Origin of the sequence: Stenotrophomonas sp. SAU14A_NAIMI4_8, assembly GCF_003086695.1 — a bacterium.
In the GTDB taxonomy this organism is placed as follows: Bacteria; Pseudomonadota; Gammaproteobacteria; order Xanthomonadales; family Xanthomonadaceae; genus Stenotrophomonas.
The window spans coordinates 1052010-1163078 of sequence record NZ_CP025999.1 but is presented as its reverse complement, the minus strand read 5'-3'; the positions used below and the strand labels follow the sequence as shown (position 1 = coordinate 1163078).

Genomic DNA, 111069 nt, shown 5'->3' with positions numbered 1-111069 from the left:
GGTGCGCCGCCTGGTCAACACCCTGGCGCCGGCCGAGATCGGCAACCTGCTGGAATCGCTGCCGCCGGGCAAGCGCGAAGTGGTGTGGGGCCTGGTCGACCCGGAAGACGACGGCGAGGTGCTGGTCCACGTCGGTGAGGAAGTGCGCGAGAGCCTGCTCGCGGACATGGACCCGGACGAAATCATCGCCGCGGTCGAAGACCTGGACATCGACGATCTGGCCGACCTGGTCGAGGATCTGCCCGATACGGTCATCGACGAAGTGCTCAAGTCGATGGACCGCGAGAACCGCGAGCGCCTGGAACAGGTGCTGTCCTATCCCGAGGACAGCGCCGGCCGCCTGATGAACCCGGACGTGGTGACCGTGCGCGCCGACGTCAACGTGGACGTGGTGCTGCGCTACCTGCGCCTGCGCGGCGAACTGCCCGACCACACCGACCATCTGTTCGTGGTCAGCCGCCGCCACCAGTACCTGGGCCGCGTCTCGCTGGCCGCGCTGGTCACCCACGAAGACACCACCCCCATCAACCGCCTGATCGATGACGAACAGCCGGCCATCGATGTTGGCGAAAGCGACCAGGAAGTGGCGCGGCAGTTCTCCGACCATGACTGGGTCTCCGCGCCGGTGGTGGATGACAACAACATCCTGCTCGGCCGCATCACTATCGATGACGTGGTGGACATCATCCGTTCGCAGGCCGAGCACCAGGCGCTGGGCGCCGCCGGTCTGGATGAGGAAGAGGATCTGTTCTCGCCCATCAAGCGTGCCGTGCGCGGCCGCGTGGTCTGGCTGGGCATCAACCTGTGCACGGCCTTCCTGGCTGCCAGCGTGATCGGCCAGTTCGAACTGACCCTGCAGAAGGTCGTGGCGCTGGCCGTGCTGATGCCGATCGTGGCCGGCGTGGGCGGCAATGCCGCCGTGCAGGTGCTGACCTTGATGGTGCGCGGCATCGCCCTGGGCCAGGTGGGCCAGAGCAACGCCCGCATCCTGCTGTGGAAGGAAGCGCGCGTCGCGTTGATCAACGGCACCCTGATCGGCCTGCTGGTCGGCGTCATCGCCTTCCTGTGGTTCCACAGTCTGCTGCTGTCGTTGGTGATCACCCTGGCGCTGATCATCAACTTCCTGGCCGCCGCACTGGCCGGGGTGCTGCTGCCGCTGCTGCTCAAGCGCATGAACGTCGACCCGGCCGTGGCCGGCACCGTGGTGGTGACCGCGGTGACCGACGTGATGGGTTTCTTCAGCTTCCTCGGCCTGGCCACCCTCATCCTGCTGCACTGACCCGCACGCGGGGTCAGATCCCTGCGCAGCAGGGCTCTGACCCCTTGCCGCGTCCTCCTACCTCTCTTTTCCCCAAAGCCCATGGCCACCACGATCGACAACTACTTCCAGCCCGGCTGGCGCGAACAGATGCACACCTGCGCAGCATGCGAGTGGAAAGGCAGCTCGCGCGCGATGGTGATGGAGCTGGACGAAGACGCCACCGAGTACGACTGCCCGGTGTGCGAAAACCCGTTGCTGGTGGTCATGCACCCCGACCTGGCGCAGGTCCAGGCCGCGGCTGCGGCCGGCAATGCCGAAGCACAGGAACAACTGGCCATCATCGCCAGCGCGCCGCGCCCGCAGTGATGCGCTGCACGATGCCCGGCGCTGGGCGGCCGACTACCATGAAAACGCTTCCAAACCTTGGGGAAACGTCATGGCTCGTCCGTTCCTGCGCTGGCTGCCGCTGCTGGCCGTACTGATGCTGGGCGCCTGTGCCAGCACACCGGACAGCGCGCGCGGGCATTTTGAATCGCGCGCGGTGAAGGTGGACGGGCAGACCGCCTACTACCAGGTCTTCATTCCCACCGACCGCGCGCGTGCCGCCGGCCCGCTGCCGGTGGTGCTGTTCCTGCACGGCTCGGGCGAACGCGGCGGCGACGGGGTGAAGCCGACCCACGCCGGGCTGGGCCCGCATCTGCGCCGCCATGCGGCGGATTTCCCGGCGCTGGCCGTGTTCCCGCAGGTGCCCGGCGACCAGGAATGGAGCGGCCACAACAACCGCGTCGCCATCGCCGCACTGGATGCAACCGTGGCCGAGTTCGGCGCCGATCCCGCGCGCCAGTACCTCACCGGCATGTCGATGGGCGGCTACGGCAGCTGGAACATCGCCCTGGACGACCCGCAGCGCTTCGCCGCCATCGTGCCGGTGTGTGGCGCCGTGCTGGCCCCGCGCGCGGTGCGCCCGACCCTGTTCGTCGAACAGGTCGCACACGAAGCCGATCCCTACGCGGCCATCGCCCAGCGCCTGCAGCGCACGCCGATCTGGATCTTCCACGGCGCGCTGGACGACGTCGTGCCCCCGGCCGACGACCGCAGACTGCACGCCGCCTTCCAGGCCGCCGGCGCGCGCGACGTGCGCTACACCGAATACCCCGACGGCAACCACAACGCCTGGGACGCCACCTACGCCGACCCCGCCATGTGGGCCTGGCTGTTCGCGCAGAAGCGCTGACGCTCCGGCAGGTGCCAACCTTGGTTGGCACACGCACCGCCCTGGTAGGTGCCAACCTTGGTTGGCACACGCACCGCTCTGGTAGGTGCCAACCTTGATTGGCACACGCTTACCCGAAGCCAAGTCATTCCCCGATATTCACCGCAGGCAGGCCCGCCCATGCTTGCTTCCATGAACAGCCCTCGACTTCTGCTCGGCCGTCATTCCAGCATCGGCCTCAGCTACATCCTCACCACCGTTGTGCATGGCCGCGCTCCATTGCTTGCCAGCGATGCTGCTGCGGAGCTGGCGGTCCGCGAATTCCAGCGCCTCGATCAGGAAGGCTTCACCCGTTCCATTGCCTACGTGGTCATGCCCGACCACATTCATTGGCTGGTCGAACTGCGCGCAGGAACACTTGAAACGGTGATGAAGCGATTCAAGTCGCGCACGGCACAACAGGTGAATCGATCCTTAGGACGAATCGGGCGCTTTTGGCAGGGCGGCTATCACGATCACGCGATTCGATCTGATGAATCGCTGTACCGGCATGCGATGTATCTGATGGGTAACCCGATCAGGGCTGGGTTGGCGGCACAGGTCGGGCAATATCGACACGCGTGGTGCGAATGGGAGCTGGAATCGCCAAGTGGTTGTCTGGGAACCACTGGCACTGACAAATAGTGCCAACCAAGGTTGGCACCTACCAAAACGCTGCGTGTGCCAACCAAGGTTGGCACCTACCAGTGCGGGGCGTGTGCCAACCAAGGTTGGCACCTACCAAAGCGGGGTGTGTGCCCACCAATACCGCTATCAACCCAGCAGGGTTTCCAGCACGGCCATGCGTACGGCCACGCCGTTGGCGACCTGGCGCAGCACCCACGACTGCGGGCCGTCGGCCACTTCGTCGGTCACTTCCACGCCGCGGTTGATCGGGCCCGGGTGCAGCACGGCGGCGTCCTTGCCGGCGCGGGCCAGGCGTGCGGCGGTCAGGCCGTACTGGGCGTGATACTGCTCCAGCGACGGCACCAGGCCTTCTTCCATGCGCTCGCGCTGCAGGCGCAGCATCATCAGCGCATCGGCGCCTTCCAGCATGGCGTCGAAGTCGTCGCCGACCACGCAGCCCTTCAGGGTTTCATCGTCCGGCAGCAGCGACTGGGGGCCGCACACGCGGATCTCGCCCACGCCCAGCGTGCGCAGCGCATGCAGGTCGGTACGGGCCACGCGCGAGTGCTTCACGTCGCCGACGATCACCACCTTCAGCTTCGAGAAGTCCGGGCCCTTGGCCTGGCGCAGGGTCAGCATGTCCAGCAGACCCTGGGTCGGGTGCGAGCTGCGGCCATCGCCGGCGTTCACCAGTGCGGTGCCCTCGCCGGCCGCGGCGGCCAGTGCGGCCACCGCGCCATCGTCGGGGTGGCGCACCACGAAGCCGCGCACGCCCATCGCTTCCAGGTTCTTCAATGTGTCGCAGGCGGTCTCGCCCTTGCGCGTGGAAGAGGTGGAGGCATCGAAATTCAGCACGTCGGCGCCCAGGCGCTGGGCCGCCAGCTGGAACGAACTGCGGGTGCGGGTGGACGGTTCGAAGAACAGCGTGCAGACCGCCGAACCGGCCAGCACCTGCCGCTTGTTGCCAACCCGGCCAACGGCCGCATCGCGGATCTGGCCCGCGCGGTCGAGCAGCTGCACCAAGGTTTCGCGGGGAAGGCCTTCAAGGGTCAACAGGTGGCGCAGGCGGCCGGAGGCATCGAGTTGCTGGGCGGTCATGGCAGGCGTCGTGCAGTCAGGGAATGGGGATGGCGTCGTCGGGGGACGACAGCCAGCGGTCGATGATCACCGCCGCAGCCACGGCATCCAGCGCGGCCGCATCACGGCGGCGCTTGCGCCCTTCGGCGCGCTCGACGGCGAAACGGCGGGCGGCTTCGACCGAGCTGGATCGCTCGTCGATCATCACCACCGGCAGCTTGAAACGTTCCCGCAGCTGGCGGGCGAAGCCCTGCGCGCGCTTGCGGTTGGGTTGGTCCTGGCCATCCAGGGTGAGCGGATCGCCCACCACCAGGCCGTCGGGCTTCCATTCCTTGATCAGGCGCTCCACGGCGGCCCAGTCCGGGCCGTTGCCGTGCACATCGACCACGGCCACCGCACGAGCATGCGCGGCGAACGCGCTGCCGATGGCCACGCCAATCCGTCGCGAGCCGACATCGAAGCCGAGCACGGTGCCATCTCGGCGGATCACGGCCGGCTCAGACATGGCCGCTGTAGTCGGTCAGGCGGAACAGGTCCACGCCGATACGCGCCGCCGCGCCCTGCCAGCGCTGTTCCAGCGGCAGCTGGAACACCACGTCGGCATCGGCCGGCACGGTCAGCCAGCTGTTCTCGGCCAGTTCGCTTTCCAGCTGCCCTGCCCCCCAGCCGGCGCAGCCCAGGGTGACCAGTGCATTGGCCGGGCCTTCGCCGCGGGCCATGGCTTCCAGGATGTCGCGCGAGGTGGTCAGGAACAGACCGTTGCCCACTGCCAGGCTGGAATCCCAGGCGCGGGCATCGTCGTGAATGACGAAACCGCGTTCAGGGTGTACCGGCCCACCGTTGAGCACCATGCGCGCCTGCAGCTCGCCATCGCCGGTGGCGATGTCCATCTGCGCCAGCACCTCGCCCAGCGTGTACTCCGACGGCTGGTTGACCAGCACGCCCATGGCGCCGTTCTCGTCGTGCTGGCAGATCAGGGCGACGGTACGGGCGAAGGTGGCGTCGGTCAGCGCCGGCAGCGCGACGAGCAGGTGGTCGGCAAGGGAAGTAGGCGTTACAGGCATGGCGGCCATTCTACCCGCTGGGGCCGCACGCGGGCGCGAAGGCATGGTCTAGGATGGCCGCATCCAGGGAGGAAACCCCATGCAACAGGACGCACCACTGGCGTGGCCGACGCGCAGCATGATCGTATTGATCGCACTGCTTCAGGGTCTGGCGCTGTACGCCGCGCAGGAACTGAACGACACCACGCCCTTCCAGGATATTGCCTGCCGCTACGGCTGGAATGCCTGGGTGCTGACGGTGCCCACGGCGCTCGGCCTGACCCTGGTCGACCTGAAGGACCGCCGGCTGTGGCTGCATGCCGCCTTGGCATCGCTGCTGGTGGTGGCGCTGGCCGGCTGGGTGGGCTGGAACCTGCGCGGCATGGAAGGCATCTGGATTTCCGCGCTGCGTGATCCGCTGGCATTGGGCCTGGCGGTGGCGACCTTCGTGGCCCTGCCCTGGTGGCAGTTCCGGCTGCAGCACGGGTCCTGGCGCGCCGACCACGCCGCCCTGTTCGAGCGTGCCTGGCAGAACGGGCTGGTGCTGCTGCAGGCGGCGGTGTTCACCGGCCTGGGCTGGATGCTGCTGTGGTTGTGGGCCGCCCTGTTCACGCTGGTAGGGGTGACCTTCTTCGAGCAACTGTTCGCCGAGCGCGCTTTCGTGGCACTGGCCACCGGCACCCTGGCCGGGTTCGGTGTCCTGATCGGACGCACCCAGCACCGCGCCATCCAGATCACCCGCCAGGTGCTGTTCGCGATCTGCCGCGCGTTGCTGCCATTGCTGGCCTTCATCGCCGTGCTGTTCGTGGTATCGCTGCCCTTCACCGGGCTGATGAGCAGCGCAGGGCACCGTTCGCCAGCCAAGGAGCTGCTGACCCTGGCGCTGCTGCTGATCTGCCTGGTCAATGCCGTGTACCAGCGCAGCGACAGTGAACTGCCCTACCCGCGCCTGCTGCGGCGTGCGGTGGAAGCCAGCCTGCTGACGTTGCCGATCTACGCCGGACTGGCGTTGTACGCACTGGCGCTGCGCATCGGCCAGTACGGCTGGACCATTGATCGTTTCTGGGCCACGGCCGCCGCGCTGATCACCGCCGGCTACGCGCTGGGCTACGCGCTGGCCGTGGTCCGGCCCGGGCAGCGCTGGCTGCAGGGCGTGGAACCGGTGAACCGGGTGATGAGCTGGGTGGTGATCGCTGTGGCGGTACTGGGCAATTCCCCGGTACTGGACCCGGCGCGCATCGCCGCGGCCAGTCTGGCCGAGCGGCTGCGCAGCAACCCCGCGCAACTAGTGGTGCGCGACGTCAACTACCTGCGCGAACACAGTGGACGTAGGGGCGTGGAAGCGCTGCGGAGGCTGCAGCAGGACCCCGCCATCCAGGCCGACCGCCGCGCCTCGAGCATCATTGCCCAGCAACTGAGCGGCAAGAAGGTGCACGGCTATCGCCTGGAGAGCCTGGCGGACGCAGGCGTCCACGATCTGGCCACGCTGAAGGCGCGCATCCACCTGGCCAAGGGCAGCACATCGCCGCCAGACAGCTGGTGGCAGGCGGTGCTGGATGACCTGGACAGCACCGAGTGCCTGTCCAGCAACGAGGGCTGCATTGCCCTGCAGCGCGATCTGGACGGCGACGGCCAGCCGGACGTGCTGCTGTGCCAGATCCGAAGGGCATGGGGTCCGCAGTGCGACCTGCACACCCTGGACGAGGGACAATGGACGGACGTGGGGCAGATCCGCTTCGGCGCAGAGGCCGCCAACCAGGCGCTGCGTGAAGGCCGTCTGCAGCTGCGGGACAGCCGCTGGCCGGAGTTCCTGCTGGATGACCAGACGACCACCCTGCAGTACAACAACGACTTCGGTAAAAGGCGCAGCAAATGAGCGGATACTGCCTCATCGCCCCGGGCCATCCGGTGCACGATTACTACCACGCCCATGAATACGGCTTCCCGCAGCGCGACGAACGCGAACTGTTCGAACGCCTGGTGCTGGAGATCAACCAGGCCGGGCTGAGCTGGGAAACCATCCTGAAGAAGCGCGAGGGCTTCCGTGCGGCCTACGATGGCTTCGACGTGGACCGCGTGGCGGCCTATGCCGAGCAGGACATCGAACGCCTGCTGTCGGACACCGGCATCATCCGCAACCGGCTGAAAGTGCTGGCCGCGATCCACAACGCGCAGGTGATCCAGCAGCTGCGCGCGCAGCATGGCAGCTTCGCCGCGTGGCTGGATGCGCACCACCCGCGCAGCAAGGCCGACTGGGTGAAGCTGTTCAAGAAGACGTTCCGCTTCACCGGCGGCGAGATCACCGGCGAATTCCTGATGAGCCTGGGCTACCTGCCCGGTGCGCATGCCGAGGATTGCCCGGTGCATGCGCGGCTGGTGAAGCTGGCCCCGCCGTGGCTGCAGGCGGCCGGCCGCTGATGCAGATCCGCCGGGCATGGCCCGGCGCTACCACGAGGCGGTCCCGGTAACGCCACGCCATGCCCGGCGAACGCGCGGCGGTTCCGGTAGCGCCGGGCCATGCCCGGCGAACGTGGTATGTGCGGTCACACGCCCATGTAACGGCCGGGGCGGTGGTTGAACATCAGCACCAGGCTGAGCACCACCGCACCAATGGCCGAGTACATCACCTTCGACGGCGACAGCACGAAGAACGCGGCCACCATCAGGCAGGCATCGAAGGACATCTGCACCTTGCCGGCACTCCAGCCGCGGGTGCGCTGCAGGTATACCGCCAGGATGCCGATGCCGCCCAGGCTGGCCCGGTGGCGGATGAAGAACAGGATGCCCAGGCCGGACAGCGCGCCGCCCACCAGCGCCGAATACAGCGGTGCCATGTGCGAGAAATCGGCCCAGCGCGGCAGGATGTCGGTCAGCACGCCACAGGCAGTGACTGCGGCGAAGGTTTTCAGGGTGAATTCCCAGCCCATGCGGCGCACGGCCACCCAGTAGAACGGCAGGTTCACCAGCACGAACACCAGGCCGAAGTTCCAGCCCATGGCGTAGTGCAGCAGGAAGGCTGCCCCGGCCATGCCGCCGATCATCAGCCCGCCCTTGGCGAAGATGGCCAGGCCCAGCGAGGCCACCAGCATGGCCAGCACCATGCCCTGCACGTCTTCGGCGACGGAATGGCGAAGTGCTTTGTCGTCGGCCGGGGTGCCGGCGCTGTCGGGCGGCGGGGTCAGCGGACCGGCGGTGACCAGGTGGCCGTCAGCGTCGTCGCACGGCGCGGGGCCATGGGAATGCAGGGACATGGGTGTGGGGTGCAGCAGTGGGGACGCGTATTAGACACGATCCCGATGACAGTTGCAGATGAAATCGATTCAGTTGGGTGGCCGGCGAACGGCGCAGCCCCTCGTGGCTGGCCGCATTGGCAGCAACAGCCGCGTTTGGCCGGGCGGGGTGGGGCCGCGGGGGACGCCGTAAACCCCCCTCCGGGGTCCAGCCCAGCCGCTGGCGGCTGTGCGTTCGGGCGCTTGCGAAGCAGTGCTTCGCAAGCAAAGCGCCCTCACCCATGGGGGCTTGGCCGCGGCATCCATGCCGCGGACACCCCCGCGAACCCATCCCGCCCGGCCTCTGACAATTTCCGGGTGCGTCCAGCCACGTGAAAGAAAAAAGAAAGAGCAAAGGCGGGTCGCTTCGCTCGGGAGCGGGGGTCAGCGCGCGGCTTTGAGATGGTGGGCGACCAGGGCGTTGGCGTGGCCGTGGCCCATGCCGTGCTCGGCCTTCAGGTAGCTGACCAGTTCCATGTGCTTCAGGCCCGGCTGCTTGGCCAGCAGGCCCAGCCAGTGCGCCACGGGTTGGCCGTAGGTTTTCTCGATGGAAGGGAAATACGAGGCCGGGCCTTTCCGCGGGGTGTCAGTACTCATGTGCAGCTCCTGTTGAACGTCATTCATTAGACGAACCACACCGCCACAAATCGACAACCCCACTACCAAGGGATCGGAGCCCGTTGCGCAGCAACGGGATCCGACCCCGATGCCGTTCCGACAGACCGCGGGAAACTGTCGAAGGCGGGGTGGCTCAGGTTGCGGGGGCGTGAGCGCCATGGATGGCGCGACCGAGGCTACATGGACGTACTTGCGCCGTCCCCCGCAACCTGAGCCACCCCGCCCGCCCACGGATAGCCCGCTTTTGACGTTGACGTTGACGTTGACGTTGCTTCGGCAGGTGCCGGGCGCAGCCCGGCCGTATCATCCCCTCATGCCCCGTGAAAACCTCAATGACCTGCAGGCCTTCGTCCACGTCGCCCGCGAGGGCAGCTTCACCCGCGCCGCCGCACAGCTGGGCGTGTCCCAGTCCGCACTGAGCCATGCCATGCGCGGGCTGGAAGAACGCCTGGGCGTGCGCCTGCTCACCCGCACCACCCGCAGCGTGTCCACCACCGAAGCCGGTGCGCGCCTGCTGCAGTCACTGGCCCCACGGCTGGCGGAAATCGAAGATGAACTGGCCGCCCTGGCCCAGTACCGCGAACGCCCGGCCGGCACCATCCGCATCAACGCCACCGGCCACGCCGCCGAATACCTGGCCTGGCCCCGGCTGGCGCCGCTGCTGCAGCAGCACCCGGACCTGAACGTCGAACTGACCACCGATTACGGCCTGGCCGACATCGTCGCCGAGCGCTACGACATCGGCATCCGGCTGGGTGAACGCCTGGCCCGCGACATGGTCGCCGTGCCGATCAGCCCACCGCTGCGCATGCGCGTGGTCGGCGCACCGGCGTACTTCCGCCAGCACGTGGCGCCGGTGCACCCCCACGATCTGGCCGCGCACAACTGCATCACCCTGCGCCTGCCCACCCATGGCGGTCTGATGCCCTGGGATTTCGGCCGCGACGGCGGCGAGCTCAGCGTGCGGGTGTCCGGGCAATGGACCTTCAACACCATGGGCATGACCCGCACCGCCGCGCTGGCCGGCAGCGGCCTGGCCTGGCTGCCCGAAGACCAGGTGCAGGCCATGCTGGACGACGGACGCCTGCAGTCGACGCTGGATGACTGGTGCCCCACGTTCGACGGCTATTACGCCTACTACCCGTCACGCCGCCATGTCAGCGTGGCCATGCGCACCGTGCTGGACGCGCTGCGCGGGCCGATGGGGTGAACGGCCAAGGAGTGCGGACCAACGGTCCGCACCCACCACCAACTGTCCGCACCGACGACCACCGGTCCGCATCCACCGCAGATCAGGTCAGCCCTTGGCCTGTGCCGCGCGCTGCGCGTTGTAGCGCTCGCCGACGATCGCCACTTCGTCCAGTACCTGGGCGATGTGCTGCAGTTCCTGCGGCGACAACTGCAGGTCCGCAGCGGCCAGGTTCTCTTCCAGGCGGTGCACCTTGGTGGTGCCGGGAATCGGCACGATCCACGGTGCCTGCGCCAGCAACCAGGCCAGCGCCACCTGCGCCGGAGTTGCCCCACGGGCCGCGGCCAGGGTGCTGATGCGGTCCACCAGGGCCTGGTTCGCACGGCGCGCTTCCACCTCGAAACGCGGCACCGTGTTGCGGAAGTCGTTCTCGGCGAAGGTGGTGTCGGCGGTGATCGCACCGGTCAGGAAACCACGGCCGAGCGGGCTGAACGGCACGAAGCCGATGCCCAGTTCCTGCAGCGTGGGCAGCAGCTCATGCTCGGGTTCACGCCACCACAGCGAGTACTCGCTCTGCACCGCCGCCACCGGCTGCACCGCGTGCGCACGGCGCACGGTGGCCGCGCTGGCTTCGGACAGGCCGAAGTGCAGCACCTTGCCTTCGGCAATCAGCTCGCCCACGGTACCGGCCACGTCCTCGATCGGCACGTTCGGGTCCACGCGGTGCTGGTAGAACAGGTCGATGCGATCGGTGCGCAGGCGCTTCAGGCTGGCTTCGGCCACCGCACGGATGTTCTCCGGGCGGCTGTCCAGGCCGGTATCGGTGCGCGCCTGTTTGAAGCCGAACTTGGTGGCGATCACCAGCTGGTCGCGGTACGGCGCCAGCGCCTGCCCGACCAGCTCTTCGTTGGTGTACGGACCATACACTTCGGCGGTATCGAAGAAGGTCACGCCGCGTTCGACCGCCGCGTGCAGCAGGGCAATGCCCTGCTCCTGCGCAACAGGTGTGCCGTAGCTGTGGCTCAGGCCCATGCAGCCCAGGCCCAGCGTGGAAACCTTCAATCCACTGCGGCCGAGTTCACGTGTCTGCATCGTCGTGTCTCTGAAAGGGGGAACGACGACGATACGCCTGCCAGGCCGTCGGATTGAACGGCCTGGATGGCAGTCAGTCATGACTGGAATTCATCAATCGGTATCAGAACCGACGACCGGCCAGCATCACCCCGAACACCAGTGCCAGCAGCAGCACGCTGCCGCCAACGATCAGCAGCAGGATATGCCAGCCGCCGAAGCGGTCCATCTGCTGCATGTCCACCCGCTCATCCTGGTGGTAGCGGCGCAGCAGGCTGTTGATCGGCAGCAATGGCATGAACGCCAGCACCGAGAGCAGCCCTACCCCGCCGCGTACCTGGCCAACCAGGCACAGCAGGATGTAGAACACCGTCAGCATGCCCGGGGTGAACGCCAGGATGCGCCGCCGGTTCTCGGCCACGGCCTGCAGTTCGCGGAAGCAGAAGTACGCCCAGATCGGTGAGAACAGCGCGCGTGCCCAGGGCCATTGTTCGCCCCCGCTCTCGCGCTTGATCGCCCGCCAGTTCCGCCAGAACCAGTACATCGGGTACACGCCCAGGGTGGACAGGGACAGTGCGACGATCTTCATGGTGGGCGGCGAATAGTAGACCGCCGCGGTGGACGCGGTCTGACTGGCCAGCGGCGTCGGCGCGGGCGCCGGCGTGGCCGGCAGCACCGGCGGGCGCGCAGGCGCAGCCGCCGGCGCACGGTACGGGTCGTGCAATTCCATGTGCAAACCTGTTGTTGTCGCGCCGGCGCGGTGCCGGCTCCCCCTGTCCCGCGAACGCGGTGACGGCGCGACTATCGCAGAACCCCCCGGTAGAGTCGAGCTTGCTCGACTGCCCGCCCCGGTAGAGTCTAGCTTGCTCGACTGCGCCGAACATCAGTCGAGCAAGCTCGACTCTACGCGCTTGGCGCTCAACGAACCTCGGAAATCTCCACCCCGTCCAGACCCTGCGACAGCGTGCGTGCGTCGCCGCCCTGGCTCAGCTTGATGCGCAGGCGTACTTCGTTCTGCGAGTCGGCGTAGCGCAGTGCGTCCTCGTAGCTGATCTCGCCGGCCTGGTACAGCTCGAACAGACTCTGGTCGAAGGTCTTCATGCCCAGCTGGACCGATTCCTTCATCAGCTCCTTCAGCTTGTGGATCTCGCCATCGCGGATGTAGTCCTGCACCAGCGGCGTGCCCAGCAGGATTTCCATGGCGACCTTGCGCGAGCGACCGTCCGGCGATGGCACCAGCTGCTGCGCAACCACGCCCTTCAGGTTCAGCGACAGGTCCATCAGCAACTGGTTGCGGCGGTCTTCCGGGAAGAAGTTGATGATGCGGTCCATCGCCTGGTTGGCGTTGTTGGCGTGCAGGGTGCACAGCACCAGGTGGCCGGTTTCGGCGAAGGCAATGGCGTGGTCCATGCCTTCGCGGGTGCGCACTTCGCCGATCATGATCACGTCCGGCGCCTGGCGCAGGGTGTTCTTCAGCGCCGCTTCCCAGCTGTCGGTATCGATGCCCACTTCGCGCTGGGTGATGATGCAGCCTTCGTGCTTGTGCACGAATTCGATCGGGTCTTCGATGGTGATGATGTGGCCGGTGGAGTTCTGGTTGCGGTAGCCGATCATCGCTGCCAGCGAGGTGGATTTACCGGTACCGGTGGCGCCCACGAACAGGATGATGCCGCGCTTGGTCATCGCCAGCGTCTTGATGATCGGCGGCAGGCTCAGTTCTTCCACGGTGGGAATGCGCGTCTCGATGCGACGCAGCACCATGCCCACCTGGTTGCGCTGGTAGAAGCAGCTCACACGGAAGCGCCCCACTCCGGCCAGGCCGATGGCGAAGTTGCATTCGTGAGTCTTTTCGAACTCCTCGCGCTGCGCCGGCGTCATCACGTTCAGCACCAGGTCGCGGCTCTGCTGCGGGGTCAGCGGTGTCTGGGTGATGGGCGAGATCTTGCCGTTCACCTTGATTGCCGGCGGCATGCCGGCGGTGATGAACAGGTCGGAGGCGCGCTGGTGCGCCATCAGCTTGAGGAACGAAGTGAAATCGATGGTGCTGGCGGTGCTGTTCATGGCGGGCTCCCAATGGGCATGTGCCAGAGATCGGTCGATGGCGGAACGTCAATGCGGCGGCCCCGCCTGTGCGGGCCGCCGCGCCGAAGCCGTCCTTACTCGAACAGACGCTTGTCCTTGGCGTACTCGCGCGCCTGGTTGCGGGTGATCAGGCTGCGCTTGACCAGGTCCTGCAGATGCTGGTCCAGGGTCATCATGCCGTACTGCTGGCCGGTCTGGATGGCCGAGTACATCTGCGCGACCTTGTCCTCGCGGATCAGGTTGCGGATGGCCGGGGTGCCGACCATGATTTCCCACGCCGCGGTACGGCCACCGCCCACTTTCTTCAGCAGCGCCTGCGAAATGACCGCGCGCAGCGACTCGGACAGCATCGAGCGCACCATCGGCTTTTCGCCGGCCGGGAACACGTCGATGATACGGTCGATGGTCTTGGCCGCCGAACTGGTATGCAGCGTGCCGAACACCAGGTGGCCGGTTTCCGCAGCGGTCAGCGCCAGGCGGATGGTTTCCAGGTCGCGAAGTTCGCCCACCAGGATGATGTCCGGATCTTCACGCAGCGCCGAGCGCAGTGCTTCGTTGAAGCCATGCGTATCGCGGTGCACTTCGCGCTGGTTGATCAGGCACTTCTGCGAGGTGTGCACGAATTCGATCGGATCCTCGACGGTGAGGATATGGCCGTATTCGTTCTTGTTGATGTGGTCGATCATCGCCGCCAGCGTGGTCGACTTGCCCGAACCAGTCGGCCCGGTCACCAGGATCAGGCCCTGCGGCTGCTGGATCACTTCGCGGAACAGCGGCGGGCAGGCCAGGTCTTCCAGGGTCAGCACTTCCGAGGGAATGGTACGGAACACCGCACCGGCACCACGGTTCTGGTTGAAGGCATTGACACGGAAGCGCGCCAGCGACGGAATCTCGAAGGAGAAGTCCACCTCGAGGAATTCCTCGTAATCGCGGCGCTGCTTGTCGGACATGATGTCGTACACCAGCGCATGGACCTGCTTGTGGTCCAGGGCTGGAATGTTGATCCGGCGAACATCGCCGTCCACGCGGATCATCGGCGGCAGGCCTGCGGACAGGTGCAGGTCGGACGCTTTGTTCTTTACGGAAAACGCCAACAGTTCGGCGATATCCATGAGCGGCTACTCCCCAATAACGGCTACGACTGGAAGGATCTTTCCCCGGGCGGCAGTATAGCCTCCTGTCACACCGGAACGCGTTACGTGCCCACTCCCCTGCCCGAAATCCTGAGCAACCTGCACAACGCCGCCGAGGCCGCCGGGCGGCCACCGCCGCGCCTGCTGGCCGTTTCCAAGACCCAGCCGGCGCAGGCCGTGGCCGCGCTGGCCGCACAGGGCCAGCAGGCCTTCGGCGAGAACTACGTGCAGGAAGCCCTGGCCAAGATGCAGGCGCTGCAGGACCTGCGGCTGGAATGGCACCTGATCGGCCACCTGCAGTCGAACAAGGCCGAGGCCGTGGCGGCGCATTTCGACTGGGTGCAGAGCGTGGACCGGGCCAAGCTGGTGACCGCGCTGGCCCGCCATCGGCCGGCCGGGCGCGAGCCGCTGAACGTGCTCATCCAGGTCAACATCGACGATGAAGGCAGCAAGCATGGCTGCAGCCCGCAGCAGGTGGATGCGCTGGCCCAGGCCATCGCCGCCGAACCGTCGCTGCGCCTGCGTGGCCTGATGGCGATCCCTGCGCCGTGGCCCGACGCCGCGCGCCGCCGTGAAGCTTTCGTGCGCATGCGCACACTTTTCGAGACACTGGCCGCCGGCCACCCGCACGTGGACACCCTGTCGATGGGCATGAGCGGCGACTACGCCGAAGCCATCGCCGAAGGCGCCACCCTGGTGCGCATCGGCACCGCCCTGTTCGGCGCGCGTCCGCGCCCGGCCTGATTCGCAAGGAGAACTGTTCCATGGCAGCGGCATCCATCACCTTCATCGGCGGCGGCAACATGGCGCGCAGCCTGATCGCCGGGCTGATCCGCCAGGGCACGGCACCTGCGCTCATTCACGTGGCCGAACCGGTGGCTGAACTGCGTCAGGCGCTGGCCGATGATTTCGGCGTGCAGACCCACGACAACGCCGCCGATGCGGCCGCACAGGGCAGCGTGTGGCTGCTGGCGGTGAAGCCGCAGGTACTGCGCGGGGTCTGCCAGAGCCTGCAGGCGCTGGCACAGCAGCAACAACCACTGGTCGTATCGATCGCCGCCGGCATCACCAGCACGCAGCTGCAGCGCTGGCTGGGCGGCGCCCTGCCGGTGGTGCGCGCAATGCCCAACACCCCTGCCCTGCTCGGCGCCGGCGTGACGGGGCTGTTTGCCACCGCCGCGGTCAGCGCGCAGCAGCAGGCCCAGGCCGACCAGGTCCTGGCCAGCGCCGGGCGCACGGTGTGGATCGACGATGAAGCGCTGATGGATTCGGTCACCGCCGTCTCCGGCAGCGGCCCGGCCTATGTGTTCCTGCTTGCAGAAGCGATGGAAGCGGCCGGTATTGCCCAGGGCCTGCCAGCCGAAGCCGCGCGCACGCTGGTGGTGCAGACCCTGCTGGGCGCCTCGCGCATGCTGGACGAAGCCGGCGAGAGCCCGGCCGAACTGCGGCGCCGGGTCACCTCGCCCAACGGCACCACCCAGGCCGCGATCGAAAGCTTCCAGGCCGATGGGTTTGAACGGCTGGTCGGCAAGGCACTGCGCGCCGCACAGCAACGTGGGCAGGAATTGTCTGCCGCCAACGATTGAGCCCAAGGTGCGTGGATGTGGGGTCAGATCCCTTTGCGCCAGCAAAGGGCTCTGACCCCTGACCCTGAACTACCCCAGCTGTTCCATCACGTACTCCACGAAGCACTGCAATCGCGGCCTGGGCCTGCGGTCGGGCAGATAGATCAGGTGCATCGGCCGTGGCTCGGGAAGATAGTCGCGCAGCACCGGCTTCAGCCGCCCCGCGGCGATCTCCGCAGCCAGCAGCGCCGTCGGCTGCAGGACCAGGCCCGCGCCGGCCACTGCGGCCTCGCGCAAGGCCAGGCCATCATTGCTGCTCAAGCGCGCTTCCCAGTCCACCTGTTCGCCGTTGGCCAGCTGCCAGCCATGGCCGCCGCGCCAGGCCAGGTGGCTCAGGCAGTCATGCCCGGCCAGATCGGCCGGCGTGCGCGGTGTGCCGCGACGGCGCAGATAGGCCGGTGCCGCGCACAGGCTCATCGCATACGGTGGCAGCGGGCGCGCCACCAGTTCCTGTGAGGGCAGCGGGCCGACCCGGATCGCCGCATCGAAGCCGTCTTCGATCAGGTCCACGCGGCGGTTGCTCAGGTCCAGCTCGATGTTCAGTTCCGGCTGTGCGCGCAGCAACCCGGCCAGCAGCGGCGCCAGCACGCAGCTGCCCCAGGTGGTGGGCGCGCTGATGCGCAGCAGGCCACGTGGCTGCCGCTGCAGGCCCGCCACGTCGGCCTCGGCCTGCAGCACCTGCTCCTGCACCTGCCGGCAAGCGGCCAGATAGGTAACGCCGGCGTCGGTCAGCCGCTGGCGGCGGGTGTTCCGCTGCAGCAGCGCGCTGCCCAGGTGTGCCTCCAGCTGCTGGATGTACTTGCCCACCATCACCGCCGAGACCTGCAGGTGTTCGGCGGCGGCGGAAAAGCTGCCATGGTCGGCCACGGCCACGAACGCCTGCATGCAGCGCAACAGATCCATTGCAAACTCCTGATTAGCAATCAGCGAACCTTTTCCACCTTACCAAACCCTTGGTACCCGGCGCAGACTGGCCGCCTCACCTCTTCGCCTTGGAGTCGCCATGAAGATCCTGCTCGTCGGTGCCAGCGGTGCGCTGGGCCAGGCCGTCGCCCGCCACCTGGGCCAGCAGCACCAGATCATCACCGCCGGCCGCAACAGCGGCAGCCTGCGCGTGGACCTGACCGATGACCGCAGCGTGGCCGAGCTGTTCGCGCAGAGCGGCCCGCTGGATGCGGTGATCTCCACCGCCGGCAAGCTGCACTTCGGCCCACTGCAGAGCATGACCGCCGCCCAGTTCAACAGCGGCCTGCAGGACAAGCTGCTGGGCCAGGTGCGGTTGGCCTTGGCCGCCCAGCATCACCTGCCTGCAGGCGGCTCGATCACCCTGACCAGCGGCATTGTCAGCGCGCAGCCGATCCGCGACGGCGCCAACGCGACCGCGGTGAACCAGGCGCTGGAAGGCTTCGTGCGTGCGGCCGCACTGGAACTGCTGCCACGCGGGCTGCGCATCAACGTGGTCAGCCCGAACGTGCTGGTGGAATCGATGGAGGCCTACGGGCCGTATTTCCCGGGCTTTGAAGCGGTGACCGCGCAGCGCGCCGCGCTGGCCTTCCAGCGCGCGGTGGAAGGCATCCAGAGCGGCGAGACGCTCACCGTCTGGTAGGCGCTGCCAGCAACGGATCAGCCCCAGCGCATGGGGCCATCGCCGCGCTGGCCCAGCACATCGTCCGGGTTGGCCAGCCGGCAGCGCTTCAACGACAGGCAACCGCAGCCGATGCAGCCGGTCAGTTCATCGCGCAGCAGCTGCAACATGTGGATGCGTTCTTCCAGCTCCTGCTGCCAGCGCGCCGACAGTCGCGCCCAATCGGCCTTGGTCGGCGCGCGCCCCTGCGGCAGGGTCTCGAACGCGCGCGCCACCGCTTCCAACGGCATGCCCACCCGCTGCGCCACGCGAATGACCGCCAGCCGGCGCAGCACATCACGCGCGTAGCGGCGCTGGTTGCCCGCGGTGCGCAGGCTGCTGATCAGCCCCTTGCGCTCGTAGAAGTGCAGCGCCGACACCGCCACGCCGCTGCGTCGCGCCACCTCGCCCACCGCCAGTTCCGATTCCGCCATCGCTTGACCTCAACCTTGGTTCAGGTGCGATGCTGGCGCTTCCGCAGCGTGAACACAAGCGCCGCACTGCTATCGTTTGCCGATGAACACCAACTCCCCTGCGGCCACGGCGCAAGCGCCCGTGGCCGATTCCATTCTGTCCCCTGCCCACCGCGCCACCACCGTGGGCATGGTGGTACTGGTTGCATTGCTGGCCTTCGAGGCGCTGGCCGTGGCAGCGGCCATGCCCACCGTGGCCGAGGCGCTGGACGGCCTGCGCCTGTATGCACTGGCCTTTGGCGGAACGCTGGCCACCAGCGTGGTCGGCATGACCGTGGCCGGACGCTGGGCCGACCGCGACGGCCCCGCCCGCCCACTGTGGTGGGGCCTGGCCAGCTTCCTGCTGGGCCTGCTGCTGGCCGGGCTGGCCACGCGCATGGGCATGCTGGTGGCTGGCCGCCTGCTGCAGGGGCTGGGCAGCGGCGCCATCTCGGTGGCGCTGTATGTGATGGTCGGCCGCCACTATTCCGAAACGCTGCGGCCGAAAGTGTTCGCCGCGTTTTCCGCCGGCTGGGTCGTGCCGTCGCTGGTGGGACCGGCGATCAGTGGCTTGATCGTGCAGCACCTGGGCTGGCGCTGGGTATTCCTGCTGGTGCCATTGCTGGCGGTGCCGGCGGCGCTGATGCTGCGGCCGGCCCTGGCCGGTCCGGCGCGCGTTTCAGCCCCTGCGGCCGCGGAGCAGCCGGACGACCGCGTGCGCTGGGCGGGCGGCGCGGCGTTGGCTGCCCTGTTGTTGTACGTGGGCGGCCAGCAGCACGGCGGCGTGGCCGCGGCCTGCATGATCGTGGCGGTGATCGCATTGCTGTGGTGTGCGCGCAGGCTGTTGCCCAACGGCACCCTGGCACTGCGCCGCGGCCTGCCCAGCGTGATCGCGCTGCGCGGCGTCGCCGCATCGGCCTTCTTCGCCTGCGAGGCGTACCTGCCGCTGCTGCTGCAACGCGAGCGCGGGCTCTCGCCCAGTTGGGCCGGTGCGGTGCTCAGCCTGGGTGCGCTGGGCTGGTTCGCCGGTTCGTGGCTGCAGGGCCACCAGCAGCGCGGCTGGTCGCGCCAGCGCCTGCTGCGGGTGGGCACGGTACTGATGAGCGTGGGCATCGCCGCCACCCTGGCGGTGCTGTTCAACGCGGTGCCGCTGCTGCTGGCGCTGGCAGGCTGGGCCCTGACCGGTTTCGGCATGGGCCTGATCTACGCCAGCCTGTCGGTGCTCACCCTGTCGCTGTCAGCGCCGCAGGAACAGGGCCGCAACAGTTCCGCGCTGCAGTTGAGCGAAGCACTGTGCGTGGCCACGGCGCTGGCCGTGTCCGGTGCCCTGTTCGCCCTGTTCGTGGAAAGCGCGCCGCACACCGGCTATGTGCTGTGCCTGGCGATCACCGTCGGCCTGGCCGTGTTCGCTACCGTGGTTGCGCGGCGGGTGTAGGCGCGCCTGGGGTCAGAGCCCTTTCCCATGGAAAGGGATCCGACCCCGGGGTCGGATCCGTTCTCGCAGAGAACGGCTCTGACCCCGACAATCAAGGTCGAACAACAGCCCCCACGTCATCGATGTCCTGGTGCAGGATGCGCCGCACTTCCAGCACCGCCTGCGGTGTTTCCTGCACGCTGTGGCCGGAAATGATCACCTTTTCCGACAGCGCGCCCGGCAGGTGCGCGCTCCAGTAGGGCACCAGCCCATCGTCGGACTGCTGCAACGGCAGTTCCGGTTTGCGCTGGGCAATGATCGAGTGGTACTTCAGGCCCGCCTCGATCGGCAGGTGCGCGGCGGCCTTCACGAACGGGTCGCTGGCCTTCAGGTTGTCGATGCTGTTGGGAATCTTCGGCTTGGCGGTGCCATCGACCTGCTGCTCGGCCTGCGCCAAGGCCAGGAACACGTCTTCGAACTTGCCCAGGATGGTCAGCGGCAACCGCACCAGCCGGCCAATCAGCCGGCCCAGCTTGTTGCCGGCAATATCGGTGCCCTGGTGGGGAGCGGCAATGAAGATCGCGCGCTCGACATTGGGCTGCGCCTTGAAGTGCAGCAGCGGGCCCAGCTTGGCCTGCACGCGCTTGAGGCGTTCGCCCTTCAGTTCATAGCTGGCCAGCAGATCGTCCCACAGCACTTCACCGGAATCGCTGACCAGCAGCCGCGCCAGCACGCCGCCCATGCTGTGGCCGATGTAGACCATGTCCTTCGACGCCGGCGCGCTGCCCTGCGGGTCGAAATGCTTCAACGTATCGTTGAATGCGGTGGCGATCTCGTAGCGGTTCAGTGCAATCGGCGCATTGGTCGGGTAGTAGACCTGCCACACCTGGAACTGGCTGCGCAGCTCGGGGTCGCCCATGATCTCGTTGGCCAGGTTCACCCAGGCTTCCGGGCTGCTGGCCAGGCCGTGCAGCATGAAGATGATGCGGCGGTTCGGGTCCCACGGCTGCATCAGGTAGATGTGCGGTTCGCCGATGCCTTCGCTCAGGCCGAACAGGGTACGCAGCGACTGCGTGGCAAAGCCGCTCTGCGCCAGCCACAGGCCATAGGCAGCGGTGAAGTTACCGGCCAGCGGCACGCTTTCGCCGTGCAGGGTGATGCGTTCGGTGGCTTCCGGCGAATAGGCATCCAGCTCCACCCGCCGCGTGCGCATCACATCGTCCAGCGTTTCGCCCTGGAAGCGCAGCAGCGCGGTCACGTTGATCGCCGACATCTCGCTGAACACCGGCACGTCGGCATCGCGCCCGCGGCGGGGCGTCGATGCTCCAGCGCCGCTGTCGCTGCCCTGCACCTTCGGGCCGTCGCCGGCGATCACCGGCGCCACCAGCTTCGGCGGGTCCATCACCATCACCAGTTCGGCACCGAAGCCATCACGGCGGTAGGTGCTGCGCAGGCCGACGAAGCTGACCGAGCCGGCCGGCACCAGCTGCGCGGGAATGCTCTTCAGCTGCAACTGGCCATAGTTCGAGGCCAGCGTCCAACTGCCGGCCGACAACGGCTGGGTGTAGTCCTCGCCGGCCAGCGCCGCCGCGCGCGCACGGGTGAACAGCACCACGGCCGCTTTCTCGGCGGCGTAGTTGTAGTAATCGCGCACCTGGGTCTGGCGATCCTCGAACGCGCGATCCGACGGCGAGCGACCGCTGTGGAACAGATAGGCATAGCCGTAGCGCGCCGCTTCCAGCCAGGCATCCAGCGCGGCATCGCTCATCGGCGGTTCGCCCTGCACGTGCTTCTTCGGGGTCAGCGCCAGCGCGGCCTTCACCCACAGTTCGGACAACGTGGACAACCGCTGCTCGACGTTCAGGTCGTCGGTCATCAGCAAGGTGCTGCGGCAGACCAGGAAATCCTTTTCGCACTGCGCTTCGTCCAGACCGGCCGCACTCAGCGTTTCTCGCGAAGCCGGGCTGAGCTTGCCGGTGTTCAGCACATCCGAACGCTTGTTCACCAGCGAGTCGCTGGACGCGACCTGCTTCACCGTCACCATCGCGCAGCCACTGCTGCCCAGCAGCAGGACCGTGGCCAGCACGGCCGGCAGCAGGCGGCCCACGCCCATCATCGCGCGCAGGCTCATGGCTATTCGTCCTGGCCGGTACCCGGCACGCCCTGGCGGATCACCCGGGAAAAGTCCTGCCCCGGCGCCATCTGCAGCGCACGCTGGGTGATGCGCCCCTTCGCGTGCAGTTCGCTGAAGGGCACGCCCGGGGTCAACGCGCCCACCTGCTGCGCGTACTCAGCCAGGTAGCCCGACAACAACAGGCGGTAGTCCAGCGGCAGACCCGGCGCGATATGTCGGGCCAGGTCGAACACGATGGTGGTGCAGTTGCTGGTCAGCGTGTTGTAGAAGGCCGGCTTCTCATCCAGTTTGCGCGCCTCGTCCAGATAGGCGGCGAACAGGGTTTTCAGCTGTACGCGGTCCATGCCGTGCAGCCGGTACAGGTACACATCCTCGCCGCGCGCATTGGTGCGGGTGCGCAGGATGTCGGTTTCCTCCGACGCCACCAGGGTCATTTCAAAGCGGCGGAAGAAACCGCCGATGGCCGAAAACGCCTCGCCGCGTTCCTTGCGGATTTCCAGCGAGAACACCAGGTAGCGCCCATCGTCGAAGCCGAACGACACCAGCGTGTGAGCGATGGCCGGGCCCATCCAGTACGACAGCACCAGATCGGCCGAGCGCAGCTGGTCCAGATCATAGCTGCGCTGCACCCAGCGCGCGTCGTAGTCGGTTTCGCTGCGCCAGGTGAAGTCGCGCACGTTGTCCAGCACCACATGGCGGCCGTCGAAGGAGGCCACGTGCAGGCGCTGGGCCACATCATCGGCCCAGTCGCGGTCCTGGCGCGGGGTCAGCAGCAGCCAGCCCAGCCCGGCCAGACCCAGGCAGGCGGTCACCGCGGCTGTCCAGCGGCGCGGGCTGCGGCCCCGTGCCACCCGCCAGGCAGTGAAGCCGGCCAGCGCCAGCCACAGCACGGCCACGGCCGCCGACAGCCAGCCCGGCCCGGGCAACTGGTAGGCCAGCAGGCCGGCCACCCACAGCGCCAGCAGCGCCATGGCACATCCTGTCATCCAACGTCCTGCGGCTCTCACGGGCATCCTGTCGCTTGCGGGGGCGGCCTAGTTAGCCACAAGCGACCTGACCCTGGCATCTACAACGCGTTCAGCAAGCGCATACTGGCGGCCTGACCACAGTGCAGGGAGCATGCATGGGCATCACATCGGTCGCCGGGGTTCCGGTGCAGGCGCAGCACCGCGCCACCTGCCATTGCGGCACGGTCGAGCTCCAGCTGGAGCTGCCCGAGGGCATCGTCGATCCACGCCGCTGCGACTGCTCCATGTGCCGGCGCCGCGGCGCCATCGTGGCCAGCGTGACCCGGCAGGGCCTGCAGGTGCTGCGCGGGCACGCCCACCTGCGCCTGTACCAGTTCAACACCCACGTGGCCGAGCACTACTTCTGTGGCGTGTGTGGCATCTACACCCACCACCGGCGCCGTTCCAACCCGGACCAGTTCGGCTACAACGTGGCCTGTCTGGAAGGCATTGATCCCTTCGCGTTGGGGTTGATTCCGACAAACGATGGCGTGAACCATCCGGCCGACCGGACCTCCGGCACCGAGGCTCAGTGACGGCTTCGGCGCGCTGGCGGGCCAATCTTCTGCCACGGCGCCATGCCACTGCGCCCTGCCCGTGCGGGACGCTTGAGCCAGGGCCGACGGGGCGGCAAGGGCGGATCTACCGCCATCGGCGTCGGCAGCGGTCGGCGGCTGGGCCAGAGATGATCGAGCAGCCACATGGCAGGTCTCCGTGGGGGACGGGGACGATCAACCCTAGACCCATTGCGGCATAGGCCGCGTGAGTCCCCGGCGACACCACGATGACAGCGGCGGGGGCTCACGCGTGGCCGGACATGCGGCCGCGCACGCCGTCACTGCGCCCCAGCAGTATCTGCAACAGCAGTGCGCACGCCAGCGTCAGCCCCGACAGCGTCCGCAGCAGCATCGCCAGTGCCTGGCCGCTGGCCTGCTGCAGCTCGGTCACGGTGGCGTGTGGAAACCACGCCTGCGCGGCTTCCAGGTCACCACTGGCCAGATACATCGCTGCCGACGCCGTGGCTTCCGGCCAGGCGCTGGGCAGGTGCCGGCCGATCAGTCCGGCCAGCAGCGCGGTGACCGCAGCCAACGCAATGCCCTCGCCGGCCACCCGCACGGTGCCGAACATGCCGGCCGCCATGCCGGCGCGCTGCACCGGTACCACGCTGACCGACAGACCGTCCATCAATCCCCAGGGCAGCGCCGCACCCGCACCGATCAACAGCAAGGGCGCAATCCACTGCATCGGCACCGGTGTTGCAGCGTGCCGCGACAGCCACCACAGGCCCTGCGCGCACAGCAGCAGCCCCAGCGTGCACAGCAGCGTGCTGCCGACATGCTGTGCCCAGCGGGCGGCCAGCATCGGCAGCACCAGCAGGGGTGCCGACAATGCCAGCATCTGCAGGCCGACGATGCCCGTGCCCTGCCCGTGCACGCCCAGCAGCTGCAGTGGCAACAACACCAGCAGCACCACGTAGCCGAAACAGGTAGCGACCGGCAGCAGCTGCACGCCTACGAAGGCGCGCTGCGAAAACAGCGACAGGTCCAGCAGCGGCGAACGCTGGCGCCGCTGCTGGCGCACGAACAGCACCGCCAGCAGCGCGCACGCCGCCAACGCCCCCCACACGCACGGCGCGCCGCTGCCGTATTCGCCGAGCCACAGCAGCGCCAGGGTCAGGCTGGCCAACATCAGGCTGAAGAGCAGCATGCCGACCCCATCCAGCCGCACGCGGTCGCCGTGGCTTTCGCGCAGCACGCGCGTACCCAACAGGCAGGCCAGCAGGGCCAGCACACCGCTGGTGGCGAACACGCTGCGCCAGCCCAGCAGGTGCAGCAGCGCACCGGCCAGCAGCGGCCCCAGCGCCAGGCCGGCACCGAAGGTGGTGCCCAGCAGGGCGAAGGCGCGTGCACGGCCGGGACCGCGCCACGCATCGGCCAGCGCGGCCGTGCCCGCCGCCAGCGCGGCCGCCGCCACGCCCTGCAGACCACGCGCGATGTCCAGCCACAGCAGATCGGGCGCCATGCACACCGCGGCGGTGGTCAGGGCAAAGCCCGCGGTTCCGGCCAGGAAAAGACGACGCCGCCCGAAGCGATCCGCCAGCGCACCGGCGGCCAGCAGCAGCCCGCCAAAGGTCAGCATGAAGGCATTGGTCACCCAGGCCAGTGCCAGCGGCGAATCGTCAGGACCGGACTGCAGCGATGGCACCACCACCGCACCGGCGGAAAACGCCAGCGGCAACGCGAGCGCGGCCAGGCACACGGCCAGCAGCGCGCCACGACCTTCAGCAGCGGGAACATCCTGGGTGGAACATGAAGCCATGCGGTCCTCCTTCTTCGAAGGGCCGTGATGATGGGCATCCGCCGCCACGGGAAAAACACGCTGCAAGGACGTTGATTGCAGCCGATCATTCCGCAATCATCCTGAAATGGACTCAATTTCCGCCCTGCTCGCCTTTGTCCGCACCGCCGAAGCCGGCAGCATCGTTGGCGCCGCGCGCGCCCTGGGCCTGACCGCTTCGGCGGTGGGCAAGCGCATTGCCCGGCTGGAACAGGAACTGGGCACCCGCCTGTTCCATCGCACCACCCGGCGCCTGCACCTGACCGACGAAGGCGAGCTGCTGCTGCAGCGCTGCCGACGCGCGCTGGATGAACTGGCCGACGCGCAGGCCGATCTCGCCCAGCGCCAGCACGCACCGCGCGGCCTGCTGCGCATCGGCCTGCCGACCATCGGCTATCGCTTCCTGCTGCCGGTGCTGCCCGGCTTCCAGCAGCGCTACCCGCAGGTGCAGCTGGAACTGGATTTCAGCGACCGCCTGGTGGACGTGGTCGACGAAGGTCTGGATGCGGTGATCCGCAGCGGTGCGCTGGCCGATTCCAGCCTGATGGCACGCACGCTGGGCAGCTTCCACTTCATCGTCTGCGCATCGCCGCAGTTGCTGCAGGCACGCGCAGCTGCCCAGCAGCCGACCGACCTGCAGCACCTGCCTGCGGTGCGCTTCCGCGTGCCCAGCAGCGGCAAGCTGCAACCGTGGACGCTGCCCGGCCATGCCGGCGACGCTGCCGCCGCGATGGTCACCGGCATGACCTGCAACAACATGGAAGCGGTATTGGCGGCCACCATCGGCGGCATGGGCGCGGCCTGGATGCCGGACTTCCTGGCGGCCGACGCGCTGGCCGATGGCCGCCTGCTGGACGTGCTGCCGGCACTGCCGCACCAGCAGGGCCAGTTCTCACTGCTGTGGCCGGGCAACCGCCAACCCAGCTCGCGCCTGCGGGTGTTCATCGACTATCTGGTCGAGCATTTGTTCCGCGCTGGATAGACTGTGCGGCCGTAGCGAGCACGCGTAGGCGCATGGCGATCAAACACCCGGACGTACTGAAACTTCTTGCCGCGGCCAATCTGGTCGAAGCGATCGACAGCGACGTAAAGCGCTGCGCGCACTGGGCACGGCTGGGGCCGCAGGCGGCTGAGCGCGCGCAGGCGCAGATAGGCGCCGAGGTGATCGACACCGTGCTGCTGCGTTGGAACTGCATCCTGCACGCGGCTCCTTCCGAGGTAGCGCCGCTGTACGTGCGCAAGACCGCGCTTGCACTGGCCGTGTGCCTGCACCGGCAGGGGTTTGCCGATGTGCGGCTGACCGGCGATGCGATCACGGCCATCGCGGCCCTGAATGCGGCGGTGGCCTTGAACGACACCTTCCACCGTCGCAGCGCCGAGATTGAAGCGTTGCTGCGCAGCGCGCCGTTGATGCCGGCACGGCGCCCGTCGGTGCCGAAGGCGAATACCGCCTGGCGCGCTGGCGATGTCGTGGGCATGCAGGTGGCCGGACACCACCACGCCTTCTACGTGCTGAAGATCAACGGCGATGCGCCCATCGTGGAGTTCTACGACATTGCACAGGACACGCCGCTGGCATGGGAACAGCTGCAGGGCGTCGTCGCCCGCGGTGAACGCCTGAACGACGGCCGCGACTACGTGGACCGCCACGCCCTGTACGGTCTGCAGCAGCAACCCGACCCGGCCCACCAGTTCCGCCTGCTGGCCAGCGGCGTTGAACACGGGCCGGACAACGCCCATCTGGCACGACACGATGGCCTGTATGCCGTCAGTGACATCTTCCGCATGGCGCGCCAGCTGCTGCCCTAGTGCCGTAGATGCACCGCCCGCCGCCACTCCCCAGGCGCGCTGCGCACTGCCCCCGAGCAGGCGCAACCGACACGTCCGCGACGAGGTGCGGACGGGCGGCGGGCGATGCGGGTTGGCGTACCGGACAACTCTGGACTGACCGGCGGACCGTCATGATCCCCACACATCGCCCACCACAGACAGTGGTTCGCAACAGCCAGGCACGCCGTCCGTGACGTGCGCCGGTGCTGCGCCAGAGTTGATTGTGGGACGCCAATCCCAACCGATCCCACGGAACCGGCACGCACAGACTTGCCTGCACGGCGCGGGTTGTATGTAGGAAATTGCCGCTGCAACAGCGGGGGTTTTTCCAGCGGCTGCTGAGGCGATGCCGTGCCCCTGCAGAATCAGCGCTTCGCGCGTGCCGGCCGCAGCGGCTGAAGGCCATCACACGCGCGGATTCGGGCTGCGCGCGACACCGTCCCCACGCGCATCGAGTCGATCACGCCAGATGTTCCGCAACCGCCATGTCCAGGAACTGCTGCAACACCGGCGCGGGCAGTTCCGGGCGCGTGCACAGCTGCAGTTCGAAACGCGCCGCGCTTCCTTCGATCACGCGATAGACGATTTCATCAGGACGGAAGCCGGCCATGCTGGCCGGCACGATGGCCACGCCCGCCTCCACCGCCACCAGCGACAACACCGCGTGCATGCCATGCGCCTCCTGTACCACCCGCGGAGTGAAGCCCGCGGCCGTGCACAGGCCCAGCACCTGCGCGTGGAAGCCGACGCCTTCGGCCGAGGGCCAGGACACGAACGCTTCGTCGGCCAACGCGGCCACGCTCAGTGCAGGCTGCGCGACCAGGCGATGCCCGCGCGGCAAGGCAATGGCCAGGCAGTCGACGTCGAACGGCTGCAGGCGCAGCTCAGCCGAGATGATCGGCGGAATCAGCACGCCGACATCCACGTTGCATTCGCGCAACCCATGCTGCTGCTGCCGCGAGGTCGCTTCCTGCAGGTGCAAGCGCACCTGCGGGAAGGCCTGGCGGAAGCGCCGGATCAAGCTGGGCAGGCGCCCATACAGGGCGCTGCCCACGTAGCCCACGCGCAGGCTGCCGATCTGCCCGGCCGCCGCTTCGCGCGTGCGTTGCACCGCCTGGTCGGCCTGCAGCAGGGTCGCCCGCGCTTCAACCAGCAGCGTCCTGCCGGCCGTGGTCAGCCCCAGCGTGCGATTGCCGCGCACGATCAGCTCGGCGCCGAGCTCTTCTTCCAGGCGTCGCACGGCGGCCGTCAGCGGTGGCTGCGACATGTGCAGGCGGGCAGCGGCGCGGTGGAAATGCAGTTCCTCGGCCACCGCCACGAACTGGCGGAGCAGACGCAGGTCGATCATGGCAGGGCCGGTTCAAGAGACCCGCCTAGGGTACGCGCTCAGCCGCGCGCGTCGACACTGGGCCTTGCGATCGCCGGCCACTGCAGGGCCACCGACTCGATGCTGTCGGCCTGCACCGCGCGCAGATCGCGCGGATACGCGACATGCTCGGCTTCCTGCAGCCGCAGCGCATGGAACTGGCCATTGCTGGCGCGCAGGATCCAGCCGCCCTGCCGGCAGCGCGTGGATGCCAGGAACGCGACACCGGTGGCGACGGCGGCAGGATGCAGTTCGTCGGGTTCGCCTTCGATGCCCCACATACGCGTCTTGGCCACCGGCGAAACCGCATTGACCACGATGCCATGCTCGGCCCCCTCCAGCGCGAGCACGTTCACCAGCCCCTGGGCTGCCAGCTTGGCCATGGCATAGGCCGACAGCCCGCGCTGCGCGTACTGCGGGTACAGCGCGCGGTCGGAAGTGGTGATCACGATGCGGCCACCACCGGCCTCGCGCATGGCAGGCCACGCGGCCTGCGCCAGCCACAGCGGTGTCTTGGCGGCCACGCACAGCATCTGCTCCAGCGCGGCATCGTCGATGCTTTCCACGCCCTGGTAGGCCACCCAGCCGGCGTTGTGGATCAGGAAGTCCAGGCGGCCATGCCGCTGCAGGATGTCGCGCACCAGCGCATGGCAGCTCTCGCGCTGGTCGATCGCACCACTGGCCGCTTCCACGGCCAGGCCTTGCGCCTGCAGCGCCTGCACGCACTGGCCGATGCGCTGCGGGTCGCTGCCGGTGCCATCCAGGCCCGCACCGATGTCGTGCATCACGACGTGGGCGCCGCGCTCGGCCAGCAGGCGGCTGTAGGCCAGGCCCAGGCCACCGGCCGCGCCGGTCACCAGTCCAACCTGGCCTGCAAAGGAAACAAGGGAAATCGGCTTCATCCGCCCAGCATCGCGCCGGCGGCTGTAGCGCCGCCAATACTGTTGACCGGCGTGCACGATATGCCTGGCGTATCGCTGCCGCCATGCCGCAGGCGACAGAAGCGGGCTGCACCCGGTTACCGCGCGCAGCCCGCTGCCTACCACTGCCCTACATCAGTACGAGGAGTACTCCCAGCGCTGATTCTGCCCGCCATGGCAGGTCCACATGTGCACCTTCGAACCGGGAACGTTGCCGAACTCCGGATCATCCAGGCACATGTTGGTCTGCGGATTGCGGATCTCACCCGACAGGCGCCAGGTCTGGTGCTGGCCACCATTGCAGGTCCACATGCGGATGGCATTGCCGTTGTGGGTACCGCCGTTCGCGGCCTCCAGGCACTTTCCACCCAGCCCGCGGATCGAACCGTTGGCGCCCAGTTCGAACTTCTGCTGGGGCACGCCCGAGCAATCCCACAGTTGTACCAGCGTGCCGTCAGCGGTGTTGGCGCCCTCGACATCCAGGCACTTGCCGCCTACACCGGTGATCTGCCCGTTGGCGGGATCGAATTCCCACAACTGGTTATCGGTGCCCGCGTTGTCGTACAGCTGGATCTTGGTGCCATTGGCACTGGACGCACCCGTGGCATCCAGCACCTTGTTGCTGATGCCATAGATCGAGGTACGGGTGAACTTCCAGGACTGGTTCCAGTCGCCGTGGGCATCGTAAAGCTGCAGGCGGGTGCCCTCACCGGTGCCGTAGCCGACCATGTCCCAGACCCGGCCGCTCTGCACGCCGGTGATGGTGGACTTGCCGGGCTTGATCGTCCACAGCTGCTGCACGACGCCCACGCCGCAATCCCACATCTGGATGGCCGTTCCCGGCGCCACGCCCGCCGCTTCCGCGTCCAGGCAGCGGTTGTTCATGCCGCGGATTTCGCCAAACGTGGGAATGTTGCGGATCTCGACCGGTGCGGACGTGGAGGCCGTCGAGAAATTGCCGTCGCCGGTGAACGAGGCAGTGACCGATGCAGTGGTGAAGCCCGCAGGTACCTGATAGCTGATCGACACGTTGGCCTGCTGGCCATAAACGTAGCGATACGTGCAGAACAGCTGATCACGCGTGGCCGCCCAGCAGGCAGGATCCACATCGACCACCTGCCCCACCACGGGGGTATTGGCCGTACTGATCTGTGCGCGCCCCACGGCCTGCCCATTGACCTTGAAGTCGACGTGGCCGCCCAGCGCATCGTTGCCCGGTATGAAGTACAACCCCAGCGCCTGCGCCTGCACCTTTGCGGTCAGCGTGATGGTCTGCCCCGCGGTGGGAACCGTGTTGGAGGCAGACACCGTGGTCGTGCTGGGGAAGTTGTAAAGACGCCGACCTTTCGCTTCGGCTTCAGCGGAAACAGCAACCAGGCCCAATGCAATCAGACCTATCGAAACGTAATTCATCCATGCTCCATTTACGTTGATTGATTACAGCAATTGAAGCCGTTCCCGCGCTGCGGGTCAGGCTTGCCTTCGGACCATCCTGCCGAAGTGGACACCGCGATCGTCGAAGCCCCCTTCGCGTCCGAATTTCGATCATGGCACAGGACGGCACTGCAGCGGCTTGCGCAGGTGCCGCCCGGAAAGCGTCTGCGCGCAAAGCGTCTGCGCACTCGGCACGAATGCCCGTTATTGCACATTCATGCACGATCATTCACGATTCACCCCATGACAGCCGAGCCCACTCTCCCCGCCCAGCGCACCCAGCTGATCCTGGACGAACTGCGCCAGCAGGGCCGCGTGGTGGCCGCCGACCTGGCGCGCCGCTATGCCGTGTCCGAAGATTCGATCCGCCGCGACCTGCGCGAACTGGCGGCCCAGGGGCTGTGCCAGCGTGTGTACGGCGGCGCCGTGCTGCCGGCACCGAAGCCGGCGCCGCTGCGCGAACGGCTGACCCAGGACCGCGGCGACAAGGCCGAACTGGCCGCACGCGTGGTGACCCTGCTGCAGCCCGGCCAGGTACTGCTGATCGATGCCGGTTCGACCAACCAGGCCATCGCCCAGCAGCTGCCCGGCGCATTGGCGCTGACGGTCATCACCAATGCGCCGCAGATCGCCACGGCGGCGGCGTGGCAGGCCGGCACCACCGTGCACCTGGTCGGCGGCCGCCTGGCCGAGGGCGGCGGTGCGGTGGGCGCCGAAGCGCTGGCCCAGGTGCAGCGGCTGCGCGCCGATGTGTACCTGCCTGGCGCCTGCGCGGTCGATGCCGATACCGGCGTGTGGGCGATGGATGGCGAGGAAGCCACGTTGAAGCGCGCGATGCTGGCCTGCGCCAGCCGGGTGATCGTGGCCGCGACCACCGAAAAGCTGGGCGCGCGTGGCGTGTGGCAGGTGGCTGCGCTGGATGAGATCGACGATCTGGTGTTGACCACCTCCGCCCCGGCCGCGCTGGCCGAACGCTTCCGTGCCGCCGGCATCGCCGTGCATCCCACGCATTCCTGACCCCCTTGTCCGGTTCTTCCATGACGCCTGTTTCCTCGCCCCGCGCGCAGCAGCACGCCACCCGTGCTGCGTTCTTCATTCCCGGTTTCGCCACCGCCATCTGGGCCACCCTGGTGCCCTTTGCCAAGGCCCGCAGCGGGGTGGACGACGCCACCCTGGGCCTGATCCTGCTCGGCCTGGGCGCCGGTTCGCTGCTGGCCATGCCGCTGGCCGGCGTGCTGGCGGCCCGGCTGGGCTGCCGCACGGTGATGATCGCCACCAGCGCGCTGATCTGCCTGTCCCTGCCGTGGCTGGCGGTGGCGTCCTCGCCCTGGGCGCTGGGCGCGATCCTGTTCGTGTTCGGTGCCGGCGTGGGTGCCATGGACTGCACCATGAACGTGCAGGCGGTGGTGGTGGAACGCGAATCGCGGCGCGCGATGATGTCCGGCTTCCACGCCTTCTACAGCATCGGCGGCTTCGTCGGTGCGGCCAGCACGCTGCTGCTGGGGGCCTGGCTGCCGCTGCTGCCGGCAGTGCTGGTGGGCTGCGCGGTGATGGTGCTGATCGCCCTGCCCGCCCTGCGCCACTGGCGCAACGAACGGGTCGCGCATGAGGGCCCCTTCCTGGCCTGGCCGCGCGGCATCGTGCTGTTCATCAGCGTGCTGGCGTTCGTGGCATTCCTGGCCGAAGGCACCATGCTGGACTGGAGCGCGCTGCTGCTGACCGATGTGCGCGGCGTGGCACCGACGCTGGCTGGCCTGGGCTATGCCGCCTTCGCCCTGAGCATGACTGTGGCGCGCCTGTTCGGTGACCGCGTGGTGGACCACCTGGGGCGGCACCGCGCCATCGTGCTGGGCGGCCTGCTGGGCGCGGCGGGCGTGCTGGTGCTGACCCTGGTCACGCCGTGGCAGGCCTCGCTGGTCGGTTACGTGATGCTGGGCCTGGGCTGCGCCAACGTGGTGCCGGCGCTGTTCTCGCTGGCCGGCAACCAGACCCGCATGCCCGAGGGCGTGGCGATCACCGCGGTCACCACGCTGGGCTACGCCGGCGTGCTGGCCGGGCCGGTGCTGATCGGCTTCGCCGCCCACCATGTGGGGCTGGTGGGCGCCTTCATCGGCGTGGCGGTGGCTTTCCTGGGCGTGGCGGTGGCGCCGCGCTGGCTGAAGGCCTGACCCTCATTCGGCGCGGGTGGCCAGCAGGCCATTGGCGCCGGCCCACTGGTTGATGTCGTCGCGGCGGATCGCCGCGGCCATCAGACCAGGGAACGCATCGGGCGTGCAGGCGAACGACGGCACGCCCAGCGCGGCCAGCTTGGCCGCCAGTTGCTGGTCGTAGGACGGGCGGCCTTCATCGCTCAGTGCCAGCAGCACGATGAACTGCACGCCCGATTCGACCAGCTCACGCGCGCGCGCCAGCAGTTTCTCCTCCACCCCGCCTTCGTACAGATCGGAAATAAGCACCAGGATGGCGCTGTGCGGTTCGCGGATCAGGCCCTGGCAGTAGCTCACCGCACGGTGGATGTCGGTCCCGCCGCCCAGCTGCACGCCGAACAGGATGTCCACCGGATCATCCAGCTGCTCGCTCATGTCCACCACTTCGGTGTCGAACACCACCAGCCGGGTGGAGACCGACGGCAGCGATGCCATGACCGCACCGAAGATGCTGGAATACACCACCGAGGCGGCCATCGAGCCGCTCTGGTCGATGCACAGCAGCACTTCGCGCTGCGGCTTGCGCGCCTTGCGGCCATAGCCCACCAGTTCCTGCGGCACCACCGTGCGCAGTTCCGGCTGCCAGTGCCGCAGGTTGCTGCGGATGGTGCGGTGCCAGTCGATCTCGGCCAGGCGTGGGCGCCGGTTGCGGCGTGCACGGTCCAGCGCCCCACTGACCGCCGTGCGCATCGGCTCTTCCAGCCGCGCCAGCAGATCGTCCACCACCGCGCGCACCACCATGCGTGCGGTTTCCTTGGTCTGCGCCGGAATGACCCGGCTCAGGCCAATCAGGTTGGCCACCATGTGCACGTCCGGCTGCACCTGTTCCAGCATCTCCTTTTCCAGCAGCATCTGGGTCAGGTTCAGCCGCTGCAGCGCGTCGCGCTGCATGACCTGCACTACCGACGACGGGAAGTAGCGGCGGATATCGCCCAGCCAGCGCGCGACGTTGGGCGCCGAACCACCGCGGCCACCGCGCCGGGACAGGCCGCCCTGGCCATCGGGCTCGTACAGCGCGGCCAGTGCCTGGTCGATGCCCTGCAATGCCTTGGGCAGCTCGCCGCAGCTCGCGTCGGCCTGCTCGCCCAGGATCAACCGCCAGCGCTGTTCGCGCGAGGTGGTGGCCGGCAGCGTTTCGTCTCGTTCAAGGCTCATGCGGGCACTCCCAGCAGTTCACGCAGCATCGGCAGCGCGCGTTCGGCGCGTGCGCGGTTCCAGTCCGGTGCCGCAGCGGTGGTCGCCACCGGCGCGCCCGGCGCCTGCTTCACGCGCGACCCCAGGTCGCGACGATCGGCTGCTTCGAACGCCGAGAACGTGCGCCGCACCAGCGGCAGCACGCGCACCAGCGCGTCCTCGTCCAGCGCCACCACCCAGGCATCGATCATCTGCCACACCGCATCGTCGTGCAGCAGCACGGTGGCGTTGCGGTTGAGGAAACCATCGAGCCATTGCGCAGCCTCCAGCGGCGTGGCGCCTGCCGAAAGCTGCAGCTGCAGCTGCGCGTGCACGGCGCCCGCATCCAGCGTGCCGCTGTCGAACAACAGGCGCAGGCTGACGCCGCGCAGCAGCGCGCTGCTGGCCGGTGACAGGGCCACCCGCTGCAGCGCCTGCCGCCAGTGCCCGCTGCGCTCGGCATCGTTGCGCAGCGCCACGGCACGATCGGCCGCCAGCAGCACCTCGCGGGCGTGCTCGGCATGCGCTTCGTCCAGCGCGCTTACCGCTACCAGCAGACCGACGCCTGCGCGTTCCAGCATGCTGTCGAACAGGTGTGCCACCTGCACGCCTTCGGTCTGCCGCACGTTGCCGTAGCGATGGATGTTGGCCAGCGGCGGCAAGGCGGCCAGCAGCGCCAGCGGATCGGCCGCCGTGGCCGCGCGCGCCTCCAGTTCCGCAGCGATGGCCTGCACCGCGTGCGGCAGATCGGCCAGCAGCACGCGGTCCACCAGCGCGGATACCTCGGCCAGGCCATCGGCGCGGCGCGCCTGGCCGATGGCGTGGTTACCGGCCGCATCCACCAGCGTCTGTCCGTGGCGGCTGGCCTCCACCACCGCCACCGCGAAATGCGGCTGCCACGCCAGCTGCCAGATTTCATGGAAGGTGCCGCGCGCCGAATGGCCGGTACGCGCCAGCCGCCCCCACGCGATGCCCAGCAGGCCCAGCCGGTGCAGCAGATGGCTGCGGGCCAGATCGTTGTCCTTGCGCAGGTCCAGATCGAGAGTCTTTTCCAGCGCCTCCGGCTTCAGCCGCAGGCGCTTCTGCTGCGCTTCCAGATCGCGCTGCAGCGGCACCACCGGCACGCTGGCGGGCACCTGGCCCAGCGCCTCGCCCACCAGCAGATGCTCGGCGATCAGGCGCATGGGCGCGTCATCGCCGTTGCAGATGACACTGCGGCTGGCATCGGCAATGTCTTCAAGCCCGGGCGCCGGGCGACCGCGCAGCGCGGCCAGGGTATCGGCCAGGCGGGTGGCTTCGATCAGGTGTGCAGAGGAACAATCCAGCCCGTGCTCGCGCAGCAGGCGGCCGACGCGCGCATACCAGCCCACCGCACGCTGGCCGTGCACGCCGGCGTTGCGCCACAGATGGTCGTACCAGCCCGGCGCGTCCACGCCGGCGCCGTAACCGCTGCCGGTGCTCAGGTGGCGGTAGGTCCAGGGCACCCAGGTGCTCTGCGTGCGGCGCCGCGGCAGGCCCTTCAGCAGCCGGTTGTCGGCCGCGGCGGTGTTCGCGCGCAGCGCCTGCGGCTGCAGGGCCGGCACATGCCAGGCACCGCAGACCACGGCAACGCGCTGGAACTCCTTGCTGGCACTGCGCAGCGCGCTGCGCATGTGCGCCTCGCGCACGGCTTCCTGTTCCGCACGCTGGCCGGGATAGGCCGGCGTATGTTCGCGCACGGCGGTCATCGCCTCGGCAATGGCTTCAAACAGGCCCTGCCCGTCACCGCGCTCTTCCACCATGTAGTTCCACCAGGCCTCGCCGTCGGCGTGACCGGCCGCCTGCGCCAGCCAGTCCAGCGGATCGGCCGGGCGCTGCAGCGCTGTGGCGGCGTGGGCCGGGTCCGGTGCGGCCGTGCCGGCGTCGTCCAGGTCGTCGGGCTCTTCCGGCAACGGTTCGGCCGGCGGCTGCGCGCGCCATTCCAGCGACAGCGCCGCCGGCACATCCATGAAGCGCACGGCCACGCCGTTGCGCAGCGCCCACTGCAGGGCCTGCCATTCCGGCGAGTACAGCGCGTAGGGATGGAACACCGCCAGTTGCGGATCGTCCACGCTGTAGGACAGCAGCGCCACTGGCGGCTGCATGTCGGCGTCCAGCACGTGCGGCAGCAGGTCTTCGCAGCCGGCAGGGCCTTCAATCAGCACGCACTCCGGCTGCAATGCCTGCAGCGCGGCCAGCAGGCTGCGTGCGCAGCCCGGGCCGTGGTGGCGGATGCCGAACAGGGAAATCCCTTCACTCATCGGCGTGGGCCTGCTCAGGCGTGTTCGCGGAAGGCGCGGTACAGATCCTTCCAGTCGTCGCGTTCCTTCACCACCGTTTCCAGGTACTCCTTCCACACCAGGGCGTCCTGCACCGGATCCTTCACGATGGCGCCGATCATGCCGGCGGCCATGTCGGCCGGGCGCAGCACGCCATCACCGAAGTGCCCGGCCAGCGCCATGCCGTTGTTGATGACCGAGATTGCTTCGGCGGTGGACAAGGTGGCGGTGGGGCTCTTCAGCTTGGCCTTGCCATCTTCGGTGATGCCGTTGCGCAGCTCGCGGAAGATGCGCACCACGCGCGCCACTTCCTGCAGCGCCGGCGGCTCGGCGGGCAGGTCCAGCGCGCTGCCCATCTCCGCCACGCGCTTGAGCACGATCGCCACTTCGTCCTGCTCGCTGGACGGCACCGGCAGGATGACGGTGTTGAAGCGGCGCTTCAGCGCGCTGGACAGCTCGTTCACGCCCTTGTCGCGGTTGTTGGCGGTAGCGATCACGCTGAAGCCACGCACGGCCTGCACCTCGCTGCCCAGTTCGGGCACCGGCAGGGTCTTTTCCGAAAGCACGGTGATCAGTGCGTCCTGCACATCGGCGGGAATGCGGGTGAGTTCTTCGATGCGCGCGATCTTGCCCAGGCGCATGGCGTTCATCAGCGGGCTGGGCACCAGTGCCTTTTCGCTGGGGCCGTTGGCCAGCAGCTGCGCGTAGTTCCAGCCGTAGCGGATCTGCTCTTCGCTGGTACCGGCCGTGCCCTGCACCAGCAGGGTGGAATCGCCGCTGATGGCCGCGGTCATGTGTTCGGACACCCACGACTTGGCGGTGCCCGGCACGCCGAACAGCAGCAACGCGCGATCGGTGGCGATGGTGGCCACTGCGATTTCCATCAGGCGACGGTCGCCGATGTACTTGGGGCTGACCACGAAACCGTTGTCCAGCGTGCCACCGACCAGATAGGTCACCACCGCCCACGGCGACAGCGTCCAGTTGGCCGGGCGCTGGCGGTTGTCCTGCCGGCGCAGTTCATCCAGCTCGTGGGCGTATTGGTGTTCGGCGTGCTGGCGCAGGACGGTCGTGCTCATGGTGGCTCCAGTGGCAATTCGAAAAGGGGGAAAGGGTCAGATCGGTGCGTACAGCGCGCGGCGGGTGAGCAGCAGAGCGCGGGCCTGCTGCGTGCAGGCCAGCATGGCCTCGGTGGCCGTGGCCGGCGGCTCGGCCACCTGCACCTGCGCCAGTACCGACGGGTGCAGCACGGCCAGCAGTTCCAGCAACTGGTCGCGCAGCAGGTAGTCGTAGCGCAGGCGTTCATCGCCCAGCAGCGCGCCCACCTGCGGGGCCAGCGCCTGCGAATAGGCCGGGCCCAGCACCTGTGCCGCTTCGGTGCTGTCCAAAACGGTGTGCAGCAGGCCCTGCGCCTGCAGTTCGGCCAGCGTGGCCGGCCAATGGCGCTCGCGCTGCTGCACCGGCAACAGCGCCAGCAACGCGGTCTTGTGGTGGTAGCTGGCTTTGTGCGCGATCAACGCTTCCACCCAGGCCGGTTCACCGGCATCCACCTGTTCGATCCAGGCGCGCAGCAGGGCGGCGAACCAATCGGTCTTCTGCGCCCAGGCCAGCACCTCCTCGGGGGTCTTTTCCAGGGTCTGGCACCACCACTGCAGCGGCCACTGGCGGGCCAACTGATACAGCCACCAGGCACGTTCGCCCAGCGATTCGCCGTTGGGCCGCTTGCTGTCGATGCCAGCCTCCGCCCAGCCCGCTTCCGCGGCCGCCGGTGCCTGCAACTGCCAGGTGCTACGCCGCAGCAGTCCACTGCGCTGGGCCTGCAGCAGGCCCTGCATCTGCGCCTGCAGGAAGCGCGCGTGCGCGCTGTCGGGCAGTCGCGCCAGCAGCGGGCCCACCAGCGCGCGTACCTCGCGGCTGCGGTCCTTCAACAGTGCCTGCAACAGCGCTTCATCGTCGGCGTGCAGGCCGTTGCCCAGCGCCGCCACGAACAGCGCGCGATCGCGCGCCGGCAATTCCTTCAGGTTCTGCTGCAGACGCGCACGCGCCGCGCCCGGATCGATCGCACGCTGCTGCTGGAACGCCTGCAGGCGGGCTTCGCTGCTGCCTTCGTTCCAGACCTGTTCCAGGTCCTGCGCCGTGGCAACAGGAGCGACGCCGCCCAGCGCATAGCGCCACTCGTCGTTGCACGCCGCCAACCAGCGCCCGCGCTCGCCCAGCACCGGGCGCAGCACGTCACGCAGCGCCGCGAAGCGCGCGCCCGTGTCGAGCGCAGCCGGTAGCACCGCCACCGGCAGGTGCCTGCCCTGCGCAGCCAGGCGCACACAGGCCTGCTGGCGCAGGCGCTTCAGCCACGGCGCGGCATGGCCGGCGTTGAACAAGGTGGCCAGCAGCGACGCCCAACCATGATCGGCTGGCAAGGCCGCCGGATCGTGCGGGGCCAGTGCGGGCACCGCCACCGCCGCTGCCAACGGCGCGGCCGCGCGGCGGCAGGCGGCCAGCACGCCCATCTGCCGGCTGTACGCCAGCGCCGGGTCGTCGGCCCCTTCGATGATGGCCTGCAGCACATCGTCCATCGCGCCACCGGTGCAGATGGCCTGCGGTCGGTCCACGCCCAGCAATGCCGGTTTCAACCAGACCTCGTTCATGCCGCACTCCTTTCCCAACGCTCGCCCTGCGCATTCCACGCCGACAGCGGCAACAGCGTCTGCCCATCCCATTCGCCCATCACGCACAGCGCCTGGCCACCGCCGAAGGCGAGCAACGACCAGGCCTGCAGGCCGGGCAACTGCAGCGGCAACGCGCCTTCGGCGTGCTGCAACCAGCTGCGCGTGCCGTCGTGGGCCACATGCACATCACTGACGCGCAGCGCGACCTGCGGCAACCAGGGGTTGTCGGCATAGGGCTGCGTTGCCGATTCCAGCGTATCGGGCCGTGCGCTGGCCGGGCCCGGCGTGGCGGCCTGCACATCGCTGGCCAACGCACGCAGCGGCACCGTACCGGGGTGGAAGTGCAGCGTTGCCGCGTGCACGCAGCCGGTCAGCCATTGCGCGTCCCAGCCGCGGCCACCGTGGCTGAATTCCTGCAGCAGTGCGGTGCGCCCGCTGTCCAGGCCCTGCAGCCAGACCCGGCGTTCAATCAGGTTGCCGGCCTGTTCGATCAGTCGTTGCCCCTGCACGTGCCAGCGGTCGGCAACGGCTTCGCCGTCGCGCTGCACGCTCTCGCGTTCCAGCGGCCAGCCCAGCGCGGCGCGCAGGTCGGCCACGCGTGCAGCGGTCAGGCTGTCGCGGCGCGGCACGGCCTGGGTGAGCAGTTGCAGCAGCCCCAGTTGCAGGGCCAGTTCACCCAGCTGTGCCAGCCCGCGCGTACCGCTGCCCAGTGCCGCATCGAGCTGGCTGGCCAGGCCCGGCGCCTGCGCATCGACCATGCGCGCGACCATGCGCTGCGCATCGGCATCGAAATCGGCAGGAAGATTGGCCAGCCCCTGGCGGAACTGGTCGGTGATCCAACGTTCAAGCTCAGCGGCGCCGGCTTCGATGCGCGCCCAGCGCCCCTGTTCGCGCTTGCCGGCGGCAGCGGCGGCGGCCTGCGGATCGGGCGGCGGCGCACTGGCCGCGGCTTCGGCGGCGGCTTCCTTGCGCGCGGAGCGATCGCGGCGACCCTGCAGCCATTCATCCACCCACGCCGGACGCGCCTGCGGTACGCAGCGCGGGTTGCCCGACGCGTACAACAGCAGCAACGCCAGGCCGTGCTTGCACGGAAATTTGCGGCTGGGGCACGAGCAGCGGCTGACCAGCGCGGCCAGGTCCACCTGGGTCTGGTAGGGCTTGGAACCGCTGCCCTGGCATTCACCCCACAGGGCTTCGGCATCGGCGCCCAGCAGGCCCCACTTGCCATCGATGGCCAGCGCAGCGCCGGCCTTGGCCGACGCCGCATCCGGCGCCAGCGCGAGCACCTGCTCGCGCGTGAGTCGTACTTCCATATGCGTACTCACTTCAGTTCGACGTCCATCATAGCCGAGCGCAGATGACATTCACGGGAGGGCCATCATGGCCGCACCGGGTATCACCCGGCGAGACGCCCGGCGCCGCGCGCACGGGGGCCGGGCGCCGCAGACTACGGCGCGACGGACGTTGCGAAGTCCAGATAGTCTTCGTGCAGGCCCTGGATCAAGCGGCCGCTGGGCGTGTCATCTGCGTCAGTTTCCATCAGTACCCACCCGGGCATGCCGTCTTCGCGCATCGACGGGCCTTCGTCCACCGCCATCACGAAGCTGTTGCCCAGCGCTTGGCCGTAGGCGCGCAGCAACGCCTCCAGCGCGGCGGCGGGCACCGCACTGCGCAGGGCCTGCAGGGTGTCGGCCAGATCATCGCGATCGAACAGCGTTTCGGCCAGCGCCGAATCGACATCGTCGGCCAAGCGATGCACGTCGCGCAGCACCAGGAAGCGGGCGAACTGCGGAATGTCTTCGCGCAGTTCGCTGTCGGCCCAGCTGGCCGGATCGCTGCAGCCGGCGCTGCGCAGGGCGGAAATGAGCGCGGTACGTCGTTCGTTCATGGCAGGCACATGCAGGAAGGCCGCCCCAGCATACCCAAGCCCGCGCAAGGGGACGGAGGGAGGCAGGTCGCAACCACCCCCTGCGGCGCGCCCCGCCCCCTTCCGTCCTGAGCGGTGCCGCTCAGCGCTGGCAGAGCAGGTTCACCGACATGCAGTTGTGCACGTAGTCGTTCCAGTAGCCGGGGGGATGGCGCGCCACGTCTTCGGCATCCAGCTGCGGCTCATGCCACTGCGGTCGCGCGAAACCGGCCAGCACGGCGGCCTCTTCGTAGTGCGTGCGCGGCCAACGATAGTTGGTGACCTGCGCCGGCGGCGTGCCGGGAAACTGCAGGCGCAGCCGCGCACCGTCCTGCCAGGGCTGTTCTTCCAGCACCTTCACCCCGTACTGCGCGTAGTCGCCCAGCGCCAGCCGGTAATCGGGATTGAAGGTCTGCACCACCAGCCGACCGCCAGGCTTCAGGTGGCGCTCCACCGCAGCGAACATCGCCTGCAGGGTGGCCGGGCACTCCGCATAGTTGAACAACCAGGCCGCCACCACGATGTCGAACGTACCGATGTCGGCCATGTCCAGCACGTCACGGGTGTGGAACTGCATGTCGTCGTTGCTGTGCCGCGACAGCGCACGGGCGAAGTCGATCATGCCCTGCGACTGGTCCACGCCCACCGCACTGCGCGCGCCATGGCGCAGCAGCACGCGGCCGTAGTAGCCCGAGCCACAGGCCAGGTCCAGCACATCGCGCCCCTGCAGCGGGCCGGCCAGCTGCAGCAGGGTGCGCACTTCGATGGGGCGCGTGGGCGAAGCCCCCGCATAGGCTACGTACTGATCGACCATGCTGTCGTAGTGGGCAGACATCGGCACTCCCTCGCGTGTTGAAAACGTCTGGTGACAACGCTATCCGCATGGGGTGTCGTACCGAAGGGGCAAATGCGACATATCCGTCTTAAAACGGTTGTAAAGATGGATTTGGGGTTTGTGACGCGAACGGCCGGGTGGCGCTGGGCACTGGTGGGTTGCTTACGCGTGTTGGAGATCGTCAGCGCACGCTGTTGGTGATCGCGTGCGCAGGTGGTGTGTGGTGCTGCTCACAGAAGTGAAATCTCCCGTGGAATGGCAACTTTCCTCAGTGACGTTCGTGCTGGAACGCGCCGATGCTCGGCCTGCCGGGGCACGTTGCCTTGGTCGGGATTGGCGTCTCGAATAAACAAATGAACATCCATCGCTGCGGGTCACACCACAGCAGAGAGAATGCACCGCTGGCCTTTCATGGCGGCCGGTGCGTGGGGATCGTCCGATCCGCCAGGCCTTCTTCTCGATGGAAGTTCGTTTGCCTTGGTACGCCAACCCGCACCGTCCGCCACCTTCCTTGCAGAAGGTGGCCTTACGCCAGTGAGGGTTTCGCCATGACCAATCGATCCAGCCTCCATCCCCGCCTGCACGCGCTCATCGGCGATATTGCCAGCGACGTGCCCGACGACATTGCCCGAGAAATCGAGTGCGCGTTGCGCGACGCCTCGCCCGCCACGGATCAATCCCTGTTCCTTGCCCAGCTGCAGGCGATCCGCATCGGTGATGCGGAGGACGGCCAGGCTTGCGCTACGCAGATGCTCAGTGCGCCTTGCGTGGCCTCGATCAGCCGCTCATTGGCCGCGCTGGCCACCGCACTGGAGCTGCTGCATGCCGATGAGCGTGCACGTGTGCAGGGGCAGCCACACGAGCATCTGGGTGATGGTCATCGCGATGGCTTGTTGTTTGCTGCGCGGCAACTGGCGGAGCGTGTTCGTGTGGAGCTGCATGATGCGAGGTGTCATGATCAGCCGCGTAGCTGAGCAGTCTCACATCGCACAAGTAAAGTTTGACCCACCTCAGCCGATCCCGTTGAACACCCTTCAACATGGATCAGTGAAGCATGCTGTTTGAGATACCCAAGTTCAGTATCGCAGCCGGAACGTTAGGGCCTGCGCTGATTCTTCTAGGCCTCATGTATCTCTGCTACCGCGCGGAGTCGCTCCATCACATAAGGCTGCGATTGATCCGGCTATTTGTCTCAAGACGGGACCTGACCCACGATGCAATCAACCAGCACATCCTGGATGAATCCTCACTGTTCGCGTTCCGATTCAGCACTGGCATCAAGGCGCAAACAGCCGCAGAGGCCGAGCGGATCATCGCGTTTGGCCTCGCCCACGATGTCCCGTTGTCACTGATCAGCCGAGCCGGCAAAGCCTTCAACATTGTCGAGCTCAAGATGCGAGAGAAGTCCCTGCCGCGCCCGTGGCACGCCCCCGTGTTTTTTGCGCTCGCCTTTGCCTTGTTCACGCCCGCAGTCTTCTTCGTCGGCATGTCTACCGACAAGGAATTCATGACATCACTCAAGGAGACGGGAACCGAGATCTGGCTGTCTGCCGATCATGTCACCCCACGCGAAGGCATCCGCAAAGGAAATCCCACCATCTACAAGGATGCTCTCTGCAAGGATGCCACGCGGCCAGGCAACGACGGGACGTCCAGTTGGCCCAGCAGCCGAGACCAGGAGATTCTGTGCGAGGTATTCAATGACCCTGAGCTTTCCAGCTTGATCGACGAGGAAGTCAAAGCCCAGCGCCTTGTCTGGATCTACTGTGCTGTACTGCTTGGCGGACTGAGCGCGTCCGTGTTCTTTGCCTTGATCCAGATCCTCTCCGCGCAGAATCTGGCTCGACGCCTGTCAGGGACAGCTGCGATCTCTGAGCAAGCCATCGCGCCCAGGCCCCGGAAGCTCTGCATCCATTTGTCGATCTTTGGACATGGCCGAAGTTCGGACCATTGATCACTCGAAAATGGAAAAGCCGGCTCCGCGCCGGTTTTTTCATATGCACTGAGAAGTGAGGGGCCTCCAACTTCCACATCACCGCCCGAATCGCGGACAGACTCGAACATCGGACGGTCATCTCCAGCGATGACGCAGGTGACGAAAGCTCCGCTACTGATGCTTCAGGTGCACCGCCTGCACTTGCGCAAGCTTGCCTGCGCCATCGAAGGTAAACGTCATGACCACCGAGCGCGCGTCTGGATCCAGCATCGCCTTGCCCTGGTCATCGCGAACAATCAAGGTCGCGGGCGAATCCTCGATGATCCGGGCTCCCGGCTGTTCCCGTAGCGCCGCCAGCACATCAACGCGTGGCGTCCCCGCCGGCAGATAGCGGCTGACGATGGCACTTACATCCAACTGTTCGAATCCAACCGCCTTCCGGGACGCATGGATTTCCTCCAGCATCGCGCTCACGCCCCGGTTCCTGCCCGCTTCCACAGTGCGCGAACCCAGGTCAGATGATGATGTGCAGCCCGCAATAGCCATCACCACCGTTGCGGCCATGATGAAGGATCGCGTACATGCAAAAAATCCGGGACGTTCCATGGCCCCTCCTGATGAAGGCACAGGGTGTGCGTCCATCGAATCTACGCCACTCGTTCTTTGAGCGGCAAGAGCTTGGAACGACAGGGCCTCTGGAGTGAGCGCACACGACCCATCCGTGCTCATCCGAATCACAGCCAACAAAAAAGCCCCCATTGCTGGAGGCTTTTTTCGTTCTGCAACATGGTGGGCGGTACAGGGATCGAACCTGTGACCCTTGCCGTGTGAAGGCAATGCTCTACCGCTGAGCTAACCGCCCGGTGTGTTGCTGAGCCGCTCATTATAGGGGCTTTTTTGAGGCCGTCAACACTTTTTCACATTTGTGTTCACGGGGCTTTTTCAGGCCTGTCGTCGAGCTGTCGTCGAGCATGGCTCGACGCTACAGAGGAGGAGCAGTCGAGCAAGCTCGACTCTACGACGGGGCGGGATCTCGGGTGTTTCGGGGTTCGCCGCCTTACATGGTGTGGGTGGGCTTGTCCGAGCTGGTCAGCCCGGCCAGCAGGGTTTCGATCTTGTGGCGCACGGTTTCGCCTTCCTGGCCGTCGGCCAGCTGCACGCCGATGCCGGCGGTGCGGTTGCCCTGTGCGCCGGCCGGGGTGACCCAGATCACTTTGCCGGCCACCGGCAGGCGTTCGCTGGAATCGGGCAGGGTCAGCAGCAGGAAGACTTCGTCGCCCAGGAAGTAGCGCTTGGGCGTGGGCACGAAGATGCCGCCATTCTTCACGAATGGCATGTACGCGCTGTACAGCGCCGCCTTGTCCTTCACGGCCAGGGACAGGATGCCCTGGCGGGCGTTGCTGGCACTCATCGGTTACCCCTTGCGGCAGGCCGCTCGTTGACTTTGTTCCAGGCCAGCAGCAGCTCGACCACCGCCAGATCCGCACGCACCGTGGTGCGCAGCAGGTCGCGGGTGCGATTGGCCGCATCGAACCAGGCTGCAAGCTTGTGCAATCGCTCCGGCGTGGTCAAGGCATCGGTGCTGGCCTGGGCCAGCGCCAGGTCGGCGGCGAAGCGCAGGCGCAGGGCCGCGTTGTCATCGCCACACCACTTCTGCGCCAGCTCCACCGCACCGGTCCTGCCGGCGGCCAGCTGTTCCAGCTCGCGCCCCACTTCGCGGCGCAGGCTCAGGCCGTCTTCGCGAAGCCAGTTATCGGCCTGGCCGGGATGGCCACGCGCGGCCTCCAGCGCTTCGCGCGCGGCCGCTTCACTGTGGCCCTGCTGCAGCAACCAGGCCAAGGCTTCGTCATGCGGTGGCAGCTTGAATTCCAGACGCTGGCAACGGCTGCGCACGGTCTGCGGCAGGCGTGCCGGGTCGCTGCTGATCAGCCACAGGTAACGACCAGGCTGCGGCTCTTCCAGGGTCTTCAGCAACGCGTTGGCGGCCGAACGGTTGATCGCATCGGCCGGATCGACGATCACCACCTGGGCCACGCCGTACTGCGGGGTCAGCGCCAGCTTGTTGGTGATCTCGCGCACCTGCTCGATCACGATCTCGGTGCGCAGCTTGTCGCCGCTCTTGTTCGGAATGAAGCTGACCAGCTGCAGGTCCGGGTGGGTGCCGGCGGCAATCAACTGGCGCGTGCGTGCGGCGTGGGCCGCATCGCCGCGGGACAGCACATGGTCGGCCAGGGCCAGCGCCACTTCGCGCTTGCCCAGCCCGGCCGGGCCGCAGATCAACAGGCCATGGCCCAGGCGGTCGGCATCGAGCGCGGCCACGGTCTGGTCGAAGGCGCGCTGCTGCCAGGGCGAAAAGGTGCTCATGCGCCCTGCCCCGCCTGCAGCCACTGCTCCACGCGCGCCACCACATCGGCGGCCACGCGTTCCTGCACCTGGCCGGCATCGATCAGGGCGAAGCGCTGCGGGTCCTGCTGGGCGCGGCTGCGGAACACTTCGCGCACGCGCTGGAAGAAATCGTCCTGCTCGCTTTCGATGCGGTCCGGCCACAGATCGCGGCCATTGGCGCGGGCGCGGCCCACGGCCACGTCCACATCCAGCAGCAGGGTCAGGCCCGGCAGCAGGCCCACCGCGCGGCGCTCCAGATCGGCAATCCACTGCGGGTCCAGGCCGCGGCCACCGCCCTGGTAGGCGTAGCTGGAATCGGTGAAGCGATCACTGAGCACATAGGCACCGCGCTGCAGTGCCGGCTGGATCACCTGGCGCACATGCTGCGCACGCGCGGCGAACACCAGCAGCAGTTCGGCCTCGGCACTGAGCGGTTCGGCGGCAATCTCGGCGTCGGGCTTCAGCACCAGGCCGCGGATGCGCTCGGCCAGCGGCGTGCCGCCCGGTTCGCGGGTCAGCACCACCTCGTGGCCATGGCGGCGCAGGCAATCGCGGATGGCGTTGATGGCGGTGGTCTTGCCCGCGCCCTCGCCGCCTTCCAGGCTGACGAAACGCGGGTGGCGAAGCAGCGCGGAACTCATTGCGCCGGGGTCTCCTTGTTGCGTTGCTGGCGCAGCTGCTGCAGGTAGCGGGCTACGGCGGCGTTGTGCTGGTCCAGGCTGGGCGAAAACACGTGTGCGCCGCTGCCATCGCCCACGGCGACGAAGTACAGCGCATTGCCCGGTGCCGGCTGCGCGGCGGCCATCAGCGCATCGCGGCTGGGCATGGCGATCGGGGTGGGCGTCAGCCCGGCACGGGTGTAGGTGTTGTAGGGCGTGTCGGTGGTCAGGTCGCGGCGGCGGATGTTGCCGTCGTAGGCCGCGCCGATGCCGTAGATCACCGTGGGGTCGGTCTGCAGGCGCATGCCGATCTTCAGGCGGCGCATGAACACCCCGGCAATCTGCGGCCGCTCGCTGGCCAGCGCGGTTTCCTTTTCGATGATCGACGCCAGGGTCAGCAGCTCGTAGGGCGTGTTGATCGGCAGATCCGGCGCGCGGCTTTCCCAGGCTTCGTCCAGGGCTTTTTCCATCGCCGCGTGCGCACGCTTGAGCACGTCCAGGTCGCTGTCGCCACGCTGGTAGACATAGGTTTCCGGCAGGAAGCGGCCCTCCGGGTGCTGGCCACCGAAGCCCAGGCGCTGCATCAGTGCAGCGTCATCCAGGGTATCGGTGGTGTGCAGCAGCGGTTCGGCGCGCTTCAGGGCAGCGCGTACCTGGCGGATGTTCCAGCCTTCGACGATCGTGACGCGGTGCTGCAGCACCTTGCCCGCACGCATGCGCAGCAGCAGCTCGCGCGGGGTCAGGCGGTTGTCCAGCGCGTACTCGCCCACCTTCAGCTTGCCGGCGGCATCAAGCTGGCGCGCCAGCAGCTGCCACTGGGTGTCCTGGCCTTCGTCCACGCCGGCGTCGCGCAGCTTGCGCAGTACGCTGTTCAGGCCGTCGCCGCTGGCGATGACCACGCTGTCGGTGGACGGGCTGATCGGCTGGTCGGCGAACTGGCTCTGCTGGTGGAAGAACCACGCGCCCGCACCGACCAGCACGGCGGCCAGCACCAGCAGCAGCGTTACCACGAACAGACACCCGCGCTTGGCTCCCGCCATGGACTACCTCTGAATGCGATTCCGCCGTGCAGGATACCGTGCCCGGTGGCGTGGGGTCATGATGGGGGTGTGTGCCAGTGCCGACCAACGGTCGGCACCCACCAGGATCGGTCATCGTAGGGGGTCAGAGCCCTCGCGCGCCGCGCGAGGGATCTGACCCCCGGCCGGTCAGCCCTGCTGGCCCAACGCGCGCAGCAGGCCGCGGGCCTTGGCGCGGGTCTCGTCCAGTTCCTTGTCCGGGTCCGAATCGACCACGATGCCGGCGCCGGTACGGAAACTGACTTCGCTGCCGTCCACTTCGGCGGTGCGGATCAGGATGTTCAGGTCCAGGTCGCCGTCGCGGTTCAGCCAGCCGAAGGCGCCGGTGTAGGCACCGCGCGGCACCTGTTCCAGCTCGCTGATGATCTGCATGCAGCGCACCTTCGGGCAGCCGGTGATGGTGCCGCCGGGGAAGGTGGCGGCGATCACTTCGCCGGGGGTGACGTCAGGGCGCAGATGGCCGCTGACGTTGCTGACGATGTGGTGCACATGGGCGTAGCTCTCCACCGTCATCAGTTCATCCACCACCACCGTGCCGGGCAGGCAGATGCGGCCCAGGTCGTTGCGCTCCAGGTCGATCAGCATCACGTGCTCGGCGCGCTCCTTGGGGTGGCCGACCAGTTCCTGGATGCGCGCGGCATCGTCGTCACCTTCGAAGCGCGGGCGGGTGCCGGCAATCGGCCGGGTCTGCGCGTGGCCGGCGTGCACCGATACCAGGCGCTCCGGCGATGAGCTGACCACATGGCGGCCGTGCGCACTGAACAGCCCGGCAAACGGTGCCGGGTTGGCACGACGCAGCTGCGCGTACAGCGCCTGCGGGCTGACCGGCGCGGCGAACTGCGCGCTCCAGCGGCGCGACAGGTTCACCTGGAACACATCGCCGGCGCGCAGGTAATCGATCACCCGGCGCACGCCGTCGGTGAAGCGCTGCGGCGCGTCTTCGCCCACCGACTGCGGCGGCTGCCAGCCCTGCCCGGCCTCGGGCAGCGCGGCCGCGGCCTGCGCCACCAGCGCGTCCAGCAGGACCTGCTGGTCAGCCTCGGCAATGACGAAACTGGCGTTCGCTTCGTGGTCGTGCAGCAGCGCAGCCGGGCAGCGCAGCGCCAGCGCGGTGGGGCGGCCATCGTCGCGCGCGCGCGTTGGCAGCACCGGTTCAATCTGGCTGGCCACTTCGTAGTCCAGCATCAATGCCCAGCCGCCGCGGAACGGCAGGCTGTGGCTGCCGTCGTGCGGCAAGCGCTCGGCCTGCCAGGCGCGGTCGAGCACCTGCAGGAAGGTGCCCGGCTGCACCGCATCGTGCTGGTCACGCACCTGGCCATCGGCATCCAGCCGCAGCTGGTCGCCCTGCGCGGCCAGCAGCAGGCTCCAGCGCCCCTGCGCGGTACCCGAGGCGGTGGACTCCATCAGCAGCGGGAAGCGCGCGGGGGCGTGCTGCTGCACGGCCAGCAGGTCGATCGGGTGCGGCAGCGGGTGGATCAGCGGTGCGTGGGTCATGGCGGCCAGTTCAGGGGTTCAGATGCACGGAAGCCGCCTTGCGGCGGCTCCGTGTTGCACGGCGTTGATCCGTTTCGATCAATACCGATGGGTCGCGTCGCGACGACGCCGGTCAGACGCGCTTGAAGATCAGCGTGCCGTTGGTGCCGCCGAAGCCGAAGCCGTTGGACATCACCACGTCCACCTTGGCCTGGCGTGCTTCGTTGGGCACGTAGTCCAGGTCGCAGCCTTCGCCCGGCTGTTCCAGGTTGATGGTCGGCGGAATGATGTTGTCCTGCAGCGCCATCACCGAGAAGATCGCTTCCACGCCGCCGGCGGCACCCAGCAGGTGGCCGGTCATCGACTTGGTGGAGCTGACCATCATCTTGTAGGCGTGGTCACCGAAGGCGGTCTTCATGGCCATGGTTTCGCCCAGGTCGCCCAGCGGCGTGGAGGTGCCGTGTGCGTTGAGGTAACCGACCTGGTCCGGGGTCACGCCGGCGTCCTTCAACGCCATGGTCATGCAGCGCGCCGCGCCTTCGCCGTTCTCGGCCGGGGCGGTCATGTGGTACGCGTCGGAGCTGGCGCCGAAGCCGGCCAGTTCGCAATAGATCTTCGCGCCACGCGCCTTGGCGTGCTCGTACTCTTCCAGGATCAGGATGCCGGCACCGTCGCCCAGCACGAAGCCGTCGCGGTCCTTGTCCCACGGGCGCGAGGCCTGCTGCGGGGCATCGTTGCGGGTGCTCATGGCCTTCATGGCGCAGAAGCCGCCCAGCGCGGTCGGCGAGGAGCCACGCTCGGCGCCACCGACCACCATCACGTCGGCATCGCCGTACTGGATCATGCGCATCGCGGTACCGATCGAATGATTGGAGGTCGCGCAGGCGGACACGGCCGAGAACGACGGGCCCTTCAGCCCGGCGATGATGCTCAGCTGGCCCGGCAGCATGTTGATGATGGTCTTGGGCACGTAGAAGGGCGAGATCTTCTTGCCCTCGTGGAATTCGATGGTCTGCTCTTCGATGCCCAGCAGGCCGCCGATGCCGGCGCCGACGATGGCGCCCACGCGCTCGGCGTTGGCTTCGGTGATTTCCAGGCCCGAATCGTGCAGGGCCATGAACGAAGCGCCCAGGCCGTAATGAATGAACGGGTCCATCTTCTTGGCATCCTTGCCACTGACCCGGTACTTGCCGAACAACGGGTTGTCGGCGGTGATGTCAAAGCCCTTGACCTCACCTGCAATCTTGGTGGTGAACCGTTCCAGGTAGGCATCAGAAACGTTGGTCAGCGGACCGATGCCCGAACGACCGTGGGTGATGCCTTCCCAGCTGCTGGCCAGATCATTGCCCAACGGCGAGACGATACCCAGGCCGGTTACGACGACGCGACGCTTCATTGCTGATTCTCCTGACCCGCACGTTTTCGACGGGTAACACGGTTTGCTTCGATGTGATGCTCAAACACACGGGGCCGCAACTGCGGCCCCATGGGGTGCGGTGCGCGGCGAGCAGGAGCCCGCACGCGCACGGCCGTCTGACATCAGGCCTTGACGTGGGCCTTGATGTAGTCGATGGCAGCCTGCACGGTGCTGATCTTCTCGGCTTCTTCGTCCGGGATTTCGCACTCGAACTCTTCTTCCAGGGCCATCACCAGCTCGACGGTGTCCAGCGAGTCAGCGCCCAGGTCATCGACGAACGATGCGCTGTTGGTGACTTCTTCTTCCTTGACGCCAAGCTGTTCGATGACGATTTTCTTGACGCGTTCTTCGATGGTGCTCATGGGATCTCGCTCCAGATGGAGTTGTGGTTCAAAAATGGTCGCCATCAAAGGCGATGGCCGTGGGATAGTGTAGTGGAAACCGGCGCGACCTTGCATTGCAGCAAAAATCCTCGCAGATCAACCACTTGCGGCGCAATCCCTGCGCCCCTTGCTTACGGCATGTACATGCCGCCGTTCACATGGAGGGTTTCGCCGGTGATGTAGCCGGCCGCCGGGCTGGCCAGGAAGGCCACCGCATGGGCGATGTCTTCCGGCGAACCGAGGCGTTCGAGGGCGATGTCGTTGATCAGGGCGGTGCGTGCTTCTTCCGGCAGCGCCTTGGTCATGTCGGTGTCGATGAAGCCGGGCGCAACCACGTTCACGGTGACGCCGCGCGAGCCGATTTCCTTGGCCAGCGACTTGCTGAAACCGATGATGCCGGCCTTGGCGGCGGCATAGTTGGCCTGGCCGGCATTGCCGGTCACGCCCACCACCGACGCGATGTTGATGATGCGGCCCTTGCGCGCCTTCATCATGCCGCGCATGACGGCCTTGCTGGTGCGGAACACGCTGGTCAGGTTGGTGTCGATGATCGACGCCCAGTCCTCGTCCTTCATGCGCATCAGCAGGTTGTCGCGGGTGATGCCGGCGTTGTTGACCAGGATCGAGATCGCGCCGAATTCCTTGGCGATGCCGTCCAGCACGCTGTCCAGCGCGGCCGCATCGGTCACGTTCAGGGCGCGGCCGTGGCCACCGTGGGCGGCCAGGCGCTCACCGATCGCGGCGGCGCCGGATTCGGTGGTGGCGGTGCCGATGACGGTGGCGCCCTGGGCGGCCAGCAGATCGGCGATGGCGGCACCAATGCCACGGCTGGCGCCGGTGACCAGTGCGATTTCACCCTGCAGGGGCTTGCTCATGATGTTTTCCTCAGGCTGGGGCGGCCGCCGCACCCGCGCCGCTTGCAGCGGCCACCGGCACGGTCGGCAGGAACAGGGGGATCAGGCCGACCACGTCTCGCGGGCGGTTTCGAAATCGCCCGGGGTGGCCAGCGAGCGACCATCGAGGGTCTTGTCGATGCGCTTGACCAGGCCGGTCAGCACCTTGCCCGGGCCGCACTCGGCGATCTGGGTGATGCCACGGGCGGCCAGGGCCTGTACGCAGCCGGTCCACTGCACCGGCTGGTACAGCTGCTGCACCAGCGCGGTACGGATGGCATCGACGCCGTCATGCACCTTGGCATCGACGTTCTGCACCACCGGCAGCTGCGGCGCCTGCCAGGACAGACCGGCCATCACTTCGGCCAGGCGGTTGGCGGCTTCGCGCATCAGCGGGGTGTGCGAGGGCACGCTGACGGCCAGCTTGACCGCCTTGCGCACGCCCTTTTCGGCCAACAGCGCCAGCGCGCGGTCCACCGCATCGGCGTCGCCACCGATCACGATCTGGCCCGGCGAATTGAAGTTGGCCGGCACCACTACCTGGCTGCCCGCGGCTTCGGCGCAGACGTCCAGCACCAGCTGGTCTTCGGCGCCCAGCACGGCGGCCATGGCGCCCACGCCGGCCGGCGCGGCTTCCTGCATCAGCTGGCCACGCAGGCGCACCAGGTGGGCGCCATCGTGCAGGCTCAGCGCGCCGGCAGCGACCAGTGCGGTGTACTCGCCCAGGCTGTGGCCGGCCAGCACCGACGGACGCGGACCACCCACGGCATTCCAGGCGCGCCATGCGCCGATGCTCGCGGCCAGCAGCGCCGGCTGGGTGTATTCGGTACGGTTGAGCATTTCCTCCGGGCCGCCCTGGGACAGCGCCCACAGGTCGACACCGGCACCATCGGATGCTTCGGTGAAGGCTTCACGCACCTGCGGGTGCAGCTCGGCCAGTTCGGCCAGCATGCCCACGGACTGCGAGCCCTGACCGGGGAAGACAAAAGCGAGGGTGGATACGGTCACGCGGTCATCCGCTTGTTGCAATCGAAGCGGGCCATGATAAGGGTGAATTCCCCGTGTCGTCTGTACGTGCGCGTATGCACGGCGTATGGAGTGCGCCCCACCACGGGTCCGCCGGGCATGGCCCGGCGCTACCGGTAGCGCCGGACCATGCCCGGCGGGGAGCGGATCAGCAGAACAGCTGCAGGATGTCCAGCTCGCCGTCGGCGAAGAAGTCCATGCACAGCCCCACCACCATGATCAGGCCCAGCGTGGTGGCACCATGGGTGATGAAGATCGAATGCGCCAACGCGCGCGCCGAGCGCCCCATCTTCATGCAGACCCGGGCCAGGCCCTGCAGGCGCCCGCTGACCGAATGCACGTGGGCGCGCACCGGCCCCTGCACGCTGTTCATGGCCTCGGCCATCATCGCCTGCAGGCGTTCGGGGCGGTCGCCGTAGTACTTGGCCACGCCATAGCCGAACATCAGCCAGTCGCGGGCCTGTGCCTCGGCCAGGTCCATCACTTCCAGCGGGTCTTCCTCGAAATCGATGAAGCCCACCTTCTGCCCGTCCCAGGTGAGGTTGCGCGGCAGCGGCTGGCCGAAATAGGCCCCGCGCGCATGTGCTTCGGCCAGTGCCTGCATGGCGGCGGCCACCAGGCGGTCGCGACCGGCCGCGTCGGCCTCGCGCAGGCAGGTATTGAAGGAGCTGCCGTTGTCGCCGATCACCAGCGCGGCGTGGCCGCTGCCGATCACTTCGGGCACGTTGATGCCCTGCGCATGCAGTTCGCCCAGGCGGCGTGCTTCGGTTTCGCGGGCGGCATCACCACCACGGTGCGGCGGCGGACGCAGCGCGTCCAGCTGGAAACGATGGGCGACGAAGTTCAGCAGGCCCAGGGCCAGTGCGCGGCTTCCCTTGCCGTACTGCTTCAGCCAGGCACGCTGCCCTTCAATGACGATGGGCTCAACCATGACGGTTCTCCTAAACGCGTTACGGCCCCAGAGGGGCCGTAACGACAGATTCACGTTGTCGTAACTGACGCTATCAATAGCGCAGCAGAGCCGAACCCCACGTGAAGCCGCCACCGAAGGCTTCCAGCAGCAGCAGCTGGCCGCGCTCGACCTTGCCCGAACGCACGGCGGCGTCCAGCGCCAGCGGCACCGAGGCCGAGGAGGTGTTGCCGTGGCGATCGACAGTGACCACCACCTGGTCCATCGACATGTCCAGGCGCTTGGCCGTGGCTTCGATGATGCGCAGGTTGGCCTGGTGCGGAATCAGCCAATCCAGGTCGGACTTGTCCAAGCCATTGGCCTCCAGGGTTTCGTCCACGACCGAGTCCAGCGCCTTCACGGCGTACTTGAACACGTCGTTGCCCTTCATGTTGATGGTGCCGCCGCCGTTGGCGCCGCCCTTGAAACCGACCGACACGCCTACCGGGTTCCACAGCAGCTCTTTCTTGCTGCCGTCCGAATGCAGGTGGGTGCTGAGGATGCCGGTCTCTTCGTCGGCCTTGAGCACGACCGCGCCGGCACCATCGCCGAACAGCACGCAGGTGGTGCGGTCTTCCCAGTCAACGATGCGGGTCAGGGTTTCCGTACCGATCACCAGCACGTGGCGGGCATCGCCGGAACGGATGAATTTGTCGGCCACGCTGAGCGCGAACACGAAGCCCGAGCAGGCGGCGTTCACGTCGAAAGCGGGGCAACCCGATGCACCGAGCTTGGCCTGGATCAGGCACGCGGTGGACGGGAAAATAAGGTCTGGGGTGGTGGTACCCACCACGATCATGTCGAGCTGGCTGGCATCGATGCCGGCCGCTTCGAGCGCACGCAGCGCGGCCTGGTAGCCGAGATCGCTGGTGGTTTCGCCTTCGGCAGCAATGTGCCGTTCGCGGATACCGGTGCGCGTCTGGATCCACTCGTCCGAGGTTTCGACCATTTTTTCCAGGTCGGCGTTGGTCAGGACTTTTTCCGGCAAATAGCTACCGGTGCCCGCGATCCTCGAGTAGATCCGCTTGCTCATCATGTTTCCTGTTGCGCGGGCCGCCGATCACCGGCACACCCGGGAAGAAAGGCGAAGGCCGCTGCCCGCAGGCAGCGGCCTTCCCGGCACATCAATCTTCTTCGACGGCCGAGGTCTTGGTCTGGATGACCTTCTTGCCGCGGTAGAAACCGTCAGCAGTGATGTGGTGACGCAGGTGCACTTCGCCGGTGGTCGGGTCGGTCGACAGCTGCTTGGCGCTCAGGGCGTCATGCGCACGGCGCATACCGCGGCGGGACGGGGTGACACGGGATTTCTGGACAGCCATGGGATTGCTCCAAACTCGGTTCGTTTTTGCTTCGTCGTATCGTCGCGCAGGACGCCAGCGCCCAGCACACTTTCGCTTTCGCCGCAGCCGCCGACGACAATCCGGCTGCTAATGCTTCTATTCTTTCTTCAGGGCCGCCAACGCCGCAAACGGGTTGGCTTTCTTCGTTTCTTCTTCGCTTGGTGCCCAGTCCTGGTCGACGGCTTCACCGTCGGGTGACAACGGCACCACCGGCACCGCCAGCACCAACTCGTCTTCGACCAGGTCCAGCGGCCGCAGCTGGCCATCTTCCGGCACCAGCAACGCTTCGTACTCTTCCGGCAGGGACGATTCCTCGTCCTCGTCGCGGATCAGGCCAAGCCTCTGGGTCATCTTCACCGGCAACAGGAATCGCTGCATGCTGCGCTGACAGGTCAGCGGCAACGCGGTATCGATGGTCAGTTCCACATAGGATACCCGCAAGACCTCGTCGCGACCGAATTCAAGCGAGTAACTGCACTCACCGTCGGTATCGGCGACCAAGCCCTGCAGGCGGGTCAATTCAGCCAAAGAAACCTGGCCGTCGAAGCGCCTGCGCGCTACAACCATCCGCCAAGCATCCAGCGTTTCGGGCACGTTCGCGGACATAAGCCGCTGAATACTAAGGATCAGCCCGCCCGCTGTCAAATACCCTGCCGGGCGGGGCTTGCTGCGGGCCTTCACGCCGGGCCAGACTGCCCCGCCCTGCCCCGGAATTATCGCATGTCCGCCCTGCTGCTGGCCTCCACCTCCCGCTACCGCCGCGACCTGCTGCAACGGCTGGGCCTGCCCTTCGACTGCGCACGCCCGGACGTGGACGAGACCCCGCGCGCCGGCGAGGCACCGGCGGCGCTGGCGGTGCGCCTGGCCGCCGCCAAGGCCGCCGAGGTGGCCGCGCGCCACCCCGGCGCCTGGGTGATCGGTTCGGACCAGGTGGCCGACCTGGACGGCCTGCCGCTGGGCAAGCCGGGCACGGTGGACGCCGCCTGCGCGCAGTTGGCCGCCATGTCCGGCAAGACCGTGCGCTTCCATACCGCCATCAGTCTCACTCGTGATGGAGACGAGCTGGCCGCCGTGGATGTGACCGCGGTCCGCTTCCGGGTTCTCAAGCAGGACGAGATCGCCCGCTACGTGGCAGCCGAACAGCCGCTGGACTGCGCCGGCAGCTTCAAGTGCGAAGGATTGGGCATCAGCCTGTTCGAGGCCATCGACAACCGCGACCCCACCGCGCTGGTCGGCCTGCCCCTGATCGCCCTGTGCGGGCTGCTGCGGAAGGCCGGCTTCGCCGTGCCGTGACCCCGCATTGGTAGAGTCGAGCTTGCTCGACTGAATGTACCGCGCAGTCGAGCAAGCTCGACTCTACGTACAAGGGAGTCGAGCAAGCTCGACTCTACGCACCCGACGGTCGAGCACGCTCGACATTGCGCGTTACGGGGCAACCTCGAACGGTTGTTCCTGCCACGGCTCCACGCTGCCGTCGCGGCCATGCAGGCGCAGGCCCAGCCAATGCCGGCCCGGCGCCAGCGCGCGCGTATCCACGCTGATATCGAAGCCTACGTGCGGGTGGCTGGGATCGGTGGTGCCCGGCCAGGCGGCGCGGATGTCGAATTCACGACCATAACGGGCATCGCCCAGCGATTGGCCATCCAGCAGCACTTCCACCCGCGACAGGCCGACACCGTCCTTGAAGGCCCAGCCCTTCACCGCAAGCGTGCCGGAAACGACATCACCATTGGACGGCGCATCCAGCCAGGCCATCGCCGGGGTCACGCACGGCGCGTCCACGCGCTGCGCCGGCAGGCGGAACAACAGGAAGCGCTGGAAGCCGTGATCGCTGCTGACCACCCGTGGCGGCGGCAACGGCCCCACCTGTTCGCACACCGCGTGGTAACGCTGCAGCAGGTCGCGGTAGCGCTGGTCGCTGGGCGACAGCACCAGCAGCATCGGCTGCTGCCGCGTGCCATCGTGCAGCAACTGCCACTGTGCCAGCTGCGCACTGCGCCCATGCTTGTCGTTGAGCGGATGCGGCAGCACCTCGATATCACCATCGCCAAGCTGGAACCCCAGCTCGGCGCCGACCTTGAAGTTGCCGGCCAGCACCCGGGTGCCTTCCGGCATCTGTGCCAGCTCTTCGCGCACGGCCGCTGCCAGCGGCTGCCAGCCCGCGAAATTGCGCGGGTAGTACTTGTTGCCCGCCAGCTGTTCGCGCAGGCCCGGCGAGGACGCCATCAGGTAATAGGAGAACGCCAGCACCAAGCCTGCGCCCGCCAGCCACCAGCCGGTGCGGCGCAGGCCTCGCGGCCAACCGTTGAGCACCACCGGCACCGCCACCAGCAGGGCCAGATAGCCCGGCAGCGGCCAGTGGAAACTGATGCGCTCCACATCGGTGAAGAAGCCGAGCACGAAGATGCCCAGCGTGGATACGCCGCCCACCAGGCCGAAGTAGCGCCACTGCACGCGCGCACCGCCACCGCTGCGGGTACCGGCCAGGGCCACCTTCCACATGGCAATGCACAGGATGGGCGTGACCAGCATCGGCTGGATCACCAGGAACCATAGCCCGCGCCACTCGAATGCCCACGGATGGCGCTCCACCACCTGGAACTTCAGCCCAGCATCGTGGTTGTCGGCATTCCAGGCCAGCAGCGGCAGCCAGGCCAGCACGCCCACCGCCAGCGCCACCCACACACGCGGGTCGGCCAGCATCCGCCGCCCTTGCGGCAGCGCCAGCAGGGCAATGAAGCCCACGCCGATGACACCGATGAAGCGGTAGTGGCTGAGTGCGCCGATCAGCAGGCCCAGGCCCAGCTTCACCGCCGAAGAGGCATCGACATTGCGCAGCAGGCGCGCACCGGCGTCCAGGCACAGCACCGCCGCCAGCGCCATCGGCACATCGGGCACGGCCAGCAGGCCCAGCGTGGCCGACAACGGCATCAACAAGGTCAGGCTGCCGGCCTGCCAACCGGCCACCGCGCCGAACCAGCGGGTGGCCACGCGCGAAACCAGCAACGGCAGCAACGCGCCGATGGCCAGGAACGGCAGGCGCAGCGCCAGCACATGATGGCCACCGATTTCCACGCCCAGCCGCGCCAGCCACGCGGTCAGGCCGGGCAGATCGGAATAGGCGGCCGCAAGGTGCTGGCCCTCCTGCCAATAGAACGCCTCATCGACGAACAGGGGCAGCCGTGCGGCCACGACCAGCTTGGCCGCTGTGACGAGCGTCCATAACCAGACAAATATCGTGCGTGCGCGCTGTTCGCCCTGCATTGCTCTATGGATAGAATCGATGGGTTCCCGAACGTGAGACGATCATGACAGCTTCGTCCCCCATGCCCAGCATGCTAACCGATCAACTGCGACAGTCCCTGCGCAATGCGCAGGACCAGGTCAACGCGCTGGTGCTGGGCAAGGTGCAGGAGGTGCGCCTGGCCTTCGTTGCCCTGCTTTCCGGCGGCCATCTGCTGATCGAGGATCTGCCCGGCCTGGGCAAGACCACGCTGGCGCACGCATTGGCCAGCAGCCTGGGGCTGGGCTTCCAGCGCGTACAGTTCACCTCCGACCTGCTGCCCGCCGATGTGCTGGGCGTGTCGGTTTACGACGCCGGCAGCCGCCAGTTCCAGTTCCATCCCGGCCCGGTGTTCACCCATGTGCTGCTGGCCGATGAGATCAACCGCGCGCCGCCGCGCACGCAGAGCGCCCTGCTGGAAGCCATGGCCGAACAGCAGGTCACGCTGGACGGGCAGACGCATATCCTGCCGGACCCGTTCTTCGTGATCGCTACGCAGAACCCGGTGGATCTGTCGGGCACGTTCCCGCTGCCCGATTCGCAGCTGGACCGCTTCCTGCTGCGCCTGGCCATGGGGTATCCCAGCCCGCAGGCCGAGCGCGAGCTGCTGCGCGGCACCGACCGCCGCGACCTGATTGCGCGCGCGGTGCCGCAGCTGGATGACAACCAGGTGCGGCAATTGCGCGAAGCGGTCGGCCAGATCCATGTGAGCGATGCGCTGGTGGATTACGTGCAGGCGCTGCTGACCCGCAGCCGCCAGCATGCAGGCGTGCGCGTGGGCCTGTCACCGCGCGCCGGCCTGGCCCTGCTGCGCGCGGCCAAGGCGCATGCCTTGCTGCTGGGCCGCGGCCATGTGGTGCCCGAAGACGTGCAGACCCTGTTCGTCGCGGTCGCCGGCCACCGCCTGGTGGGCGAAGCCGAATCCAGCGCCGGTCCGGCCCTGGCACGGGCGATCCTGCAGACGGTGGCGGTCGATTGAACGTCTCCTCGCGCTGGGCACGGCTGCAGTTGCTGGCGCGCCCACGCACGCCGGAGGCATTGCCGCAGCGGCTGGACCGCCGCCGCATCTACGTGCTGCCCACGCGTTTCGGCCTGTTCGTGGCTACCCTGCTGGCGGCCATGCTGCTGGGCGCACTGAACTACAACAACAACCCGGCCCTGCTGCTGGCCCTGCTGCTGGCAGCGGCCGCGGTAGCCAGCGCGATTGCCGCGCACCTGCAGCTGTCCGGCGTGCAGGTCGATGCGATCGCCGCCGAGCCGGTCGCAGCCGGGCAGCCACTGCGGCTGCGCATCGATCTTTCCGTGCGCGACCCGCGTGCGCGCCACGGGCTGCACCTGCAACTGGGCGACAGGCAGGCCTGGACCGACCTGCCAGCGCAGGGCCGCGGCGAAGTGGAACTGGATGTACCCACGCAGCGCCGCGGCTGGCTGGACCTGCCACGCGTGCGCCTGTCCAGCACCCAGCCGCTGGGCCTGGTGCGGGCCTGGTCGTGGGTCTGGCCCGAACAACCGCTGCTGGTCTACCCCCACGCCGAAGCACAGGGCCCGGCCCTGCCCGAGCGCGGCAGCGACCCGCTGCACACCCGTGCCCATGCCAGCGGCGAGGAGCTGCACCAGCTGCGCCCGTACCGCGCCGGCGACCCACCGCGCAGCATCGCCTGGAAACATTCAGCGCGACGCGACAGCCTGCTGGTACGCGAATACGAAAAGCCGGTCGGCATCGAGGTGATGCTGGACTGGCGCGCCCTGGCACCAATGGCCGGCGAAGCGCGCATTGCGCGGCTGGCGCGCTGGGTCGACCTGGCCGAACGCGAAGGCCGCCGCTATACCCTGCTGCTGCCCGGCCAGCCCGCGCTCGGCCCCGGCCAGGGCGCCAGCCACCACCATCTGTGCCTGCGCGCACTGGCCCTGTTGCCGCATGACTGACACCGCGCCCTTGATCGATCGCAACGCGCGCTACTGGACGCTGGCCAGTGCGGCGCTGGCCCTGCTGCCGCTGCTGCTGCAGTTGCCCACGCTGTTGGCCGCGCTGTTTGCCGGCGCCGCCGTGCTGACCGCCCTGCTGTCGCAGCGGCGCGTGCTGCCGATGCCGGTGCGCGTGCTGCTGGTGCTGGCCATGCTGGGCGCCATCGTCTGGCAGATGGGCGCCATGCGCCCCGGCCGCGACACCGGCTGCGCGCTGCTGGCGGCGATGCTGGCGATCAAGTCCAGCGAGCTGCGCAGCCTGCGTGATGCGCGCAGCCTGATCGGCTTCGCCCTGTTCGCACCGTTTGCCGCCTTCCTGCTCGACCAGGGGCCGCTGACCACCGCGCTGGCAGCACTGGCCGGCATCACCGGCCTGCTGGCGCTGCAGCGCCTGGCCCAGGGCGAAGGCCATAGCGCGCCGGTGCCGCTGCGCGGGCAGCTGCACGGCGTTGGCCGACTGCTGCTGATCGGCCTGCCGCTGGCGCTGGCCTGCTTCTGGCTGTTCCCCCGCCTGGCCACGCCGTTGTGGGGCATTCCCGATCGCGCCGTCGGCACGCCGGGGCTGTCCGACACGATGGAGCCGGACCAGTGGCTGGACCTGATGGCCGACGATACGCCCGCCCTGCGCGTGCAGTTCTTCGGTGCAGCGCCAGCGGCGGAACAGCGCTACTGGCGCGGCCCGGTGATGACCCGTTTTGATGGCCACGTGTGGCGGCGCGATCCCGCCGCACAGTTCCGCACCCCGGCGGTCGTGGAACAGACAGGATCTGGCTGGGATTACCAGATCGATTACGAGCCCACCGACCGCCGCCAACTGGTGGCGCTGGACCTGCCGCGCAGCGCACCGGCCGGCGCCCGCCTGGATGCGGACATGAGCCTGTCCAGCGACCGGCGCCTGAGCGCACTGACCCGCTGGCGCCTGCAATCGGCACCAGCACGCCGCTTCGATGCCACGCTGTCGGCCGAACAGCGCCGTGCGGCATTGCAGTTGCCGGCAGGCTTCAACCCGCGCACCGCTACGCTGGCCCGGCAGTGGCGCCAGGAAGCGGGCAATGACGATGCCGCCGTGGTGCGCCGGGCGCTGGCCTGGATCACCACTGACTTCTCCTACACGCTGGAAACCCCGGTGGCCGGGCGCGATCCGGTCGATGCTTTCCTGTTCGATTACAAGGCCGGCTTCTGCCAGCACTTCAGTTCTTCCTTCGTGGTGCTGATGCGCAACGCCGGCATTCCCGCGCGGGTGGTGACCGGCTTCGCTGGCGGTACCCGCAACCGCATCGGTAACTACTGGGTGGTGCGCCGCATGGACGCCCACGCCTGGGCCGAAGTGTGGCTGCCGCAGCAGGGCTGGGTGCGGGTGGACCCGACCGCCGCGGTGGCACCGGAACGGATCCTGGACACGCTGGATGACCGCCTGCAGGCCGGCGCCGATACCGGCCTGCAACAGCGCTGGCTGCAGATCGGCCAGGTGGGCGATTGGCTGCGCCGCGGCTGGAACGATCTGGTGCTGTCCTTCGACGCACGCCGCCAGCAGCAGATGCTGCAGCCGCTGGGGCTGGACGATCTGGGGCCAGGACAGCTGCTGGCTGGGTTCGTGACGGCCGCGTTGCTGGCACTGGCCTGGATGGCCTGGCTGCTGGCACGTGGCGAGCGCGAGCGCGATCCCCTGCTGCGCGCCTGGCACCACCTGGGCCGGCGCTACGCGCGGCGCGGCCTGGGCCGCGAACCGCACGAGCCCCCCATGGTGTGGGCAGGCCGCGTGCATGCCCAGCAACCTGACCCTGCCCTGCTGGCACTCAGCCAGCGTTTCGCTGACGCGCGTTACGCTGGCACTCGCACCGACCTCGCCGCATTATTGCGGGACCTGCGCAGGCATCGCCCGTCTTCCGGAGCTTCCCAATGAAAACCAAGTTCCTTCTTACTGCCGTGGCCACGCTGGCCCTGTCGGCCTGCGCAACGGCACCCAAGCCGCTGCAGGGACAGTTCAGCCTGGTGTCCCCGCGCGATTCGGTCGCCACCCAGCAGGTCGGCACGCCGGTCCGTTGGGGCGGGCGCATCATTGAAACCCTGCCCGGCCAGGGCGAGACCTGCTTCCAGATGATCTCGCGCCCGCTCAATGGCAGTGGCCGCCCGAACACCACCTCGTCCGACGCCAGCGATGGCCGCTTCATTGCTTGCCGCGCCGGCTTCTACGACCCGGCCGTGTTCGAAGCCGGCCGCGATGTGACCTTCATCGGCAAGATCGACGGCTATTCCAATACGCGCATCGGTGATTACGACTACCGCCTGCCGAAGCTGGCCGCCGATGTGATCTACCTGTGGCCGGAACAGCGCCAGGTGGATGTGGTGCCCTACCCGTACGGTCCGTATGGCCCCTGGGGCCCGGGCCCATACTGGGGCTACGGCCGCTGGGGCTGGTGGTAAGTACAGAAAGGCCGCCCCAGGGCGGCCTTTTTTTTACGCGCGCCATCACCCTGGCCACGCGTGGATGCGGTGGCCTCAACGCCCCGGCGTACCGAAATGCCCCAGCGGCGCGCCGGCCAGCAGATGCATGTGGATATGGAACACGGTCTGCCCGGCATGCTCGCGGCAGTTCATCACGATGCGGTAGCCGTCCTCGGCCAAACCCTCGCTGCGCGCGTAGGCCGCGGCTGCCAGCGCCAGCTTGCCGATCAGGTGCGCCTGCGACGGCTGCAGGTCATCCAGCGTGGGAATGATCTCGTTCTTCGGAATGAACAGCACGTGCACCGGCGCCTGCGGTGCGATGTCCTTGAAGCCCAGCACCTCGTCGTCTTCGTAGACGATGGTGGCCGGGATCTCGCGGCGGATGATCTTGCTGAAGAGGGTTTCGCTGCTCATGGTCGGCCTCGGCGGGATATGCCCCGCATTGTAGGCCGGCGACAGCAGGCGTTGCCCGGCCGCGCGTCAGTCGCGGAATTCGCTGCGGGTGCCGAAGGCGTGCGACAGCGTGCCGCGATCGACATATTCCAGTTCGCCCCCCAACGGCAGGCCCTGGGCCAGGCGGCTGGGCCGGACCTGGCGGGCGCGCGCCAACTGCGCCAGGTAGTGCGCGGTCGCTTCGCCTTCCACGGTGGCACTGGTGGCGATGATCAGTTCCTGCACCTCGCCCTGGGCCAGGCGCTGCTCCAGCTGTTCCAGGCCCAGCTCGCGCGGGCCCACGCCATCAAGCGGTGACAAGCGCCCCTGCAGCACGAAGTAGACGCCGCGGAAGCCGGTGGCGTTTTCAATGGCCAGGCGGTCGGCCGGCGATTCCACCACGCACAACTGGCTGCGCTCGCGGCTGCCGTTGGCGCAGGTGGGGCACACCTCGCTCTCGCTGAAATCACGGCACTGCGCGCAATGGCCGATGCGCTCCACCGCCAACGCCAGGGTTTCGGCCAGGCGCTGGCCGCCCTCGCGCTCGCGTTCCAGCAGGTGGTAGGCCATGCGCTGGGCCGTCTTCTGGCCCACGCCCGGCAGCACCCGCAGCGCATCGATCAATTGTTCAAGCAGAGGTGCGGGCACGGCGGCAGGCTTTGTAGAGTCGAGCTTGCTCGACTGAAGGGCGTTGTAGAGTCGAGCTTGCTCGACTGAAGGGCGTTGTAGAGTCGAGCTTGCTCGACTGAAGGGTTCAGTAGAGTCGAGCCATGCTCGACTGATTCACGCATGCCGTCGAGCAAGCTCGACGCTACGGAAGGACCAGTCGAGCACGCTCGACGCTACGGGTATCAGAACGGCAGCTTCATGCCCGGCGGCAGCTGCATGCCGGCCGTGGCCGAGCCCATCTTCGACTTCGATTCGGCGTCGATCTTGTTGGACGCGTCGTTGAAGGCAGCCGCGATCAGGTCTTCCAGCATTTCCGGATCGCTGGTCAGCGACGGGTCGATGCGCACCTTGCGGCATTCCTTCGCACCGGTAAGGGTGACGCTGACCATGCCGCCACCGGCGCTGCCGGTCACTTCGATCCTGGCGATTTCTTCCTGGGCCTTCTGCAGGTTTTCCTGCATCTTCTGGGCCTGCTGCATCAGTTGGGCGATGTTCCCGCGCATGTCGTCTTACTCGTCAAAAGTACGGATGGAATCGGAAACGACCCGGGCGCCATGCTGCTGGATCAGCAGCTGGACTTCCGGATCGTCCATGAAGGTGGCCTCGGCGGCCTGCTGGCGCTCGCCACGCTGGCGGTCGGCACGCTGGTGCAGGGTCTCGGCCGGTACGTGTTCGGTTTCCACGGTCTCGACCACGATCCGCAGCGCCTGCCCCAGGGCCTTTTCCAGCACCTCGCCCAGCGCCGCCAGCGCGCGCTCGGAGCGCAGGTATTCAAATCCGGGCGAAAGCCCCAGTTTCAAGGTGCCCTGCTGGCAACTGATGAAGGCGGCGTTGGCGGCCAACTGGCGCGACGGGCCGTTCAGGCCGCTGCCGGCCACCAGATCCAGCCAGTCCTCGGCACTGGCCAGTTCGCTCACCGCTTCCTGCGGGCCACGGTCGGCGGCCGCCGGTGCGGGCGCAATGGCAATGCCTTCCGGCTGGAACGAGCGCTCTTCGGCAACCTCGGCGGGCTGTGCCGGTGCCGGCGGTTCGTGCCAGGGGGCGACCATGGCCGCCTCCGGGGTGGCATGCACGCCGGCCAGCGACGCATCACGGGCGTGGGCGGCCTCGGCCTCCTCGGTGGCCCACGGCGGCAGATCGTCGCTCGCTTGGGCCGGCGGCGCAGCAACCTCGGCCCTCACCGGTGTGGGGGTTTCAGGTTCTTCTACCGGCACCGGTTCAGGTTCCGGGGTGGGTTCCGGTTCCGGTTCCGGTTCAGGCTCCGGTTCGCGCGGCGGCGGCTCGGGCTGCGGCGACGGGGTATGCGCTGCGGCGCTCACCTGCTCTGACGCCGCCGGGGCCTGGGCCGAGGCAGCGGCAGCCGGAGCGGCCTCCTGGCTGCCACCGGGACCACCGCCGTTGGGCGCGTTGCCGCCCGGGGCAGCACCTGCGGCCGGGTCGACCGCACGCGGGACCGGCGGCACCGCGGCCGCCGGGCGGAAGGCCAGCATGCGCAGCACGGCCATTTCGAAGCCTGCGCGCGGGCTCGGCGCCAGCGGCAGGTCGCGGCGGCCATTGAGCGCCATCTGGTACCACAGCTGCACCACTTCCGGGCGCAGACGGGCAGCAAAGGCAGCCACGTCCAGACCTTCGGCGGCGGCAGCCGCACCCGGTACCAGCTGCTGCACCTGGATACGGTGCAGGCCCTCGGCCAGCGCTTCCAGCACGCCGCTCCAGTCGGGCGAGAACTCGGCCAGCGCCGCCACTACCTGCAGCAGGCGCGCGCCCTCGCCGTCGGCCAGGGCATCCAGCATGGCCGCCACCTGGGTGCGGTCCACGGTGCCCAGCATGGTGCGCACCACGTCGTCGCGCAGGGCACCACCGGCATAGGCAATGGCCTGGTCGAGCAGTGACAGGCCGTCACGCAGGCTGCCATCGGCGGCCTTGGACAGCTGCACGATGGCGCTGGGGTCGGACTCGATCTCCTCGGCGGCCAGGATGCGGGTCATCTGGCCCTGGATCTGGTCCTCGTCCAGCCGCTTCAGGTTGAACTGCAGGCAGCGGCTGAGCACGGTGACCGGCAGCTTCTGCGGGTCGGTGGTGGCCAGCAGGAACTTCACATGCTCCGGCGGCTCTTCCAGCGTTTTCAGCAGCGCGTTGAACGCCGCCTTGGACAGCATGTGCACTTCGTCGATCAGGTAGACCTTGTACTTGCCGCGCGAGGGCATGTACTGGGCGTTCTCGATCACCTCGCGCACGTCATCCACGCCGGTGTTGGACGCGGCGTCGATTTCCAGCAGGTCGATGTAGCGGCCGGCGTCGATGTCCAGGCAGGCTGCGCACTGGCCACAGGGGTCGGCGCTGGTGCCCTGCTCGCAGTTCAGCGACTTGGCGAAGATACGCGCGATGGTGGTCTTGCCCACGCCGCGGGTACCGGTGAACAGGAACGCATGGTGGACCCGGCCACTGTCCAGCGCATTGCTGAGCGCACGGACCACGTGTTCCTGGCCCACCAGCTCGGCAAAACGCTTCGGACGCCACTTGCGGGCAAGCACGAGATAGGACATCAGGCCACCGTCTTCCATCGGATGTTCCATTGTGCCATGCCTGTCCAGCCCCCTCCCCCTGAAACACGGTGCTTGTGTCCGGGCGCGGCGCCCGCTAGAATCTGCGCCCCTGCTGAGGCGTTTGCCGATGGCAGGGAATCCGGAGAGGTGTCCGAGTGGTTGAAGGAGCACGCCTGGAAAGTGTGTAAGCGTCTAAACCGCGCTTCGGGGGTTCGAATCCCCCTCTCTCCGCCAGACAAACGCAGAAGGGCCGCCCACAGGGTGGCCCTTCTGCGTTTGTCTGGCGGACGGGATGGCGGGTGAGAAGCCCCGCGGGGGTTCGACGGTTCTGCAGGAGCAGAACCGGACAGCCGCAGGCTGGTCCCGATGTGCAACGCGCATCGGGATCGGGTGCAGGGATGCACCCGACAATCCCCCTCTCTCCGCCAGATAAATGAAAAAGGCTGCCCTCTGGGCAGCCTTTTTCATTTATCTGGCGCGGGAAGCGAAGTGCGCTGCGCGCGCTTCGCCCCATGCGTTGCTACGCAACGAATGGGCCCCTCCCTTTGCCTGCCTCTCCCCGCCCCTGTCGGGGCAGCCCCTCAACAGAGGGGCTTGCTCGCCCAGACAGATCCGTAGGTCCACGCCATGCGTGGAGCAGACGTCCTTGGCACTACTCTCAAGGGCCGCCGGGTTGGCCAGGCGCAGCCCCTTGCGGCTGTTCGTCATCCTTACGCTGTTCACCTTGGGGCCGCCCACAGGGCCGCCCGATGCAGCGCCATCCTGCCTGGCATTGCCTGTTGCTATGCTCGCAGCACAGGGATTGATGCCCGCTACCGGGCCCGATGAGGACCATCAACATGCGCTATTCCATGACGAAGCTAGTGATCACCACTGCCTTGCTGATCGGCAGCGTTCCCGTACTCGCACAGGACGGCGCTGCGGCACGATACGGAGCGGTGGGAGGCACGCATACGGGCAATGCGCTGGCGTGCGGCGCAACAGCCGAACAGACCGCAACGCTGCGCGCACGGCACAAGGCCCAGGTGAAAACCATCTTTGGCACAGAGACAGACTTCGACCAGGCCTATGACGCTGCCGAAGCACGGGAGCGGGAAAAAATCACCGCTGCCTGGAAGAAAGGCCAGTACAAACCGACCGGCGACGTCTGCAACGAACTGATGAGGCAGGTGCGCTCATGAACCTGACGTTCGGATCGAACCTGTCCGCAGTACGTGTGAGCCTGTTGGCCGCAAGCCTGATACTGACATTGGGCGCCTGCAAGGGCTCCGCCGAAACGCCTGCAGAAGGCGTCGCCTCACCGGCCGCCCAGACCAGCACCAGCGCCAGCGCGGAATCCTCCGCGCAGTCTGCGGCGACTGCGGATGAAAATCAGAAGGCCCGCCCGTTCGCCGTCGCCGACCTGCCGGTATCCCAGGCGCCGCTGGGCAGCTTCCCCTACGTCGGGCTGCCGCAGGGCTACGCCCGTCAGGATGTGGTGGACAGTCCATTTGATCGCGTGCCGTTCTGGACCGGTGATCGCGTGGAGTGGATCGAAGGCAAGGTCCATTCGTCGGTCCTGCAGAGCAACAGCGACCGCCCTTATTCGCAACTTGAGCTCAGTCGCAATGTGCAGAGCCTGGTAGAGGCACTGGGTGGCAAACGCATTTTCTCCGGCACCCTTCCCGCCGATGCATCGGGTGATATCGGCAGCAGCAAGGCCGGGGTCCAGTATGTCGGCGGCATCGGCGATATCTACAATGAGCCGGCAGAAACCTACGTCATCCATCATGATGATCGGGATATCTGGATTCACCTGGGCTCCAGTGGAAATTCCGGCGCACTGCTCGTCGCGGAAACGAAACCGGTACAGATAACGGCCAAGGTCATTGAAGCCGACACCCTGAAACAGGCGCTGGAAAGCAGTGGGAAAGTGTCGATCCAGGTGAACTTCGCCACCGACGCCGCCGAGATCCTGCCGGACTCGGAGCCGCAGATCCAGCAGGTCACCCAGCTGCTGAAAGTCGATCAAGATCTCCAGCTTTCGGTGGAGGGACACACCGACGACAGCGGTAGTGCTGCGCACAACCAGACACTCTCGCAGGCGCGCGCAGAGTCGGTGCGCAATCGCCTTGTCGGCGCCGGAATCGCAGCCGATCGACTGGCGGCCAAGGGCCTGGGCCAGAGCCAACCGCTTGCGGAAAATTCAACCGAGGACGGACGTCGTACGAATCGACGCGTGGAGCTGGTCAAGCGCTGAGATCGCATGACATGGGTGGGGCGGAAGCCCCACCCTTGTCAGCCCACCCCACCAGCCACCGCAAAGCGCCGATCCACCTCGCCGTATGACGCTCCATCCGCATCCACCAGCACCCCACTCTGCAGCAGCGTGCGCGTTGCCGCTGCCGTAGCCGCCCAGGCCTGCAGGAACAGCGCCGGCCCGGCGCTCAAGCGGCGTACGCCGGCCTGGCGCAAGTGGTCGGCCGGCGCCATGCCGGGCAACGCCATCAGGTTCAGTGGCAGCGCCACCTGTGCAGCGACGTCCGCAACCTCGGCCAGCGCCTGCAATCCAGGAACAAATCCCCCATCCGCACCGGCCTGCGCACAGGCCTGCAGGCGCTGCACGCTCAGCGCCACGGCCTGTGCGCCCTCGGCGAAGCCGCGCAGATACACATCGGTCCGCGCGTTGATGAACAACGGACGTCCCGCCAGCGCGCAGCGCACCGCCGCGATCTTCGCCGCCAATAATTCGCCGCTGCCCTCGCCATCCTCGATGTTGATGCCCACCACGCCCAGATCAGCCAAGCGCAGCACGCGCGCGCTCACCTGCTGCGGATCGTCGCTGTAGCCGTTTTCGATATCCACGGTTAGCGGCAGCGTCGTCACCCGCAGGATCTGCCGCACGCGCTCAAGCAGCGCGTCCTCCGGCAGCACGCACGCATCGGCGTGGCCGCAGGACCACGCCATGGCCGCACTGGAAGTGCCCAGTGCCTGCGCACCGCAATCCTCAGCCAGGCGCGCACTGCCTGCGTCCCACACGGTGGGCAGCACCAGCAGGTCAGCGCCGCGGTGCAGGCTTACAAAACGATGATGACGATCGATCATGGGAACTCCGTGTCTGCGAGGCGCGCAGTCTGCGGGCACGCGCGGCCGGCTGCTCGCCATGTTCGGACACCAATACCTGCGGCGATCACTTGAGTCGCCCCGGGCAGACGCGGTTCAATGCCGCTCCCCTGCAAGGACGCCACCATGAGCCAACGCCCCGAACGGATCGCCATCGACCCGGATGACCATTACGCCGACTGCATCGGCCGCACGGAAGATGGACGGCAGTTCATCCTGACCACACCGTTCGAACCGGCCACGCGCCGCCAGCCTGGCTGCGAATACATCGCGCTGTACCTGTTCGACGCCGACGGCGCCCTGCTGGATGCGCAGATCGATTCGCTGGGCCCGCGCGACCAGGTGGATGCACAACAGCACCGCGCGATCCGTCAGGCGCGCCTGCACGCCCTGGGTGCCATCGAGCATCGGCGCGTACAGGTTGCACCGTTCGCGGTGGAGCAGTTCGGCACGACCTTCGGCCTGGTCGCACGCGCACCGGAGGACGAGGACGATCTGTGGGCAGTGGAAATGCAGCCCGGCAACTACATGGCGTTCTTCGAACCCTGGGACAGCGGCGTGTATGACACCTGAGCTGCGCGCCGCCACGCACAACCCACTCTAACGACGCGGCAGCACCCGCCCCAACCCGGCGAACACGAACACCGCACCGATCAGGCCAATCAGTACGGTCACGCCCCACAACGCAGCGGGCGTGTCCACCACCGGATCACGCGCCGGCGCCTCGGGCAGGTACAGCACGCGCACCGGCTGTCCCGGCGCATAGCCGAAGATCAGCCCGTTCTGGGCGTACGACACGCGCTGCCCTGCCGGCGTCTGGAACACCACCTGCGGGTGCGAGCCGCCGGCATTGAGATGGTCCACCCAGCCCTGGACCGGCTGTGCCCGGTCCAGGAACTGCAGGCGATCGGCCAGGGTCCAGCCGGCAATGGCCAGCATTGCCATGCCCATCAGGGTAAACAACAGCCCTTTGGCCACGCGGTCAGCGCGGGGTGTGCTTGCAGAGGTCATTGCGGCGTTGCGTCCTTGCGTCGGCCCGCGGCACAGGCACGGTTGGGCCGCAAAGTGTAGCGACCTGTCAGCTGCTGGACAGCTTCATCAGCACCAGCCCGCTGACGATCAGCACCGCCGCGCCGATGCGCATCGCACTGAGCTGCTCGCCCAGGAACACGATGCCCACCACGAACGCACCCACCGCGCCGATGCCGGTCCAGATGGTGTAAGCGGTGCCCAGCGGCAGGTTGCGCATGGCCAGGGCCAGCAGCCAGAAGCTGGCGATCATGCCGACCACGGTGATGATGGACGGAACGGGCTTGCTGAAGCCCTCGGATTGCTTCATCGCAACGGCCCAGACGATTTCCAGCAGGCCAGCGAACAACAATTGGATCCAGGCCATGACGGCCCTCCTTTTGGCAGGGCCAGGCCGTCCTGGTCATTCATTCCCGATGTGGGGGAGGCCGTTCCTCCTGTCGGGCATTCTAGCAACGCGGCTGCGCCGGGGCCGCTGCAGGTGGTGCCGGGTTACAGCCGATTCAGTGCGCGGCGCTGGCACAAGCGGCCGCGCCTGCGCTAGAATGCGCGCCTGCCATCGGCCCAGTCGATGTGCAGTCCGGCTGTGGTCTTCGGCGCGCTGCGCGCCGCTTCCCCTGTTCCGTGAACCGGCCGCCCTTGGGCGGCCAACGTCTCTATGGTGGCCCCGTCGGCCCCTCGCGACGCTAGGTCGAAAATCCCGCCAGGGCCGGAAGGCAGCAACGGTATCGATCGACGCGGGCGCCGAGGTCAGCCGGCGGGGCCACCGCCTTTTCAGGCCGCGCCTCGTTCCCCGTAGATGCCAAGCTCGGCTTGCGCCCTTCGCCCCTCGCCCTGGTAGCTACCAACCTTGGTTGGCGCCCTTCGCCGGGCATGGCCCGGCGCTACCCCGCCTCCGGCGTGCCCTGATGGAACACCACCCTCCATCCCTGCGCATGCCGGCGCCACAGCGAACTGCGCAGCACCCAGCGCTGCGGCTGGCCATCCACGTGGTAGCGGCTGCGGTAACGCACCTGGGCCAGCTCGGGCGTCAGCAGCGCAACCGCGTACTGCTCCGATTCGATCTGCACCTGCGCCCGTTCCAGCGGAATCTCGGCCAGCGCTGCCGCACGGCCGTAGCTCTGGCCTGAACTGCCGATCTCGCTGAAATCCTCATCCAGCAGTTCCGCCAGCCGCGCGCGGTCACCGCGCACGTGCGGGGTGTGCAGCGCGCGTTCCAGTTGTTCCAGTTCGGCCGCCAGCGCCACGTCGGCAGGTTGGCCGCAGATGTTCACGGCGGGTCCTGCGCCAGCACGTTCGGCGCGGTGGGCGCTGCCAGTGCCACGCACTGCCCGGGCTGGGCCACGCGATGCCCGCGCGCCGCCAGGGCCTGACCATCGGCCGCGCTGGCGTAGTGATAGAGCATCATCCGCGCCTGCAGTTCGGCGCTGTACTCACGTTCCAGATCGTCCACGCCGGTGTGCGACGGGTTGCCGTGCAAGCCGCAGTCGTGGGCGATCAGTTCGTTGTCGTTGGCAAAGCGCGCCAGCATTTCCGGAATCGGCCGGGTATCGCCACTCCACACCAGCGCCCCCTGCAGGCGCAGGCCATAGGCGGTTTCCGGCCAGTGGTGGCGTACGGGGAAGACTTCCAGGCGCACGCCTTCATGCCAGAACGCATCGCCCACCACGATCAGCTGGAAGGCATCCCAGAAATTGGCGCCGCCTTCGGCCAGCACGTTCGGGTAATCACCGATGCGCTTGTGCAGCAGCGGCACCACCGTGGCCGGCACGTACAGGCGCACCTTGCCGCGCCGCTGCGCACTGAAGAAGGTATCCACGAACAGGCGCTCGAAGCCGGCCACGTGGTCCAGGTGCACATGGGTGACGAACAGCGCCTGCGGCAGGTGCCCGTAGTGCGCCTTGAACGCGGTCAGCCCCTCGCCGCCACAATCGATGGTCAGCCACGGGCGGCCATCGCATTCGATCACCGACATGGGCGAACCCAGCTCGACCGCCGACGCATTGCCGACGCCAAGGAAACGCAACGACCAGCCCATCAGGTGCCCCGGTTCCAGGCCATGTCGTAGGCACGGCGCAGCCGCGCGTAATCCTTCTGCACGTCTTCCACGCTGCGCTCGCCGCGCAGCTTCAGCAGCGAACGCAGCAGGCGCTTCAGGTTGCGCTCGCGCCAGGCGGTGGCAGGAATACGGATGACCCCACGGTCGAAATCGATCAGCCAGCCATGGCCGTTGCCATCGAACAGGATGTTGTGTGCGTTGAGGTCGGCATGGTCCAGCCCGGCGCGGTGGAAGCGCGCGATCAGACGGCCGGCCTCTTCCCAGGGGGCACCGCGGCCGGCCACCAGTGCGCGGTCGGCCAGCGAGCGCACGCCCTCGATGCGCTCCATCAGGATGGCCGCGCGGTAGCGCAGGCCCTCGCGCATGTAGAAGGCGGCGATCGGCCGGGGCACCGGCAGCTTCTGCGCTCGCAGCGCGCGCATCAGCCGGAATTCGGCAAAGCTGCGGGTCCGGTCCGAGCCGCGCCAGATGTACTGGTCGTGGCTGAGCTTGGCTGCCAGGCCGCCGCGCAGGTAGTGGCGCAGCACCCCGGGACCGAAGGAGGCATCGACGAACCAGGCGCTGCCGCGGCCGCCTTCGCCCACCGGCCGGGCCTTGTTTCCCCAGTACTGGGGCGAGAACAGACCCGCCTCGGCTTGCCGCAGCCGCTCGCGGTCGAACAGAATGGCCCCGATGCCGCGACCCTCGCGGCATGGCGTCAGCGCTTCATTGGCGTCAAATGCGACCATTCCTTTGAGTCTAACAACACATGGCATCAGCGTCCTCATCCTTGTGCCTCCTTCGCCTGTCTGCCCTGGGCGATGTCACCCATGTCGTGCCGCTGGTGCGTACCCTGCAGGCTGCGCGCCCGGATACGCCGATCCACTGGATCATCGACAAGGTCGGCCACAAGCTGCTGGACGGCCTGCCCGGCGTGGTCTTCCATGCCTATGACAAGAAGACCGGCATGGCCGGGGTGAAGGCACTGCGCCATCAGCTGCCCCCCGGGCGCTTCGAGGCACTGCTGCAGATGCAGGTAGCCTTCCGCGCGAACCTGCTGTCGGCCTTCATTCCGGCCGAGCGCCGCATCGGCTACGACCGCAGCCGCTCCAAGGATCTGCACGGGCTGTTCATCAACGAACGCATTCCCGACCGCCCCGGCATCCATGTGCTGGATGCCATCGGCAGCTTCTGCGAGCCGCTGGGCCTGCGCCAGGACACGGTCAGCTGGGACCTGGCCGTACCGCCGGCCGCCTTTGAGTGGGCCGCGGCGCAATGGGAGGACGATGGCCGCCCGGTGCTGATGATCTCGCCGTGTTCCAGCCACGTGCGCCGCAACTGGTACGCCGACCGCTACGCCGCCGTGGCCACCCATGCCCAGGCCCGTGGCTGGCGCGTGGTGCTGTGCGGCGGCCGCAGTGAACTGGAACGCAGCATGGCCGATGCCATCCAGGCCCAGCTGGAGACCCCGGCGCTGGATCTGGTGGGCAGGGACACGCTGAAGCAGCTGCCGGCGCTGCTGGCCCGCGCCGACCTGGTGATGACCCCCGATTCGGGACCAATGCACATCGCCAACGCCATGGGCAGCAAGGTGCTGGGCCTGCATGCGGCCAGCAACCCGCACCGCAGCGGCCCGTATTCGGACCGCCGCTACTGCGTGGACCGCTACGACGATGCCGCGCGCAAATACCTGGGCAAGCAGGCGGTCGACCTGAAGTGGGGCACCAAGATCGAGTTCGACGATGTGATGGAACTGATCACGGTCGAGGACGGCATTGCCGCCTTCGAGCGCTACGTGGCCGACCATCGGGGTTGATCGACGGGCCGGTGGGCCCATCCACGCATGGCGTGGATCTACGGGATTACGCGCGGGGCGCGTAATCCTGGTACGACTTCTCTTCCACGTACACCGAGCCCAGCGCCAGGTTGATCGCCTTCTTGATGCGCGCGCGCTCGTCATTGCGCAGGTAGACACTGCGCGCCAGGTCGATGAAGCCCTGGTCGAAGGACTGCGCCTTTTCCTTCAGGCGGATATCGTCCTCGATGTCCCACAGCTGCTCGTTCACCGCCTTCAGCTCGGCACGCAACTTGGCGATGTCCTTCACCGCGGCCGGATGGCCCATCCAGGTGGCATCCAGCGCCGACAGCTCGCGGCGCACATTGGCCAGCTTGCCTTCGTCGCTGATCCGCTCGGACTTGATCTGCAGGATCGAGATCTTGTCCAGCAGCTCGCCGAAGGACACAGGCACAAGGATTTCAGCGGTCATGGCATCGCTCCAGCAGGTAATGGCACATGGTAACCCGCAACGATCACGCTGTTCCCGCGTGTCAGCAACCCGATGTCGCATCGGGTGGAATAAGCCCCTCTGTTGAGGGCCTGCCCCGGCAGGGGCGAAGCGCGTGCAGCGCACTTCGCATCCCGCGCCAGATTAAAAAAAACGGGCTGCCCTAAGGCAGCCCGTTTTTTTTAATCTGGCGGAGAGGGGGGGATTCGAACCCCCGAGGCGCTATAAACGCCTGCCTGATTTCGAGTCAGGTACATTCAACCGCTCTGCCACCTCTCCAGATGGTCCCCGGCGAACCGGGGACGCGAATAATACGAGGAAGCGCGGCAGACCACAAGCCATTGCCGCACATCCGATGAAATATTTCTGACTGCATGCCTTGCCGGATGTCCGCTTGGCCGTGATGATGCCGTTCTCCCCGGCATCACCCTTCCCCAGCCCCCACCATGATCGAATTCGGACACCTCACCCACCCCGGCCTGCGCCGGGAGCTCAACGAAGACACCTATTACGGTGATGGCGAGCTGTCGCTGTGGCTGGTGGCCGACGGCATGGGCGGGCATGCCTGCGGCGAGGTGGCCAGCGCGCTGGCGCGCGAGACCATCGTGCGCGAAATCCGCCGCGGTGCGCCGCTGGCCCAGGCCATCCGCACCGCCGACGAGGAGATCATCCGCGCCTCGCGCCGCCGCAACGACACCCTGCCGATGGGTACCACGGTGGTTGCCGCGCGCGTGCAGGGCAACCGCTATGAGGTGGCCTGGGTGGGCGACAGCCGGGCCTACCTGTGGCGCGACGGGCAGCTGGCCCAGCTCAGCCAGGACCACAGCGTGGTGCAGGAACTGGTGGCGCAGGGCAACCTGACCGCCGAACAGGCCCGCGCCCACCCGCACCGCAACGTGGTGACCCAGGCGCTGGGCGTGACCGACCCGACCCACCTGAACGTGGCCACCACCAGTGGTGAACTGCGCCCGGGCATGCAGCTGCTGCTGTGCAGCGACGGCCTGACCGAGGAAGTGGACGACCGCGGAATTGCCCGCACCCTGGCCTACGACGACGCCAGCGCCCAGGAATGCGTGGACACCCTGGTCGCCGCCGCCCTCGACGGCGGCGGTTCGGACAACATCACCGTAATCCTGGTGCGCTGCCACTGATAGCCACGCGTGGCGTGGCTCTACTGTAGATCCAGGCCATGCGTGGATACGATGAGAGTAGATCCACGCCATGCGTGGATACGATGAGAGTAGATCCACGCCATGCGTGGATAAGACGAGAGTAGATCCACGCCATGCGTGGATACGGTGGTAGCGCCGGGCCATGCCCGGCGGCCACCACCACCCCCACCGCCTACGCGCTCGCCGCTTCTTCCACTTTCGGGCCATCCCACAACGCGTGGCCGGCCTTCTTGCGCAGGCGCTCCAGGCGGGCGGCATGGGCTTCCTGCTCGGACGGCGTGGCCACCACGCGCGGGCGCGGCAGCAGCGCACTGGTGTCGAACGCCTGCAGCGCCGCCCCTGCCCCGCCGCCCTCGTCGTCCAGACCGAAGCCGATCTCTTCCTGGCCCGAGGTCAGCGCGATGTACACATCGCCCAGGATCTGCGCATCGAGCAGCGCGCCGTGCAGCGCGCGGTGCGAGTTGTCCACGCCCAGGCGCTTGCACAGGGCATCGAGCGAGTTGCGCTGGCCCGGGAAGCGCTCGCGCGCCAGCGCCAGCGTATCGACCACGGTGCAGTGGTCGGTGATCCTGCCGTACTCCGGCCCCAGCAGCGACAGTTCGTTGTCCAGGAAGCCCAGATCGAACGCCGCATTGTGGATGATCAGTTCGGCGCCCTTGATGAAGGCCAGGAACTCATCGGCCACCTCGGCGAAGGCGGGCTTGTCATCCAGGAACTCCAGGGTCAGCCCGGTCACTTCCTGCGCGCCCTGCTCGAAATCGCAGTCGGGCTTCAGGTACTGGTGGTAGTTGTTGCCGGACGGGCGGCGCTTGAACAGCTCCACGCAGCCGATTTCGACGACGCGGTTGCCCTTCTTCCACTCCAGGCCGGTGGTTTCGGTATCGAGAATGATCTGACGCATGGGCTCAGTTTACCGGGCTGCCGTCGCGGATCTGGGTCGCGGCATTGCGCGCCAGGGTATCCACGCGCTCGTTGTCGGGGTCACCGGAATGGCCCTTCACCCAGCGCCAGTCGATCTGGTGGCGCAGCGTGGCCGCATGCAGGCGCTCCCACAGCTCGCGGTTCTTCACCGGGTCGCCGCCAGCCGTCTTCCAGTTCTTGCGGATCCAGCCCGCCATCCACTGGGTCAGGCCCTGGCGCACGTACTGCGAATCGGTGAACAGCACGATGTTGCACGGCTCGGTCAGCGTTTCCAGTGCACAGATGGCCGCCATCAGCTCCATCCGGTTGTTGGTGGTGTGCGCTTCGCCGCCACTGAGTTCACGTTCGTGCCCCTTGTAGCGCAGCAGCGCGGCCCAGCCGCCGGGACCGGGGTTGCCCAGGCAGGAACCGTCGGTGTGGATTTCAATGGTTTTCAATACAACTCCAGATCAGGTGGCTACGGTGCCGTGCCAGCGCACCGGCAGCGGGGTTGGCCCTGGCAGGGCCAGCGTACGTTTTTGGGCATGGAACAGGCAGGCCGCCCGCAGCGGCGCCCAGCCGGGGCGCGCGCGGCTGCCCGGGCCCTGCCACAGCGGCCCCAGGTAGCGTGTCTGCGCACAGTCCAGCCCGTGCCGGTCCAGCAGCTGGCGCAGGCGTTGCGGGGTGCGCACCACCAGGCCGTGCTGGCGCCAGCGCGCCCGGTAGGGGCTGAACGGGTTGAGGCTGGTCAGCCACAGGTGCCCGCCGGGCATCAGCACCCGCTCACATTCGTCCAGCAGGGCATCGGCGTCAGCGGCGGTCACGTGCTGCAGCACGATCGCGTTCACGCTCTCGTTGGCCAGCGGCAACGGCAGCGCGCAGCGGGTATCACCGGCGTAGCCCTGGCCGGTGCGGTACAGGCGCAGGCCACGCCCGGCGGCCTGCGCGTCCTGCAGCCAGGCCGGGCTGGGCGCGATCCACAACCAGGGTTGCACCGGCAGCGCGGCCAGCTGCGGCAGCAGCAGCTGCCGTTCCAGCACGCGCAGCGGCTGCGCCGGCTCGCTGTCGAACCAGGGCACCAGGCTCGCTTGACGGTGGCTCTGCAGCAGGGGCATGGTCCAATTCTATGCGACTGACTGCCCTGCCCGCATTTGCGGATAACTACATCTGGATGTTGACGGCCGACGACGGCGCCGCGGTCGTGATCGACCCTGGCGATGCCGCGCCGGTACTGGCGCTGGCCGACCAGGGCCTGCGCGTGGACACCATCCTGCTCACCCACCACCACGACGATCACATCGGCGGCGTGCCCGCGCTGCAGGCGCGTTTTCCCGGCGTGCGGGTGGTCGCCCCGGTGGAAGAACGCATTCCCACGGCCACCGAGCGGGTGGGCGAAGGTGAACGCGTTCAGGCACTGGGGCAGATGTTCCACGTACTATCCGTGCCCGGGCACACCCGCAGCCACATCGCGTTTCACACCGCTGAACAGCTTTTCAGCGGCGATTCGTTGTTCAGCCTGGGCTGTGGACGCCTGTTCGAAGGTACGCCGTCCCAGCTGCTGGCATCGATGCGCAGGCTGGGTGCCCTGCCCGCGCAACTGCTGTTGTGTTGCGCCCACGAGTACACCGTGTCAAATGCCGTCTTCGCGCGGCATGTCGACCCCGCCAACGCTGCGTTGCTGCAGCGCCAAGAGGAGGCTTTGGCCATGCGCCGCGATGACCGTTCCACCCTGCCGGTAACCCTGGCCAACGAGCTCGACTGCAATCCGTTCCTGCGTACGCATACCGCGCCGATCCGCGCGGCGGTGTCGGCGCACCTGGGGCGCGAGGTCGTGGACGACGTCGACGTCATGGCCGGTCTCCGGCACTGGAAAGACGGCTTCCGCGCATGATGCGCCGAAGTCTGACGCTGGCCCTGGGGCTTGCCCTGGGGTTGGCCGGGAACGCGGGCGCGCAGTCGCTGGGCGCCGGCATCAGCCAGAACCTGACCGCCGCCGCCGCGGTGCCACTGGACCCGACGGCCCTGCCGGCGGCCAGCGTGCGCAACGGCCAGGACATCTTCACCAGCTTCCGCGACGGCCTGGCCGAGCCCACCTGCGACGCCGAGGCCACCAGCCCGCGTTGGCAGAAGCAGTTCGCCCACGCCCCCTCGCGCCTGGCCAACCAGGACGATGACGCCCTGGTGCTGTTCGGCTATGTCGTAGAAGAGCTGCGCAAGGCCAACCTGCCCACCGAATTCGCGCTGATCCCGTTCGTGGAAAGTGGGTACCGCCCCAATGCCCGCAACGGCAGCGGCCCCACCGGCCTGTGGCAGTTCATCGCCACCACCGCGCGCAACCATCGCGTGCCGATGTCCAACGGCTACGACGGCCGCCTTTCGGCGGTGGAATCGACCCAGGCGGCGGTGCGCTACCTGAAGACCCTGCACGGCATGTTCGGCGGCGACTGGCGCCTGGCCACCATGGCCTACAACGCCGGCGAGTACCGGGTGCTGCAGTCGATGCGCAAGGCCGGCATGAACGCACAGAACGCCAAGCCCGCCGCCCTGCCCGGCCTGTCGCCGGTCACCCATGCGTATGTGGAAAAGCTGCATGCGCTGGCCTGCGTGCTGGAAAACGTGGAAGACCAGCCGGGCGTGATGGCCTCGCTGGACCGCACCGTGCCGGTGCTGAAGGACCACACGCTGCCGGCCGGCACCACGGTGCAGCAGTGGGCCGCGCAGCGGTCGCTGGACCCGGCCCGCATCGCCCGCCTGAACCCCGGCCTGGCCGCAGGCAAGCGCCCGAGCGGCAACGCCCGGGTACTGGCGCCGGTTTCGGCCGCCAATGCCAGTGTGCTGGACGCGGCGGCCGCCGTGGCCGCTACGGCGGCCACAGAAGCCCCCATCGCCACGCCTGCGCCGCAGGTGGCCCGTACCGTGGCCAGCGCCGCCGACCGCCCGCGCAGCCGCCGCCACACCGTACGCAACGGCGAATCGGCCTGGACCATCGCCCGCCGCTACGGCATGCCGGTGAAGGCACTGCTGTCGTTGAACGGCCTGAGCGGCAGCAGCGTGCTGAAGCCCGGCGCCGTACTGCGCGTGGAAGACTGACAACGCCCCGGTAGAGTCGAGCAACGCTCGACTCTACGAAGCCCGCCCCCCGCGGCACACAACAAAAAAGGCCCGGCATTGCCGGGCCTTTTCGTTCTGCGCGCCGCCCCGGGTTACAGGTTGGCTTCGGTGGTCTGCACCACGAACTTCTTGCGCATGGCTTCCACGAAGGCCTTGGCCGCAGCGGCGCCATCGATCTGGGCCAACTGGTCCTTCAGCTGCTTCTGCTGCTCGGCGGTCACTTCCTTCACGTCACCCGGGGTGACCTTGTCCACCACGAACACCAGCGCGTGGCCATTCACGTCAATCTTGCCGTAGCTCGGCTTGCCCTCGGTCGGCACCGGCGCGCTGAAGATGGCGCGGTGGATGTCCGGGGTCGGCACCGGCTGGCTGCGCGGCAGGCCCGGCATCGGGCTGACCTGCAGCTTCTCGCTGGCAGCCAGCGACTGCAGGCTGGCGCCGCCCTTCAGCTTGGCCAGCAGAGCGTCGGCGGCCTTGTCGCTGACCTGGCGCTGGCGGTCGGCGCGGATGGCGGCAATCACCTGCTCACGGGCCTTGTCCAGCGGCAGTGCCTGTTCCGGGGTGTGCGCGGCCACACGGATCACCACGCTGTGGTTGCTGCTGCCGCCCACGGCGATCGGATCGCTGGAGGTGCCGTCCTGCACGCGCACGTCGGAGAACGCATCGCGCAGCACGGCCGGGTCGGCCACCACGCCACTGGCGGTAGCGCGGGTGATCACGCCGGTGGTCTGCAGCGGCAGGCCCACTTCCTTGGCGGCGGCGGCCAGATCGCTCGGGCTCTTGTTGATGGCATCGACCAGGCGGCTGGCCAGTTCGTTGAAGCCGCGCTCGCCATCGGCCTTCAGCTGCTCGGCGGCCAGGGTGTCACGCACTTCCTCGAACGACTTGCCTTCGCCACCACGCACCGCGGCGACCTTGATGACGTGGTAGCCGAAATCGGTCTTCACCGGGCCGACGATCTCACCGGCCTTGGCGGCGAACAGGGCATCTTCGAACGGCTTCACCATCGCGCCGCGTTCCACCCAGCCCAGGTCACCGCCCTGGTCCTTGGAACCGGGGTCCTGCGAATTGGCCTTGGCCAGCGCGGCGAAGTCAGCGCCCCCCTTGGCTTCGGCGGCCAGCTTGGCAGCCTTGGCTTCGGCACCGTCGCCGGTCAGCAGGATGTGCGCGGCCTGGCGCTGTTCCGGCGCCACGAACTTGGCCTTCTCTTCTTCATAGCGCTTGCGCAGGGCAGCTTCGTCGGCGGCGGCCGGGGCCGGCAGGTTGGCGCCATTCACTTCGACGAACTCCAGCGAGACCGATTCGGCCTGGCGGAAATCCTTGCCGTGGCTGTCGTACCACTGCTTGATCTGCGCGTCGGTCACCGGCGCGGTATCGGCCGGCACTTCCGGCAGACCCACCAGCTGCACGTCGCGGGTTTCACCCAGCAGCTTCAGCAGGCGCTCGGTCTCGGCCTGGGTAACGAAGCCCGAATTCTGCAGGCCCGACGGAATGACCGACTGCTGCAGGCTGTCACGCACCAGTTCCTGGAACTGGGTGGGCGTGCGCGGCGGGTTGCCGGTCTGCAGGGCCAGGCGGTAGTTGGCTTCGCTGAACTTGCCATCCTGGCCCAGGAAGGCCGGGATGGTCATGATGTACTCGCGCACTGCGCCGTCGCCAATGACGACACCGGCCTGTTCACCGACCAGGCGAACGACCTGCTCGTCCACCAGCTGATCGAGCACGGCCAGCTTGTTCTCGGTGCTTTCAAACGCACGCGGATCGAAGTCTTCACCCTGCTGCTGGCGGGCGCGCATGCGCTCCTGCTCGAAGCGGGTGCGGAAATCCTGCGAACTGATCTCGTGGTGCTGCCACAGCATGCGCACCGGCCACCACGACGGCGCCGAGCGCCACCAGGTCGGCGGCGCCGAAACCTTGGCCACGTTCTGCGCGCCGACACCACCGAGGTAGCTGTTGTCGATCACGAACAGGAACGGAATCATCAGCAGCCCCAGGATCACAGTGACGATCCAGCCTGAGGTCTTGTCGCGGAGTTTCTGCAGCATGGTGAGGAATCACATGGCCTGATTGGCGAGCCCGGCAGTGTAACCCGCTTCGCCGCAGGCACCAAAAACGGCCGCAAGGCAGGCGGCACAAGCCTCTGCGGCAGGTCGCCATGCCCCCGGCATGGCTGCCGCAGCCGTCATTGCGCATACTGGCCGCCCCGGCAGGCATGCGACCTGCGTTCGGCCCGCGGCAAGGGCGGAGGAAACCACGCCCATGCGCATCCTGGTCACCGGCGCGTCCGGCTTCATCGGCGGCGCCCTGCTGCGCCGCCTGGCCGCGCTGCCGCAGGTGCAGGCACTGGGCGTCGGCCGGCGCCCGCTGGACCGGCCTGACTACGTGCAGGCGGACCTGCGGCAGCCGCTGCACCTGTCGTTCCGGCCCGACGTGGTGGTGCATGCGGCGGCCCTGGCGGCGCCCTGGGCCCGCCCGGCGCAATACCGGCAGCACAACGTGGACGCCACCGCGCAGGTCATCGCCTTCTGCCAGGCCAACGGCCTGCCGCGCCTGCTGCACCTGTCCACTACGGCGGTGTTCTACCGCGCCGCGCACCAGTACGACCTGGACGAGGACAGCCCGATCGGGCCGGCGTTCCTGAACGACTATGCGCGCAGCAAGGCGGCAGCCGAGGCGCTGGTATCGGCCTATCCGGGGCCGCACTGCATCCTGCGCCCGCGCGCGGTGTTCGGCCCGGGCGACACCCTGCTGATGCCGCGCCTGCTGGACGCCGCCCGTCGCGGGGCGCTGCCACGGCTGGTCAGCGCCGGCGGGCCACCGCTGATCGACCTGATCCACATCGACACCCTGGTGGAGTACCTGCTGCGGGCCATCCAGGCGCGTCGGCTGGCCCCGGCCTACAACCTGACCAATGCGCAGCCGGTGGATCTGCAGGCCCTGCTGCAGCGCCTGCTGGCCGCGTTGGAGCTGCCACCGCTGGGCCGCCGCCTGCCCACCGGTGTGGCGCTGGCCGGCGCCGGCGCGCTGGAAGGCGCCTGGCGCCTGCTGCGTCTGCGCGGCGAGCCGCCCATCACCCGCTTCGGCGTGGCCGCATTTGCCTATTCCAAGACCTTCAACCCGCAGCGCATGCTGGCCGATCTGGGCCCGCCCCTGCTGGGCATGGAGACCGCCATCGAACGCCTCATCCACGAGCAGCGTGCGCAATGAACACCGTGACCCTCGCCAGCGCCGCGGTCGCACTGGCCTACCTGCTGCTGCTCGCCCTGAAGGCAACGGGGGCGATGCGCGTGCTGCGGCAACGACCGCCCGGCACCCACAGCCGCTTCGATGGCCACGGCGTGGCGATCCTGCAGCCGATCCTGGGCGGTGACCCACTGCTGGCCCAGGTGCTGGCGGCGAACCTGCAGGCGCTGCCCGGCGCGCATTTCCACTGGCTGCTGGATGAAGCCGATGCGCTGGGGCGGGCGGCGGCGGCGCAGCTGTGTGCGCAGTACCCCGACCACCTCATCACCTGCCTGCTGCACCCCGCGGCGCCGCAGGGCATCAATCCCAAGACCTTCAAACTCGATGGCGTATTGCCGCGCGTGCAGGAGCCGGTCGTGCTGGTGCTGGACGACGATGCGCGGCTGTCCGCAGCGGCGCTGGCACAGATGCTGGATGAGCTGCCGCACGCCGATCTGGTCACCGCCCTGCCCTGCTACCGCGACGACGCCCGTTTCGGCTCGCGATTGATGGCGCAGTTCGTCAACAACAACACCGCGCTGACCTACCTGGGCCTGCTGCCGTGGCTGGCGCCGCTGTCGATCAATGGCATGTGCTACGCACTGCAGACCGCGCGCCTGCGCGAACTGGGCGGCTTCGCGCCGCTGCGGCACATGCTGGCCGACGATCTGGCGCTGGCACGTGCCCTGCGCGACCAGGGCGCCCGCCTGCACCAGTCCACCGCCTGCGTGGAAGTGCAGACGCATGTGCCGACGCTGCAGCGCTACCGGCAGCAGATGCATCGCTGGATGTTGTTTGCGCTGCTGTTGCTGCGGGATGAATCGCGCCCGGTACGCGCCTTGATCGGGCTGCTGCACGGCCTGCCGCCGCTGCTGCTGTGGGCGGTGCTGCTGCTGGCGGCGTGGCCACCGCTGGGGGCACCAGCACTGATCGCGGCCGCCGTGCTGCTGCTGCGTGCGGCGGTACTGATGCGGCTGCAGCGGCGCGCCAGTGGGCGCGTGCGCCATCGCCCCGTGCTGTCGGTGCTGGCCGAACTGCTGCAACCCCTGCACCTGCTGCACGCGACCTGCGTGCGGCGCATCCGCTGGCGTACCCATCTCTATCATGTGCGCGCCAATGACCGCTTCCACGATGCCTGAACCTGCCGCGCCGCCCATCCACCTGCAGATCGCCTTCCTGTGCGGGCAGAGTGATCCGGCGCGCTGCGCGCTCAGTCCGGCGCAACTGCAGTTCGGCCAGGCGCTGCTGGCACCTGGCCGGCGCCTGCATCCCTGCAACTTCCCCTACGACGCGCAGACAGCGCCGTTCCGGCGCGTGCCCTTGTTATCGGCGAGCTGGCACAACAGCCGCCAGTACCTGCGCTCACGCCAGCCAGCCTTCGCCCGCCGCCATGCTGCCGCGGTGACTGATCTGCTGCTCGCGGCGCCACACACGCTGTTGCTGGCCGGCAGCTGCGGGCTGGAACTGCTGGCCAACCTGCAGTTGCCGGCCGCACTGTCACAGCGGTTCAGCGTATTGGCCTATGGCCCTGTGGCGCGACACGCCCCGGCGGCCGCACGCCTGCAGGTGCTGGTGGGGCGACAGGACTGGATCTCCCGAGCCGGCTGGCGCGGCGCGCGACAGTGGGTGCGCAGCGGCCACATGGATTACCTGCAACAGGCGCCGGTGCTGACGCAGGCGCACGCGATGATTGCCCGCATCGAGCAGGCGTTGCCGTGAAGATCGAGCTGCTGGCACCGCCCTACAGCGGCCACCTGCATCCACTGCTGGCCATCGCCCGGCAACTGCAGGCGCAACACCAGGTAACGGTGCTGAGTACGCCCGGCGCGCAACCGGCGATTGCCGCCAGTGGGCTGCACGGCGATGTGCTGCTGTCGGCCGCGCACGAAGCGGCGCTGTGGCAGATCGCCAATCCCGGCGTGGCGGTGAAGGCCAACCCGCTGCGCATGCACGCGCAGCTGCGCCAGGCGCTGCAGTTGATGGCGCAGATGCGGCACGCGCTGCAGCAGCGCTGGGCCGAGCAGCGGCCGGATCTGGTCATCGTTGACTTCACCCTGCCGCCGGCCGGCCTGCTGGCCGCCGAACTCGGCATCCGCTGGTGGACCAGCCTGCCCTCGCCGTGCGTGCTGGACTGCGCCGATGGGCCACCGCCCTACCTGGGCGGCATGTCGCCGCCGCGCACGGCGTGGCAGCGCGTGCAGCAGGCGGCGGGGCGGCAGATGATCCGCCTGTTCAAGCGCGGCGTGCATGCCTGGCAGCGCCCGGCGATGCGCCGCCTGGGCGTGCCTGCCATCTACCGCCGCGATGGCAGTGAACAGGTTTACTCCGATGAATGCATCCTGGCCCTGGGCGTGCCGGAACTGGAATTTCCGCGGCGCTGGCCGGCGGCGCTGCAGTTCATCGGGCCGATGCTGCATACCCCGCACAGCGAGCACGCAGCGCCACCGTTCGTGGACGGCGCGCGACACCTGCTGGTGACCGCAGGCACGCATCAGGACTGGGTCAAACCACGACTGGCCGAGGCTGCCGCCGCATTGGCGCGGCAGTACCCGCACTGGCAGGTGCACGTCAGCCAGGGGCACCAGCACGATCTGTCCACGCGCGCGCAGCCGCTGCCGAACCTGCACCTGCTGCCCTTCGTCGATTACGCGCGCCATCTGCCGCGCTACGACCGGGTGCTGCACCATGGCGGCGCCGGGGTGATGTACCACGCGTTGCGCGCGGGCATTCCGGCGCTGGTGTATCCGCTGGATTACGACCAGTTCGACCACGCCGCACGCCTGCACGCTGCCGGTGCCGGGCTGTGGCTGCGGCGGCTGGAGGATCTGCCGGCGCTGTTCGCGCAGGCGTTGCAGGCCGATGCATTTCCGGGGCTGCCCGCGCTGCAGGCGTCGGTGCAGCGGCATATGGCCGCGCAGGCGGTGCTGGACCGCGTCGCATCGCTTGAACGCTAGCACCTGGCCACGCCCGGCGGACACGTGCATGCACACACCCCGAAAAAGCAAAATGCCCGCGGGTCCAGGACCGACGGGCATCTTCGATGACACTTCAAACTCTGCTGGCGGAGCGGACGGGACTCGAACCCGCGACCTCCGGCGTGACAGGCCAGCATTCTAACCAGCTGAACTACCGCTCCACATAGGCAGAACTTGTTGGGATCCGGGATGGCGGAGCGGACGGGACTCGAACCCGCGACCTCCGGCGTGACAGGCCAGCATTCTAACCAGCTGAACTACCGCTCCACGACAAACTTCGGATACCCCTTGAAACCAGTTCACAACTTGGCGGAGCGGACGGGACTCGAACCCGCGACCTCCGGCGTGACAGGCCAGCATTCTAACCAGCTGAACTACCGCTCCACGTTGTCGTAAACCTTTCTGCTTCCCCCGGCCGGGGCCGGGAAGGAAACAAGGCGCCCGGTTGCCCGGAAGCCTTTGCAACTGGCGGAGCGGACGGGACTCGAACCCGCGACCTCCGGCGTGACAGGCCAGCATTCTAACCAGCTGAACTACCGCTCCAGTTTCTACTGCAGTTCTCCCCGGGCCGAAGCCTGGAAGAAAACAAAGCCCCCAGTTGCCCGGGGGCCTCGCGTTGAAGTGGCGGAGCGGACGGGACTCGAACCCGCGACCTCCGGCGTGACAGGCCAGCATTCTAACCAGCTGAACTACCGCTCCACACTCAAACTTTTACTACGGTGCTGTGGTGGGTGCTGAGGGTTTCGAACCCCCGACCCTCTCCGTGTAAAGGAGACGCTCTACCGCTGAGCTAAGCACCCCAGCGAGCCGCTTAGTTTACAGCATCCTTCAGGGCCTTACCAGCCTTGAACGACGGATTCTTCGAAGCAGCGATCTTGATGGTGTCGCCGGTCTTCGGGTTGCGGCCGGTACGGGCGGCACGGTCGCGCACCTGGAAGGTACCGAAGCCAACCAGGGTGACCGCATCGCCGTCCTTCAGCGCCTTGGTGACGGCGGCAACGACAGCATCGACAGCGCGGCTGGACTCGGCCTTGGTCAGGTCGGCGGCTTCAGCAACGGCATCGATCAATTCGGTCTTGTTCATTCTTTACAGCTCCTTTGGCGGTGGGTTCCGCTTATTCGACAGGGAAGCAACCGCACGCCATCTGCGCACGGCCGCCATGTGGAAACGGTTCGCCGAATTCAGCGATCAGCGATTGCGATCACTCATTCGCGAGTGCTGCTTTTATACCAGCGGCCCTACCCCCACGCAAGCCGGAAAGCCAGCAACGACGCGGGTTTCGAGCATTTCGACAGCGCGCGTCAGTGCTTGACGCGCGCGTTCGAAGCCGGTTTGCCCTTGCCACGCACCGTGACGCGCTGCGCACTCTTGCGTGCCTTCTTCGGGGCCAGCGGACGCTCCAGGGCCAGGTCGAGCACTTCCTCGATGTACTTCACCGGCACGATCTGCAGATCGCGGGTGACGTTGGCCGGAATGTCCGCCAGATCCTTGCGGTTCTCCTCGGGAATGATGACCGTGCGGATACCGCCACGCAGTGCGGCCAGCAGCTTTTCCTTCAGGCCACCGATGGCGGTGACGCGACCACGCAGGGTGATCTCACCGGTCATCGCCACGTCCGCACGCACCGGCACCTTGGTCAGCATCGACACCAGCGAGGTGACCATGGCTGCACCGGCACTGGGGCCGTCCTTCGGGGTGGCACCGTCGGGCACGTGCACGTGCACGTCGTGCTTCTGCAGGAAGTCGCCATCGATGCCGAAGCCGTCGGCGCGCGAACGCACCACCGACAGCGCCGCCGAGGCCGATTCCTTCATCACGTTGCCCAGCTGGCCCGTCAGGATCAGCTGGCCCTTGCCCGGCACCAGGGTCGATTCGATCTGCAGCAGATCACCGCCCACTTCGGTCCAGGCCAGGCCGGTGACCAGGCCGATCTCGTTTTCTTCTTCGGCGCGACCGAAGTCGAAGCGACGCACGCCCAGGTACTTGTCCAGGTTCTTGCTGGTCACGCTGACCAGCGCCTTGGACTTCTTCGCACCCTTCTTCGGCTTGGCCGCCTGCGGGCCGGCAAGCGCGATTTCCTTCACCACCTTGCGGCAGATCTTGGCGATCTCGCGTTCCAGGTTGCGCACGCCCGATTCGCGCGTGTAGTAGCGCACGATGTCCTGGATCGCATCGCTGCCGATCTCCAGCTCTTCCGGCTTCAGGCCGTTGGCCTTGATCTGCTTCGGCGACAGGTAACGGGTAGCGATGTTGAGCTTCTCATCCTCGGTGTAGCCGGGGATGCGGATCACTTCCATGCGGTCCAGCAGCGGGCCGGGAATGTTCAGCGAATTGGACGTGGCCACGAACATCACTTCGGACAGGTCCAGGTCCACTTCCAGGTAGTGGTCGTTGAAGGCGTTGTTCTGCTCCGGATCGAGCACTTCCAGCAGCGCCGACGACGGATCGCCACGGAAGTCCATCGACATCTTGTCGATCTCATCGAGCACGAACAGCGGGTTCTTGCTGCCGACCTTGTTGAGGTTCTGCACGATGCGGCCCGGCATGGAACCGACATAGGTGCGACGGTGGCCGCGGATCTCGGCCTCGTCGCGCACGCCGCCCAGCGACATGCGCACGAACTTGCGGTTGGTGGCCTTGGCGATGGACTGCCCCAACGAGGTCTTGCCCACGCCCGGCGGGCCGACCAGGCACAGGATCGGGCCCTTCATCTGCTTCACCCGCGACTGCACCGCCAGGTATTCCAAAATGCGGTCCTTGACCTTCTCCAGACCGTAGTGGTCGGCGTCCAAGGTGTCCTGCGCGGCCTTCAGGTCCTTGCGCACCTTGGTGCGCTTCTTCCACGGCACGCCCAGCAGCCATTCCAGGTAGTTGCGCACGACGGCCGCTTCGGCCGACATCGGCGACATCTGCTTGAGCTTGTTCAGTTCGTTGCGCGCCTTGGCTTCCACCGCCTTGGGCATGCCGGCTTCGGCGATCTTGCGGGCCAGCTCTTCCAGCTCGCCCGGCGCATCGTCCAGGTCACCCAGTTCTTTCTGGATGGCCTTCATCTGTTCGTTGAGGTAGTACTCGCGCTGGCTCTTTTCCATCTGCGACTTCACGCGGCCGCGGATGCGCTTTTCCATCTGCTGCACGTCGATCTCGCCGTCGACCAGGCCGACCAGCATTTCCAGGCGCTCGCCCACGGCCAGCGTTTCCAGCAGGCGCTGCTTGTCGGCCAGGCGCACGCTGATGTGCGCGGCGATGGTGTCGGCCAGGCGCGCCGGCTCGTCAATGCCGGCCAGGGTCTGCAGCAGTTCCGGCGGCAGCTTGCGGTTGGTCTTCACGTACTGCTCGAACAGCGACATCAGCGAGCGGGCGATCGCCTCGATCTCGCGCGGTTCGCGTGCGTCTTCGGCCTCGATCTCCACGGCCTGGCCGTGCAGCGAACCGTCGCGCTCGTCGACGTGGGTGACCTGTACGCGCGACAGGCCTTCGACCAGCACCTTGATGGTGCCGTCGGGCAGCTTCAGCAGCTGCAGCACCTGCGCCAGGGTACCGACCTGGTACAGGTCGGCCGCGTGCGGGTCGTCGGTTTCGGCGGACTTCTGCGCCAGCAGCAGGATGCGCTTGTCTGCCTCCATTGCCTGTTCGAGCGCGTGCATGGACTTGTCACGGCCGACGAACAGCGGAATGACCATGTGCGGGAACACCACTACGTCGCGCAGCGGCAGGACCGGCAGGTCGAGGGTCTCACTTGGGGAACGGGCCATGGGGGCTCCAGGGAAGGGGAAAACCGTCTCCGGGAGGGCATCTTCCGGAGACAAAAAAAGCCGATGGCCCCGTTATGGGGCCATCGGCTTTCAGATGCAAGGCGTTCGTGAAAACTACTTTCAAATCAGCAGCTTGATAGCGTCACTCGGCGCCTGCGGCCTTCTGTTCAGGGGCCGCCGGGGTCTGGTAGATCAGGTACGGCTCGGACTTGTGTTCGATCACCGATTCGTCCACCACCACCTTGCTGACGTTTTCCTGCGACGGCAGGTCGTACATGGTGTCCAGCAGGACCGATTCGACGATGGTACGCAGGCCACGGGCACCGGTCTTGCGCTTCAGCGCCTTGCGGGCAATGGCCGACAGGGCATCCGGGCGGAACTCCAGCTCCACGTTCTCCATCTCGAACAGCTTCTTGAACTGCTTGGTGATGGCGTTCTTGGGCTCGGTCAGGATCTTGATCAGGGCCGGCTCGTCCAGCTCTTCCAGGGTCGCCACCACCGGCAGGCGGCCGACGAACTCGGGAATGAGACCGAACTTGATCAGGTCTTCCGGCTCGACTTCAGCCAGCACCTTGCCCACTTCCTGCTTGCGCTCGCTGCTCTTCACCTTGGCGCCGAAGCCGATGCCGCCAGCGTCGTTGGAGCGCTGCTGGATCACCTTGTCCAGGCCGGCGAACGCGCCGCCGCAGATGAACAGGATGTTCTTGGTGTCCACCTGCAGGAATTCCTGCTGCGGATGCTTGCGCCCGCCCTGCGGCGGCACGCTGGCCACGGTGCCTTCGATCAGCTTCAGCAGGGCCTGCTGCACGCCTTCGCCGGACACATCGCGGGTGATCGACGGGTTCTCGCTCTTGCGCGAGATCTTGTCGATTTCATCGATGTAGACGATGCCCTGCTGTGCCTTCTCGACGTCGTAGTCGCACTTCTGCAGCAGCTTCTGGATGATGTTTTCCACGTCCTCGCCCACGTAACCGGCTTCGGTCAGCGTGGTGGCGTCGGCCATGGTGAACGGCACGTTGAGCAGGCGGGCCAGGGTTTCGGCCAGCAGCGTCTTGCCCGAACCGGTCGGGCCGACCAGCAGGATGTTCGACTTCGCCAGTTCGACGTCGTCGTTCTTCTGCCGGCTCTCGATGCGCTTGTAGTGGTTGTACACGGCCACGGCCAGGGTGCGCTTGGCGCGGTTCTGGCCGATCACGTACTGATCGAGCACCTCGAGGATCTCGCGCGGCTTGGGCAGCGAACTGCGCGCCGACTGCGCCTTTTCCTCAAGTTCCTCGCGGATGATGTCGTTGCACAGCTCTACGCATTCATCACAGATGAACACGCTCGGACCCGCAATCAGCTTGCGCACTTCATGCTGGCTCTTGCCGCAGAAAGAGCAGTAGAGGATCTTGCCGGTGTCCGTGGAACGACCTTGGCGGTCTTCGCTCATGCTTCGCTTACCCAGTTACCCCACCCGCTGAACGGGGGTTCGATTCGAGAATAGCACAGGGCCGGAGGGACACCAGTCCCGGTCCGACCCTGCAGGAACGAGGCCTCCCTGGCCCCGTGAAGGCCGGTCAGCCGGCCTGGATCGACTCTTCCGGACGACGCTCCAGCACCTGGTCGACCAGGCCGTAGGCCACCGAGTCGACCGCGCTCTTGAAGTTGTCGCGCTCGGTGTCGCGGGCGATCGTTTCCAGCGACTGGCCGGTGTGCTTGGCCAGCACTTCGTTCAGGCGCGAACGCAGGGTCAGGATCTCGCGGGCGTGGATGTCGATATCGGTCGCCTGGCCCTGGAAGCCGCCCAGCGGCTGGTGGATCATCACGCGCGAGTTCGGCAGCGCATAACGCTTGCCGGCAGCGCCCGAGGCCAGCAGCAGCGCGCCCATCGAGGCGGCCTGGCCGACGCAGATGGTGCTGACGTCCGGCTTGATGTACTGCATGGTGTCGTAGATCGCCATACCGGCGGTGACCACGCCACCGGGCGAGTTGATGTAGATGCTGATGTCCTTTTCCGGGTTTTCCGCTTCCAGGAACAGCAGCTGCGCCACTACCACGTTGGCCATGTGATCGTCGATCGGGCCCACCAGGAAGATCAGGCGCTCCTTCAACAGGCGCGAATAGATGTCGTAGGCACGCTCGCCGCGGCTGGTCTGCTCGACCACCATGGGCACCATGTTCAGGGCTTTGGTCCGGTTGTCCATTTCGTGAGGTACCTATCTTGGGGGGAAACACCCCCGCGCCAGGGCTGGCGCGGGGTTTGGGACGATCGGCCCGATCTTACTGGCGGATCGCGTCCTGGAACGACAGCTTTTCTTCGGTGTGCTGGGCGCGCTCGGCGATCCAGTCGATCACCTGCTCTTCCATCACACGGTTCTGCAGACCCGACATGAGCTGGGGGTCGTTGCGGTACATCTCAATGACCTGCTCCGGCTCTTCGTAGGTCGAGGCGATCAGGCGCATCGTTTCGTTCAGGCGCTTGGGGTCCAGGCGCAGGTCGTTGCCGCGGGCCACTTCGCCCACCACCAGGCCGACCAGCACGCGCTTGGCAGCGGCGTCCTTGAAGCCTTCATGGGCATCGGCCGGCACCTGGCCGACGTTCTGGCCGTTGCGGCGGGCCTGTTCGACCTGCTGGGCCAGCATGGCGCGGGCTTCGTTCTCGACCAGGCGCGGCGGCATTTCCACCGACGAATAGGCGGCGATCAGCTGCTCACCCACTTCGCGACGCAGGCGGTTCATCAGCGCGCCCTTCAGCTCACGCTCCAGGTTGGCGCGGATGTCGCTGCGGAACTGCTCGACGTCGCCGCCCTTCACGCCGAAGCTCTTGATGAAGGCTTCGTCCACCGCCGGCACGACCGGCTCGGACACTTCGGCCACCTTCACGGTGACCTGCACGGTCTTGCCGGCCAGCACCGGCACGCGCCAGTCAGCCGGGAAGTCCACGTCCAGGGTCTTTTCTTCACCCTTGGCCAGGCCGACCAGGCCCTTTTCGATGGTGTCGAACATCATCCCCTGGCCGAGCACGATCGAGCCCTTCTCGGTGCCCTCGGCCGGCAGGCGCTCTTCGCCGGCCTGCGACCACGTTTCCACCGCGACCAGGTCACCGTCCTGCGCGCCACGGCTGACCGGGGCCCAGGTACGACGCTGGTTCTGCAGGTTTTCGATCATCTGGTCGATGTCGGCGTCGGTGATCTCGGCCGAGTGGCGGACCACGGTCAGCTTGCTGACGTCCAGGTCGCCGAAGTCCGGCACCACTTCCACGGTGGCCACGAAGGAGAATTCGCCTTCCTCGCCCTTGTCGATACGCGGGCTGCCGACGATGCGCAGGTCGTGCTCACGCACGGCCGCGTCGAAGGTTTCGCGCAGCAGGCCGTCCAGCGCCTCGCCACGGACCTGCGCGCCGAAACGCTGCTCGATCACCTTGGCCGGCACCTTGCCCGGACGGAAGCCCTTGATGCGGGTGGTACGGGCGATTTCGCCCAGGCGGCCGTTGATGTGGCTCTGCAGACGGTCTTCCGGCAGCGAGAAGCTCAGGCGGCGTTCCAGGTTGCCGGTGGATTCGATAGAAGCTTGCATGTTGACTCCTGCCACCGGTGGCGCCCTGGCCCCCGGCTCGATGATGGATGAATCGGTTGTAAGGACACGGCGTCTGGGACGCGCCTGCATTGCCGCAGCCCTTTAGTTTCGCCCAATTCGGCGTGCACTGCCAGCGCGCGGCGGTCAAGCGGCCGCGCAGGGCCCGATCAGGGCGGGGACAGGCCGGCACTGGTGCGAAAGGGGGGACTCGAACCCCCACGCCTTGCGGCACTGGAACCTAAATCCAGTCCGGTCTCCGCTAACTATTTGACGACGTAGAGTTTAGCGCCGTTTTGTGTGCCAGACGAAAGGGCTTGTGCCTCCGCCTTCGGATTTCCATCAGGGGACGGAGGCACATCCGCTGACTGCAGCTTCTTCATGGCGCCCTTCAAGTTGCTCGCGGAGAGGTGCGCGTAGCGCTTGGTCACCTCGACCGAGCTATGGCCCAGGAAGGCGGCCACCGTGTAAATCTCCTCGCCGGACTGAATCAGGCGGCTCGCCGTGGTGTGGCGCAGGGTGTGAAGCGTCACGCCGTTGATGCCCAGCTTCAGCATCACGACCTGCAGGGCCCTGCCCGCGTTCTGGCTTGTCCAGCGGCCGTGGATAGGGGACGCCAGCATTTCCCGGGCCGAATACGACGCCCTCGGTGTCAGCGGGACCATACGTCCCCTGCCCGACTTCGTGTCCCCGTGCGGCAGATGCACCAGCCAGTCGCCCTCACGGTCCTGCACGAGCCGGTCCTTGGTCATCACCTCCAGCGCCTCGGTGGCGCGCATCCCGGTGTCCAACAGGAGGATCACGAGGTGCCACAGGTAGCTGCGCTCCTTCATGCCCGGGGCAGTGTTGTCCGCGAACCAACCCAGCAGGCGCTGCTCTTCCTCTTGTGTGAGGTAGCGCTCCTTGACGTTGTTCTCGGCCCACGAGGGCAACTTCGGGACGCGGTAGGAACTGTCCTCCCGGTACGCGTAGCCCAGGGCGGTACTGATGGCCGACACGTAGCGGTTCTTCGTGGCCGCCTTCATGGGCTTGGGGTGCGCGGTGCCGACCTGGAGGCTGTCGAGGTAGTCCCTCAGGCGGTCGTGGGTGATCAGGTCGCGGGGCCAGTGGCCGATTTCGCGCATGATCTTGCCCACCAGCTTGCGCTTCTCCGGCTCGGACTTCTGTCCGCGCCAGACGTGTTCTAGGGCGATCTTCAGGGCGTCCCCGAGGGTGCCGGCCGGGGCCGCAGAAGGGGCCATCAGGTGCTCGTTGACGATGCGCAGGGCTTCGGCCCTCGCCTCAGTCTCGATGCATTTCCCTGTACTGATCCTCATCCGCTCGCCGTTATTTCCGGCAAAATGAACGTAGAACGGTCCGCCCGGGGACCGCCTCTTTAGGGTGATGTCTGTAGCGCTCATGCAAGGTTCCTTAGAAGTTTGTCCACGGCGGTCCGGCCGGCTTTCGTCAGGCGGACCAACCGGCGGCGTCCATCAGCCGGATCGAGGAAAAATTCAGCCAACCCGTGTTCCTGGCACATCAGCTTCAGGTTGCGGGAGGTGGTGCTCTGGGCCGATTCAGTGGCCTTTTCGATAGATGCCTGCTCCGCGCCCGCTTCGCCCGCCTCGGCGATCATCAGGAGCGTCAGCACTTGTCGATTCGTAGCGTCCTGGCCCAGCAGTTCGGCGGCAGTACGAAGCAAACGAAGTGACTTGTGCAGAGTCATCGTATCCATGGTGGATATCCTTTAAGTGATGGGCAAACGGAAGGAGAAAAGCACCCGCCAGCGGAAGACTACCACGGCGATGTTAACGAATCCCGAATGTCGGGACGATTTCAGGCGGCTGGCGACTTCGCCGGGGAGCAGTTCTTCGAGTGCAAACATCGGTGTTCTCAGGTGGTGAAGAGACGCAGTCTGCGCGTGTCCAGTCGCGCGGCTTGCGATTCGGTGAGGCACTCCCTGCTCATCCGTATGACGCTTCCTTCCGTACTACTCACCGCCAAAACCGTATGGTTCAGGCGCTGCGTCTACACGGGACATTTCCTACTGCAATGCCCGTGCCACTCTTGAAAATGAATGCGGATCAAGCCTCATCGTTCTCTTCATCTCGCGCGTATGGTTCGCGCCAGGACTGCCCAGCGTCGGCCGCACTCACAGCTCCTCGGGCCGCGTTGCAGGCATCCTGAAGATCGGCACTGATGCCACACTCGTTGGCGTTGTCGGCCACGCAGCGGGCCGCCCATGCGGCATTGATGAGGCGCAGGAATGTCGTCCGGGGAATCGTTACTGTCGCGGTGGTCATTGGCGGTTGCTCCTGGGGATGAAGATGCAGGCCGCACTGGCGGCGGCCCAGAGGGCGAGGATCAGGTTCGCGAGGGTCATGGCCGGGCCGCCTTCAGGCTGCGATTCATGCGCTCGACGTACGCGGCGGCGTCCTCAGGGGTCGCCTCGGTCCGCACGAGGGGCTCGTGGTAAGCGTCAGGACGGTGCAGGTACACGCGGGCGGTGCCGTAGGTGCGCAGTTCCATTAGCGCCCCTCCGCTTCGATCATCTCGGCCAGCCGGGCATCCACTGCAGCGCGCAGCGGCGGCAGGCCCGTGGCCGCGTAGGTGTTCACCCACCACATGCCCAGCGGCTCGGCGATGTCGTACGCCCAGCAGCCGCCCGTCCAGCCGTCTGCAGTCGCGTCGGTCCGCACCCAAGCATCACGCAAGGCCGCATCGCAGGCGCTCAGCATGTCGCTGATCAGGCCGCACTCACCGTCGGCCAAGGTCAGGTCGTCATAGGGCTTGTCCTTCAGTGCCTTCAGGGCCTGATAGGCGCCGATGGTCAGGTAGGCGGTGTCCAGCGGGTCGCGCTGGCGGCTCACGGGTTCGTTGCTCATGGTGTGGCTCCGATGCACAGACGCGCAGCGCCGGGCCGCCTGAGGGGCACCGGGCGGGCGCTTTGGGATGGGTAGGGAGTGGCGGCACAGGGGCCGCGAGCGGGCCGCGTAGGGCCGCGCTCAGAGGGGTGGCGGCAGGGCCGCTAGGGCGTTACAGGAACAGCTTGGTGAAGGCCGCAGCGGCGCCGAAGAAGGCCGCGCCGACGACGAACGGATACCAACGCGATTCCGCGTTGATCTTCGACGTTTCGGCGATCAGCTTGGCAATTTCGGCGTCTACCTTTTGGGCGTCCATCGACTTAGCTCGGGGTGTCATCGGGTGTCCTCAGTGTACTGCGCCCTTGGCGCGTGGTGGGTGAAGTGGTTCCGGGGTGTCCGCCTCAATGCCAGGGCGAAAGGTGGACACAGCGGAATCACTCAATGGGTTCGACGCGGGTGATGATTGCCCCCGGCGCGAGCCAACGAATTGCCCGCTTGGCGTCCTCCTCAGTGGATGCGGCCACATGGCAGGTGTTGGGACTACCGGCGCGCGTGGTGTAGGTGACGGCGTAGGCAGTGATCATTGGGCGTTCTCCAGAATCCAGCGATGGGCGTCGATGTAGTCAGCGGTGTCGTGCATAGGGTGTCCCCGTGGTGGTCAGCGGATGCGCCCTCATGGAAGGCGCACCGACTGGCAACCTCAGTTGTTCACCAGCAGCATTTCGGAGTAGCCCATGGCCGTGCCGATGGCACGCAATGCGTCCTCAATCGCTCGGTGGCCGACACCGGCAATGGACTTGTGCAAGCCAATGCCCGCACTTTGGATCGCGGCCGCAGCAGCCGACGACCGCTTGCAGTAGCCGTAGCCGCCCGCCTGCCCGTGCCCTGCGGTGTAGTAGGAGGCGCCGCTGCTGTACTGGCCGCCGACCCAGATAGACGCGTAGACCGTCGATGCTCCGCGAGACCTGCCCATGTAGAGCCTCAGGGTTACAGCGGTGAACATCTCGCCGACTTTGTTCCGCACTACGAGGTTGAACGTCTCGACGGTCTCTTTATCCCCGCCGAGGTTCTTTCCGTTGTCCTTTGGGGCGCTCAGCGTTGCAATTTGTTCGCTCATGGGATGCATATCCTTTGACTGATGTATTAGAGAAAACGACGGGCCACAGCGCGGCCAATGAGGTAGCCCGACAAGCAGCAGGCGGCGAATACAGGAATCACGAGTGGTAATCCTTCAGGGCGTTGGCGAGCAAGCCCGCAATCATCAGGTTGTCGCAGTCGGCCACCCAGGTGAAACCGATGGTGTCCTTGGGCATCACGTAGACGCTCCACACTGCGCCCTTATCCAGCGGATCGCAGGCGAGCATTTCGCCGTCGTGGTCCTCGCGGCGTGGGCCGTACTGAATCACGGTGCCGTCGGCAGCGGTCAAGTAGGTGTCGTGTGCCATGCTCATTCCTCAGTAGGTGAACTCGGTGGACAGGATCGTTCCGCGCTTCACGTAGACCTCCCGGCTTACGTTGTCGCAGTCGATCAATGCGTAGCGCTTGGTACTGGGGCAGTAGTCGCCGCGCTGGTAGGTGCGGGCTTGCTCGCTGCCGTCGTTGTTGACCTTGCGGACAAACTCGCCGCGCTTGATATCCTCAACAGGCTTCATGCGGTGTTACTCCGGTGGGTTCGTTGATGCACCCTCTTGCGAAGGTGCATCCCCAAGCCTTGCGGGTGGGTGGCGCTATGTTGGGAAAGAGCGGTGGGGCTGAACCCCTGTCCCGTTGGCCTCAGCGCCGCCGGTGAGAGAATCATCCCATTGCGGATGCATCTCCGTCAACGGATATTTCGTAAGTGATTGATTTGCATCCTACACAGGATGTTTCGCGGTGCGCATTTAGGACGTCCGGACAGGGCCGCAGCCCTACTGCCCCAACACTTGCGCAGTTTTCGACGGGTGCATGCCTGCTCTGCGCTGCCCCATCTCATATAGGCCCGCGCGAACGCACCTCAGGAACCCTCAGGCGTCCTCAGGTGTGAGCCGCAGCGATACAGCGCCCTGCCCTCAGGTGCGCCCCTCAGCGATCCTCAGGCGGCCTAGCGTTGGTCCTCAGGGGCAAGCGGTCCCCGTGTCCTCATGCATGCCGCAGGCGGGCATTGAGTGGGCCTCAGGTGGGCGTGGGTGGCCGGGTCGAAAAAGACAGATAGGGGCGAGAGGGCGCGGGAATCTGCGGCACCTGAGGCATCCCCATGCCCTGCCCTATGCAGCCCCTCAGGCCACCTCAGGCATGCCCCATGTGTGCCTCACAGGATGCGCTATCCAATGCACTGCCCTTGCCCATCAATCACTTACGCCGCATGTGTGCCCGATGTGTGCCATCCAGGCCCCTGCAGGTGCCCTCAGGACGGCGGAAGGAGGCCAGGGCGAACGCGTTCCAACGCCGGGGGCCAGGGGGGATTTGGCGCGGTCCGATCTATCGAGACCCCTTCGGATTTTTCCCCAGAAACGGCTGATTCAGCGAGGTTGCTGGCGTATCCTCCGGCGATGCGAACTGGAACGACCTAATGGAACGGGATAGCACATTCAAGGATCATCACTTTTGGGAGCTGCAACGCAAGGAGACGCTGAACGCTGGTCTCTCGCTTCAGATCGGTGCAACGACCCTACTGATTGGCGGCCTCTATGCGATGTCGAAGGCCATTACTGGCGAATGCAGTGTAAGTAACCACCTACTCATCGCAGGCGCGCTCCTCACTGGTGCAGCGCTAGTCGGCACGTTGGTGTGTCTCGCTCTGGCTGTATTCGGGTACGAGTATCACCACGCCACCGACATGCGCACGCTGCTTGAGGACCGGCAGCACTACGAGAAGCAGTATCAGGGGGTAGCCGAACCCGACGAAGCCCTAGAGGTCACAGCAGGGAAGGCGTTAACGGCCTTCTACGTAAGGATGGACAGGCTCTATGCCAATGCGGCCGGGCACAACAGCACTGAGAACCAACGCAAGAACAAATGGATATATTGGGCAAACCGGCTATTGGCCGGCAGTCTTATCGGGTTTGCTCTTACTGGCCTCCCGTATCTAGGGGTTACACTGGGCGCGGATGAGAAGCCTGTTAAGGTCCAACTACTTAATCCAAAAGGTGATCTTATGAGCCAAGAAGAGAAGGATGCGCCACCTGCCCCGCCACCGCCCGCCGCCCAACAGAAGCAGATTGAACACCCACCGGAGCGCCAGCCAGTCGTTTGCTTCGATCACGCGATCCCAACAGGCGACAAGCTGAAGGGCTAACCGGTAGAGGAGCGCCTCCGCGTCTAAGCGAGGCGCTCCTCAGGTACACTTGCCGGGCACTGCGGGATTGGCGGAATTGGTAGACGCAACGGTTTTAGGTGCCGTCGCCTTTGGCGTGAGGGTTCGACTCCCTTGTCCCGCACCACATCAGGACCACACAGGTGGACCTCAGGAGAGGCAGGGGACCGATCAATGATCCCCTGCCCTACTCTCTCCGTCAGCGGTGCCTGGACCGGGCAAAGTTGCTGGTGCTCGCAGACGAGGCCTCAGCCCTCCGCGAGAAGAACCCTGCCCATCGGGCCTCGTCCAGCTTCTTCAGGTGCTCCCGCTCCTGGGTCTCAGCGTCCACCCTCAGGCTCGTCAGGAACCACCTCACGCCGTGTGCAAGCGCGTCCAGGCGGTCGTCATGGCGCAGGCACCCGCGATCCTTGGTGACGCGTGTGAGCTGATACAGCAGGCTGTACTTCTGTTCCTTCTCATCACCCTTGCAGGCCTCGGCATCAGCCTTGGCAGCGCGGGCATCCACGATCAGGCGGTGCTGATTGAGCACGGGTTCCAGGTCATCGATGATCCGGCGCTCCTTCTGGCCGGTCGCTCGGACCTCCTCAAGGGTGCAGGGGTACACGCGGGACATCACCGGCTCCAGCAGGGCGGCGAACATGCCGTCACCGAAGTTGCTCTCGATGAGCACATGGTTCACCCGGTACTGCTTGGCAGTGAGGGCCAGTCCGTCCAGGCATGCCTTGTCGTAGCCGGACCGGAATCCACCCCAGGCCTTCAGGAACAGGTTGCCCTCCAGCAGGTACAGCACCACCCATGCGGTCTCGTCTCCGCCTCGGCCCGAGGGGTCGATCACCAGCAGGCGCCCTTGGTATTCCTTGAAGACGTCTGAGGTGTTCATCGGGCGGTACATCCGGTCCCCGGTGAAGCCCAGGTTGGGGATGTCATCGCCGTAGCACTGCTGCGGACCACTGGCCCACACGAGCTTGACCGGGGCGACGTCGTTGTCGATGTCGGTGACGATCAGGTCAGAGGTCTTCAGCGGGTAGCGGTCAGCATCCGCCAGCGACGTATCGAGCATGAACTGCAGGGCGAAGCCGGAGCGACCATAGGACGCCTCACGTTCCGCAAGGTCCATATCGGTGAACCGTGAGGGCTCCACGGTCCGGCCGGCAAGCGACGGATCGCCCAGCAGCTCGGCCAGCAGTTCGGGGCACAGGGCACCGTCGTACTTGTTCGGGTCGATGGGGTAGCGGACAGGCCAGATGCGACACGCGTAGCCGCGCTCGCGGACCTTCTTGTAGATCGACTGCTCAGTCTGGGGTGTACCCAGGTAGATGATGTCGAAGCCCTCAGGCACCACCAGCGCGTCGTACTCCTTGATCAGCTCGGCCAGACGCTCGCGCATCGCCTCGGTCAGGGAGTTCTTCGGCACCTCGACGTCGTCGGAGATGAGGATGGTTGCACGGCCGCCAGTGAGCTGGCCGGTGATGCCCACGCAGGAGACCGACGGGGTCACTGCGGCGTCGGAGGGGCCGACATCGAAGGCCTGGGTCGCGTCGCGCTGACTGCCCTTCGCCTTCAGGAACTGGAGGTGGCTCACCTCGTGGATCAGGCGCTTGATGAAGACGGCATTCTCGATGGCCTTGTCTTCGTTGGCCGAGACGATCTTGATGCGCTCGTTCGGGTTCCTGTAGAGACGCCATAGGGCGTACGCACAGGTGATCCAGGTCTTCGCCGCACCGCGCCATGCTTGGATCATTCGGCGCCGTGGTCCGGTCGCCACGTACTGGGCGATGGCGTACTGGCGCTTGGTCGGCGGAGGTAGCTTCAGGTGCTTCCACAGGACGAACAGGAAGACGCGGAAGTCGTCGAACATCCGACGCTCGGTCTCGCAGGTCACCCATTCGGGATAGGATTTAGATTCGCTCACGGATACATTTGCCCGCAGAGGCCCCCAGGCGTGCCCAAGGGGCGCGCGCAGCGGCAGGGAGGTACGGATGGAGCAGGCCCTCGGAGGCGGCCCCGTAGGGGCGGCGGAGAGGGCCAAGAGGAAGCCCAGGGCGGCCCGATCAGGCTAGACTTCGCGCTCCACTAGGGGAGCGGATATGAAGTACGTACTGGGCGGGCTGATGGCCCTTGCTGCAGCGGGGAGCGCCGAAGCATCGGCGTTGGTGTGCAAGGGCGTCTTCTACACGAAGACAGACGGGCCGATGCAGATCGAGGTCACGATAACGCTTGACGCCGCGAAGACGCAGGCGCGCATGCCCTCAGACATTGGCTGGGTCGCGGGCTCGCTGACTCTCGCCCCGGATCGCTACACCGGGCAGCTTGTTTCCAAGGACGGAGGCGTGCGCTTCCTCACGCTTGAACGCTATACCGGCGACATGCTCCTCGAAGATCGGGAGAGCAGCCGCGTGATTTATCAAGCGAACTGCAAAGCTGCGGAAGCGCGCTTCTGATCAGTGGGGCACGCCGGAGTGGGCATCCTCCGGACCGAAGTCAGGGAGGTGCGGGGCCATGGCGTCGTGCGCCTTCTGCGCTCGCACTGGCGACTCGATGCCGTTGTCCTTCAGGATCTTGATGGCCTGCCCGATGAGGGCGGGAGGCACCGGCTCGTTGCGGTCACGGTAGCCCTGAATCTCCTGCTGGATCACCTCGAAGGTCAGAGCATGCAGGGCATCAGCGGCTTCTTCACTGGCGCGGCTCATTGCGCACCTCCTTGAGCTGCTCCTGGAACACAGCCAGGTTCTTATTGGTCTCGGTGAGCTGCTCGCTCAGGGAGTCGATCTTCAGCAGGGTCTGCTCGTGACGCGCCAACTGGGCGTCCTGCAGGGCGTTGGTGGTCTTACCCTCAACGAGGGTCGAAGTGGCCCAGAGAGCCCCTGCGGTTACGACGCCGATCAGGATCTTGGGGATCACTGCAGAGGCCGTCAGGTTCATTGTGTGTCGTCCTGGTGGAGGAAGGGCACCCGAAGGTGCCCTCAGGGATTACTTCGCCTGGGTCTTGGTGCCCGGCCGCTTGATCGAGCCGCCGCTGCCGGTCGGCGAACCGACAGAGCTGGCCTTGGCCTCCGAGCGACGGCGGGCGATGGTGACTACCGCCGCGAACGCGACGACGACGACAATGGCAATTGCGATTTCCATGATGAGGCTCCTCGGCCTGCTTAGACCGTGCTGTAGTAGTTGTAAGAGGTGCTTGTGGATACAACGGTGGACAGGCCCAGGCCCACGTCAGTCACGACGCACTGGACATTGACGGAGCCTCGGGTGTTGATGCTGCAAGTTGCGTTCACCGTCGCCCCTTGGGAACCTGAGTTGCTCAAGGAGACTGCGGTTACACCTGAGCTACCCGTAATGGTCCAGCTGTAGGAGTAGTTGCCTGAGCCCCCCACGGGAAGCGCGGTTACTCCTACGGCAGTGGCGATGGTTCGCGGAACGTTGGAGTTCCCGTTGTTGCGCCCGAACGAGCCACCTTGCGCAGTGGCCGAAAAGGTTGCCCACACAGTGCGCCATGCGCCACCGATGGCGACGCGAACGCTCTTCACGGCCGATCCGCCGTAACGCATCGACTTCGGGATATACCAGCCCCCACCGGAAGAACCGTATAGAGGCATGCGCTTAGCCGTCCGGCGTCAGCGCAACGTTGTACGAAGCACCGATGACGTACTGCGCAGCCTCTTCGGCCGTCACGGTGATCACCAAGGTGTTCTGCCCGTACAGCCCGACGCCCACAGCGGCCACTTCGACCGACGCGAAGGTGAGTGCATGGGTGCGGTCCTCGGGCTTGGTCACATCGCTCACGTTGGATGCGATGGTCTTGAGCTTGAGCTTCATAGTTGTTCCTTAGATTTGAATCCAGATGCGACCGTCGGCTGCGCCAGGGTCGCCGGAAGAGACCACGAGGTTTCCTGAGTGCCAGAGCTTTCGCCAGGGTTGGTCGTAGCCGCCGTTGTACTTACGGCGATACCACAGGTCGTCCTCGAACCAGCCGTGCGACAGTTGGAAACCCCAGGTGTTATCGAAGTTGATCGCGTTCATCATGGTGGTCCAGCCACCCGTCGGCGTGTTGTGCGTGGTTCCTCCCGGCATGTTGCAGATGTAATGCCCGCCAGGAACGGCGCTGATGTCATCCGTGCCGACGTTGACGCTCGGCCCGACAGGCCGCCCGTTCCAGAGCAGGTTGTATCCGTCGTAGCCGAACCCCGGACCCGTGCCGAACTGCAGAAACCCTACGTTGCCGTTGGATGTACTGCGCAGACCGAGCGTATGCGCAACGTTCACGTCGCGAATCAACGCGTCGTCGCCGATCTGCAAGGAGCCGCCGCCACCCATGCCGATGTACGCGTCACCACCAGCCCCAACCGAAAGCACGTCACCGGACTGACTATTCCAGATTCGGTAGCGGTTGCCGACTGCGTAGGCGGACCACGTCCCCAGCCCATCGCGCGCGATGAAGTTCCACGCAGCGGCAGGGCCACTGACGGTGGCGGCACCCTGGTTATCGGCCTTGAAATAGACATTGCCGCCGTGATCGAGCAGACGCATGCTGCCGAGCTGCTGACCTACTGAAAGCTCCAGGAACTTCGAGTGGTCGATCCCGGAGGGCCAGCTGCGAATCAGCGTCTGCCCACCCCATGAACCCACGAAGCCTTCACCTTGTGACGTCGGAGTTCCAGGCTGACGGAACTCGATCAGTGGGTACTGATGCGCGGAATAGAGCTGGCTACCAAAGTTGCCCGCCCCAGGAACAGTGATAGACCCGTCGTTATCGACAGAGACATCTTTGTAGTTCCCGCCTGCATCGTACTTACGGATGGTGGCGAGGTCGCTCGCGTTGTCCCAAACGAACAACACGCGGCTCTTGTTTGTGGAATCAGCGAGCCATAGGTGGGCGTTGCCGGTAGCCGAAGGCGCTTGAACGATTGTGCTTCCGCCGCCAACAACGGCTACGCCACCGATCCTGAAGCCATCATTCACGCCTCCGATTGGAGCGAAGTTGGCGGGGTTGAATGTGTCTGCTTGGGCAGCTGACGTCGCGGCGGCGGCGGCGCTAGTCGCGGCGTGAGCCTCACTGGCAGATGCGGAGGCGGCACTGTTCGCGGAGGCCTGGGCGGACGCCGAGGCGCCTGCCACGGAATCGGCCAGCGCTTGGAGGTCCACCTTCGCCAGCTCCGCAGATGCAGCAGCATCCTGGGCGTACGCGCGCGCGTTTGCCGCGTGCGTGCCGGCCTGATCAGCGTACATCTGCGAAAGATCCCTGGAGGCCAACGCTGCCTGAGCGAAGTCATTCGCCAAGTCCCTCGCCAAAGAGGATTGGGTCAGAAAGGTCTGCGAAGACGCCATGGCAGCCGAGGCCTGCGCAGCGTAGTCCTTGGCCGAGTCCACCTCACCCTTCACCCGGGCACTATCAAGTGCCGGGCATGGGACGAGATAGGTGGTCCCCAGGTAGTCCGTCAGGGGATACCTGCCGTCACCCTCAGGTCCACCGGACGGAGTACCTGCGAGCCATTCCTTTTGTTGCTTGGTGAACGTCTGGAAGCGCGTCAGCAGATCGGACATCTGTTGCGCGAGCTGCGCCTGCGAAGGCTGTTCAGTAGTCATCATTGCTCCGTAGAAACGACACTCAGCTTCGCCGTGGTGACGACGCTGTTGACCACGGAAGCCGTGGGGTTGTTGATCGATACGTTCGACAGGCGAGCCACGTAGCTCATGTTGTTGGTGGCCCCAGTCGTATCGACGAAGGTGAAGCTGCCGCCAATGCTTCCGTAGGCGTAGTCGGGTGCGTCGAACTCGTTCTCGATTCGCCACCCGCCCGAGAACTGCTGGGAGGCAACTGCGACTTCTCCGCCGCCGTTCAAGACTCGATACAGGGTCACGGTCGCGTAGTTCGTTCCGCCCCCGGTGAAGCCGTCCCGGCCCATCGCGTTGGAACGCTGGGTGATTGAGCGCGAGTACGATACGACCACAGTCTTAGGCCGACCGTTGGAAGCGAAGGGACCGATGACCACGTAGGTGTCACCCGCGATGCTGGTCGAGTTCGCTGCGTTGTAGATGACGCCAGCACTGAGCGTGCCCCCGAAGTACGCGCTACCATCCGTCGCAACGTATGTGGTGGCGTTTGCACGCGTGCATTGGGAGATAGGGATCTTCGGACCGAACCATTCGATGAGGTCACCGTTCTCGCCGAAGCCCACGCCGATGACCTTCATGAACGCGCCCGTGTCCAGAACGATTCGACCCGAGGAGCTGTTCAAAGCCCACTCGCTGCGGATCGCACCGCCACTGATCTTGTCCACGCTTAGGTTGCGGATGTATGCGTTGTTCATGTAGACGCCGTTGGCGTCCACAGCAAACGGCACCACACCGGGGTATCCCGGCGACACGATTGCGAATCGGTCGGCCAGGATGTTGAACGTCGAAGTTGCGCCGTTGTTCCAGAGCCCGAAACCCGCGACGTAGCCGTTCACATCGGTCTTCAGCATGTAGTTCGCACTGAGGCCGTTGACGGTCTGCATCGTCTGCTGAATCTGGGAGCTGTTGTCGTCCACCTTCGTGCCCAGCTGCGTGATCGCAATGGCATTGGCGGAGTCAGCCGTGGTGAGCGTCGTCACCTGTTGGTCGAAGGTAGCCTTGAGGCTACTTGTGGCCGTCTCGATGGACGACTCCAGGGAGGTGAAGGCATCCGCCAGCGACCTACCCGGCTCGACCTGCACAGTGTCTGTGTTGAGCACCCATGCCTTGCCGTCGCCGGACTTCGCGCCAATAAGCGCCAGCTGCTCCGCGACCGCCTTGTCACCATCTACGACCTGCTTCTGCAGGTTCCGCAGGAAGGTTCCTGTCTCGACGCCGTCCAGTTCCGCGAACGCGTCCAGAACCTCGGCGAAGCGGCTGAGCTGTAGGCGCACGCCCAGCAGAGCGGCAGCAGTGTCGTCAATGCTGACGATGCGCCCCTGCAGTTCCTTCAGCTCCTCGCTCTCCAGGATCTTCTGGATGACCTTGTCGATGACCGGCCCAGCGGTTGGGGCGCCGCTCTGCAGGACCAGCGCGTCGAGCGTGCCGTCGATCAGAGCTTGGTAGTAGTCCTTCATCTCCTGCGTCGAATAGAGCGACTGGAGGACGGCCATGTTCAGCTCCTCCTGCGTGAGCTGGGAGCCATTGTGGAAAGTGACCAGCGCCTCTTCAGTGGGCGTGTTACGGATCACCTCCAGGACGCCCTTTCCGGGCGCAGTGAAGAACTCGATGTTGGCTGCGTCCTTCCAGTAGTAGTCGATACCAGCCTTCTTGACGAGGCGGTTGAACGCGACGATGACGTGGCGCTGACTGATATAGGGGAACGGAACCGAGAATTGGGAATCGGTCGCCTCAATGGCGATGGCGATGCGTGACGTCATTGGGAGTCCAAAAGAGAAGAGGCCCCGAAGGGCCTCTTGTGGTTACTGCCAGGACCACTTGGTGGAGTCCGGGTCGTCGTCTTCGTCGGTCGTCGGCAGATCCTGAGCGATGCTCTGGAACACCGGCGCCACCGCGAGGTGGTTACCGAAGGGGATCAGCGCCTGGAGCGCCTTGAGGTCTTTCTGCTTGTACTGACGGTCACCCCGAAGGATGGCTTGGGTTACGCCTGACGCAGCCGTGCCGATGTTGTTCACGAGTGCCACGCCCGGCACGCCACCGATCAGGTCGGAGCTGTTGCCGGAGTTGCGGAAGTCGAACAGCGGGTTGCCGGTAGCGCGGCCGACGGTGGAATCCACTGCGTCGGGCAGGAGGAACATGAAGCCTGCATTGCGCAGCGCTGCACGAGCGATCTGAGAACCGCTCATGGTGTCCTTCTGGAACTTCTCCAGCTTTGCCTGCTCCACCCCTGCGGCCTGCATGCCTTGCAGCTGCAGCTCCTGCTTGGTCCAGTACGCGGCGCCGGCCAGGATGACCTGGAGTGCGTTGCGCGTCAGGGCCTCCGCGTCCCGTTCGTTGAGCGAGCGCAGGAACTGCTTGCTGTACGCGGTGATGCTGAAGCGCCGGAACTGCGACAGGAACTTGCCCAGGCCCGAGTGCTGCCAGAGGAAGGTGTCACCGAGGTCTTCTTCCTGGATGTTCTTGCGGGCTTCCTTGTTGACGGCATACAGCAGCCGGTCGCGGGCCTCCAGATCCTTCCAGTCAGCCCAGTTCACCTTGCGAATCTTCCCGCCCAGCTCACCTTCGGCCCATTCCGTGTGCGCCTTCATCTCCTTGGCGATGCGCTTTCCCATCTCATCGTCGATGCCCAGCGCGGCCATACGCACCTTGTTGAACTCGCCACGACCGAAGAAGTCGTCCTTGAGTCGGTGCAGGATGTTCTGGGCGGCAGCGCGTTGGGCAAATGCGTTGAGTCCGGCCATACCGGAACCCACGGTCACCGCACGCCCCGTCACACGAGCGCCATGGGAAACCGCCGAGCCAGCCTTAGCCAAGGTCCGGAGACCGGCGTTGGGGATCACAGCCTCGGCCGCCACGTCGTAGGACGAGAACACGGTGTTGTTGAGGTAGTCTGTGCCGATGCCCAGCCACTCTTCCTGCTCACGCATGGTCGCGTCCTTCAGGCGGCCATCGGCATCCCGAGCGAACATCGAAGGGAGGTGCATGATGTTTCGGAAGGTGTACCTGAGGTTGCCCCAGGCCAGCAGCGACGCGAGGTCGGGTACGTTGGCGAGACCGGCGTTCTCCATCTGAGTTGCATAGGTCAGGTCGCGCGTGGTGCGCATCATCTCCTGCCAGAACCCGGCCTCTTCCAACGGACGGCCAGCCACGATGTCGTAGGCCGCTTGACCCTTCTTCAGGATGGTATCCCGGTCAGGGTGCCCTTCCAGGGCGTTGGTCACGGCCTTCACCCGGTCGATCCAGTCGGCGTTGCTCTTGATGCCGATCTTCGCCAGCGCCGTGTTGCCCGTCATGGTTCGCGTGTAGCGCCCCAGGAGCGTCTCCACGTTACTGTCGAGGAGGTCACTGATGGAGACCCTAACGGTCGATCCGTCGTTGGCGACGCTGTCGCGCAGTTCCATGCTGAAGCTCTCGTCGAACTTCGCCCGGCGCTTTGCGTTGCGGAACCCGCCCTCACCCGTGCCGGCCTCCTTCCCGGTCTTCGCCTTGGCGAACTTGGCGACGACCTCTTCCAGCTCCTCGCCGTCGATGCCGGCTTCCTTCAGGAACGACCGCAGGTACGCGATGTCATCGAAGGTCATGCCTGCCAGGATGCCCGGGTCATTACCCACGCGCAGCTCTCGCATCCGTTGGATGTAGTGTGCGCCGAGCCTGTCGGCGATCTTCTCGTCCAGCTCAGGATTGACCTCCCGCATGCCGTGGCTGATCAGCTTCGCGAGCTGGTCGGTGCCATGCTTCAGCTCCAAGTCGTGGAACCGGTGGAAGTCGAAGATGCGCGGCAGATACCTGTCGTTGACCTCGACTGAGTCGAAGCCCTGCACCCCGGCTTCCTTAGCCTCCTTCAGCATATCCGCGAACAGCTTGCGGACACGCCCGGCCATCGCCTCCACTGCGGGTGACCCCACCTCCCCGCCTCGGATATGCATGCCCACGTCCGTCATAAACTGGGCGCGGACGCCCCGGTCGTAGTAGCGCCAAGACGGAATGCCCTGCTCCTTCAGCCAGGGGCCGTAGTGAGCCTTGACGGCGGTGTTGAAGTGGCCCACGAAGCGCTTCGTCAGCAGGGAGGCAATTTCGCTCGCGCCTCGATCAACGGCCGTGCCGTCAACGTGGCCGAACTCATTCCCCACCAAGCGCCCGAAGTTGTCCCGGACGGCCTCTACTTCGCTGCCGCGCAGGACGCCACTGAAGGTGCCCTTGTTGGCAAGGCGGAGTGCCCCCGCCATCTTCATCTGCGGCAGCTTCTCGCCGGAACCGACCGCTGTCGGGAACATCTCGTCTGAGTAGCCGAGCACCTTCGCAGCGGACAGGGTGTCCTTACCGAACGATGCCTGCCCCGCAATCACCGCGTCCGTGTTCGCCTTGGCGGCATCGAACTCCTCCAAGCGATCCAGTTTCTCGCGCATCGGGGCAACCTGCCGGTGCTCCTCGCGGAGCCCTTCGCGCCGTGCATGGAGACCTAGGGCCTCCCGAAGCTCCTCACGGTCGGCCTGTTGGGCGCGGATGCGCTTGGCCTCCCCGCGTGCCACGACGGCTCCCTGATGCATCTTGAGGGAGGCCTCACGGTCTGCCTTCGTCTTCTCGGTGGTGCGCCGCAGGGCGTCGTACTTGCCCTGCAGGTCGGCCAGCTTGGACTTGAGAGGTCCGGTCTGCTCGGCAATCTGCCGATCAACGACGCCAGCCCGGAGCTTCGAGTATTGCTTGCTCTCAGCGAGGTCGTCGCCCAGCTTCAGGCGGTCCTCTGCGAGCAACCGCTCAAGCGCCCCTTCGCGGCCCTCTGCCAGCGCCTGCACTTTCGCCTGCAGGGCGTTCAGCTCAGCACGGGCCTGCCCCAAGGGCGTGCCGTGGTTGTCCCGCAGCGACGCCGCGTCGCGGTCCAATGCGCGTTCGAGAGCGCGGGCCTCGCCGTTCTTCAGCGCGGTTCCCGCCTCGAAGTCCAGCGCGGACAGGCGGCCTTCGTCTGCGAGGTATTCACGCATACGTACGTCAGCGCCGTCGGCGTCGAAGTCGGCCAAGGCGCTGGCGCGGTACTGTTCGGCCGTGCCTAGGCCGGTACGACGGATCATCGTGTCGATGTCCACGCCACCCTTCCGTGCTCGCTCCGTCCAGTTCGTTACGACCTCGCCCTTCGTCTTCCCCTTGAGGTAGGGATTGGCGTCGAGCACGCCCTTGGGCAACAGGTCTTCCATCAGTGCATCGGCTTCAGCCTTCGCAAACTTGATGGCGCGCTGCGGCCCGAAGTGATGCGCAGCGTACAGGTTGAACACGTTGACCGGTACGCCAGCCTTCTCCAGCGCTTGGCTGTTCTGGCTATCCAGGAAGTTCGCCATCTCGGCGGACTTGGCCGGTTCAGTGCGGAGCTTCAGCAGGTCTTCTTCCGACAAGCCATCGGCCCACGCGGGCTTGGCCTGGGCGACCACCGCCTTCCACGTCTTGGCGATGAACTG

Annotated in this window: 113 protein-coding genes, 10 tRNA genes and 1 other RNA gene (2 of these 124 running past the window's edge); 39 read left to right on the top strand and 85 right to left on the bottom strand. The window is 66.9% G+C overall.

The features are described from left to right. The 4 genes from mgtE to C1930_RS05345 all read left to right on the top strand — a co-directional run. Positions 1-1279, top strand: the 3' portion of a protein-coding gene (gene mgtE, locus C1930_RS05360) for a magnesium transporter (RefSeq protein WP_108748796.1). Its footprint begins 83 nt before the window's first position; only the last 1279 of its 1362 coding nucleotides appear in the window; its start codon lies beyond the left edge, outside the window; the stop codon is at positions 1277-1279. An 81-nt stretch (positions 1280-1360) separates the two neighbouring features. Further along, positions 1361-1627 (top strand): hypothetical protein, encoded by a 267-nt coding sequence (locus tag C1930_RS05355; RefSeq protein ID WP_108748795.1) that lies wholly within the window; start codon positions 1361-1363, stop codon positions 1625-1627. A 70-nt stretch (positions 1628-1697) separates the two neighbouring features. Continuing rightward, positions 1698-2495: a prolyl oligopeptidase family serine peptidase gene (locus tag C1930_RS05350; protein WP_108771243.1), complete on the top strand. Its 798-nt coding sequence runs from the start codon at positions 1698-1700 to the stop codon at positions 2493-2495. Positions 2496-2666: 171 nt separating this feature from the next. Further along, a complete protein-coding gene (locus tag C1930_RS05345; RefSeq protein ID WP_108772540.1) occupies positions 2667-3158 on the top strand; it encodes a transposase in 492 nt (163 codons plus the stop codon). 129 nt (positions 3159-3287) lie between these two features. Here the strand turns inward: C1930_RS05345 and C1930_RS05340 are convergent, their stop codons facing one another. The 3 genes from C1930_RS05340 to C1930_RS05330 are packed head-to-tail and all read right to left on the bottom strand — an operon-like array spanning position 3288 to position 5281. After that, positions 3288-4238 (bottom strand): aspartate carbamoyltransferase catalytic subunit, encoded by a 951-nt coding sequence (locus C1930_RS05340; protein ID WP_108752372.1) that lies wholly within the window; start codon positions 4236-4238, stop codon positions 3288-3290. A 16-nt stretch (positions 4239-4254) separates the two neighbouring features. Continuing rightward, a complete protein-coding gene (gene ruvX / locus C1930_RS05335; RefSeq protein ID WP_108748791.1) occupies positions 4255-4722 on the bottom strand; it encodes a Holliday junction resolvase RuvX in 468 nt (155 codons plus the stop codon). Then, the gene (locus C1930_RS05330; RefSeq protein WP_108772539.1) at positions 4715-5281 is read right to left on the bottom strand and encodes a YqgE/AlgH family protein; all 567 of its coding nucleotides are present in this window, start codon (positions 5279-5281) and stop codon (positions 4715-4717) included. The genes ruvX and C1930_RS05330 overlap by 8 nt, the downstream gene beginning before the upstream one ends. Positions 5282-5399: 118 nt before the next feature. Between C1930_RS05330 and C1930_RS05325 the strand changes: the two genes are divergently transcribed. Both C1930_RS05325 and C1930_RS05320 read left to right on the top strand, forming a co-directional pair. After that, the gene (locus C1930_RS05325) at positions 5400-7136 is read left to right on the top strand and encodes a DUF4153 domain-containing protein (protein ID WP_234412740.1); all 1737 of its coding nucleotides are present in this window, start codon (positions 5400-5402) and stop codon (positions 7134-7136) included. Further along, the gene (locus C1930_RS05320; protein WP_108755579.1) at positions 7133-7678 is read left to right on the top strand and encodes a DNA-3-methyladenine glycosylase I; all 546 of its coding nucleotides are present in this window, start codon (positions 7133-7135) and stop codon (positions 7676-7678) included. Before C1930_RS05325 ends, C1930_RS05320 begins: the two co-directional genes overlap by 4 nt. A gap of 125 nt (positions 7679-7803) precedes the next feature. Here C1930_RS05320 and C1930_RS05315 read toward each other — a convergent pair whose 3' ends face one another. Together C1930_RS05315 and C1930_RS05310 are read right to left on the bottom strand one after the other, a co-directional pair. Next, positions 7804-8511 (bottom strand): YitT family protein, encoded by a 708-nt coding sequence (locus C1930_RS05315; RefSeq protein ID WP_108748787.1) that lies wholly within the window; start codon positions 8509-8511, stop codon positions 7804-7806. 402 nt (positions 8512-8913) lie between these two features. Next, the gene (locus tag C1930_RS05310; RefSeq protein ID WP_108755578.1) at positions 8914-9126 is read right to left on the bottom strand and encodes a DUF4287 domain-containing protein; all 213 of its coding nucleotides are present in this window, start codon (positions 9124-9126) and stop codon (positions 8914-8916) included. A gap of 334 nt (positions 9127-9460) precedes the next feature. Here C1930_RS05310 and C1930_RS05305 point away from each other — a divergent pair, with 334 nt between their 5' ends. Then, positions 9461-10357, top strand: coding sequence for a LysR family transcriptional regulator (locus tag C1930_RS05305; protein ID WP_108748785.1), 897 nt, complete (start codon positions 9461-9463; stop codon positions 10355-10357). An 87-nt stretch (positions 10358-10444) separates the two neighbouring features. Here the strand turns inward: C1930_RS05305 and C1930_RS05300 are convergent, their stop codons facing one another. From C1930_RS05300 to C1930_RS05285, 4 genes are all read right to left on the bottom strand, one after another. Next, positions 10445-11428 (bottom strand): aldo/keto reductase, encoded by a 984-nt coding sequence (locus C1930_RS05300; RefSeq protein WP_108771241.1) that lies wholly within the window; start codon positions 11426-11428, stop codon positions 10445-10447. A gap of 103 nt (positions 11429-11531) precedes the next feature. Beyond that, on the bottom strand, positions 11532-12137 hold the full coding sequence (locus tag C1930_RS05295; RefSeq protein WP_108771240.1) for a hypothetical protein: 606 nt from the start codon (positions 12135-12137) through the stop codon (positions 11532-11534). A 188-nt stretch (positions 12138-12325) separates the two neighbouring features. Next, complete coding sequence (locus C1930_RS05290; protein ID WP_108748781.1) at positions 12326-13468, bottom strand: PilT/PilU family type 4a pilus ATPase; 1143 nt, start codon at positions 13466-13468, stop codon at positions 12326-12328. A 95-nt stretch (positions 13469-13563) separates the two neighbouring features. Next, positions 13564-14601, bottom strand: a complete 1038-nt coding sequence (locus C1930_RS05285; protein WP_108748780.1) for a type IV pilus twitching motility protein PilT — start codon at positions 14599-14601, stop codon at positions 13564-13566. Positions 14602-14688: 87 nt separating this feature from the next. Here C1930_RS05285 and C1930_RS05280 point away from each other — a divergent pair, with 87 nt between their 5' ends. Both C1930_RS05280 and proC read left to right on the top strand, forming a co-directional pair. After that, positions 14689-15366, top strand: coding sequence for a YggS family pyridoxal phosphate-dependent enzyme (locus C1930_RS05280; protein ID WP_108761398.1), 678 nt, complete (start codon positions 14689-14691; stop codon positions 15364-15366). 20 nt (positions 15367-15386) lie between these two features. Next, entirely contained in the window at positions 15387-16208 is an 822-nt protein-coding gene (proC, locus tag C1930_RS05275; RefSeq protein WP_108771239.1) for a pyrroline-5-carboxylate reductase, read from the top strand. Positions 16209-16277: 69 nt separating this feature from the next. Here proC and C1930_RS05270 read toward each other — a convergent pair whose 3' ends face one another. Continuing rightward, positions 16278-17150 carry a LysR family transcriptional regulator gene (locus C1930_RS05270; RefSeq protein WP_108752363.1) on the bottom strand — a complete coding sequence of 291 codons (873 nt, stop codon included), beginning with the start codon at positions 17148-17150 and terminating at the stop codon, positions 16278-16280. 100 nt (positions 17151-17250) lie between these two features. On the opposite strand from C1930_RS05270, the gene C1930_RS05265 reads away from it, so the two are divergent. Next, a complete protein-coding gene (locus C1930_RS05265; RefSeq protein ID WP_108771238.1) occupies positions 17251-17853 on the top strand; it encodes a short chain dehydrogenase in 603 nt (200 codons plus the stop codon). 17 nt (positions 17854-17870) lie between these two features. Here C1930_RS05265 and soxR read toward each other — a convergent pair whose 3' ends face one another. Next, entirely contained in the window at positions 17871-18305 is a 435-nt protein-coding gene (gene soxR, locus C1930_RS05260) for a redox-sensitive transcriptional activator SoxR (RefSeq protein ID WP_108748775.1), read from the bottom strand. An 82-nt stretch (positions 18306-18387) separates the two neighbouring features. Here soxR and C1930_RS05255 point away from each other — a divergent pair, with 82 nt between their 5' ends. Beyond that, the gene (locus tag C1930_RS05255; protein ID WP_108771237.1) at positions 18388-19758 is read left to right on the top strand and encodes an MFS transporter; all 1371 of its coding nucleotides are present in this window, start codon (positions 18388-18390) and stop codon (positions 19756-19758) included. Positions 19759-19849: 91 nt separating this feature from the next. Here C1930_RS05255 and C1930_RS05250 read toward each other — a convergent pair whose 3' ends face one another. Both C1930_RS05250 and C1930_RS05245 read right to left on the bottom strand, forming a co-directional pair. Beyond that, positions 19850-21868: a hypothetical protein gene (locus C1930_RS05250; RefSeq protein ID WP_108755571.1), complete on the bottom strand. Its 2019-nt coding sequence runs from the start codon at positions 21866-21868 to the stop codon at positions 19850-19852. A 2-nt stretch (positions 21869-21870) separates the two neighbouring features. Continuing rightward, positions 21871-22842 (bottom strand): DUF4105 domain-containing protein, encoded by a 972-nt coding sequence (locus C1930_RS05245; RefSeq protein WP_108771236.1) that lies wholly within the window; start codon positions 22840-22842, stop codon positions 21871-21873. 152 nt (positions 22843-22994) lie between these two features. On the opposite strand from C1930_RS05245, the gene C1930_RS05240 reads away from it, so the two are divergent. Further along, positions 22995-23414, top strand: coding sequence for a GFA family protein (locus C1930_RS05240; RefSeq protein ID WP_108755569.1), 420 nt, complete (start codon positions 22995-22997; stop codon positions 23412-23414). A 265-nt stretch (positions 23415-23679) separates the two neighbouring features. On the opposite strand, the gene C1930_RS05235 is transcribed toward C1930_RS05240, so the two are convergent. Then, positions 23680-25197: an MFS transporter gene (locus C1930_RS05235; protein ID WP_108771235.1), complete on the bottom strand. Its 1518-nt coding sequence runs from the start codon at positions 25195-25197 to the stop codon at positions 23680-23682. A gap of 106 nt (positions 25198-25303) precedes the next feature. Between C1930_RS05235 and C1930_RS05230 the strand changes: the two genes are divergently transcribed. After that, positions 25304-26197: a LysR family transcriptional regulator gene (locus tag C1930_RS05230; protein ID WP_108771234.1), complete on the top strand. Its 894-nt coding sequence runs from the start codon at positions 25304-25306 to the stop codon at positions 26195-26197. A 32-nt stretch (positions 26198-26229) separates the two neighbouring features. Continuing rightward, on the top strand, positions 26230-27024 hold the full coding sequence (locus C1930_RS05225) for a hypothetical protein (RefSeq protein WP_108771233.1): 795 nt from the start codon (positions 26230-26232) through the stop codon (positions 27022-27024). Between the two features lie 481 nt (positions 27025-27505). On the opposite strand, the gene C1930_RS05220 is transcribed toward C1930_RS05225, so the two are convergent. The 3 genes from C1930_RS05220 to C1930_RS05210 all read right to left on the bottom strand — a co-directional run bounded on the left by C1930_RS05220 (position 27506) and on the right by C1930_RS05210 (position 30639). Further along, the gene (locus C1930_RS05220) at positions 27506-28393 is read right to left on the bottom strand and encodes a LysR family transcriptional regulator (protein ID WP_108755565.1); all 888 of its coding nucleotides are present in this window, start codon (positions 28391-28393) and stop codon (positions 27506-27508) included. A 38-nt stretch (positions 28394-28431) separates the two neighbouring features. Continuing rightward, on the bottom strand, positions 28432-29313 hold the full coding sequence (locus C1930_RS05215; protein ID WP_108755564.1) for an SDR family oxidoreductase: 882 nt from the start codon (positions 29311-29313) through the stop codon (positions 28432-28434). Between the two features lie 153 nt (positions 29314-29466). Beyond that, entirely contained in the window at positions 29467-30639 is a 1173-nt protein-coding gene (locus tag C1930_RS05210) for a ricin-type beta-trefoil lectin domain protein (protein WP_234412739.1), read from the bottom strand. A gap of 369 nt (positions 30640-31008) precedes the next feature. Between C1930_RS05210 and C1930_RS05205 the strand changes: the two genes are divergently transcribed. After that, positions 31009-31782 (top strand): DeoR/GlpR family DNA-binding transcription regulator, encoded by a 774-nt coding sequence (locus C1930_RS05205; protein WP_108771231.1) that lies wholly within the window; start codon positions 31009-31011, stop codon positions 31780-31782. Between the two features lie 20 nt (positions 31783-31802). Further along, positions 31803-32933: an MFS transporter gene (locus tag C1930_RS05200; protein WP_108755561.1), complete on the top strand. Its 1131-nt coding sequence runs from the start codon at positions 31803-31805 to the stop codon at positions 32931-32933. A 3-nt stretch (positions 32934-32936) separates the two neighbouring features. On the opposite strand, the gene C1930_RS05195 is transcribed toward C1930_RS05200, so the two are convergent. The 7 genes from C1930_RS05195 to C1930_RS05165 all read right to left on the bottom strand — a co-directional run bounded on the left by C1930_RS05195 (position 32937) and on the right by C1930_RS05165 (position 41849). Beyond that, positions 32937-34127, bottom strand: a complete 1191-nt coding sequence (locus tag C1930_RS05195; protein WP_108755560.1) for a VWA domain-containing protein — start codon at positions 34125-34127, stop codon at positions 32937-32939. Then, positions 34124-36424, bottom strand: coding sequence for a DUF5682 family protein (locus tag C1930_RS05190; protein ID WP_108771230.1), 2301 nt, complete (start codon positions 36422-36424; stop codon positions 34124-34126). The genes C1930_RS05195 and C1930_RS05190 overlap by 4 nt, the downstream gene beginning before the upstream one ends. Positions 36425-36438: 14 nt before the next feature. Further along, the gene (locus C1930_RS05185; protein WP_108748761.1) at positions 36439-37521 is read right to left on the bottom strand and encodes an AAA family ATPase; all 1083 of its coding nucleotides are present in this window, start codon (positions 37519-37521) and stop codon (positions 36439-36441) included. A gap of 36 nt (positions 37522-37557) precedes the next feature. Next, a complete protein-coding gene (locus C1930_RS05180) occupies positions 37558-39087 on the bottom strand; it encodes a DUF5691 domain-containing protein (protein WP_108771229.1) in 1530 nt (509 codons plus the stop codon). Further along, on the bottom strand, positions 39084-40421 hold the full coding sequence (locus C1930_RS05175) for an SWIM zinc finger family protein (RefSeq protein ID WP_108771228.1): 1338 nt from the start codon (positions 40419-40421) through the stop codon (positions 39084-39086). The genes C1930_RS05180 and C1930_RS05175 overlap by 4 nt, the downstream gene beginning before the upstream one ends. Before the next feature lie 134 nt (positions 40422-40555). Further along, entirely contained in the window at positions 40556-40996 is a 441-nt protein-coding gene (locus C1930_RS05170; RefSeq protein ID WP_108771227.1) for a hypothetical protein, read from the bottom strand. A 121-nt stretch (positions 40997-41117) separates the two neighbouring features. Beyond that, on the bottom strand, positions 41118-41849 hold the full coding sequence (locus tag C1930_RS05165) for a class I SAM-dependent methyltransferase (RefSeq protein ID WP_108771226.1): 732 nt from the start codon (positions 41847-41849) through the stop codon (positions 41118-41120). A gap of 548 nt (positions 41850-42397) precedes the next feature. On the opposite strand from C1930_RS05165, the gene C1930_RS05160 reads away from it, so the two are divergent. Continuing rightward, a complete protein-coding gene (locus tag C1930_RS05160; RefSeq protein WP_108771225.1) occupies positions 42398-42823 on the top strand; it encodes a hypothetical protein in 426 nt (141 codons plus the stop codon). 80 nt (positions 42824-42903) lie between these two features. After that, a complete protein-coding gene (locus tag C1930_RS05155) occupies positions 42904-43803 on the top strand; it encodes a DUF6216 family protein (RefSeq protein ID WP_108771224.1) in 900 nt (299 codons plus the stop codon). A gap of 153 nt (positions 43804-43956) precedes the next feature. Here the strand turns inward: C1930_RS05155 and C1930_RS05150 are convergent, their stop codons facing one another. The 15 genes from C1930_RS05150 to C1930_RS05080 all read right to left on the bottom strand — a co-directional run bounded on the left by C1930_RS05150 (position 43957) and on the right by C1930_RS05080 (position 55995). Beyond that, a complete protein-coding gene (locus tag C1930_RS05150) occupies positions 43957-44391 on the bottom strand; it encodes a DUF6393 family protein (protein WP_234412738.1) in 435 nt (144 codons plus the stop codon). Positions 44392-44572: 181 nt separating this feature from the next. After that, a tRNA-Val gene (locus C1930_RS05145) sits at positions 44573-44647 on the bottom strand. Positions 44648-44842: 195 nt separating this feature from the next. Then, complete coding sequence (locus C1930_RS05140; protein ID WP_108748755.1) at positions 44843-45196, bottom strand: PilZ domain-containing protein; 354 nt, start codon at positions 45194-45196, stop codon at positions 44843-44845. Then, positions 45193-46149, bottom strand: a complete 957-nt coding sequence (locus C1930_RS05135) for a DNA polymerase III subunit delta' (protein ID WP_108771223.1) — start codon at positions 46147-46149, stop codon at positions 45193-45195. Before C1930_RS05135 ends, C1930_RS05140 begins: the two co-directional genes overlap by 4 nt. Then, positions 46146-46811: a dTMP kinase gene (tmk, locus tag C1930_RS05130; RefSeq protein ID WP_108771222.1), complete on the bottom strand. Its 666-nt coding sequence runs from the start codon at positions 46809-46811 to the stop codon at positions 46146-46148. Before tmk ends, C1930_RS05135 begins: the two co-directional genes overlap by 4 nt. Then, on the bottom strand, positions 46808-47869 hold the full coding sequence (gene mltG, locus C1930_RS05125) for an endolytic transglycosylase MltG (protein WP_108755551.1): 1062 nt from the start codon (positions 47867-47869) through the stop codon (positions 46808-46810). Before mltG ends, tmk begins: the two co-directional genes overlap by 4 nt. 168 nt (positions 47870-48037) lie before the next feature. Continuing rightward, complete coding sequence (locus C1930_RS05120; protein WP_108771221.1) at positions 48038-49402, bottom strand: aminodeoxychorismate synthase component I; 1365 nt, start codon at positions 49400-49402, stop codon at positions 48038-48040. Between the two features lie 112 nt (positions 49403-49514). After that, positions 49515-50777, bottom strand: a complete 1263-nt coding sequence (fabF, locus tag C1930_RS05115) for a beta-ketoacyl-ACP synthase II (RefSeq protein WP_108755549.1) — start codon at positions 50775-50777, stop codon at positions 49515-49517. 143 nt (positions 50778-50920) lie between these two features. Next, complete coding sequence (gene acpP, locus C1930_RS05110; protein WP_108748749.1) at positions 50921-51160, bottom strand: acyl carrier protein; 240 nt, start codon at positions 51158-51160, stop codon at positions 50921-50923. 152 nt (positions 51161-51312) lie between these two features. Then, positions 51313-52056: a 3-oxoacyl-ACP reductase FabG gene (fabG, locus tag C1930_RS05105; RefSeq protein WP_107230029.1), complete on the bottom strand. Its 744-nt coding sequence runs from the start codon at positions 52054-52056 to the stop codon at positions 51313-51315. A gap of 81 nt (positions 52057-52137) precedes the next feature. Further along, complete coding sequence (fabD, locus tag C1930_RS05100; RefSeq protein WP_108754738.1) at positions 52138-53082, bottom strand: ACP S-malonyltransferase; 945 nt, start codon at positions 53080-53082, stop codon at positions 52138-52140. Between the two features lie 166 nt (positions 53083-53248). Then, entirely contained in the window at positions 53249-54031 is a 783-nt protein-coding gene (locus C1930_RS05095; RefSeq protein WP_108771220.1) for a serine/threonine protein phosphatase, read from the bottom strand. 73 nt (positions 54032-54104) lie between these two features. Then, entirely contained in the window at positions 54105-55082 is a 978-nt protein-coding gene (locus C1930_RS05090) for a beta-ketoacyl-ACP synthase III (protein WP_108748746.1), read from the bottom strand. A gap of 91 nt (positions 55083-55173) precedes the next feature. Then, positions 55174-55368: a 50S ribosomal protein L32 gene (rpmF, locus tag C1930_RS05085; RefSeq protein WP_004154640.1), complete on the bottom strand. Its 195-nt coding sequence runs from the start codon at positions 55366-55368 to the stop codon at positions 55174-55176. Between the two features lie 117 nt (positions 55369-55485). Further along, positions 55486-55995, bottom strand: a complete 510-nt coding sequence (locus C1930_RS05080) for a YceD family protein (protein WP_108755547.1) — start codon at positions 55993-55995, stop codon at positions 55486-55488. A 114-nt stretch (positions 55996-56109) separates the two neighbouring features. Here C1930_RS05080 and C1930_RS05075 point away from each other — a divergent pair, with 114 nt between their 5' ends. After that, positions 56110-56682: a Maf family nucleotide pyrophosphatase gene (locus tag C1930_RS05075; protein WP_108755546.1), complete on the top strand. Its 573-nt coding sequence runs from the start codon at positions 56110-56112 to the stop codon at positions 56680-56682. 132 nt (positions 56683-56814) lie between these two features. On the opposite strand, the gene C1930_RS05070 is transcribed toward C1930_RS05075, so the two are convergent. Beyond that, positions 56815-58653, bottom strand: a complete 1839-nt coding sequence (locus tag C1930_RS05070; RefSeq protein ID WP_108755545.1) for a glycosyltransferase family 39 protein — start codon at positions 58651-58653, stop codon at positions 56815-56817. 44 nt (positions 58654-58697) lie between these two features. On the opposite strand from C1930_RS05070, the gene C1930_RS05065 reads away from it, so the two are divergent. The 4 genes from C1930_RS05065 to C1930_RS05050 are packed head-to-tail and all read left to right on the top strand — an operon-like array spanning position 58698 to position 63061. Further along, the gene (locus C1930_RS05065) at positions 58698-59651 is read left to right on the top strand and encodes a MoxR family ATPase (RefSeq protein ID WP_108755544.1); all 954 of its coding nucleotides are present in this window, start codon (positions 58698-58700) and stop codon (positions 59649-59651) included. Beyond that, the gene (locus C1930_RS05060; protein ID WP_199912404.1) at positions 59648-60598 is read left to right on the top strand and encodes a DUF58 domain-containing protein; all 951 of its coding nucleotides are present in this window, start codon (positions 59648-59650) and stop codon (positions 60596-60598) included. The genes C1930_RS05065 and C1930_RS05060 overlap by 4 nt, the downstream gene beginning before the upstream one ends. Next, positions 60591-62540, top strand: coding sequence for a DUF3488 and transglutaminase-like domain-containing protein (locus C1930_RS05055; RefSeq protein WP_108755543.1), 1950 nt, complete (start codon positions 60591-60593; stop codon positions 62538-62540). The genes C1930_RS05060 and C1930_RS05055 overlap by 8 nt, the downstream gene beginning before the upstream one ends. Then, positions 62537-63061, top strand: a complete 525-nt coding sequence (locus C1930_RS05050; RefSeq protein WP_108748740.1) for a Slp family lipoprotein — start codon at positions 62537-62539, stop codon at positions 63059-63061. Before C1930_RS05055 ends, C1930_RS05050 begins: the two co-directional genes overlap by 4 nt. 75 nt (positions 63062-63136) lie before the next feature. Here the strand turns inward: C1930_RS05050 and C1930_RS05045 are convergent, their stop codons facing one another. From C1930_RS05045 to dnaX, 4 genes are all read right to left on the bottom strand, one after another. Then, on the bottom strand, positions 63137-63496 hold the full coding sequence (locus C1930_RS05045; protein WP_108748739.1) for a histidine triad nucleotide-binding protein: 360 nt from the start codon (positions 63494-63496) through the stop codon (positions 63137-63139). A 66-nt stretch (positions 63497-63562) separates the two neighbouring features. Further along, a complete protein-coding gene (gene recR / locus C1930_RS05040; protein ID WP_108755542.1) occupies positions 63563-64162 on the bottom strand; it encodes a recombination mediator RecR in 600 nt (199 codons plus the stop codon). A gap of 203 nt (positions 64163-64365) precedes the next feature. Further along, a complete protein-coding gene (locus C1930_RS05035) occupies positions 64366-64686 on the bottom strand; it encodes a YbaB/EbfC family nucleoid-associated protein (RefSeq protein WP_019659509.1) in 321 nt (106 codons plus the stop codon). A 6-nt stretch (positions 64687-64692) separates the two neighbouring features. Beyond that, positions 64693-66729, bottom strand: coding sequence for a DNA polymerase III subunit gamma/tau (dnaX, locus tag C1930_RS05030; protein ID WP_199912431.1), 2037 nt, complete (start codon positions 66727-66729; stop codon positions 64693-64695). A 141-nt stretch (positions 66730-66870) separates the two neighbouring features. Here dnaX and C1930_RS05025 point away from each other — a divergent pair. The 3 genes from C1930_RS05025 to C1930_RS05015 all read left to right on the top strand — a co-directional run bounded on the left by C1930_RS05025 (position 66871) and on the right by C1930_RS05015 (position 68968). Then, positions 66871-66963 (top strand) — tRNA-Ser (locus tag C1930_RS05025). A gap of 605 nt (positions 66964-67568) precedes the next feature. Continuing rightward, positions 67569-67910, top strand: a complete 342-nt coding sequence (locus C1930_RS05020; RefSeq protein ID WP_159093555.1) for a hypothetical protein — start codon at positions 67569-67571, stop codon at positions 67908-67910. Further along, complete coding sequence (locus C1930_RS05015) at positions 67907-68968, top strand: OmpA family protein (protein WP_108771218.1); 1062 nt, start codon at positions 67907-67909, stop codon at positions 68966-68968. Before C1930_RS05020 ends, C1930_RS05015 begins: the two co-directional genes overlap by 4 nt. Positions 68969-69006: 38 nt before the next feature. Here C1930_RS05015 and C1930_RS05010 read toward each other — a convergent pair whose 3' ends face one another. Continuing rightward, positions 69007-69813 carry an isocitrate lyase/phosphoenolpyruvate mutase family protein gene (locus tag C1930_RS05010; protein ID WP_108771217.1) on the bottom strand — a complete coding sequence of 269 codons (807 nt, stop codon included), beginning with the start codon at positions 69811-69813 and terminating at the stop codon, positions 69007-69009. Positions 69814-69957: 144 nt separating this feature from the next. On the opposite strand from C1930_RS05010, the gene C1930_RS05005 reads away from it, so the two are divergent. Beyond that, positions 69958-70404 carry a hypothetical protein gene (locus C1930_RS05005; RefSeq protein WP_108771216.1) on the top strand — a complete coding sequence of 149 codons (447 nt, stop codon included), beginning with the start codon at positions 69958-69960 and terminating at the stop codon, positions 70402-70404. A gap of 27 nt (positions 70405-70431) precedes the next feature. Here C1930_RS05005 and C1930_RS05000 read toward each other — a convergent pair whose 3' ends face one another. Continuing rightward, positions 70432-70842 carry a DUF3592 domain-containing protein gene (locus C1930_RS05000; protein ID WP_108755537.1) on the bottom strand — a complete coding sequence of 137 codons (411 nt, stop codon included), beginning with the start codon at positions 70840-70842 and terminating at the stop codon, positions 70432-70434. 67 nt (positions 70843-70909) lie between these two features. Then, positions 70910-71227 carry a multidrug efflux SMR transporter gene (locus C1930_RS04995; RefSeq protein ID WP_108752329.1) on the bottom strand — a complete coding sequence of 106 codons (318 nt, stop codon included), beginning with the start codon at positions 71225-71227 and terminating at the stop codon, positions 70910-70912. A gap of 300 nt (positions 71228-71527) precedes the next feature. On the opposite strand from C1930_RS04995, the gene ffs reads away from it, so the two are divergent. Then, an RNA gene (gene ffs / locus C1930_RS04990) (signal recognition particle sRNA small type) lies at positions 71528-71624 on the top strand. Between the two features lie 120 nt (positions 71625-71744). Here the strand turns inward: ffs and C1930_RS04985 are convergent. Genes C1930_RS04985 through C1930_RS04975 form a run of 3 tightly spaced genes read right to left on the bottom strand, consistent with a single transcriptional unit; the run spans position 71745 to position 73647 of the window. Beyond that, the gene (locus C1930_RS04985; RefSeq protein WP_108755536.1) at positions 71745-72134 is read right to left on the bottom strand and encodes a nuclear transport factor 2 family protein; all 390 of its coding nucleotides are present in this window, start codon (positions 72132-72134) and stop codon (positions 71745-71747) included. After that, complete coding sequence (locus C1930_RS04980; RefSeq protein ID WP_108771215.1) at positions 72131-72898, bottom strand: MBL fold metallo-hydrolase; 768 nt, start codon at positions 72896-72898, stop codon at positions 72131-72133. Before C1930_RS04980 ends, C1930_RS04985 begins: the two co-directional genes overlap by 4 nt. Next, positions 72898-73647, bottom strand: coding sequence for a 3-deoxy-D-manno-octulosonic acid kinase (locus C1930_RS04975; protein WP_108748728.1), 750 nt, complete (start codon positions 73645-73647; stop codon positions 72898-72900). The genes C1930_RS04980 and C1930_RS04975 overlap by 1 nt, the downstream gene beginning before the upstream one ends. Before the next feature lie 20 nt (positions 73648-73667). Between C1930_RS04975 and C1930_RS04970 the strand changes: the two genes are divergently transcribed. Continuing rightward, positions 73668-74714: a glycosyltransferase family 9 protein gene (locus C1930_RS04970; protein WP_108752326.1), complete on the top strand. Its 1047-nt coding sequence runs from the start codon at positions 73668-73670 to the stop codon at positions 74712-74714. Positions 74715-74760: 46 nt separating this feature from the next. On the opposite strand, the gene C1930_RS04965 is transcribed toward C1930_RS04970, so the two are convergent. Both C1930_RS04965 and C1930_RS04960 read right to left on the bottom strand, forming a co-directional pair. Next, positions 74761-75165: a DUF6165 family protein gene (locus C1930_RS04965; RefSeq protein WP_108755533.1), complete on the bottom strand. Its 405-nt coding sequence runs from the start codon at positions 75163-75165 to the stop codon at positions 74761-74763. Between the two features lie 206 nt (positions 75166-75371). Further along, a tRNA-Ser gene (locus C1930_RS04960) sits at positions 75372-75462 on the bottom strand. A 167-nt stretch (positions 75463-75629) separates the two neighbouring features. Here C1930_RS04960 and C1930_RS04955 point away from each other — a divergent pair. Beyond that, a complete protein-coding gene (locus C1930_RS04955; protein WP_108752324.1) occupies positions 75630-76334 on the top strand; it encodes a protein phosphatase 2C domain-containing protein in 705 nt (234 codons plus the stop codon). A gap of 193 nt (positions 76335-76527) precedes the next feature. Here C1930_RS04955 and dnaQ read toward each other — a convergent pair whose 3' ends face one another. From dnaQ to C1930_RS04940, 3 genes are read right to left on the bottom strand one after another with little or no spacing between them, the layout of a single operon-like run. After that, complete coding sequence (dnaQ, locus tag C1930_RS04950) at positions 76528-77256, bottom strand: DNA polymerase III subunit epsilon (RefSeq protein ID WP_108771214.1); 729 nt, start codon at positions 77254-77256, stop codon at positions 76528-76530. Positions 77257-77260: 4 nt separating this feature from the next. Beyond that, positions 77261-77713 (bottom strand): ribonuclease HI, encoded by a 453-nt coding sequence (gene rnhA / locus C1930_RS04945; RefSeq protein ID WP_108748723.1) that lies wholly within the window; start codon positions 77711-77713, stop codon positions 77261-77263. 12 nt (positions 77714-77725) lie between these two features. Continuing rightward, on the bottom strand, positions 77726-78370 hold the full coding sequence (locus tag C1930_RS04940; protein WP_108771213.1) for a methyltransferase domain-containing protein: 645 nt from the start codon (positions 78368-78370) through the stop codon (positions 77726-77728). An 11-nt stretch (positions 78371-78381) separates the two neighbouring features. Between C1930_RS04940 and gloB the strand changes: the two genes are divergently transcribed. Together gloB and C1930_RS04930 are read left to right on the top strand one after the other, a co-directional pair. Beyond that, entirely contained in the window at positions 78382-79146 is a 765-nt protein-coding gene (gene gloB, locus C1930_RS04935; RefSeq protein WP_108752321.1) for a hydroxyacylglutathione hydrolase, read from the top strand. Beyond that, positions 79143-80345: a lytic transglycosylase domain-containing protein gene (locus tag C1930_RS04930; protein ID WP_108755532.1), complete on the top strand. Its 1203-nt coding sequence runs from the start codon at positions 79143-79145 to the stop codon at positions 80343-80345. The genes gloB and C1930_RS04930 overlap by 4 nt, the downstream gene beginning before the upstream one ends. Positions 80346-80458: 113 nt before the next feature. Here C1930_RS04930 and C1930_RS04925 read toward each other — a convergent pair whose 3' ends face one another. Further along, entirely contained in the window at positions 80459-82411 is a 1953-nt protein-coding gene (locus C1930_RS04925; protein WP_108755531.1) for a peptidyl-prolyl cis-trans isomerase, read from the bottom strand. A 214-nt stretch (positions 82412-82625) separates the two neighbouring features. On the opposite strand from C1930_RS04925, the gene C1930_RS04920 reads away from it, so the two are divergent. From C1930_RS04920 to C1930_RS04905, 4 genes are read left to right on the top strand one after another with little or no spacing between them, the layout of a single operon-like run. Further along, positions 82626-83573 (top strand): NAD(P)-dependent oxidoreductase, encoded by a 948-nt coding sequence (locus C1930_RS04920; protein ID WP_108771212.1) that lies wholly within the window; start codon positions 82626-82628, stop codon positions 83571-83573. Next, on the top strand, positions 83570-84727 hold the full coding sequence (locus tag C1930_RS04915; protein WP_108755529.1) for a glycosyltransferase: 1158 nt from the start codon (positions 83570-83572) through the stop codon (positions 84725-84727). The genes C1930_RS04920 and C1930_RS04915 overlap by 4 nt, the downstream gene beginning before the upstream one ends. Beyond that, entirely contained in the window at positions 84720-85307 is a 588-nt protein-coding gene (locus C1930_RS04910; RefSeq protein WP_108771211.1) for a hypothetical protein, read from the top strand. Before C1930_RS04915 ends, C1930_RS04910 begins: the two co-directional genes overlap by 8 nt. Continuing rightward, positions 85304-86542, top strand: coding sequence for a nucleotide disphospho-sugar-binding domain-containing protein (locus C1930_RS04905; RefSeq protein ID WP_108771210.1), 1239 nt, complete (start codon positions 85304-85306; stop codon positions 86540-86542). Before C1930_RS04910 ends, C1930_RS04905 begins: the two co-directional genes overlap by 4 nt. A 105-nt stretch (positions 86543-86647) precedes the next feature. On the opposite strand, the gene C1930_RS04900 is transcribed toward C1930_RS04905, so the two are convergent. The 21 genes from C1930_RS04900 to C1930_RS04820 all read right to left on the bottom strand — a co-directional run bounded on the left by C1930_RS04900 (position 86648) and on the right by C1930_RS04820 (position 98366). Beyond that, positions 86648-86724 (bottom strand) — tRNA-Asp (locus C1930_RS04900). A 29-nt stretch (positions 86725-86753) separates the two neighbouring features. Further along, a tRNA-Asp gene (locus tag C1930_RS04895) sits at positions 86754-86830 on the bottom strand. A gap of 40 nt (positions 86831-86870) precedes the next feature. Beyond that, positions 86871-86947: transfer RNA gene (locus C1930_RS04890), tRNA-Asp, on the bottom strand. An 82-nt stretch (positions 86948-87029) separates the two neighbouring features. Continuing rightward, positions 87030-87106 (bottom strand) — tRNA-Asp (locus tag C1930_RS04885). 79 nt (positions 87107-87185) lie between these two features. Beyond that, positions 87186-87262, bottom strand: a tRNA-Asp gene (locus C1930_RS04880). Between the two features lie 26 nt (positions 87263-87288). Continuing rightward, a tRNA-Val gene (locus tag C1930_RS04875) sits at positions 87289-87363 on the bottom strand. Between the two features lie 11 nt (positions 87364-87374). Then, positions 87375-87647, bottom strand: coding sequence for an HU family DNA-binding protein (locus tag C1930_RS04870; RefSeq protein ID WP_004146343.1), 273 nt, complete (start codon positions 87645-87647; stop codon positions 87375-87377). Positions 87648-87865: 218 nt separating this feature from the next. Next, positions 87866-90316 carry an endopeptidase La gene (gene lon / locus C1930_RS04865; protein WP_108748714.1) on the bottom strand — a complete coding sequence of 817 codons (2451 nt, stop codon included), beginning with the start codon at positions 90314-90316 and terminating at the stop codon, positions 87866-87868. Positions 90317-90458: 142 nt separating this feature from the next. Then, entirely contained in the window at positions 90459-91748 is a 1290-nt protein-coding gene (clpX, locus tag C1930_RS04860; RefSeq protein WP_108748713.1) for an ATP-dependent Clp protease ATP-binding subunit ClpX, read from the bottom strand. Between the two features lie 127 nt (positions 91749-91875). After that, positions 91876-92502: an ATP-dependent Clp endopeptidase proteolytic subunit ClpP gene (gene clpP, locus C1930_RS04855; protein WP_079220811.1), complete on the bottom strand. Its 627-nt coding sequence runs from the start codon at positions 92500-92502 to the stop codon at positions 91876-91878. A gap of 76 nt (positions 92503-92578) precedes the next feature. Then, positions 92579-93874 (bottom strand): trigger factor, encoded by a 1296-nt coding sequence (tig, locus tag C1930_RS04850; RefSeq protein ID WP_108761353.1) that lies wholly within the window; start codon positions 93872-93874, stop codon positions 92579-92581. A 263-nt stretch (positions 93875-94137) separates the two neighbouring features. Beyond that, positions 94138-95271 (bottom strand): site-specific integrase, encoded by a 1134-nt coding sequence (locus C1930_RS04845; protein ID WP_108771209.1) that lies wholly within the window; start codon positions 95269-95271, stop codon positions 94138-94140. After that, positions 95268-95585 (bottom strand): winged helix DNA-binding protein, encoded by a 318-nt coding sequence (locus C1930_RS04840; protein ID WP_108771208.1) that lies wholly within the window; start codon positions 95583-95585, stop codon positions 95268-95270. The genes C1930_RS04845 and C1930_RS04840 overlap by 4 nt, the downstream gene beginning before the upstream one ends. A 349-nt stretch (positions 95586-95934) precedes the next feature. After that, complete coding sequence (locus C1930_RS20160) at positions 95935-96153, bottom strand: hypothetical protein (RefSeq protein ID WP_159093554.1); 219 nt, start codon at positions 96151-96153, stop codon at positions 95935-95937. A gap of 76 nt (positions 96154-96229) precedes the next feature. Further along, positions 96230-96379 (bottom strand): hypothetical protein, encoded by a 150-nt coding sequence (locus tag C1930_RS20155; protein ID WP_159093553.1) that lies wholly within the window; start codon positions 96377-96379, stop codon positions 96230-96232. Next, complete coding sequence (locus tag C1930_RS04835) at positions 96379-96735, bottom strand: hypothetical protein (RefSeq protein WP_108771207.1); 357 nt, start codon at positions 96733-96735, stop codon at positions 96379-96381. The genes C1930_RS20155 and C1930_RS04835 overlap by 1 nt, the downstream gene beginning before the upstream one ends. A 151-nt stretch (positions 96736-96886) precedes the next feature. Beyond that, the gene (locus tag C1930_RS20400; protein ID WP_164114688.1) at positions 96887-97030 is read right to left on the bottom strand and encodes a hypothetical protein; all 144 of its coding nucleotides are present in this window, start codon (positions 97028-97030) and stop codon (positions 96887-96889) included. A gap of 118 nt (positions 97031-97148) precedes the next feature. Next, positions 97149-97298: a hypothetical protein gene (locus C1930_RS20150; RefSeq protein WP_159093551.1), complete on the bottom strand. Its 150-nt coding sequence runs from the start codon at positions 97296-97298 to the stop codon at positions 97149-97151. A gap of 116 nt (positions 97299-97414) precedes the next feature. After that, positions 97415-97831: a hypothetical protein gene (locus C1930_RS04830; protein WP_108771206.1), complete on the bottom strand. Its 417-nt coding sequence runs from the start codon at positions 97829-97831 to the stop codon at positions 97415-97417. A 97-nt stretch (positions 97832-97928) separates the two neighbouring features. After that, entirely contained in the window at positions 97929-98159 is a 231-nt protein-coding gene (locus tag C1930_RS04825) for a hypothetical protein (RefSeq protein WP_159093549.1), read from the bottom strand. A gap of 9 nt (positions 98160-98168) precedes the next feature. Further along, positions 98169-98366: a hypothetical protein gene (locus tag C1930_RS04820; RefSeq protein ID WP_108771204.1), complete on the bottom strand. Its 198-nt coding sequence runs from the start codon at positions 98364-98366 to the stop codon at positions 98169-98171. 896 nt (positions 98367-99262) lie between these two features. On the opposite strand from C1930_RS04820, the gene C1930_RS04815 reads away from it, so the two are divergent. Together C1930_RS04815 and C1930_RS04810 are read left to right on the top strand one after the other, a co-directional pair. After that, on the top strand, positions 99263-99988 hold the full coding sequence (locus tag C1930_RS04815) for a hypothetical protein (RefSeq protein WP_108771203.1): 726 nt from the start codon (positions 99263-99265) through the stop codon (positions 99986-99988). Between the two features lie 61 nt (positions 99989-100049). After that, positions 100050-100133 (top strand) — tRNA-Leu (locus tag C1930_RS04810). A gap of 72 nt (positions 100134-100205) precedes the next feature. Here C1930_RS04810 and terL read toward each other — a convergent pair. Continuing rightward, entirely contained in the window at positions 100206-101867 is a 1662-nt protein-coding gene (terL, locus tag C1930_RS04805) for a phage terminase large subunit (protein WP_159093547.1), read from the bottom strand. 229 nt (positions 101868-102096) lie between these two features. Between terL and C1930_RS04800 the strand changes: the two genes are divergently transcribed. Beyond that, positions 102097-102450, top strand: coding sequence for a hypothetical protein (locus C1930_RS04800; protein WP_108771202.1), 354 nt, complete (start codon positions 102097-102099; stop codon positions 102448-102450). On the opposite strand, the gene C1930_RS04795 is transcribed toward C1930_RS04800, so the two are convergent. The 7 genes from C1930_RS04795 to C1930_RS04770 form a co-directional block, all read right to left on the bottom strand. Then, on the bottom strand, positions 102451-102699 hold the full coding sequence (locus tag C1930_RS04795) for a hypothetical protein (RefSeq protein ID WP_108771201.1): 249 nt from the start codon (positions 102697-102699) through the stop codon (positions 102451-102453). Further along, positions 102683-102931, bottom strand: coding sequence for a hypothetical protein (locus tag C1930_RS04790; RefSeq protein WP_108771200.1), 249 nt, complete (start codon positions 102929-102931; stop codon positions 102683-102685). Before C1930_RS04790 ends, C1930_RS04795 begins: the two co-directional genes overlap by 17 nt. A 48-nt stretch (positions 102932-102979) precedes the next feature. After that, positions 102980-103135: a hypothetical protein gene (locus C1930_RS20145; protein WP_159093545.1), complete on the bottom strand. Its 156-nt coding sequence runs from the start codon at positions 103133-103135 to the stop codon at positions 102980-102982. A gap of 474 nt (positions 103136-103609) precedes the next feature. Next, positions 103610-103825 (bottom strand): hypothetical protein, encoded by a 216-nt coding sequence (locus tag C1930_RS04785; protein ID WP_108771199.1) that lies wholly within the window; start codon positions 103823-103825, stop codon positions 103610-103612. Between the two features lie 9 nt (positions 103826-103834). Beyond that, the gene (locus C1930_RS04780) at positions 103835-105592 is read right to left on the bottom strand and encodes a hypothetical protein (protein ID WP_108771198.1); all 1758 of its coding nucleotides are present in this window, start codon (positions 105590-105592) and stop codon (positions 103835-103837) included. Next, positions 105592-107382, bottom strand: a complete 1791-nt coding sequence (locus C1930_RS04775) for a phage tail fiber protein (protein WP_108771197.1) — start codon at positions 107380-107382, stop codon at positions 105592-105594. Before C1930_RS04775 ends, C1930_RS04780 begins: the two co-directional genes overlap by 1 nt. A gap of 42 nt (positions 107383-107424) precedes the next feature. Beyond that, positions 107425-111069 carry the 3' portion of a hypothetical protein gene (locus C1930_RS04770; protein WP_108771196.1) on the bottom strand. It continues 1026 nt past the right edge of the window, so only the last 3645 of its 4671 coding nucleotides appear in the window; the start codon falls outside the window, past its right edge — the gene reads right to left on this strand; its stop codon occupies positions 107425-107427.

Coding starts and splice junctions, on each gene's coding strand:
- C1930_RS05355 (WP_108748795.1), top strand. CDS start 1,361: ATGGCCACCACGATCGACAACTACTTCCAGCCCGGCTGGCGCGAACAG.
- C1930_RS05350 (WP_108771243.1), top strand. CDS start 1,698: ATGGCTCGTCCGTTCCTGCGCTGGCTGCCGCTGCTGGCCGTACTGATG.
- C1930_RS05345 (WP_108772540.1), top strand. CDS start 2,667: ATGAACAGCCCTCGACTTCTGCTCGGCCGTCATTCCAGCATCGGCCTC.
- C1930_RS05340 (WP_108752372.1), bottom strand. CDS start 4,238: ATGACCGCCCAGCAACTCGATGCCTCCGGCCGCCTGCGCCACCTGTTG.
- ruvX (WP_108748791.1), bottom strand. CDS start 4,722: ATGTCTGAGCCGGCCGTGATCCGCCGAGATGGCACCGTGCTCGGCTTC.
- C1930_RS05330 (WP_108772539.1), bottom strand. CDS start 5,281: ATGCCTGTAACGCCTACTTCCCTTGCCGACCACCTGCTCGTCGCGCTG.
- C1930_RS05325 (WP_234412740.1), top strand. CDS start 5,400: ATGATCGTATTGATCGCACTGCTTCAGGGTCTGGCGCTGTACGCCGCG.
- C1930_RS05320 (WP_108755579.1), top strand. CDS start 7,133: ATGAGCGGATACTGCCTCATCGCCCCGGGCCATCCGGTGCACGATTAC.
- C1930_RS05315 (WP_108748787.1), bottom strand. CDS start 8,511: ATGTCCCTGCATTCCCATGGCCCCGCGCCGTGCGACGACGCTGACGGC.
- C1930_RS05310 (WP_108755578.1), bottom strand. CDS start 9,126: ATGAGTACTGACACCCCGCGGAAAGGCCCGGCCTCGTATTTCCCTTCC.
- C1930_RS05305 (WP_108748785.1), top strand. CDS start 9,461: ATGCCCCGTGAAAACCTCAATGACCTGCAGGCCTTCGTCCACGTCGCC.
- C1930_RS05300 (WP_108771241.1), bottom strand. CDS start 11,428: ATGCAGACACGTGAACTCGGCCGCAGTGGATTGAAGGTTTCCACGCTG.
- C1930_RS05295 (WP_108771240.1), bottom strand. CDS start 12,137: ATGGAATTGCACGACCCGTACCGTGCGCCGGCGGCTGCGCCTGCGCGC.
- C1930_RS05290 (WP_108748781.1), bottom strand. CDS start 13,468: ATGAACAGCACCGCCAGCACCATCGATTTCACTTCGTTCCTCAAGCTG.
- C1930_RS05285 (WP_108748780.1), bottom strand. CDS start 14,601: ATGGATATCGCCGAACTGTTGGCGTTTTCCGTAAAGAACAAAGCGTCC.
- proC (WP_108771239.1), top strand. CDS start 15,387: ATGGCAGCGGCATCCATCACCTTCATCGGCGGCGGCAACATGGCGCGC.
- C1930_RS05270 (WP_108752363.1), bottom strand. CDS start 17,150: ATGGATCTGTTGCGCTGCATGCAGGCGTTCGTGGCCGTGGCCGACCAT.
- C1930_RS05265 (WP_108771238.1), top strand. CDS start 17,251: ATGAAGATCCTGCTCGTCGGTGCCAGCGGTGCGCTGGGCCAGGCCGTC.
- soxR (WP_108748775.1), bottom strand. CDS start 18,305: ATGGCGGAATCGGAACTGGCGGTGGGCGAGGTGGCGCGACGCAGCGGC.
- C1930_RS05255 (WP_108771237.1), top strand. CDS start 18,388: ATGAACACCAACTCCCCTGCGGCCACGGCGCAAGCGCCCGTGGCCGAT.
- C1930_RS05250 (WP_108755571.1), bottom strand. CDS start 21,868: ATGAGCCTGCGCGCGATGATGGGCGTGGGCCGCCTGCTGCCGGCCGTG.
- C1930_RS05245 (WP_108771236.1), bottom strand. CDS start 22,842: ATGGCGCTGCTGGCGCTGTGGGTGGCCGGCCTGCTGGCCTACCAGTTG.
- C1930_RS05240 (WP_108755569.1), top strand. CDS start 22,995: ATGGGCATCACATCGGTCGCCGGGGTTCCGGTGCAGGCGCAGCACCGC.
- C1930_RS05235 (WP_108771235.1), bottom strand. CDS start 25,197: ATGGCTTCATGTTCCACCCAGGATGTTCCCGCTGCTGAAGGTCGTGGC.
- C1930_RS05230 (WP_108771234.1), top strand. CDS start 25,304: ATGGACTCAATTTCCGCCCTGCTCGCCTTTGTCCGCACCGCCGAAGCC.
- C1930_RS05225 (WP_108771233.1), top strand. CDS start 26,230: ATGGCGATCAAACACCCGGACGTACTGAAACTTCTTGCCGCGGCCAAT.
- C1930_RS05220 (WP_108755565.1), bottom strand. CDS start 28,393: ATGATCGACCTGCGTCTGCTCCGCCAGTTCGTGGCGGTGGCCGAGGAA.
- C1930_RS05215 (WP_108755564.1), bottom strand. CDS start 29,313: ATGAAGCCGATTTCCCTTGTTTCCTTTGCAGGCCAGGTTGGACTGGTG.
- C1930_RS05205 (WP_108771231.1), top strand. CDS start 31,009: ATGACAGCCGAGCCCACTCTCCCCGCCCAGCGCACCCAGCTGATCCTG.
- C1930_RS05200 (WP_108755561.1), top strand. CDS start 31,803: ATGACGCCTGTTTCCTCGCCCCGCGCGCAGCAGCACGCCACCCGTGCT.
- C1930_RS05195 (WP_108755560.1), bottom strand. CDS start 34,127: ATGAGCCTTGAACGAGACGAAACGCTGCCGGCCACCACCTCGCGCGAA.
- C1930_RS05190 (WP_108771230.1), bottom strand. CDS start 36,424: ATGAGTGAAGGGATTTCCCTGTTCGGCATCCGCCACCACGGCCCGGGC.
- C1930_RS05185 (WP_108748761.1), bottom strand. CDS start 37,521: ATGAGCACGACCGTCCTGCGCCAGCACGCCGAACACCAATACGCCCAC.
- C1930_RS05180 (WP_108771229.1), bottom strand. CDS start 39,087: ATGAACGAGGTCTGGTTGAAACCGGCATTGCTGGGCGTGGACCGACCG.
- C1930_RS05175 (WP_108771228.1), bottom strand. CDS start 40,421: ATGGAAGTACGACTCACGCGCGAGCAGGTGCTCGCGCTGGCGCCGGAT.
- C1930_RS05170 (WP_108771227.1), bottom strand. CDS start 40,996: ATGAACGAACGACGTACCGCGCTCATTTCCGCCCTGCGCAGCGCCGGC.
- C1930_RS05165 (WP_108771226.1), bottom strand. CDS start 41,849: ATGTCTGCCCACTACGACAGCATGGTCGATCAGTACGTAGCCTATGCG.
- C1930_RS05160 (WP_108771225.1), top strand. CDS start 42,398: ATGACCAATCGATCCAGCCTCCATCCCCGCCTGCACGCGCTCATCGGC.
- C1930_RS05155 (WP_108771224.1), top strand. CDS start 42,904: ATGCTGTTTGAGATACCCAAGTTCAGTATCGCAGCCGGAACGTTAGGG.
- C1930_RS05150 (WP_234412738.1), bottom strand. CDS start 44,391: ATGGAACGTCCCGGATTTTTTGCATGTACGCGATCCTTCATCATGGCC.
- C1930_RS05140 (WP_108748755.1), bottom strand. CDS start 45,196: ATGAGTGCCAGCAACGCCCGCCAGGGCATCCTGTCCCTGGCCGTGAAG.
- C1930_RS05135 (WP_108771223.1), bottom strand. CDS start 46,149: ATGAGCACCTTTTCGCCCTGGCAGCAGCGCGCCTTCGACCAGACCGTG.
- tmk (WP_108771222.1), bottom strand. CDS start 46,811: ATGAGTTCCGCGCTGCTTCGCCACCCGCGTTTCGTCAGCCTGGAAGGC.
- mltG (WP_108755551.1), bottom strand. CDS start 47,869: ATGGCGGGAGCCAAGCGCGGGTGTCTGTTCGTGGTAACGCTGCTGCTG.
- C1930_RS05120 (WP_108771221.1), bottom strand. CDS start 49,402: ATGACCCACGCACCGCTGATCCACCCGCTGCCGCACCCGATCGACCTG.
- fabF (WP_108755549.1), bottom strand. CDS start 50,777: ATGAAGCGTCGCGTCGTCGTAACCGGCCTGGGTATCGTCTCGCCGTTG.
- acpP (WP_108748749.1), bottom strand. CDS start 51,160: ATGAGCACCATCGAAGAACGCGTCAAGAAAATCGTCATCGAACAGCTT.
- fabG (WP_107230029.1), bottom strand. CDS start 52,056: ATGAGCAAGCCCCTGCAGGGTGAAATCGCACTGGTCACCGGCGCCAGC.
- C1930_RS05095 (WP_108771220.1), bottom strand. CDS start 54,031: ATGGTTGAGCCCATCGTCATTGAAGGGCAGCGTGCCTGGCTGAAGCAG.
- C1930_RS05090 (WP_108748746.1), bottom strand. CDS start 55,082: ATGAGCAAGCGGATCTACTCGAGGATCGCGGGCACCGGTAGCTATTTG.
- rpmF (WP_004154640.1), bottom strand. CDS start 55,368: ATGGCTGTCCAGAAATCCCGTGTCACCCCGTCCCGCCGCGGTATGCGC.
- C1930_RS05080 (WP_108755547.1), bottom strand. CDS start 55,995: ATGTCCGCGAACGTGCCCGAAACGCTGGATGCTTGGCGGATGGTTGTA.
- C1930_RS05075 (WP_108755546.1), top strand. CDS start 56,110: ATGTCCGCCCTGCTGCTGGCCTCCACCTCCCGCTACCGCCGCGACCTG.
- C1930_RS05070 (WP_108755545.1), bottom strand. CDS start 58,653: ATGCAGGGCGAACAGCGCGCACGCACGATATTTGTCTGGTTATGGACG.
- C1930_RS05065 (WP_108755544.1), top strand. CDS start 58,698: ATGACAGCTTCGTCCCCCATGCCCAGCATGCTAACCGATCAACTGCGA.
- C1930_RS05055 (WP_108755543.1), top strand. CDS start 60,591: ATGACTGACACCGCGCCCTTGATCGATCGCAACGCGCGCTACTGGACG.
- C1930_RS05050 (WP_108748740.1), top strand. CDS start 62,537: ATGAAAACCAAGTTCCTTCTTACTGCCGTGGCCACGCTGGCCCTGTCG.
- C1930_RS05045 (WP_108748739.1), bottom strand. CDS start 63,496: ATGAGCAGCGAAACCCTCTTCAGCAAGATCATCCGCCGCGAGATCCCG.
- C1930_RS05035 (WP_019659509.1), bottom strand. CDS start 64,686: ATGCGCGGGAACATCGCCCAACTGATGCAGCAGGCCCAGAAGATGCAG.
- dnaX (WP_199912431.1), bottom strand. CDS start 66,729: ATGTCCTATCTCGTGCTTGCCCGCAAGTGGCGTCCGAAGCGTTTTGCC.
- C1930_RS05020 (WP_159093555.1), top strand. CDS start 67,569: ATGCGCTATTCCATGACGAAGCTAGTGATCACCACTGCCTTGCTGATC.
- C1930_RS05015 (WP_108771218.1), top strand. CDS start 67,907: ATGAACCTGACGTTCGGATCGAACCTGTCCGCAGTACGTGTGAGCCTG.
- C1930_RS05010 (WP_108771217.1), bottom strand. CDS start 69,813: ATGATCGATCGTCATCATCGTTTTGTAAGCCTGCACCGCGGCGCTGAC.
- C1930_RS05005 (WP_108771216.1), top strand. CDS start 69,958: ATGAGCCAACGCCCCGAACGGATCGCCATCGACCCGGATGACCATTAC.
- C1930_RS05000 (WP_108755537.1), bottom strand. CDS start 70,842: ATGACCTCTGCAAGCACACCCCGCGCTGACCGCGTGGCCAAAGGGCTG.
- C1930_RS04995 (WP_108752329.1), bottom strand. CDS start 71,227: ATGGCCTGGATCCAATTGTTGTTCGCTGGCCTGCTGGAAATCGTCTGG.
- C1930_RS04980 (WP_108771215.1), bottom strand. CDS start 72,898: ATGGGCTGGTCGTTGCGTTTCCTTGGCGTCGGCAATGCGTCGGCGGTC.
- C1930_RS04975 (WP_108748728.1), bottom strand. CDS start 73,647: ATGGTCGCATTTGACGCCAATGAAGCGCTGACGCCATGCCGCGAGGGT.
- C1930_RS04970 (WP_108752326.1), top strand. CDS start 73,668: ATGGCATCAGCGTCCTCATCCTTGTGCCTCCTTCGCCTGTCTGCCCTG.
- C1930_RS04965 (WP_108755533.1), bottom strand. CDS start 75,165: ATGACCGCTGAAATCCTTGTGCCTGTGTCCTTCGGCGAGCTGCTGGAC.
- C1930_RS04955 (WP_108752324.1), top strand. CDS start 75,630: ATGATCGAATTCGGACACCTCACCCACCCCGGCCTGCGCCGGGAGCTC.
- dnaQ (WP_108771214.1), bottom strand. CDS start 77,256: ATGCGTCAGATCATTCTCGATACCGAAACCACCGGCCTGGAGTGGAAG.
- C1930_RS04940 (WP_108771213.1), bottom strand. CDS start 78,370: ATGCCCCTGCTGCAGAGCCACCGTCAAGCGAGCCTGGTGCCCTGGTTC.
- gloB (WP_108752321.1), top strand. CDS start 78,382: ATGCGACTGACTGCCCTGCCCGCATTTGCGGATAACTACATCTGGATG.
- C1930_RS04930 (WP_108755532.1), top strand. CDS start 79,143: ATGATGCGCCGAAGTCTGACGCTGGCCCTGGGGCTTGCCCTGGGGTTG.
- C1930_RS04925 (WP_108755531.1), bottom strand. CDS start 82,411: ATGCTGCAGAAACTCCGCGACAAGACCTCAGGCTGGATCGTCACTGTG.
- C1930_RS04920 (WP_108771212.1), top strand. CDS start 82,626: ATGCGCATCCTGGTCACCGGCGCGTCCGGCTTCATCGGCGGCGCCCTG.
- C1930_RS04915 (WP_108755529.1), top strand. CDS start 83,570: ATGAACACCGTGACCCTCGCCAGCGCCGCGGTCGCACTGGCCTACCTG.
- C1930_RS04910 (WP_108771211.1), top strand. CDS start 84,720: ATGCCTGAACCTGCCGCGCCGCCCATCCACCTGCAGATCGCCTTCCTG.
- C1930_RS04870 (WP_004146343.1), bottom strand. CDS start 87,647: ATGAACAAGACCGAATTGATCGATGCCGTTGCTGAAGCCGCCGACCTG.
- lon (WP_108748714.1), bottom strand. CDS start 90,316: ATGGCCCGTTCCCCAAGTGAGACCCTCGACCTGCCGGTCCTGCCGCTG.
- clpX (WP_108748713.1), bottom strand. CDS start 91,748: ATGAGCGAAGACCGCCAAGGTCGTTCCACGGACACCGGCAAGATCCTC.
- clpP (WP_079220811.1), bottom strand. CDS start 92,502: ATGGACAACCGGACCAAAGCCCTGAACATGGTGCCCATGGTGGTCGAG.
- tig (WP_108761353.1), bottom strand. CDS start 93,874: ATGCAAGCTTCTATCGAATCCACCGGCAACCTGGAACGCCGCCTGAGC.
- C1930_RS04845 (WP_108771209.1), bottom strand. CDS start 95,271: ATGAGCGCTACAGACATCACCCTAAAGAGGCGGTCCCCGGGCGGACCG.
- C1930_RS04840 (WP_108771208.1), bottom strand. CDS start 95,585: ATGGATACGATGACTCTGCACAAGTCACTTCGTTTGCTTCGTACTGCC.
- C1930_RS20160 (WP_159093554.1), bottom strand. CDS start 96,153: ATGACCACCGCGACAGTAACGATTCCCCGGACGACATTCCTGCGCCTC.
- C1930_RS20155 (WP_159093553.1), bottom strand. CDS start 96,379: ATGGAACTGCGCACCTACGGCACCGCCCGCGTGTACCTGCACCGTCCT.
- C1930_RS04835 (WP_108771207.1), bottom strand. CDS start 96,735: ATGAGCAACGAACCCGTGAGCCGCCAGCGCGACCCGCTGGACACCGCC.
- C1930_RS20400 (WP_164114688.1), bottom strand. CDS start 97,030: ATGGACGCCCAAAAGGTAGACGCCGAAATTGCCAAGCTGATCGCCGAA.
- C1930_RS20150 (WP_159093551.1), bottom strand. CDS start 97,298: ATGATCACTGCCTACGCCGTCACCTACACCACGCGCGCCGGTAGTCCC.
- C1930_RS04830 (WP_108771206.1), bottom strand. CDS start 97,831: ATGAGCGAACAAATTGCAACGCTGAGCGCCCCAAAGGACAACGGAAAG.
- C1930_RS04825 (WP_159093549.1), bottom strand. CDS start 98,159: ATGGCACACGACACCTACTTGACCGCTGCCGACGGCACCGTGATTCAG.
- C1930_RS04820 (WP_108771204.1), bottom strand. CDS start 98,366: ATGAAGCCTGTTGAGGATATCAAGCGCGGCGAGTTTGTCCGCAAGGTC.
- C1930_RS04815 (WP_108771203.1), top strand. CDS start 99,263: ATGGAACGGGATAGCACATTCAAGGATCATCACTTTTGGGAGCTGCAA.
- terL (WP_159093547.1), bottom strand. CDS start 101,867: ATGTTCGACGACTTCCGCGTCTTCCTGTTCGTCCTGTGGAAGCACCTG.
- C1930_RS04800 (WP_108771202.1), top strand. CDS start 102,097: ATGAAGTACGTACTGGGCGGGCTGATGGCCCTTGCTGCAGCGGGGAGC.
- C1930_RS04795 (WP_108771201.1), bottom strand. CDS start 102,699: ATGAGCCGCGCCAGTGAAGAAGCCGCTGATGCCCTGCATGCTCTGACC.
- C1930_RS04790 (WP_108771200.1), bottom strand. CDS start 102,931: ATGAACCTGACGGCCTCTGCAGTGATCCCCAAGATCCTGATCGGCGTC.
- C1930_RS20145 (WP_159093545.1), bottom strand. CDS start 103,135: ATGGAAATCGCAATTGCCATTGTCGTCGTCGTCGCGTTCGCGGCGGTA.
- C1930_RS04785 (WP_108771199.1), bottom strand. CDS start 103,825: ATGAAGCTCAAGCTCAAGACCATCGCATCCAACGTGAGCGATGTGACC.
- C1930_RS04780 (WP_108771198.1), bottom strand. CDS start 105,592: ATGACTACTGAACAGCCTTCGCAGGCGCAGCTCGCGCAACAGATGTCC.
- C1930_RS04775 (WP_108771197.1), bottom strand. CDS start 107,382: ATGACGTCACGCATCGCCATCGCCATTGAGGCGACCGATTCCCAATTC.